The organism is Streptomyces sp. NPDC085460, from assembly GCF_044541975.1.
In the GTDB taxonomy this organism is placed as follows: Bacteria; Actinomycetota; Actinomycetes; order Streptomycetales; family Streptomycetaceae; genus Streptomyces.
On sequence record NZ_JBITTO010000002.1, the window covers coordinates 422,863 to 535,505 of the forward strand.

106 protein-coding genes (2 of these 106 only partly in view) are annotated in these 112,643 nt (G+C 73.1%); 65 read left to right on the forward strand and 41 right to left on the reverse strand.

Annotated elements, in window-relative coordinates; genetic code table 11:
- The 10 genes from ACIGHB_RS06185 to ACIGHB_RS06230 all read left to right on the forward strand — a co-directional run.
- Window positions 1-1,255: the 3' portion of a SpoIIE family protein phosphatase gene (locus ACIGHB_RS06185; protein ID WP_360312567.1), read on the forward strand. It extends 56 nt beyond the left edge of the window; only the last 1,255 of its 1,311 coding nucleotides appear in the window; its start codon lies beyond the left edge, outside the window; its stop codon occupies window positions 1,253-1,255.
- Between the two features lie 15 nt (window positions 1,256-1,270).
- Window positions 1,271-2,038 (forward strand): MinD/ParA family protein, encoded by a 768-nt coding sequence (locus ACIGHB_RS06190; protein WP_360312565.1) that lies wholly within the window; start codon window positions 1,271-1,273, stop codon window positions 2,036-2,038.
- A 56-nt stretch (window positions 2,039-2,094) separates the two neighbouring features.
- Window positions 2,095-4,134, forward strand: coding sequence for an alpha-1,4-glucan--maltose-1-phosphate maltosyltransferase (locus ACIGHB_RS06195; RefSeq protein ID WP_360312563.1), 2,040 nt, complete (start codon window positions 2,095-2,097; stop codon window positions 4,132-4,134).
- Window positions 4,131-6,404 carry a 1,4-alpha-glucan branching protein GlgB gene (glgB, locus tag ACIGHB_RS06200; protein WP_399909912.1) on the forward strand — a complete coding sequence of 758 codons (2,274 nt, stop codon included), beginning with the start codon at window positions 4,131-4,133 and terminating at the stop codon, window positions 6,402-6,404. The genes ACIGHB_RS06195 and glgB overlap by 4 nt, the downstream gene beginning before the upstream one ends.
- Before the next feature lie 34 nt (window positions 6,405-6,438).
- Entirely contained in the window at window positions 6,439-6,924 is a 486-nt protein-coding gene (locus ACIGHB_RS06205; protein ID WP_399909915.1) for a cation:proton antiporter regulatory subunit, read from the forward strand.
- A 3-nt stretch (window positions 6,925-6,927) separates the two neighbouring features.
- Window positions 6,928-8,166: a cation:proton antiporter gene (locus ACIGHB_RS06210; protein ID WP_360312557.1), complete on the forward strand. Its 1,239-nt coding sequence runs from the start codon at window positions 6,928-6,930 to the stop codon at window positions 8,164-8,166.
- A complete protein-coding gene (locus ACIGHB_RS06215; RefSeq protein ID WP_360312555.1) occupies window positions 8,163-8,585 on the forward strand; it encodes a CoA-binding protein in 423 nt (140 codons plus the stop codon). Before ACIGHB_RS06210 ends, ACIGHB_RS06215 begins: the two co-directional genes overlap by 4 nt.
- Window positions 8,585-9,349 carry an alpha/beta fold hydrolase gene (locus ACIGHB_RS06220; protein WP_360312553.1) on the forward strand — a complete coding sequence of 255 codons (765 nt, stop codon included), beginning with the start codon at window positions 8,585-8,587 and terminating at the stop codon, window positions 9,347-9,349. The genes ACIGHB_RS06215 and ACIGHB_RS06220 overlap by 1 nt, the downstream gene beginning before the upstream one ends.
- Window positions 9,350-9,536: 187 nt before the next feature.
- On the forward strand, window positions 9,537-10,958 hold the full coding sequence (locus tag ACIGHB_RS06225) for an MFS transporter (RefSeq protein ID WP_360312551.1): 1,422 nt from the start codon (window positions 9,537-9,539) through the stop codon (window positions 10,956-10,958).
- A 155-nt stretch (window positions 10,959-11,113) separates the two neighbouring features.
- Complete coding sequence (locus tag ACIGHB_RS06230) at window positions 11,114-11,746, forward strand: DsbA family protein (RefSeq protein WP_360312549.1); 633 nt, start codon at window positions 11,114-11,116, stop codon at window positions 11,744-11,746.
- A 160-nt stretch (window positions 11,747-11,906) separates the two neighbouring features.
- On the opposite strand, the gene ACIGHB_RS06235 is transcribed toward ACIGHB_RS06230, so the two are convergent.
- Window positions 11,907-12,941 carry a zinc-binding dehydrogenase gene (locus ACIGHB_RS06235; RefSeq protein ID WP_360312547.1) on the reverse strand — a complete coding sequence of 345 codons (1,035 nt, stop codon included), beginning with the start codon at window positions 12,939-12,941 and terminating at the stop codon, window positions 11,907-11,909.
- 211 nt (window positions 12,942-13,152) lie between these two features.
- Between ACIGHB_RS06235 and ACIGHB_RS06240 the strand changes: the two genes are divergently transcribed.
- The 6 genes from ACIGHB_RS06240 to ACIGHB_RS06265 all read left to right on the forward strand — a co-directional run bounded on the left by ACIGHB_RS06240 (window position 13,153) and on the right by ACIGHB_RS06265 (window position 19,332).
- Window positions 13,153-14,118 carry an NAD(P)/FAD-dependent oxidoreductase gene (locus tag ACIGHB_RS06240; protein ID WP_399909922.1) on the forward strand — a complete coding sequence of 322 codons (966 nt, stop codon included), beginning with the start codon at window positions 13,153-13,155 and terminating at the stop codon, window positions 14,116-14,118.
- Window positions 14,119-14,120: 2 nt separating this feature from the next.
- Window positions 14,121-15,371: a low temperature requirement protein A gene (locus ACIGHB_RS06245; RefSeq protein ID WP_399909925.1), complete on the forward strand. Its 1,251-nt coding sequence runs from the start codon at window positions 14,121-14,123 to the stop codon at window positions 15,369-15,371.
- A 123-nt stretch (window positions 15,372-15,494) separates the two neighbouring features.
- The gene (locus ACIGHB_RS06250) at window positions 15,495-15,830 is read left to right on the forward strand and encodes a hypothetical protein (protein WP_360312541.1); all 336 of its coding nucleotides are present in this window, start codon (window positions 15,495-15,497) and stop codon (window positions 15,828-15,830) included.
- Window positions 15,827-16,153, forward strand: coding sequence for a Nif11 family protein (locus tag ACIGHB_RS06255; RefSeq protein ID WP_360312539.1), 327 nt, complete (start codon window positions 15,827-15,829; stop codon window positions 16,151-16,153). Before ACIGHB_RS06250 ends, ACIGHB_RS06255 begins: the two co-directional genes overlap by 4 nt.
- On the forward strand, window positions 16,150-17,691 hold the full coding sequence (locus tag ACIGHB_RS06260; RefSeq protein ID WP_360312537.1) for a GMC family oxidoreductase N-terminal domain-containing protein: 1,542 nt from the start codon (window positions 16,150-16,152) through the stop codon (window positions 17,689-17,691). Before ACIGHB_RS06255 ends, ACIGHB_RS06260 begins: the two co-directional genes overlap by 4 nt.
- A 48-nt stretch (window positions 17,692-17,739) precedes the next feature.
- Window positions 17,740-19,332 (forward strand): GMC family oxidoreductase N-terminal domain-containing protein, encoded by a 1,593-nt coding sequence (locus ACIGHB_RS06265; RefSeq protein WP_360312535.1) that lies wholly within the window; start codon window positions 17,740-17,742, stop codon window positions 19,330-19,332.
- A 197-nt stretch (window positions 19,333-19,529) separates the two neighbouring features.
- On the opposite strand, the gene glgA is transcribed toward ACIGHB_RS06265, so the two are convergent.
- On the reverse strand, window positions 19,530-20,753 hold the full coding sequence (gene glgA, locus ACIGHB_RS06270; protein ID WP_360312533.1) for a glycogen synthase: 1,224 nt from the start codon (window positions 20,751-20,753) through the stop codon (window positions 19,530-19,532).
- Window positions 20,754-21,014: 261 nt separating this feature from the next.
- Here glgA and ACIGHB_RS06275 point away from each other — a divergent pair, with 261 nt between their 5' ends.
- Complete coding sequence (locus tag ACIGHB_RS06275; RefSeq protein WP_399909931.1) at window positions 21,015-21,962, forward strand: YihY/virulence factor BrkB family protein; 948 nt, start codon at window positions 21,015-21,017, stop codon at window positions 21,960-21,962.
- On the opposite strand, the gene ACIGHB_RS06280 is transcribed toward ACIGHB_RS06275, so the two are convergent.
- A complete protein-coding gene (locus ACIGHB_RS06280) occupies window positions 21,880-23,199 on the reverse strand; it encodes a D-alanyl-D-alanine carboxypeptidase family protein (RefSeq protein ID WP_399909934.1) in 1,320 nt (439 codons plus the stop codon). The genes ACIGHB_RS06275 and ACIGHB_RS06280 overlap by 83 nt on opposite strands.
- Before the next feature lie 109 nt (window positions 23,200-23,308).
- On the opposite strand from ACIGHB_RS06280, the gene ACIGHB_RS06285 reads away from it, so the two are divergent.
- The 3 genes from ACIGHB_RS06285 (at window position 23,309) to ACIGHB_RS06295 (ending at window position 26,636) form a co-directional block, all read left to right on the forward strand.
- Window positions 23,309-23,554: an SCO4848 family membrane protein gene (locus ACIGHB_RS06285; protein ID WP_360312527.1), complete on the forward strand. Its 246-nt coding sequence runs from the start codon at window positions 23,309-23,311 to the stop codon at window positions 23,552-23,554.
- 31 nt (window positions 23,555-23,585) lie between these two features.
- On the forward strand, window positions 23,586-24,887 hold the full coding sequence (locus ACIGHB_RS06290) for a metallophosphoesterase (RefSeq protein WP_399909937.1): 1,302 nt from the start codon (window positions 23,586-23,588) through the stop codon (window positions 24,885-24,887).
- A gap of 195 nt (window positions 24,888-25,082) precedes the next feature.
- Window positions 25,083-26,636, forward strand: a complete 1,554-nt coding sequence (locus tag ACIGHB_RS06295; protein WP_399909940.1) for an ABC transporter substrate-binding protein — start codon at window positions 25,083-25,085, stop codon at window positions 26,634-26,636.
- Between the two features lie 56 nt (window positions 26,637-26,692).
- On the opposite strand, the gene ACIGHB_RS06300 is transcribed toward ACIGHB_RS06295, so the two are convergent.
- Genes ACIGHB_RS06300 through ACIGHB_RS06310 form a run of 3 tightly spaced genes read right to left on the reverse strand, consistent with a single transcriptional unit; the run spans window position 26,693 to window position 28,294 of the window.
- Complete coding sequence (locus ACIGHB_RS06300; RefSeq protein WP_360312521.1) at window positions 26,693-27,445, reverse strand: TetR family transcriptional regulator; 753 nt, start codon at window positions 27,443-27,445, stop codon at window positions 26,693-26,695.
- A gap of 10 nt (window positions 27,446-27,455) precedes the next feature.
- Complete coding sequence (locus tag ACIGHB_RS06305) at window positions 27,456-27,884, reverse strand: thiol-disulfide oxidoreductase DCC family protein (protein ID WP_399909943.1); 429 nt, start codon at window positions 27,882-27,884, stop codon at window positions 27,456-27,458.
- On the reverse strand, window positions 27,881-28,294 hold the full coding sequence (locus tag ACIGHB_RS06310; RefSeq protein WP_360312517.1) for a hypothetical protein: 414 nt from the start codon (window positions 28,292-28,294) through the stop codon (window positions 27,881-27,883). Before ACIGHB_RS06310 ends, ACIGHB_RS06305 begins: the two co-directional genes overlap by 4 nt.
- Before the next feature lie 125 nt (window positions 28,295-28,419).
- On the opposite strand from ACIGHB_RS06310, the gene ACIGHB_RS06315 reads away from it, so the two are divergent.
- Window positions 28,420-29,208, forward strand: coding sequence for an alpha/beta fold hydrolase (locus ACIGHB_RS06315; RefSeq protein ID WP_399909946.1), 789 nt, complete (start codon window positions 28,420-28,422; stop codon window positions 29,206-29,208).
- Here ACIGHB_RS06315 and ACIGHB_RS06320 read toward each other — a convergent pair.
- Both ACIGHB_RS06320 and ACIGHB_RS06325 read right to left on the reverse strand, forming a co-directional pair.
- Window positions 29,180-31,723: a DUF4132 domain-containing protein gene (locus ACIGHB_RS06320; protein ID WP_399909949.1), complete on the reverse strand. Its 2,544-nt coding sequence runs from the start codon at window positions 31,721-31,723 to the stop codon at window positions 29,180-29,182. The two genes, ACIGHB_RS06315 and ACIGHB_RS06320, sit on opposite strands and share 29 nt — an antisense overlap.
- A gap of 34 nt (window positions 31,724-31,757) precedes the next feature.
- Complete coding sequence (locus ACIGHB_RS06325; protein WP_399909952.1) at window positions 31,758-32,972, reverse strand: MFS transporter; 1,215 nt, start codon at window positions 32,970-32,972, stop codon at window positions 31,758-31,760.
- A 132-nt stretch (window positions 32,973-33,104) separates the two neighbouring features.
- On the opposite strand from ACIGHB_RS06325, the gene ACIGHB_RS06330 reads away from it, so the two are divergent.
- Window positions 33,105-33,644 (forward strand): MarR family winged helix-turn-helix transcriptional regulator, encoded by a 540-nt coding sequence (locus ACIGHB_RS06330; protein ID WP_399909955.1) that lies wholly within the window; start codon window positions 33,105-33,107, stop codon window positions 33,642-33,644.
- Window positions 33,645-33,678: 34 nt separating this feature from the next.
- A complete protein-coding gene (locus tag ACIGHB_RS06335; protein WP_388866150.1) occupies window positions 33,679-33,975 on the forward strand; it encodes a hypothetical protein in 297 nt (98 codons plus the stop codon).
- Between the two features lie 108 nt (window positions 33,976-34,083).
- Here the strand turns inward: ACIGHB_RS06335 and ACIGHB_RS06340 are convergent, their stop codons facing one another.
- From ACIGHB_RS06340 to ACIGHB_RS06360, 5 genes are all read right to left on the reverse strand, one after another.
- A complete protein-coding gene (locus ACIGHB_RS06340) occupies window positions 34,084-34,842 on the reverse strand; it encodes a succinate dehydrogenase iron-sulfur subunit (RefSeq protein WP_388866148.1) in 759 nt (252 codons plus the stop codon).
- Window positions 34,842-36,596, reverse strand: coding sequence for a succinate dehydrogenase flavoprotein subunit (sdhA, locus tag ACIGHB_RS06345; RefSeq protein ID WP_388866145.1), 1,755 nt, complete (start codon window positions 36,594-36,596; stop codon window positions 34,842-34,844). The genes ACIGHB_RS06340 and sdhA overlap by 1 nt, the downstream gene beginning before the upstream one ends.
- A gap of 24 nt (window positions 36,597-36,620) precedes the next feature.
- Window positions 36,621-37,094 (reverse strand): succinate dehydrogenase hydrophobic membrane anchor subunit, encoded by a 474-nt coding sequence (locus ACIGHB_RS06350; protein WP_387273816.1) that lies wholly within the window; start codon window positions 37,092-37,094, stop codon window positions 36,621-36,623.
- Window positions 37,095-37,102: 8 nt separating this feature from the next.
- On the reverse strand, window positions 37,103-37,483 hold the full coding sequence (gene sdhC, locus ACIGHB_RS06355; RefSeq protein WP_388866141.1) for a succinate dehydrogenase, cytochrome b556 subunit: 381 nt from the start codon (window positions 37,481-37,483) through the stop codon (window positions 37,103-37,105).
- Between the two features lie 193 nt (window positions 37,484-37,676).
- Window positions 37,677-38,291: a 2-oxo-4-hydroxy-4-carboxy-5-ureidoimidazoline decarboxylase gene (locus ACIGHB_RS06360; RefSeq protein WP_399909961.1), complete on the reverse strand. Its 615-nt coding sequence runs from the start codon at window positions 38,289-38,291 to the stop codon at window positions 37,677-37,679.
- 149 nt (window positions 38,292-38,440) lie between these two features.
- Between ACIGHB_RS06360 and ACIGHB_RS06365 the strand changes: the two genes are divergently transcribed.
- The 3 genes from ACIGHB_RS06365 to ACIGHB_RS06375 all read left to right on the forward strand — a co-directional run bounded on the left by ACIGHB_RS06365 (window position 38,441) and on the right by ACIGHB_RS06375 (window position 41,381).
- On the forward strand, window positions 38,441-40,075 hold the full coding sequence (locus ACIGHB_RS06365) for a glycoside hydrolase family 20 protein (protein WP_399909964.1): 1,635 nt from the start codon (window positions 38,441-38,443) through the stop codon (window positions 40,073-40,075).
- 103 nt (window positions 40,076-40,178) lie between these two features.
- Complete coding sequence (locus ACIGHB_RS06370) at window positions 40,179-40,811, forward strand: DUF4328 domain-containing protein (RefSeq protein ID WP_360312495.1); 633 nt, start codon at window positions 40,179-40,181, stop codon at window positions 40,809-40,811.
- Between the two features lie 39 nt (window positions 40,812-40,850).
- Window positions 40,851-41,381, forward strand: a complete 531-nt coding sequence (locus ACIGHB_RS06375; RefSeq protein WP_360312493.1) for a hypothetical protein — start codon at window positions 40,851-40,853, stop codon at window positions 41,379-41,381.
- Window positions 41,382-41,400: 19 nt separating this feature from the next.
- Here ACIGHB_RS06375 and ACIGHB_RS06380 read toward each other — a convergent pair whose 3' ends face one another.
- Window positions 41,401-42,141: a Clp protease N-terminal domain-containing protein gene (locus ACIGHB_RS06380; protein WP_360312491.1), complete on the reverse strand. Its 741-nt coding sequence runs from the start codon at window positions 42,139-42,141 to the stop codon at window positions 41,401-41,403.
- 424 nt (window positions 42,142-42,565) lie between these two features.
- On the opposite strand from ACIGHB_RS06380, the gene ACIGHB_RS06385 reads away from it, so the two are divergent.
- Entirely contained in the window at window positions 42,566-43,258 is a 693-nt protein-coding gene (locus ACIGHB_RS06385; RefSeq protein ID WP_360312489.1) for an RNA polymerase sigma factor, read from the forward strand.
- Entirely contained in the window at window positions 43,258-44,445 is a 1,188-nt protein-coding gene (locus ACIGHB_RS06390) for a hypothetical protein (RefSeq protein WP_399909968.1), read from the forward strand. Before ACIGHB_RS06385 ends, ACIGHB_RS06390 begins: the two co-directional genes overlap by 1 nt.
- A gap of 163 nt (window positions 44,446-44,608) precedes the next feature.
- On the opposite strand, the gene ACIGHB_RS06395 is transcribed toward ACIGHB_RS06390, so the two are convergent.
- On the reverse strand, window positions 44,609-45,490 hold the full coding sequence (locus ACIGHB_RS06395) for a L,D-transpeptidase family protein (RefSeq protein WP_399909971.1): 882 nt from the start codon (window positions 45,488-45,490) through the stop codon (window positions 44,609-44,611).
- Between the two features lie 203 nt (window positions 45,491-45,693).
- Between ACIGHB_RS06395 and ACIGHB_RS06400 the strand changes: the two genes are divergently transcribed.
- From ACIGHB_RS06400 to ACIGHB_RS06410, 3 genes are all read left to right on the forward strand, one after another.
- A complete protein-coding gene (locus tag ACIGHB_RS06400; RefSeq protein ID WP_399909974.1) occupies window positions 45,694-47,274 on the forward strand; it encodes a methylmalonyl-CoA mutase in 1,581 nt (526 codons plus the stop codon).
- 63 nt (window positions 47,275-47,337) lie between these two features.
- A complete protein-coding gene (gene leuE / locus ACIGHB_RS06405) occupies window positions 47,338-47,994 on the forward strand; it encodes a leucine efflux protein LeuE (RefSeq protein ID WP_360316981.1) in 657 nt (218 codons plus the stop codon).
- Between the two features lie 51 nt (window positions 47,995-48,045).
- Complete coding sequence (locus tag ACIGHB_RS06410; protein ID WP_399909977.1) at window positions 48,046-48,867, forward strand: MerR family transcriptional regulator; 822 nt, start codon at window positions 48,046-48,048, stop codon at window positions 48,865-48,867.
- Between the two features lie 50 nt (window positions 48,868-48,917).
- Here the strand turns inward: ACIGHB_RS06410 and ACIGHB_RS06415 are convergent, their stop codons facing one another.
- Together ACIGHB_RS06415 and ACIGHB_RS06420 are read right to left on the reverse strand one after the other, a co-directional pair.
- Entirely contained in the window at window positions 48,918-50,240 is a 1,323-nt protein-coding gene (locus ACIGHB_RS06415; RefSeq protein WP_399909980.1) for a polysialyltransferase family glycosyltransferase, read from the reverse strand.
- Entirely contained in the window at window positions 50,237-51,265 is a 1,029-nt protein-coding gene (locus ACIGHB_RS06420; RefSeq protein WP_399909983.1) for a glycosyltransferase family 2 protein, read from the reverse strand. Before ACIGHB_RS06420 ends, ACIGHB_RS06415 begins: the two co-directional genes overlap by 4 nt.
- A gap of 219 nt (window positions 51,266-51,484) precedes the next feature.
- Between ACIGHB_RS06420 and ACIGHB_RS06425 the strand changes: the two genes are divergently transcribed.
- From ACIGHB_RS06425 to ACIGHB_RS06475, 11 genes are all read left to right on the forward strand, one after another.
- Window positions 51,485-52,885, forward strand: coding sequence for a DUF6716 putative glycosyltransferase (locus tag ACIGHB_RS06425; RefSeq protein ID WP_399909986.1), 1,401 nt, complete (start codon window positions 51,485-51,487; stop codon window positions 52,883-52,885).
- Window positions 52,885-54,108, forward strand: a complete 1,224-nt coding sequence (locus ACIGHB_RS06430; RefSeq protein ID WP_399909989.1) for a cytidylyltransferase domain-containing protein — start codon at window positions 52,885-52,887, stop codon at window positions 54,106-54,108. The genes ACIGHB_RS06425 and ACIGHB_RS06430 overlap by 1 nt, the downstream gene beginning before the upstream one ends.
- Window positions 54,109-54,121: 13 nt before the next feature.
- The gene (locus ACIGHB_RS06435; protein ID WP_360316962.1) at window positions 54,122-55,015 is read left to right on the forward strand and encodes an N-acetylneuraminate synthase family protein; all 894 of its coding nucleotides are present in this window, start codon (window positions 54,122-54,124) and stop codon (window positions 55,013-55,015) included.
- A complete protein-coding gene (locus ACIGHB_RS06440) occupies window positions 55,012-56,169 on the forward strand; it encodes a hypothetical protein (RefSeq protein ID WP_399909992.1) in 1,158 nt (385 codons plus the stop codon). Before ACIGHB_RS06435 ends, ACIGHB_RS06440 begins: the two co-directional genes overlap by 4 nt.
- A gap of 116 nt (window positions 56,170-56,285) precedes the next feature.
- Window positions 56,286-57,497, forward strand: coding sequence for an amidohydrolase (locus ACIGHB_RS06445; RefSeq protein WP_360316956.1), 1,212 nt, complete (start codon window positions 56,286-56,288; stop codon window positions 57,495-57,497).
- A 259-nt stretch (window positions 57,498-57,756) separates the two neighbouring features.
- Window positions 57,757-58,809: a BMP family protein gene (locus ACIGHB_RS06450; RefSeq protein ID WP_399909996.1), complete on the forward strand. Its 1,053-nt coding sequence runs from the start codon at window positions 57,757-57,759 to the stop codon at window positions 58,807-58,809.
- Window positions 58,810-59,025: 216 nt separating this feature from the next.
- Entirely contained in the window at window positions 59,026-60,633 is a 1,608-nt protein-coding gene (locus tag ACIGHB_RS06455) for an ABC transporter ATP-binding protein (protein ID WP_360316950.1), read from the forward strand.
- The gene (locus ACIGHB_RS06460) at window positions 60,630-61,748 is read left to right on the forward strand and encodes an ABC transporter permease (RefSeq protein WP_360316947.1); all 1,119 of its coding nucleotides are present in this window, start codon (window positions 60,630-60,632) and stop codon (window positions 61,746-61,748) included. Before ACIGHB_RS06455 ends, ACIGHB_RS06460 begins: the two co-directional genes overlap by 4 nt.
- On the forward strand, window positions 61,745-63,007 hold the full coding sequence (locus tag ACIGHB_RS06465; RefSeq protein ID WP_360316945.1) for an ABC transporter permease: 1,263 nt from the start codon (window positions 61,745-61,747) through the stop codon (window positions 63,005-63,007). Before ACIGHB_RS06460 ends, ACIGHB_RS06465 begins: the two co-directional genes overlap by 4 nt.
- Window positions 63,004-63,408 (forward strand): cytidine deaminase, encoded by a 405-nt coding sequence (locus tag ACIGHB_RS06470; protein ID WP_360316942.1) that lies wholly within the window; start codon window positions 63,004-63,006, stop codon window positions 63,406-63,408. The genes ACIGHB_RS06465 and ACIGHB_RS06470 overlap by 4 nt, the downstream gene beginning before the upstream one ends.
- 84 nt (window positions 63,409-63,492) lie before the next feature.
- Window positions 63,493-64,770, forward strand: a complete 1,278-nt coding sequence (locus tag ACIGHB_RS06475) for a thymidine phosphorylase (RefSeq protein WP_399910001.1) — start codon at window positions 63,493-63,495, stop codon at window positions 64,768-64,770.
- Between the two features lie 62 nt (window positions 64,771-64,832).
- On the opposite strand, the gene ACIGHB_RS06480 is transcribed toward ACIGHB_RS06475, so the two are convergent.
- Complete coding sequence (locus ACIGHB_RS06480; protein ID WP_399910004.1) at window positions 64,833-65,483, reverse strand: HAD family hydrolase; 651 nt, start codon at window positions 65,481-65,483, stop codon at window positions 64,833-64,835.
- A gap of 53 nt (window positions 65,484-65,536) precedes the next feature.
- On the opposite strand from ACIGHB_RS06480, the gene ACIGHB_RS06485 reads away from it, so the two are divergent.
- Window positions 65,537-65,803 carry an STAS domain-containing protein gene (locus ACIGHB_RS06485; protein ID WP_399910006.1) on the forward strand — a complete coding sequence of 89 codons (267 nt, stop codon included), beginning with the start codon at window positions 65,537-65,539 and terminating at the stop codon, window positions 65,801-65,803.
- Between the two features lie 4 nt (window positions 65,804-65,807).
- Here the strand turns inward: ACIGHB_RS06485 and ACIGHB_RS06490 are convergent, their stop codons facing one another.
- From ACIGHB_RS06490 to ACIGHB_RS06500, 3 genes are all read right to left on the reverse strand, one after another.
- Window positions 65,808-66,779 (reverse strand): sigma-70 family RNA polymerase sigma factor, encoded by a 972-nt coding sequence (locus ACIGHB_RS06490; RefSeq protein WP_399910008.1) that lies wholly within the window; start codon window positions 66,777-66,779, stop codon window positions 65,808-65,810.
- A gap of 80 nt (window positions 66,780-66,859) precedes the next feature.
- Complete coding sequence (locus tag ACIGHB_RS06495) at window positions 66,860-67,567, reverse strand: L,D-transpeptidase (protein WP_360316930.1); 708 nt, start codon at window positions 67,565-67,567, stop codon at window positions 66,860-66,862.
- A gap of 101 nt (window positions 67,568-67,668) precedes the next feature.
- A complete protein-coding gene (locus ACIGHB_RS06500; protein ID WP_360316927.1) occupies window positions 67,669-68,928 on the reverse strand; it encodes an MFS transporter in 1,260 nt (419 codons plus the stop codon).
- A 62-nt stretch (window positions 68,929-68,990) separates the two neighbouring features.
- Between ACIGHB_RS06500 and ACIGHB_RS06505 the strand changes: the two genes are divergently transcribed.
- Window positions 68,991-69,980, forward strand: coding sequence for a LysR family transcriptional regulator (locus ACIGHB_RS06505; RefSeq protein WP_360316925.1), 990 nt, complete (start codon window positions 68,991-68,993; stop codon window positions 69,978-69,980).
- Here the strand turns inward: ACIGHB_RS06505 and ACIGHB_RS06510 are convergent.
- Entirely contained in the window at window positions 69,966-70,745 is a 780-nt protein-coding gene (locus ACIGHB_RS06510) for an alpha/beta hydrolase (RefSeq protein ID WP_360316922.1), read from the reverse strand. The two genes, ACIGHB_RS06505 and ACIGHB_RS06510, sit on opposite strands and share 15 nt — an antisense overlap.
- Before the next feature lie 88 nt (window positions 70,746-70,833).
- Window positions 70,834-71,622, reverse strand: a complete 789-nt coding sequence (locus ACIGHB_RS06515; protein WP_399910013.1) for a GNAT family N-acetyltransferase — start codon at window positions 71,620-71,622, stop codon at window positions 70,834-70,836.
- 195 nt (window positions 71,623-71,817) lie between these two features.
- On the opposite strand from ACIGHB_RS06515, the gene ACIGHB_RS06520 reads away from it, so the two are divergent.
- Together ACIGHB_RS06520 and ACIGHB_RS06525 are read left to right on the forward strand one after the other, a co-directional pair.
- Window positions 71,818-72,972, forward strand: a complete 1,155-nt coding sequence (locus ACIGHB_RS06520) for an adenosine deaminase (protein ID WP_360316916.1) — start codon at window positions 71,818-71,820, stop codon at window positions 72,970-72,972.
- A gap of 188 nt (window positions 72,973-73,160) precedes the next feature.
- Entirely contained in the window at window positions 73,161-73,538 is a 378-nt protein-coding gene (locus tag ACIGHB_RS06525; protein WP_360316914.1) for a hypothetical protein, read from the forward strand.
- A 99-nt stretch (window positions 73,539-73,637) separates the two neighbouring features.
- Here ACIGHB_RS06525 and ACIGHB_RS06530 read toward each other — a convergent pair whose 3' ends face one another.
- From ACIGHB_RS06530 to afsQ1, 5 genes are all read right to left on the reverse strand, one after another.
- The gene (locus tag ACIGHB_RS06530) at window positions 73,638-73,841 is read right to left on the reverse strand and encodes a PspC domain-containing protein (RefSeq protein ID WP_360316912.1); all 204 of its coding nucleotides are present in this window, start codon (window positions 73,839-73,841) and stop codon (window positions 73,638-73,640) included.
- 90 nt (window positions 73,842-73,931) lie between these two features.
- The gene (locus ACIGHB_RS06535; protein WP_399910018.1) at window positions 73,932-74,504 is read right to left on the reverse strand and encodes a VanZ family protein; all 573 of its coding nucleotides are present in this window, start codon (window positions 74,502-74,504) and stop codon (window positions 73,932-73,934) included.
- Between the two features lie 39 nt (window positions 74,505-74,543).
- Window positions 74,544-75,173, reverse strand: a complete 630-nt coding sequence (locus tag ACIGHB_RS06540) for a hypothetical protein (protein WP_360316907.1) — start codon at window positions 75,171-75,173, stop codon at window positions 74,544-74,546.
- Entirely contained in the window at window positions 75,170-76,735 is a 1,566-nt protein-coding gene (locus ACIGHB_RS06545; protein ID WP_399910021.1) for an ATP-binding protein, read from the reverse strand. The genes ACIGHB_RS06540 and ACIGHB_RS06545 overlap by 4 nt, the downstream gene beginning before the upstream one ends.
- Window positions 76,732-77,409 carry a two-component system response regulator AfsQ1 gene (gene afsQ1, locus ACIGHB_RS06550; protein ID WP_360316901.1) on the reverse strand — a complete coding sequence of 226 codons (678 nt, stop codon included), beginning with the start codon at window positions 77,407-77,409 and terminating at the stop codon, window positions 76,732-76,734. The genes ACIGHB_RS06545 and afsQ1 overlap by 4 nt, the downstream gene beginning before the upstream one ends.
- A 171-nt stretch (window positions 77,410-77,580) precedes the next feature.
- Between afsQ1 and ACIGHB_RS06555 the strand changes: the two genes are divergently transcribed.
- Window positions 77,581-78,309: a SigE family RNA polymerase sigma factor gene (locus tag ACIGHB_RS06555; RefSeq protein WP_399910025.1), complete on the forward strand. Its 729-nt coding sequence runs from the start codon at window positions 77,581-77,583 to the stop codon at window positions 78,307-78,309.
- Window positions 78,310-78,444: 135 nt separating this feature from the next.
- Here ACIGHB_RS06555 and ACIGHB_RS06560 read toward each other — a convergent pair whose 3' ends face one another.
- Complete coding sequence (locus ACIGHB_RS06560; protein WP_399910028.1) at window positions 78,445-79,140, reverse strand: ATP-binding protein; 696 nt, start codon at window positions 79,138-79,140, stop codon at window positions 78,445-78,447.
- 52 nt (window positions 79,141-79,192) lie between these two features.
- Between ACIGHB_RS06560 and ACIGHB_RS06565 the strand changes: the two genes are divergently transcribed.
- Window positions 79,193-79,591 carry a hypothetical protein gene (locus tag ACIGHB_RS06565; protein ID WP_360316893.1) on the forward strand — a complete coding sequence of 133 codons (399 nt, stop codon included), beginning with the start codon at window positions 79,193-79,195 and terminating at the stop codon, window positions 79,589-79,591.
- Between the two features lie 81 nt (window positions 79,592-79,672).
- Here ACIGHB_RS06565 and ACIGHB_RS06570 read toward each other — a convergent pair whose 3' ends face one another.
- The 3 genes from ACIGHB_RS06570 to deoC are packed head-to-tail and all read right to left on the reverse strand — an operon-like array spanning window position 79,673 to window position 82,957.
- Window positions 79,673-80,563, reverse strand: coding sequence for an aldehyde dehydrogenase family protein (locus tag ACIGHB_RS06570; RefSeq protein ID WP_399910032.1), 891 nt, complete (start codon window positions 80,561-80,563; stop codon window positions 79,673-79,675).
- The gene (locus ACIGHB_RS06575; protein WP_360316887.1) at window positions 80,556-81,992 is read right to left on the reverse strand and encodes an aldehyde dehydrogenase family protein; all 1,437 of its coding nucleotides are present in this window, start codon (window positions 81,990-81,992) and stop codon (window positions 80,556-80,558) included. The genes ACIGHB_RS06570 and ACIGHB_RS06575 overlap by 8 nt, the downstream gene beginning before the upstream one ends.
- A 5-nt stretch (window positions 81,993-81,997) precedes the next feature.
- Entirely contained in the window at window positions 81,998-82,957 is a 960-nt protein-coding gene (gene deoC, locus ACIGHB_RS06580; protein WP_399910035.1) for a deoxyribose-phosphate aldolase, read from the reverse strand.
- Between the two features lie 375 nt (window positions 82,958-83,332).
- Between deoC and ACIGHB_RS06585 the strand changes: the two genes are divergently transcribed.
- The 12 genes from ACIGHB_RS06585 (at window position 83,333) to ACIGHB_RS06640 (ending at window position 98,162) form a co-directional block, all read left to right on the forward strand.
- Entirely contained in the window at window positions 83,333-84,703 is a 1,371-nt protein-coding gene (locus ACIGHB_RS06585; protein WP_399910038.1) for a hypothetical protein, read from the forward strand.
- A 303-nt stretch (window positions 84,704-85,006) separates the two neighbouring features.
- On the forward strand, window positions 85,007-85,648 hold the full coding sequence (locus ACIGHB_RS06590; RefSeq protein ID WP_399910041.1) for a class F sortase: 642 nt from the start codon (window positions 85,007-85,009) through the stop codon (window positions 85,646-85,648).
- 104 nt (window positions 85,649-85,752) lie between these two features.
- Window positions 85,753-86,409 (forward strand): PH domain-containing protein, encoded by a 657-nt coding sequence (locus ACIGHB_RS06595; RefSeq protein WP_399910044.1) that lies wholly within the window; start codon window positions 85,753-85,755, stop codon window positions 86,407-86,409.
- Window positions 86,410-86,556: 147 nt separating this feature from the next.
- Window positions 86,557-86,928 (forward strand): DUF1508 domain-containing protein, encoded by a 372-nt coding sequence (locus tag ACIGHB_RS06600; protein WP_360316873.1) that lies wholly within the window; start codon window positions 86,557-86,559, stop codon window positions 86,926-86,928.
- 78 nt (window positions 86,929-87,006) lie between these two features.
- Entirely contained in the window at window positions 87,007-88,050 is a 1,044-nt protein-coding gene (gene pstC / locus ACIGHB_RS06605; protein ID WP_360316870.1) for a phosphate ABC transporter permease subunit PstC, read from the forward strand.
- A gap of 13 nt (window positions 88,051-88,063) precedes the next feature.
- Window positions 88,064-89,296: a phosphate ABC transporter permease PstA gene (gene pstA / locus ACIGHB_RS06610; protein WP_399910049.1), complete on the forward strand. Its 1,233-nt coding sequence runs from the start codon at window positions 88,064-88,066 to the stop codon at window positions 89,294-89,296.
- A complete protein-coding gene (gene pstS / locus ACIGHB_RS06615; RefSeq protein ID WP_399910052.1) occupies window positions 89,293-91,188 on the forward strand; it encodes a phosphate ABC transporter substrate-binding protein PstS in 1,896 nt (631 codons plus the stop codon). The genes pstA and pstS overlap by 4 nt, the downstream gene beginning before the upstream one ends.
- A complete protein-coding gene (locus ACIGHB_RS06620) occupies window positions 91,185-93,809 on the forward strand; it encodes a hypothetical protein (protein ID WP_399910054.1) in 2,625 nt (874 codons plus the stop codon). Before pstS ends, ACIGHB_RS06620 begins: the two co-directional genes overlap by 4 nt.
- 128 nt (window positions 93,810-93,937) lie before the next feature.
- Complete coding sequence (locus tag ACIGHB_RS06625; RefSeq protein ID WP_399910057.1) at window positions 93,938-94,915, forward strand: hypothetical protein; 978 nt, start codon at window positions 93,938-93,940, stop codon at window positions 94,913-94,915.
- A 151-nt stretch (window positions 94,916-95,066) separates the two neighbouring features.
- Window positions 95,067-96,416: a hypothetical protein gene (locus ACIGHB_RS06630; protein ID WP_399910060.1), complete on the forward strand. Its 1,350-nt coding sequence runs from the start codon at window positions 95,067-95,069 to the stop codon at window positions 96,414-96,416.
- Window positions 96,413-97,288 carry a sortase gene (locus ACIGHB_RS06635; RefSeq protein ID WP_399910063.1) on the forward strand — a complete coding sequence of 292 codons (876 nt, stop codon included), beginning with the start codon at window positions 96,413-96,415 and terminating at the stop codon, window positions 97,286-97,288. Before ACIGHB_RS06630 ends, ACIGHB_RS06635 begins: the two co-directional genes overlap by 4 nt.
- A gap of 52 nt (window positions 97,289-97,340) precedes the next feature.
- Window positions 97,341-98,162, forward strand: a complete 822-nt coding sequence (locus tag ACIGHB_RS06640; protein WP_399910459.1) for a phosphate ABC transporter ATP-binding protein — start codon at window positions 97,341-97,343, stop codon at window positions 98,160-98,162.
- A gap of 111 nt (window positions 98,163-98,273) precedes the next feature.
- Here the strand turns inward: ACIGHB_RS06640 and ACIGHB_RS06645 are convergent, their stop codons facing one another.
- From ACIGHB_RS06645 to ACIGHB_RS06655, 3 genes are all read right to left on the reverse strand, one after another.
- Complete coding sequence (locus tag ACIGHB_RS06645) at window positions 98,274-99,926, reverse strand: phospho-sugar mutase (RefSeq protein WP_399910066.1); 1,653 nt, start codon at window positions 99,924-99,926, stop codon at window positions 98,274-98,276.
- A 244-nt stretch (window positions 99,927-100,170) separates the two neighbouring features.
- Entirely contained in the window at window positions 100,171-100,974 is an 804-nt protein-coding gene (locus ACIGHB_RS06650) for a purine-nucleoside phosphorylase (protein WP_360310891.1), read from the reverse strand.
- A gap of 175 nt (window positions 100,975-101,149) precedes the next feature.
- Window positions 101,150-101,587: a gamma-glutamylcyclotransferase gene (locus ACIGHB_RS06655; RefSeq protein WP_189847237.1), complete on the reverse strand. Its 438-nt coding sequence runs from the start codon at window positions 101,585-101,587 to the stop codon at window positions 101,150-101,152.
- 251 nt (window positions 101,588-101,838) lie between these two features.
- Between ACIGHB_RS06655 and ACIGHB_RS06660 the strand changes: the two genes are divergently transcribed.
- Both ACIGHB_RS06660 and ACIGHB_RS06665 read left to right on the forward strand, forming a co-directional pair.
- Window positions 101,839-103,278: an NAD(P)H-quinone dehydrogenase gene (locus tag ACIGHB_RS06660; RefSeq protein ID WP_360310889.1), complete on the forward strand. Its 1,440-nt coding sequence runs from the start codon at window positions 101,839-101,841 to the stop codon at window positions 103,276-103,278.
- A 248-nt stretch (window positions 103,279-103,526) separates the two neighbouring features.
- The gene (locus ACIGHB_RS06665) at window positions 103,527-104,453 is read left to right on the forward strand and encodes a DeoR/GlpR family DNA-binding transcription regulator (protein ID WP_388865988.1); all 927 of its coding nucleotides are present in this window, start codon (window positions 103,527-103,529) and stop codon (window positions 104,451-104,453) included.
- 146 nt (window positions 104,454-104,599) lie between these two features.
- On the opposite strand, the gene ACIGHB_RS06670 is transcribed toward ACIGHB_RS06665, so the two are convergent.
- A complete protein-coding gene (locus ACIGHB_RS06670) occupies window positions 104,600-106,354 on the reverse strand; it encodes a biotin carboxylase N-terminal domain-containing protein (RefSeq protein ID WP_360310885.1) in 1,755 nt (584 codons plus the stop codon).
- Between the two features lie 364 nt (window positions 106,355-106,718).
- On the opposite strand from ACIGHB_RS06670, the gene ACIGHB_RS06675 reads away from it, so the two are divergent.
- Window positions 106,719-107,156, forward strand: coding sequence for a hypothetical protein (locus tag ACIGHB_RS06675; protein ID WP_360310883.1), 438 nt, complete (start codon window positions 106,719-106,721; stop codon window positions 107,154-107,156).
- A 7-nt stretch (window positions 107,157-107,163) separates the two neighbouring features.
- On the opposite strand, the gene ACIGHB_RS06680 is transcribed toward ACIGHB_RS06675, so the two are convergent.
- The 3 genes from ACIGHB_RS06680 to ACIGHB_RS06690 all read right to left on the reverse strand — a co-directional run bounded on the left by ACIGHB_RS06680 (window position 107,164) and on the right by ACIGHB_RS06690 (window position 108,697).
- Window positions 107,164-107,784 carry a nucleoside triphosphate pyrophosphatase gene (locus ACIGHB_RS06680; protein ID WP_360310881.1) on the reverse strand — a complete coding sequence of 207 codons (621 nt, stop codon included), beginning with the start codon at window positions 107,782-107,784 and terminating at the stop codon, window positions 107,164-107,166.
- Window positions 107,785-107,797: 13 nt separating this feature from the next.
- Window positions 107,798-107,926, reverse strand: a complete 129-nt coding sequence (mmpB, locus tag ACIGHB_RS06685; protein ID WP_360310879.1) for a morphogenic membrane protein MmpB — start codon at window positions 107,924-107,926, stop codon at window positions 107,798-107,800.
- 93 nt (window positions 107,927-108,019) lie between these two features.
- The gene (locus tag ACIGHB_RS06690) at window positions 108,020-108,697 is read right to left on the reverse strand and encodes a TetR/AcrR family transcriptional regulator (protein WP_399910072.1); all 678 of its coding nucleotides are present in this window, start codon (window positions 108,695-108,697) and stop codon (window positions 108,020-108,022) included.
- Between the two features lie 36 nt (window positions 108,698-108,733).
- Here ACIGHB_RS06690 and ACIGHB_RS06695 point away from each other — a divergent pair, with 36 nt between their 5' ends.
- Window positions 108,734-110,140: an MFS transporter gene (locus ACIGHB_RS06695; RefSeq protein WP_360310877.1), complete on the forward strand. Its 1,407-nt coding sequence runs from the start codon at window positions 108,734-108,736 to the stop codon at window positions 110,138-110,140.
- 90 nt (window positions 110,141-110,230) lie between these two features.
- Here the strand turns inward: ACIGHB_RS06695 and ACIGHB_RS06700 are convergent, their stop codons facing one another.
- The gene (locus ACIGHB_RS06700; protein ID WP_360310875.1) at window positions 110,231-110,443 is read right to left on the reverse strand and encodes an acyl-CoA carboxylase epsilon subunit; all 213 of its coding nucleotides are present in this window, start codon (window positions 110,441-110,443) and stop codon (window positions 110,231-110,233) included.
- A gap of 20 nt (window positions 110,444-110,463) precedes the next feature.
- Window positions 110,464-112,068 carry an acyl-CoA carboxylase subunit beta gene (locus ACIGHB_RS06705; RefSeq protein WP_399910076.1) on the reverse strand — a complete coding sequence of 535 codons (1,605 nt, stop codon included), beginning with the start codon at window positions 112,066-112,068 and terminating at the stop codon, window positions 110,464-110,466.
- A gap of 134 nt (window positions 112,069-112,202) precedes the next feature.
- On the opposite strand from ACIGHB_RS06705, the gene ACIGHB_RS06710 reads away from it, so the two are divergent.
- Window positions 112,203-112,643, forward strand: the 5' portion of a protein-coding gene (locus ACIGHB_RS06710) for a biotin--[acetyl-CoA-carboxylase] ligase (protein ID WP_360310871.1). The gene runs 411 nt beyond the window's last position; the window shows 441 of its 852 coding nt (coding positions 1-441); it begins with the start codon at window positions 112,203-112,205; the stop codon falls past the right edge of the window.

A 112,643-nucleotide genomic window follows, 5' to 3' on the forward strand; every position in this document is an offset into this window, starting at 1 on the left:
GCAGGCCCGCACCAAGGTGCTCCTCCTCGACGAGCACCACCGGGTGCCGCCCGAGCTGAGGAAGGCGCTGGAGGGCCTGGACGCCGACGTCCGCGTCCGCACCCCGGCCGAACTCCTCGCCGCCGCGGCCGGCGCGTCCGGCGAGACCGAGGTCGTCCTCGCCTCCGCCCGGCTCTCGCCCAGCACGGTCAAGGCCGTCACCCGCCGGCTCGTCGAAGAGGGCCAGAGCCCCACCGTCGTGGCCTTCGCCGAACACGAACTCCACCTGCTCGGCGGCCACATCAGGGCCGGATCCGACTACCTCGTCCCGCCCTTCTACCCGGAACTCGTGCGCGCCCGGCTGCGCAACTGCCACGAACGGGCCGCCTTCAGCCGCACCCTGGAGGACGTCGCCGCCCACGCCGAACTCCTCAGCTACGAGCGCGAACTGGAGATCGGCCGGGAGATCCAGGGCGGCTTCCTGCCCGACACCCTCCCGCAGTTCGACGGCTGGGAGATCGACGTCCGCTTCCGCCCGGCCCGCACCGTCGCCGGAGACTTCTACGACGTCTTCGAACTGGTCAACCGCCGCCGCCTGGCCCTCGTCGTCGCCGACGTCTGCGACAAGGGCGTCGGCGCCGCCCTCTTCATGGCCCTCATCCGCAGCCTGCTCCGGCACACCGCCGAACAGAGCGGCCTGCAGAACCTCATCGCCGCCGACCTCCTCGGCGAGAGCGGCGACTGGGAGGAACACAGCCGGGCCATCCCCGTCGTCGGCGCCACCCCGCTGCTCAACGCCGTCGTCGGCACCAACAACTACCTCACCCGCAACCACATCCGGCAGGGCTACTTCGCCACCATGTTCTTCGGCGTGCTCGACCCGGTCACCGGCAACCTCGTCTACATCAACGGCGGCCACAACCCGCCCGTCCTGGTCAGCGGCGACGGATCCGACCCCGTCTTCCTGGAGCCCACGGGACCCGCCGTCGGCGTCATGCCCGACGTCACCTTCTCCCTCGGCTACGCCCAGATCAGCCCCGGGGACACGCTCTTCATCTACACCGACGGCGTCACCGAGGCCCGCGCCGGGTCCGGCGGCTTCTTCGGCGAGGACGCCATGGTCGAACAGCTCACCGCCGCGGCCGGCCGCGGCGAGGAACTCCTCGACCACATGGACGGCGTCCTCGACGCGTTCGTCGGAGCCGCCGAACAGTCCGACGACATCACGATGATGACCGTCCACTGGCGCGCGCCCGAGCCGGACCCCGCCCCCTGAGGAGACCTGGAGACCATGTCGCAGATCATCACCGTGCACTCGTACCGAGGCGGCACGGGGAAGTCCAGCACCGCGGCCAACCTCGCGCTGCTCCTCGCCTCGGCGGGCCGCCGGGTCGCGCTGGTGGACACGGACATCCAGACGCCCGCCCTGGACGTGATGTTCGGCGACGTGGTCGGTGCCGTGCGCCGCTCGCTCAGCGACTACCTGATCGGCGGCTGCGAGATCGAGGACGCCGCGTACCCCGCCGAGGTCGAGGCCGGACACGACGGCCTCTTCCTCGTCCCCGCCCGCAGCCGGGCGGCCGGCGCCGGCGAGATCATGGGCCGGGGGTACGACGTCGGGCTGCTCCGCGAGGGCTTCGACCGGCTCATCGACTCCCTCGCCCTCGACGTCCTCATCCTCGACACGCACGCCGGCTTCAACAACGAGACGGTCACCGCGATGGCCAGCTCCGACGCCCTCGTCGTCGTCACCCGGGCCGACCGGCTCGACCTCGCGGGCGCCCGCGAGACCATGTCCCTCACCGGCCGGCTCGGCTGCGGACGCCTCAGCGTCGCCGTGAACATGGTCCCGGCCGGCATGGACCGGGAGCGGCTCGACGCCGTCGTCGAGGGCGCGTACGGCACCGGGATCACCGCGGTCCTCCCGTACGCCCCCGAGATGGCCACCCTCGCCGGCGAACGCCCCTTCAGCACCGCCTACCCGCACCACGCCCTGGTCACGGGCTACCGCCGGATCATCGCCGACGTCCGCAACGGCACGACCGGCTTCCGCCGCTGACCGGCGACCGCCCCACCCTTCCCAGCGACCGCACCTCGGTGCGAGGAGGCACGCACATGAAAGGCAAGCCCGACGCCCGGCGGTTCCCGCCGACGGTCGGCCGGATCCCGATCGCCGACGTCCGTCCCCGGGTCGACGAGGGCCGCCGCCCCGCCCGCGCCGTCCCCGGGGAGGTCTTCGACGTGTCGGCGACCGTCTTCCGCGAGGGCCACGACGCCGTCGCCGCCAACGTGGTCCTGACCGACCCCGACGGCCGCACCGGACCGTGGAGCCCGATGCGCCTCGTCGCCCCCGGAACCGACCGCTACACCGCCCGGGTCTCCGCGAACCGCGAGGGCGACTGGAGCTACCGGGTCGAGGCATGGGCCGACCCGTGGGCCACCTGGCGCCACACCGCCGAGATCAAGGTCCCGGCCGGCCTCGACATCGAACTGGTGCTCGCCGAAGGGGTGCTGCTCCTCGACCGGGCCGCCCAGGAGCGGCCCGGCGCCGACGAGGAGGACGCCCGCGCCGTCCTCGCCGCCGCCCGTGACCGGCTCGCCGACCGGGACCGCCCGCCCGCCGACCGCCTCACCGCCGCCCTCGCCCCCGCCGTCGCCGCGGTCCTCGCCGCCCGACCGCTGCGCGACCTCGTCACCCGCTCCCCGGAACTCCCCCTCCGGGTCGACCGCGAACGCGCCCTCTACGGCGCCTGGTACGAGTTCTTCCCCCGCTCCGAGGGCGCCGTCCCCGCCGTCGCCGACGCCGAGGGCGTCCTCGACCCGCCCCGCTCCGGCACCTTCCGCACCGCCGCCGAACGGCTCGACGCCGTCGCCGACATGGGCTTCGACGTCGTCTACCTGCCGCCGATCCACCCCATCGGCCGCACCCACCGCAAGGGCGCGGGCAACACCCTCACCGCGGGGCCCCACGACCCCGGCTCCCCGTGGGCGATCGGCTCCGCCGACGGCGGCCACGACGCCGTCCACCCCGACCTCGGCACCCTCGACGACTTCGACTTCTTCGTCGGCCGCGCCCGCGAGCTCGGCCTGGAGATCGCCCTGGACTTCGCCCTCCAGTGCTCGCCCGACCACCCGTGGGTCACCGAGCACCCCGAGTGGTTCCGGCACCGCGCCGACGGCTCCATCGCCTACGCCGAGAACCCGCCCAAGAAGTACCAGGACATCCACCCGGTCGACTTCGACACCGACCCCGACGGGCTCTTCGAGGAGTGCCTGCGTGTCCTGCGCCACTGGATGGACCACGGCGTGCGCATCTTCCGCGTCGACAACCCGCACACCAAGCCCGTCGGCTTCTGGGAGCGGCTCCTGGAGGAGATCCACGCCACCGACCCCGACGTCCTCTTCCTCGCCGAGGCGTTCACCCGCCCCGCGATGATGCACGCCCTCGCCCGGGTCGGCTTCCACCAGTCGTACACCTACTTCACCTGGCGCAACTCCAAGGACGAGGTCGAGTCCTACCTCTCCGAACTCGCCGGGCTCGACGGCGAGGAGAGCGCCGCCTACCTGCGGCCCAACCTCTTCGTGAACACCCCCGACATCCTCAACGCCTACCTCCAGTACGGCGGCCGGCCCGCCTTCGCCATCCGCGCCGTCCTCGCCGCCACCGCCGCCCCCACCTGGGGCGTCTACGCCGGCTTCGAGCTGTACGAGAACGTGCCCGCGGGCCCCGGCAGCGAGGAGTACCTGGACTCGGAGAAGTACCAGCTCCGCCCCCGCGACTGGAAGGCCGCCGAGGCGTCGGGCGACACCCTCGCCCCCCTCGTCCGGACCCTCAACCGGCTCCGCCGCGCCCACCCGGCCCTGCACGAGCTGCGCAACCTCCACTTCCACCGCACCGACAACGACGCCGTCGTCTGCTTCTCCAAGCGGGCCGGCGACGACTGGGTGCTGGTCGTGCTCAACCTCGACCCGCACAGCGCCCGGGAGGCCACCGTCCACCTCGACCTGCCGGCCCTCGGCCTCGACCGCGCGGAGACCTTCGCCGCCCACGACGTCCTCTCCGGCGAGACCTACCCGTGGGGGCGGGACAACTACGTGCGCCTGGACCCGCGCGACCGGGTGGCCCACGTCATCACCGACAGGAAGCTCTCGTGACCACGGCACCGCCCGCCCTCCGCCCGGCCGCCCGCCCCGCCGAACCCGGCGCCGGGCCCGCCCCCACCGGGCGCGGCGCCGCCGAGCCCGGCCCCCTCGCACCGGACCCCGCCGTCCTGCGGCGGCTCCGGGCCGGCGAGACCGGCGACCCGCACGCCCTGCTCGGGGCGCACCCGGGACCCGCCGGGGTCACCCTGCGGGCGCTGCTGCCGCTCGCCGACGCCGTCACGGCCGTCACCCCGGCCGGCGCCCCGCTCGCCGAGCTGCGGCCGGCCGGCGGGGGCCTGTTCACCGGACTCCTCGCCGGCCTCGACGCCGTACCCGACTACCGGCTGCTCGTCCGGTACGGGACGGAGGAGCACCTGGCGGACGACCCGTACCGCTTCCCGCCCGTCCCCGGCGAGCTCGACCTGCACCTGATCGCCGAGGGCCGGCACGAGCGGCTGTGGACGGTGCTCGGCGCCACCGTGCGGGAGCACCGCCCGGCCGCGGGCCCGCCCGTCACCGGCACCGCCTTCGCGGTGTGGGCGCCGAACGCCCGGGCCGTCCGGCTGGTCGGCGACCTCAACCACTGGAACGGCGCCGGGCACCCGATGCGCTCGCTCGGCGCCACCGGCGTCTGGGAGCTGTTCGTGCCGGGCGTCGGCACCGGCTGCCGCTACAAGTACGAGATCCTCCGGCAGGACGGCACCTGGGCGCAGCAGGCCGACCCGCTCGCCGCCTCCGCCGAGTCCGCCCCCGGCACCGCCTCCGTCGTGCACGCCTCCACCCACCGGTGGACGGACGCCGCCTGGATGGCCGGCCGGGCCGGGCGGAGCGCCGAGCGGGAGCCGATGAGCGTCTACGAGGTCCACCTCGGCTCGTGGCGGCCCGGACTCGGCTACCGGGAGCTCGCCGCCGAACTCCCCGCCTACGTCAAGGCGCTGGGCTTCACCCACGTCGAGTTCATGCCGGTCGCCGAGCACCCCTTCGGCGGCTCCTGGGGCTACCAGGTCACCTCGTACTACGCCCCGATGGCCGCGCTCGGCACCCCCGACGACTTCCGGCACCTGATCGACGCCCTGCACGCGGCCGGCATCGGCGTGCTCCTCGACTGGGTGCCCGCCCACTTCCCGCGCGACGCGTGGGCGCTCGCCCGCTTCGACGGCACCCCGCTCTACGAGCACCCCGATCCGCGCCGCGGCGAGCACCCCGACTGGGGCACCCTCGTCTTCGACTACGGCCGCCCCGAGGTCCGCAACTTCCTCGTCGCGAACGCCGTCTACTGGTGCGAGGAGTTCCACGTCGACGGGCTCCGGGTGGACGCCGTGTCCTCCCTGCTCTACCTCGACTACTCGCGCGGCCCGGGGGAGTGGCTGCCCAACGCCCACGGCGGCCACGAGCACCTGGAGGCCGTCGAGTTCCTCCAGGAGACCAACGCCACCGTGCGGCGCCGCTGCCCCGGCGTCGTCACGGTCGCCGAGGAGTCCACCGCCTGGGAGGGCGTGACCCGCTCCACCGACACCGGCGGCCTCGGCTTCACCCTGAAGTGGAACATGGGCTGGATGCACGACTCGCTGTCGTACATCACCCAGGACCCGGTCCACCGCCGCCATCACCACCGGGCGCTGACCTTCCCCTCCGTCTACGCCCACGCCGAGCACCACACCCTCGCCATCAGCCACGACGAGGTGGTCCACGGCAAGGGCTCGCTGCTCGCCAAGATGCCCGGCGACCGCTGGCGCCGGTTCGCCGACCTGCGCGGCTACCTCGCCCTCATGTGGGCCTTCCCCGGCAAGCAACTCCTCTTCATGGGGCAGGAGTTCGCCCAGGACACCGAGTGGTCCCACGAGCGCGGACCGGACTGGCGGCTGCTCGGCGACCGCGCCCACACCGGCGTCCGCGACCTGGTCCGCGACCTCAACCGGCTCTCGCTCGCCACCCCCGCCCTGTGGCGCGGGGACGGCGACCCCGCGGGCTTCCGCTGGATCGACGCCGACGCCGCCGAGGACAACGTCCTCTCCTTCGCCCGGTACGACCCCGAGGGCGAGGACGGCCCCCTGGTCTGCGTCCACAACTTCCGGCCCGACCCCCGCCCCGCCTACCGTGTCGGCCTGCCGGGACCCGGCCGCTGGACCCAGGTGCTCTCCACCGACGCCACCGCCTACGGCGGCGCCGGGCTCGGCAACCCCGGCCCGGTCGAGGCCCAGGACGTGCCCTGGCAGGGGCACCCGTACAGCGCCGAGTTCGTCCTGCCGCCGCTCGGGGCGATCTGGCTCCGCCGCGCCTGAACCACCCACCGAACCGAGGAGAGAGGGGGGCACCGTGCCCGCTCCGCGCTTGAGGACCACCCCGCTGCCCGGCGTCGGCGTGCAGTACGAGCTCACCACCCGCCGCCACGACACCCTGTCGGTCATCGCCCACCGCGACGGCACCCGCACGCTCAACGTCCACCACGACGACGACCCCGACTCCGCCGGGCTCTCGATGAGGCTCACCCCCGGCGAGGCGCTGGCGCTCACCGACGCCCTCGTCCCCGACCACAACAGCCCCAACCTGCTGCACACCAGCGACTTCGGGCTGATCGCCGAACGGGTCACCATCGTCGGCACCTCCTACTGGAACGGCCGCACGCTCGGCGAGACGCAGATGCGGACCCGGACCGGCGCCTCGATCGTCGCCGTTATGCGCCGCTCCCACGCCGTCCCCTCGCCCGGACCCGACTTCCGGCTGCGCGGCGGCGACACGATCATCGTGATCGGCACCCGGGAGGGCGTCGACGGCGCCCACGACATCCTCGACCGGGGGTGACCCGTGCACTCCGCCGTCTTCCTCATCGAGTTCGGGGCCGTGGTCCTCGCCCTCGGACTCCTCGGGCGCTTCGCCGTCCGCATGAAGTTCTCGCCCATCCCGCTCTACCTCCTCGCCGGCCTGGCCTTCGGCGCCGGCGGCGTCGTGCCGCTCGGCGGCAGCGAGGAGTTCATCGAGGTCGGCGCCGAGATCGGCGTCGTCCTGCTGCTGCTCATGCTCGGCCTGGAGTACACGGCGGGCGACCTCGTCGGCCATCTGCGCACCCACGCCCCGGCCGGCGTCGTCGACTTCCTGCTCAACGCCATCCCCGGCGCCCTCGCCGCCCTGCTGCTCGGCTGGGGGCCGGTGGCCGCCGTCGTCCTCGCCGGCGTCACCTGGGTCTCCTCCTCCGGCGTCATCGCCAAGGTCCTCGGCGACCTCGGCCGGCTCGGCAACCGGGAGACCCCCGCCATCCTCAGCGTCCTCGTCCTGGAGGACCTGGCGATGGCCGTCTACCTGCCGATCCTCACCGCGATCCTGGCGGGCGCCGGCTGGGCCGCGGGCGGGCTCACCCTCGCCATCGCGCTGGCCGCCGTCGGCACGGTCCTCCTCGTCGCCGTCCGCTACGGGCGGGTCATCTCCCGCTTCATCTCCAGCGACGACCCCGAGAAGCTGCTCCTGGTGGTCCTCGGCCTGACCCTGCTCGTCGCCGGCTTCGCCCAGCAGCTCCAGGTCTCCGCGGCGGTCGGCGCCTTCCTCGTCGGCATCGCGCTCTCCGGCGAGGTCGCCGAGAACACCCACCACCTGCTGATGCCGCTGCGCGACCTCTTCGCCGCCGTCTTCTTCGTCTTCTTCGGGCTCAGCACGGACCCCAGCACCATCCCGCCGGTCCTGCTGCCCGCCCTCGGCCTGGTGGTCGTCACCACCTTCACCAAGATCGCCACCGGCTACTGGGCGGCCCGGCGCGCCGGCATCGGCGTGCGCGGACGCTGGCGGGCGGGCGGCGCCCTGGTGGCCAGGGGCGAGTTCTCCATCGTCATCGCCGGCCTCGCGGTCTCCTCCGGGGTCGAGCCCGCCCTCGGCCCGATGGCCACCGCCTACGTCCTGCTCCTCGTCATCCTCGGCCCGCTGACGGCCCGCTTCACCGAGCCGCTGGCCCGGCGGCTGACCGGCGGCCCCGAGGCCCCGCCGCCCGCCCGGCGCCGGCCCGCCGAGGAGCCCGACCCCGAACACCCGCACGAGAAAGGCGAACTCTACGCATGAGCGAGCGACACTGGGACGACTACGTCCGCATCCTCACCGGGGCCCGCACCATCGCGGTCGTCGGCGCCTCCGACGCCCCGGGCAAGGCGGCCCACGAGATCCCGGCCTACCTCCAGTCCAAGGGCTTCCGGATCATCCCCGTGAACCCGCACGGCGGCAGCATCCTCGGCGTGCCCGCCGTCCCCTCCCTCCTCGACGTCCAGGAGCGGGTCGACGTCGTCGACGTCTTCCGGCCGGCGCCCGAGACGCCGGAGATCGCGCGGCAGGCCGCCGCCATCGGCGCCGGCACCCTCTGGCTCCAGCTCGGCATCGTCTCCGACGAGGCCGCCCGGGTCGCCCGCGCCGCCGGCATGGGCGTGGTCATGAACCGCTGCCTCGGCGCCGTCCACGCGGAACTGGAGCTGGCCGGGGAATCCTGATGGAGGCCCGGACACGTTCCGTCCGATTTCCGGGCGCGAGCGAACGGCTGCTCGCCGCGAAGATCGATCTTCCGGCGGGCACGCCCCGGGCGTTCGCCGTCTTCGCGCACTGTTTCACCTGTTCCAAGGATTTCCTCACGGCCGCCCGCGTCTCCCGCCGCCTCGCCGACCGCGGATTCGGCGTGCTCCGGCTCGATTTCACCGGACTCGGCGGGTCCGAGGGCGACCGGCCGTACGGGGTCTTCGACGACTCCGTGGCGGACGTGGTCGCCGCGGCGGCGCACCTGCGCGAGCGGTACCAGGCGCCCGCCCTGCTCGTCGGGCACTCCTTCGGCGGCGCGACGACACTGGCCGCGGCCGGGCTCCTGCCCGAGGTCCTCGCGGTCGCGACGATCGCCGCGCCGAGCACTCCCGCGCACGTCAGAGAGCTGTTCGGGACCGCGGCCGAGGAGATCGAACGGGCCGGCGAGGGCACCGTGGAACTGGCCGGCCGGCGCTTCGTCTTCGGCCGCGACTTCCTCGACTCGCTCGCGGACCGGCCGGAGCGGCGCGGCGCCGGCGAGCTCGGCGCCGCCCTGCTCGTCCTCCACGCGCCGGGGGACACCCTGGTCGGCGTCGAGCACGCGGCGCGGATCTTCCGGGCGGCCCGGCACCCCAAGTCGTACGTCTCCCTCGACACCGCCGACCACTATCTGAGCGACGTCCGCGACGCCCATTACGCGGCCGATCTCATCGCGGTCTGGGCAGAGCATTACCTGCCGTGACCGGACTTCATATTGTCGCGGCGGATTCTTCGCGGCCCCCGGGAATCCCGCACTACGTTCGCATCCCGTCGTGACCGGGCGGTCCGCACATTCCGCCCCGGCCTCCCGCTCCTTTCCGTCCTCTTCCTCATTGGGGGTTTCTCACATGTCCGCACCAGCGGTCACTGAGACCAAGGATCTCAGCCCAGTGGTTCAGCGCCCTGGCGCGGCACTGGCCCTGCTCGTCGCCGTCCAGTTCATGCTCGTCCTGGACTCCACCATCGTGGCCGTGGCGATGCCCTCGCTCGGCGCCGAACTCGGCTTCACCCAGGGCGACCTGTCCTGGGTCACCAACGCCTACCTGCTGCTCTTCGGCGGCTTCCTCATGCTCGGCGGCCGCCTCGCCGACCTCGTCGGCCGGCGCAAGCTCTTCGCCGCCAGCCTGGTGCTCTTCGCCGCCGCCTCGCTCCTCGGCGCCCTCGCCGGCTCGCCCGCCGTCATGATCGCGGCCCGCGCCCTCCAGGGCCTCGCCTCCGCCTTCGCCGCCCCGGCCGCGCTCTCCCTCCTCATGACGATCTTCCCCAACGGGACGCCCGAGGAGCAGAAGCAGCGCAACAAGGTCATGGGCGTCTACGGCGCCGTCTCCGGCGCCGGCGGCGCGGCCGGCATGGTCCTCGGCGGCCTGCTCACCGACTGGTTCGGCTGGGCCTCCGTCTTCTACGTCAACGTGCCGATCGCCCTCCTCGCGGTCGTCCTCGCCGGCAAGCTGCTCCCCGCCGACCGCGACAACGCCGGCGTCTCCGGCGGCTTCGACCTGGTCGGCGCCGTCCTCAGCACCGGCGGCCTCGCCCTCCTCGTCTTCGTCCTCGTCGAGGCGGAGAAGTACGGCTGGACCTCCGGCCGCACCCTGGGCCTCGGCGCCCTCGCCCTCGGCCTCCTCGGCCTCTTCCTGGTCGTCGAGGCCAAGAGCAGCCAGCCGCTCGTCCCCCTCGGCATCTTCCGCAAGAAGACCCTCCGCGGCGCCAACCTGGTCGGCGGCCTGACCCCGATGGCCGTCATCCCCGCCATCTTCTTCCTCACCCTCTACACCCAGATGGTCCGCGGCTTCTCGCCGCTGGAGTCCGGCCTCGCGCTCGTCCCGCTGGCCCTCTGCGTCGTCATCGCCGCCACCAACGTCGGCCACGTCCTGCCCAGGCTGGGCCTGCGCTGGACCGCCGCCCTCGGCACCCTGCTCGTCGCCGCGGGCGCCCTGTGGGCCGCCCAGATCGGCCAGGGCTCCTTCTTCGTCGAGCAGTTCGGCCCCGAGGTCCTCACCGGACTCGGCGGCGGCACCGTCTGGGTCTGCGCCACCGTCGCCGCGACCGCCGAGGCCAGCGAGGAGGAGGCCGGACTCGCCTCCGGCCTGTTCAACACCGCCAACCAGGTCGGCGCCGCCCTCGGCCTCGCCATCCTGGTCACCGTCGCCGGCTCGGCCACCAGCACCGCCCTCGCCGAGGGCAGCTCCCTCCCGGTCGCGCTCACCGAGGGCTACCAGACCGCGCTCATCGGCTCCGCCTGCTTCGCGGTCCTCGCCACCCTCGCCGCCCTGGCGCTCCTCCCGGGCCGCACCCCCACCTCGTCCGAGTCCTGACCGACCCGTACGGGCCCCGAAACCGGTCACCGCGGCGATCCCACCCCTTCGGATCCCGCGGTGACCGCTTCGGCGGTTCGCCCCGCCCGAGCCCCGAAGCCCCCGCCGACGGGTTCGCCCCGCCCGCCGGTTCGCCCCGCCCACCGAAGGAACCCATGAACACCACCGCAGCGCACCACGCGGACTTCTGGTTCGACCCCGTCTGCCCCTGGTCCTGGATGACCTCGCGCTGGATGCACGAGGTCGAGGGCGTCCGCCCCGTCACCACCCGCTGGCACGTCATGAGCCTCGCCATCCTCCAGGACAACCCCCGCCTGCCCCGCGCCTACCGCCAGATGCTCCTCGAAGCCCGCGGCCCCGCCCGCGTCTGCGTCGCCGCCGCCCACGAGCACGGCGACGAGGTCGTCGGCCCCCTCTACACCGCCCTCGGCACCCGCTTCCACAACCGCGGCCTCCCGCACACCCGGAGCGTCGTCGAGGACGCCCTGCGCGAGACCGGCCTCCCCGCCGGCCTCGCCGAGCACCTCACCGCGCAGACCTACGACAGCGCCCTGTACGACTCCCACAAGGCCGCCGTCGCCCTCGTCGGCGAGGACGTCGGCACCCCCGTCATCGCCCTCGACGGCCCGTCCGTCCCCGACCGCACCGCCTTCTTCGGCCCGGTCGTCAGCCCGACCCCGCACGGCGAGGCGGCCGGCCGCCTCTGGGACGGCGTCGTCCTCGTCGCCTCCACCCCCGGATTCAGCGAACTCAAGCGCACCCGCACCCGGGGCCCCGACTTCCGCTGACCCACCCCAGGGCCTGATCCGACGCCCATGGCCGGACAGCCCCCGAACCCGCCGCCCGGCGCGGCGAAGACGACGGCACGCCGGTACGCGCGACGGGCTCCACCCCCGAGGGGGCGGAGCCCGTCCGTAGGAGAGCGGCAACGGCGGCCGCCGCCCCCGCTCAGAAGGTGATCATCGTCTTCACCGCACGCCGCTCGTCCATCGCCCGGAACCCCTCCGCCACCTGGTCGAGACCCACCGTCAGATCGAACACGGGAGACGGGTCGAGCCGCCCCGCGAGCACGTCCGCGAGCAGCTCCGGCAGATAGGCTCGCACCGGCGCCACACCCCCGCGCAGCGCCACGTTCCGCCGGAACATCTGCCGGAAGTCCACCCCCTCGTTGCCGTCCTTCGGCACCCCCACGAAGCCGACCGCGCCCCCGTCCCTGGCCACCCCCAGCGCCGTGTGCATCGCCTCGCCGCTGCCCACCGCCCCGATCACCGAGTCCGCGCCGAGCCCCCGGGTCAGCTCCCGGACCGCCTCGATCGCCGCCGGGCCCCGCTCGGGCACCAGGTCCGTCGCGCCGAACCGGGTCGCCAGCGCCTGCCGGTCCGGATGCCGGCTCAGCATGATCACCCGGCCCGCGCCGAGCCGCCGCGCCGCCAGCACCGCGCACAGCCCCACCGCGCCGTCGCCCACCACCGCCACCGTCCCGCCGGGCCGCACCGCCGCGCACAGCGCCGCGTGGTGCCCCGTGCCCATCACGTCCGACAGCGTGAGCAGCGCCCCCGCCGGGGCGTCCGCCCCCTTCGGCACCACGACCAGCGTGCCGTCCGCGAACGGCACCCGCACCGCCTCGCCGTGCGCCCCGTCCGAGCCCGGCTGCCCGAAGAAGCCACCGCGGACGCAGGACGTGTGGAGCCCGGCCACACAGTGCGCGCAGACCCCGTCGGACCAGGTGAAGGGGGCGATCACCCGGTCACCGGGACGGACCTGGGCGACGTCCGAACCCACCCGCTCGACCACGCCGATGAACTCGTGGCCGGTGCGCTGCCCGTGCGGCCGGGGCGCCGTGTTCCGGTAGCCGAGCAGATCGCTGCCGCAGATGCAGGCGTGGGTGACCCGGACCACCGCGTCGGTCGAGTACCGGAGCCGGGCGTCCGGCACCTCCTCGACCCGGACGTCCTGATGGCCGTGGACGAGACTTGCGCGCATGGGATCTCCAGTCGGGAGTGCGGAGGGGAACTCCCGACGGGAACACCGCGGCCGGACGGCGGGCAAGAAACCCGCGCGGACTGCCTGAGGTACGGGCGGCGAACGGCCCGACCCCAGGAAGTCTCCGCGAGGAAGTGGCCCGGCGGCCGCCGCCCTCCCTACCGTCGGCGGCCATGACCGCGTTGTCGACAGAGTCGAGGGAGGGGCCCCGGTGACGTCCACGTCCCCAGCCACGGGTACCGGTACAGGACAGGGCGCCGGCGAGCCGGTGGACACGATCGTCGTGGGAGGCGGCCCCGCGGGCCTCTCCGCCGCCCTCTACCTGGCCCGCTACAACCGCGAGGTCCTGGTCTTCGACACCGGCCACGGCCGCTCCACCCACCACCAGACCAACCACAACTACCTCGGCTTCCCCGACGGCATCCCCACCGTCGACCTGCGCAAGCTGGGCACCGAGCAGCTCGCCCGCTACCCCCGGGCGCGGATCGTCCACCACCTCATCACCCACGCCGAGGGCGACGCCGAGCAGGGCTTCACCGTCCGCTCGCAGGGCCACTCCTGGCGCGCCCGCACCCTCGTCCTCGCCACCGGCGTCCTCGACCACTTCCCGCACTTCGCGGGCTGGGAGTCGTACGTCGGCCGCTCGATGTTCTGGTGCATCACCTGCGACGGGTACGAGAACCGGGGCAAGCGGATCCTCGTCGTCGGCCACACCGACGCCGCCGCCGGCGAGGCCATGCAGCTGCACAGCCTCACCGACCGGGTGGAGCTGCTCACCAACAGCCGCGCCGACGACATCAGCCCGAAGTTTCGCCGGCGCCTCGACGGCGCCGGCATCCCCGTCCACCACGACCGGATCGGCGAGGTCGAGGGGGCGGACGGGATGCTCTCCGCCGTCGTCACCCGCGGCGGGCGCAGGCTGGAACTCGACGCCCTCTTCAGCATCCAGGGCGCCACCCCGGAGACCACGCTGGCCCGCCAGCTCGGGCTGCCCCTCGCCGACAGCGGATACGTCGTCGTCGACACCGAGCAGAAGACCGCCGTGCCCGGCGTCTACGCGGCCGGCGACCTCACCGCCCTCCACTCGCACCAGGTCACCGCCGCCGTCCACGAGGGCGCGCAGGCCGCCTCCGCGGTCAACTACTTCCTCTACCCGCCCGAGCTGAAGGCCGACTGACGGTGGACCGCACGGCAGCAAGGAGCGGCCCCGCGCCCGACGGCGGGGCCGCCGCGGCCGACCCGGACTCCGAGGTCGACATCGCCACCGGCGGCGCCGCCGAACCGTCCGGGAAGCACGGCGAACAGCGGGTCACCTGGGCCGAGTTGTTCTTCGACCTGGTGTGGGTCTTCGCCCTCGTCCAGATCTCCGGCCTCCTCGCCGCCGCCCACGGCCCCCTCGGCCTGGCGCAGACCCTCGTCCTCCTCGTCCCGCTCTGGTGGGGCTGGATGAGCGCCACCCTGCTCGGCAACTCCGCGGGCGTGGCGCTCGACCGCCCGGCGATCCGGCTGATGCTCTTCGCCCTCGCCGCCTGCGGCCTCGGCATGACCGTGGCCATCCCGTACGCCTACCAGCAGCACGGACTGCTCTTCGCGCTCTGCTACGTCGTCATGCGGGCCCTGCTGTGGGCGGGCATGCGCAAGCTGCCGCTCTTCGGCGACCTCAGGGTCGAACCCTTCGGGCTCACCCTGCTGCTCGCCGGCCCCCTCTTCCTCGCCGGCGGCCTCACCTCGGGGGCCGCCCGCACCGCGCTCTGGGGCGCCGCCGCCGTCATGGAGGTGGTCGTCCCCGTCCTCTTCGGCCACCGGCTCGACCGCTTCACCTTCGAGACCTCGCACCTCCCGGAACGCTTCGGCCTCGTCATCATCATGGCGCTCGGCGAGACCGTCCTCGCCGTCGGCACCAACGCCTCCAACAGCTCCCTGGGACCCGCCAGGTCCGCCGCGCTCGCCGTCAGCTTCACCGTCATCGTCGGCCTGTGGTGGACCTATTTCCATTTCGGGGCGGCGGCCGTCCGGCACAGCCTGGAGACCGACCCGGTGCAGGCCCGCATCGTCCGGGACGTCTTCAACTACGGCCATTTCATCTACCTCACCGCCATCATCTTCATCGCGGTGGGACTCAAGAAGATCTGCCTGTATCCGATGGCGGTGCCGCATTCCCTCCCCGAGCTGCTGCTCGCGCCGAGCGCCGCCCTGTACCTCTTCGGATTCTGCTACTCGCGGTGGCGGATGTTCGGCGCGGCCGGCGTCAGCCGCTTCTCCGCGGCCGCCCTCTGCCTGCTCCTCACCCCCCTCGCCCTGTACCTCCCGATGCTGGTCACCGGGGTGCTCGTGGCCGCCGTCCTGGTCGGCCTCAACGTCTTCGAGTACTGGATCGTCACCACCGGCCGGCGCGTCCTCTTCCTCCACATGCCGCACTGGAAGCGCTAGCGCCCCTCCCGCCCCACAGGTCAGGAAGTCGCCCCCCGCTGATTGCCCGGAAAAGAACTACCGGACGAGAATCGGCGCAGTGAATCATTCGTGCTCGAATCATGGGAAAAGGGGGCGAAGGAAATGTCACAGAAGAGCTTTCTCGATTTCCTCGTGGCCGTGCGGGAGAATCCGGCGACGCTGGCCGCGTACGAGCTGAGGAACCTGAGCCAGCTCCTCTTCCACGCGAAGAACGAGGGCTACGACTTCTCGTCGGACGACATGTCCGACGTCATCTTCAAGCTGGAGATGGGCGTCATCGCCGGAAAGGACCAGGAACCCGTCGACGGCAACAGCAGCCTGTGGCGGGCCATGTGGGGCAAGACCCACCTCGGCTATCTGGTCGAGCGGGTCGTCACCCGCTACACGGACGACGAACTGACCGCACTGGTCACGGAGGAGCAGGTGGACGCCCGATGAGCGCCAAGAACGCGATCGAGTTCCTGCGGACCGTGGCCGTCCGCCCCGACCTCCTCGACTCGCTGAAGTACCGCAGCAAGGACGAGGTCCTCGCCGCCGCCGAGTCCTTCGGACTCCCCTTCACCCACGAGGACTTCGACACCCTGATCTGGGACCTGGAGGCCAAGCTGGCCGGCGTCCGGGGCGAGGAGTTCGACGGCACCTTCCCGCTCTGGCAGACCATGTGGGGCAGGTACTACCTCGAATACCTGGTCGTCGACCTCATCCCGAGCTTCCAGGAGACCAAGCTCCTGCCCAGCTTCGCGGAGAACGAGCCCCGGTGACCGGCGAGGAGAGCTTCGACCTCATCGTGGTCGGCGCCGGGTCGGCCGGCGGCGTGGTCGCCGCACGGCTCCTGGAGGACCCGGACGTCCGGGTCCTCCTCCTCGAAGCCGGCGCCGACGACCGCGACGAGCGGATCCACCGCACCGACATCCCCTCGACGGTCTCCCTCTGGGGCGGCGACACCGCCTGGGGCTACGAGACCGTCCCGCAGCCCGGCCTCGGCGGCCGCACCGTACCCCTGCCCCAGGGCCGCGTCCTCGGCGGCGGCAGCTCCGTCAACGCGATGATGTACGTACGGGGCAACCGCCGCGACTTCGACCGCTGGCGGGACCTCGGCAACGAGGGCTGGGGCTACGACGACGTCCTGCCGTACTTCCGCCGGGCCGAGGACTACTCCGGCGGCGCCGGCGAGCACCGCTCCACCGGCGGCCCCCTCGCGGTCACCGACTACCCCCGGCCCGCCCCCGTCTCCGAGGCGTTCGTCGCCGCCGCCGACGAGCTCGGCCACCCCGGGCCGATCGACTACAACGCCGAGCGGCAGGAGAACGGCGGCTTCTACTACCAGTCCACCCGCTCCAAGGACGGCCGCCGCTCCAGTGTCGCCGGCGCCTACCTCGGCCCGGTGCGCGACCACCCCGGCCTGACGCTCGCCACCGGCGCCACCGTCACCCGCGTGCTCGTCGAGGACGGCCGGGCCACCGGCGTCACCTACCTCCGCGACGGCGTCCCGCACACCGCCCGCACCACCGGCGAGGTGATCCTCGCGGCCGGCGCGCTCGCCACCCCCAAGCTCCTGATGCTCTCCGGCATCGGACCCGCCGGGGAACTGCGCCGCCACGGCATCACCCCCCTCGTGGACCTCCCCGGAGTCGGCCGCAACCTCCAGGACCACCTGCTCCTCGGCGTCGGCTACGAGAGCCTCAGTGACCTGCCCTTCCCCGAACTCCTCGCGGAGGCCGGCCTGTTCGTCCACACCCGGCCCGAGCCCGGCCCCGGGGACTCCCCGGACCTCCAGTACTTCTTCGGACCGGTGCAGTTCGTCGACGACCGGTACAAGACCGAAGGACCCGGCTTCACCTTCGCCCCCATCCTGGCCCAGCCGCACAGCAGGGGCACCGTCACGCTCGCCTCCGCCGACCCCACCGCGCTGCCCGTGGTCGACCCCCGCTACCTCTCCGAGGAGTCCGACCTCGACGTCCTCGTCCGCGGCATCGAGCTGGCCCGCGAACTGGCCCACACCGCCGCCCTCACCCCCTACCGGGGACGGGAGCTCGCCCCCGGGGCCGACCTGACCTCCCGCACCGAGCTCGCCGCGTACGTCCGCGCCTCCGCCTCCACCGTCTGGCACCCCGCCGGCACCTGCCGGATGGGCCCCGACGCCGGGGCCGTCGTCGACTCCGCCCTGCGCGTCCACGGCGTCGAAGGACTCCGCGTCGCGGACGCCTCCGTCATGCCGGCCATCACCGCCGGCAACACCAACGCGGCCACGATCATGATCGGCGAGCGCGCGGCGGACCTCGTCCGCGCGGACGCCTGACGGCACCGCGCGACCCCCGCACCCACGTACCCAGGGAATCGAACAACCATGACCGAGACCTTTGACTTCGTCATCGTCGGCGGAGGCACCGCCGGCCTGGTGACGGCCGCCCGGCTCAGCGAACTCCCCGACGTCTCCGTGCTGGTCCTCGAAGCCGGCAGCGCCAAGGACGACCCGCTGATCGAGGTGCCCGAACTCTGGTCCCAGACCAACCTGAGCGAGTTCGACTGGTCCTACCTCACCGAACCCCAGCCGGCCATGGGCGGCGAGACCGTCTACTCCGCCGCCGGCCGCGGCCTCGGCGGCAGCTCCAGCATCTACCACATGATCCACAACCGGGGCCGGGACGCCGACTACGACTCCTGGGCCTACGGCGGCGCCGCCGGCTGGTCCGCCCGCGACGTCCTGCCCTACCTCCAGCGCGTCGAGAACCAGAAGGACGGCACCAACCCCACCGCCGGCCTCGACGGCCCCATCAACGTCGTCAACGCCGGAGACGAGGGCAACCCCGTCTCCCAGTCCTTCGTCGACGGCTGCGTCGAACTCGGCTACCCGCAGGTCGCCGACGTCAACGTCGACTACTTCGGCGTCGGCTGGCACCACCTCGACATCACCCCCGACGGCAAGCGCGGCGGCGTCCGCGCCGGCTACTACGAACCCGCCAGGGACCGCGCCAACCTCACCGTCCGCGCCGAGGCCACCGCCACCCGCCTGCTCTTCGAGGGCACCCGCTGCGTCGGCGTCGAATACGTCCACGAGGGCACCCTCACGACCGTCCGCGCCGACCGCGAGGTCGTCCTCAGCTCCGGCGCCATCGAGTCCCCGAAGCTGCTCCTGCTCTCCGGCATCGGCGACCCCGAGCAGCTCGCCGAGTTCGGCATCGACGTCGTCGCCGACCTCCCCGGCGTCGGCGAGAACTACCAGAACCACCCGCTCGTCATCGGCCCCACCGGCTACATGGACAAGCCCGGCCCCACCGAGGGCGTCATCAACGAACCCGTCCTCTTCTGGGGCTCCGAGCCCGGTCTCCTCGCCCCCGACCTGGAGCTGTGGTTCCTGCCCCGCGCCCCCTGGGGCGAGAAGCTCATCGAGAAGCTCGTCGAGTGGAAGGCCACCGGCAGCGTCTCCTCGGTCCACGAACAGGACCACGTCGACCCGCACCTCGTCATCATGCTGCCGGCCGTCGTCCGCCCGCTCTCCCGCGGCTGGATCAAGCTCCGCAGCGCCGACCCGCTCGCCCGCCCCCGCGTGAACCCCAACTTCTACGCCGAGCGCGCCGACCTCGTCCGGGCCACCGACTGCACCGAGATAGCCCGCGAGGTCTTCCGCACCAAGGCGTTCACCAGCCGATGGGGCGTCAAGGAGGTCGCCCCGGGCCCCGACGTGCGCACCCGCGCCGAGCTGGAGACCTGGGTCTCCCGCAACACCGGCTCGTACCACCACTACTCCGGCACCTGCAAGATGGGCATCGACGAGCTGTCCGTCGTCGACTCCCGGCTGCGCGTCCACGGCATCCAGGGCCTGCGGGTCGCCGACACGTCGATCATGCCGACGATCGTCTCGGCCCACACCCACACCACCGCCGTCATGATCGGCGAGCGCGCCGCCGACTTCATCAAGAACGACCTCGCCGCCGCCTGACCCGCCCCGCGCCCACACCGCCCCACCGAAGGCCCCCGCCGCACCTGCCCCGCAGGCCGGCGGGGGCCTTCACGCATGCCGTTCCCGTACCCGTTCCCGTTCCCGGACCCGTACCCGTTTCCGTACGGGGGCCCCGTACGCCCCCGCCCCGGGACGCGGAGACCGCGCCCCGGAGCCGGACCAAAGGGGCGGAGCCGTCAGGAGCCGAGCACCCGCGCGTACACCCCGGCGATCCGCTCCGCCGCCCGGTCCCAGCCGAACTCCCGCTCCGCCCGCAGCCGCCCGGCCGCCCCCAGCTCCCGCGCCAGCGCCGGATCCCCGAGGAGCCGGTTCACCGCCGCCGCCAGGTCCGCCGCGAACCGCCGCTCGTCCAGCGGCGTCCCCGTACCGTCCGCCCGCTGCTCCACCGGCACCAGCAGCCCCGTCCCGCCGTCCACCACGACCTCAGGGATACCGCCCGTCGCCGTCGCCACCACCGGCGTACCGCAGGCCATCGCCTCCAGGTTCACGATCCCCATCGGCTCGTACAGCGACGGGCAGACGAACACCGACGCGTGCGTGAGCAACTGCCGCAACGACACCGGATCCAGCATCCCGTCGATCCGCACCACCCCCTTGCGCACCGCGCTCAGCTCGTCGACGAGCGCCGCCGTCTCCGCCGCGATCTCCGGCGTGTCCGGCTGCCCGCAGCACAGCACCAGCTGCGCCTCCGGATCCAGGTCGAAGGCCGCCCGCAGCAGCTGGGGGAGACCCTTCTGCCGGGTCACCCGCCCCACGAAGAGCACGATCGGCCGCTCCGGGTCCACGCCGTACCGCTCCAGCGCCGCCGTCCCGCGGTCCGGCCGCTGCACCGCCGTGTCGATGCCGTTGTGCACCACGTGCACCCGCTCCGGATCGACCTCCGGATAGACCCGCAGGATGTCCTCCCGCATCCCCCGCGACACCGCCACCACCGCGTCCGCCCGCTCCACGGCGACCCGCTCCACCAGCGACGACAGGGCGTACCCGCCACCGAGCTGCTCCGCCTTCCACGGCCGCAGCGGCTCCAGGCTGTGCATCGTCACCACGTGCGGCACCCCGTGCAGCACCTGCGACAGATACCCGGCGGCGTTCGCGTACCAGGTGTGGCTGTGCACCAGCTCCGTCCCGGCCGCCGCCGCCACCATCCCGAGGTTCGCGCCGAGCACCCGCAGCGCCGCGTTCGCGCCGTCGGCGAGGTGCGGCTCCGCGTGCGCCAGCACCCCGTCGGCCTCCCGGGGACCGCCGAAGCAGTGCACCCGCAGGTCGACATGGCGCGGCAGCACCCGCGACAGCTCGGCGACGTGCACCCCGGCCCCGCCGTACACCTCCGGCGGATACTCCCGGGTGAAGAGATCCACGCGCGGACGCCCTGACAGGGCGGAGATCGGCTGCGAGTTCATGCGTACTTCCTGACATCGGCGCCCTGGCGGGCGGGTTCCGCGCAGCCCTCGCTCCCCCCCTCCCGGACGGGGAAGCGGGAACGGAAGGACGCACGGAGCGGCTGACGAGGCGATGCGGGGGCGTACGGCGGCGGTTCCCGGCCTCCCGGACCCGGCCGCGGACACCTCCCTCCCCGTCACCGTACCGAGCCGGCGGGCCCGTTCCGGGGTGTCCGGCGCCGGATGCGCGCCCCGCGCACGCCCGCCTCGTACGTTGGAACCATGGACTGGCTGACCAAGCTCCCCGTCATCGGCCCCTGGGTCGCCCGGCTCATGCGGACGCACGCCTGGCGCTCCTACGAACGGCTCGACGAGGTGCACTGGAGCAGGCTCGCCGCCGCCATCACCTTCCTGTCCTTCCTCGCCCTCTTCCCGCTCATCACCGTCGCCGCCGCGATCGGCGCCGCGCTCCTCAGCGACGAGCAGCTCGACCGGATCGAGGAGAAGCTCTCCGACCAGGTCCCCGGCATCTCCGACCAGCTCGACATCGGCGGCCTCGTCGCCAACGCCGGCACCGTCGGCCTCGTCGCCGGCGCCCTGCTGCTCTTCACCGGCATCGGCTGGATCGGCTCGATGCGGGACTGCCTCCGGGCCGTCTGGGGCCTCGACGACGCCGACGAGGGCAACCCGGTGGTCCGCAAGGGAAAGGACGCCGTCATCCTCGTCGGCCTCGGCGGCGTTGCCCTCTGCTCGCTCGCCGCCTCCTGGCTCGGCTCCACCGCCGTCGGCTGGACCGCAGACCGCCTCGGCATCTCCGACGGCGGCGCCGGCGGCGTCCTGCTCCAGGGCGCCGCCCTGCTCGTCGCCATGGCCGCCGACTTCCTGATCCTGCTCTACGTCCTCAAGTGGCTGCCGGGCGTCGAACCGCCGCGCCGCCGCCTCGTGGTCGCCGCCCTGATCGCCGCGGCCGGCTTCGAACTCCTGAAACTGCTGCTCGGCGGCTACATGCGGGAGGTCGCGGCGAAGTCGATGTACGGCGCCTTCGGCACACCCGTGGCGCTGCTCCTCTGGATCAACTTCACCGCGAAACTCCTCCTCTTCTGCTCCGCCTGGACGGCGGTCGGCTCGCTGAAGGCCGCCGCGCCGGCTACGGATTCACGTCAGGATCCGGAGCGGCCGTCCGGGACCGACGACGACCCGGACCGGCCCCCGCGGGCCAGCGACGGTTGACGAGGAAGACCGCGCCCGCGACCAGCACCAGCACCCCGCCCGCGACGGCCAGCGCGATCCCGACCCCGCCCGAGCCCTCCTCCTTCGCGGCCGACGCCACGGCGGGACCGCCCGTCGCCGGCCGCTCCTCACCCGGCGCGGGCGCCGCGCCCGACTCCGTACCGCCCACCGGACGCGCCGAGGGAACCACGTTCCTCGGCGCCACCAGCTCACCCACCGGCGTCACCTTCCCCGACGCCGCGAACCCCCAGTCGAGCAGCCGCGCGGCCTCCTTGTAGACCGCGTGCTGCTCCTTCGACGAGGGGTTCATGACCGTGACGAGCAGCACCCGCCCGTTCCGCTCGGCGACCCCGGTGAAGGTGGCCCCCGCGTGGGTGGTGTTGCCGTTCTTCACCCCGGCGATGCCCTGGTACGGGGCGATCCCGAAGTCACCGGTCAGCAGCCGGTTGGTGTTCTGGATCTCGAAGGTCTCCCGCTTCTTCCCCGGCTTCGCCTCCCCGGGGAAGGCCGCGCGCGGGGTCGCCGCGTACTCCCGGAACGCGTCCTTCTGCATGCCGCTGCGGGCGATCAGCGTCAGGTCGTACGCCGACGAGACCTGCCCCGGGGCGTCGTAGCCGTCCGGCGACTTGACGTGGGTGTCGAGCGCCTGGAGCTCGGCCGCGCGGGCGTTCATCTCGGCGACGGTCTTGGCGACGCCCTGGTTCATCTCCGTCAGCACCCGCACGGCGTCGTTCCCGGACCGCAGGAACACCCCCAGCCACAGGTCCCGGACCGTGTAGGTCTGCTTCTCCTTTATCCCGACGAGACTGGACCCCTCACCGAGCCCCGCCAGATCCCGCGCCGTCACGAGATGGGTCTGCTTCTCGTCCGTGAACTTCGGCAGCAGCGTGTCCGCGAAGAGCATCTTCAGCGTGGACGCCGGGGCGAGCCGCCAGTGCGCGTTGTGCGAGGCCAGCACCGCGCCGCTCTCCGCGTCGGCGACGATCCACGCCTTCCCCGACAGCTCCTTCGGCAGCACCGGCGCCCCGGCCCCCAGCTTCACCTGGGTCCCCGGCAGCCCCAGCAGCGTCCCGCCGACCGACGACATGTTCGGCGGCGGCGCGGGATGCGTCGACGCCGACGCCGACGGCGTGCCCCCCGGCTTCACCGGCTCGTCCGCGTGAGCGGGCCCGGCGATCGCGAGCGGAAGCAACAGGGCGGCGGCGACCGCACCAGCGGTCCTGTTCGAAGCAGACACGATCGAGAACGTACCGCCCCCCGCCCCCGATCCGAACACCCCGCCCCCCTTCCCACCCCCACCTCCACCCGGACGCGGGCGCCCGCCGCCGGACGGCGATACTGAGCCCATGAAGCTCAGCCGCCGCGTCTCCTGGTTCCTGCTCGCGTTCGGAGTCTGGAGCTGGTTCATCTGGATCACTTTCGTCAAGAATCTGTGGAACGACGGGAGCGGTCTCGCCTTCGACGACGCCGGAGACCCGACGGCCTACTTCTGGGTCCACCTGCTGCTCGCCGTGACGTCCTTTGTCCTGGGGACGGTCATCGGCGTGATCGGGTTGCGCGGGGTGCGTGCCTCCCGCCGCTCCACCGGCTGACCCCCGAACCGAGACGAGAGAGGTACCGGGCGTGATCGCCTTCCTGCTGCTGGTCGTGGTGCTCGCGCTGCTCGGCGCCGTCCACTGGTACGTGTGGCGTCGGCTGGTGCGGGACGTCACCGTGCCCGGCGGACGGGCGCGGCGCGTCGGGACGGTGCTGGTGGTCGTGCTGCCGCTGCTGTCGGTCGCCGCGCTGACGTCCGGGCGGGCCGGGGCGCCGTTCCTGGTCCAGCAGGTCGTGGCCTGGCCCGGGTTCCTGTGGCTGGCGCTGCTGCTGTACGTCGTGCTGGCGCTGGTGGTGGGGGAGGCGGTGCGGCCGGTGCTGCGCCGGGTGCTCGCCCGGCGGGCCGCCGCCGCTGCCGCCGCCGCTCCGGCCGCCGCGCCGGTGGTCGTGCCGGCGCCCGCGCCCGTTCCCGTACCGGAGCGGGGGGAGCCGGCCGAGGCCGAGCCCGAGCCCGAGGCGGAGGCGGCTCCGCCTGTCGTGGACGGGGCGCCGGACCCCGAGGTGTCGCGGCGGCTCTTCGTCGCGCGGGTCGTCGGCGGCGCCGCCGCCGCCGTCGCGGCCGGGACCGTGGCGCACGGAGCGTACGGGGTGCTGAGCGGGCCCCGCGTGAAGCGGGTGACCGTGCCGCTGGCCAAGCTGCCCCGGGCCGCGCACGGCTACCGGATCGCGGTCGTCTCCGACATCCACCTCGGGCCGATCCTCGGGCGCGCCCACTCCCAGCGGATCGTCGACGCGATCAACGCCACCCAGCCCGATCTGATCGCCGTCGTCGGCGACCTCGTCGACGGCACCGTGGAGAACCTCGGGTCCGCCGCCGAGCCGCTGGCGCGGCTGCGCGCCCGGCACGGCTCCTTCTTCGTCACCGGCAACCACGAGTACTTCTCCGGCGCCGACGCCTGGGTCGACCACGTCCGCGACCTCGGCATGCGCCCGCTGCGCAACGAGCGCCTGGAGATCCCCGCCGGCTTCGACCTGGCCGGCGTGGACGACGTGGCCGGCGAGAGCGAGGGGCAGGGGCCCGACTTCGGCCGGGCGCTCGGGGACCGCGACCGGTCCCGGGCGGCCGTCCTCCTCGCCCACCAGCCGATCGTCATCGACGACGCCGTCGCCCACGGCGTGGACCTCCAGCTCTCCGGGCACACCCACGGCGGCCAGCTCTGGCCCGGCAATTTCCTCGCCGAACTCGCCAACCCGACCGTGGCCGGTCTCGAACGGTACGGCGACACCCAGCTGTACGTCTCCCGGGGCGCCGGCGCGTGGGGGCCGCCGGTCCGGGTCGGCGCGCCCTCCGACATCACGATCGTCCAACTCGCCTCGAAACAGGCGTAATCGGAGATTGTCACTCCCTGCTCCGGGGTCGATACGTGCTGCTCATCGGCCTACATCCGCATTTCCCGGACATATGCATGCCGTGTGAAGGTTTCCCCTTCCGCCCGTGAAAACCGTGTGATTGGGTGGCGCAAACACGACGATTCGGGGGCCGTCGTTCTTTGGGGTATTTGCACGAATAAAGGAAGCACGGCAATGCGGTCGACGGTCCGTCTCCGGATCCTCATCACTTGTGGAGTACTGGTGGCCGCGGGGGTGGGGGGCTGGCAACTCCTGCCCTCCGACGAGGGCCGTACCGACCCCGTCCCCGTCGGCACCACCGACGAGGTCACCTCGCTCGACCCGGCCGGCGCCTACGACGCCGGCTCCTGGGCGATCTACAGCAACGTCTACCAGTCGCTGCTGACCTTCAAGCCGGGCTTCACCAGCCCGACCCCGGACGCCGCCGAGAGCTGCCGGTTCGTGGGCGACAAGCTCACCACGTACCAGTGCACGCTCCGCGGCGACCTCACCTTCCCGAGCGGGCGCAAGGTGACGGGGGAGGACGTCAAGTACTCCTTCGACCGCATGCTGAAGATCAAGGCGGAGGTCGGCCCCGCGCCGCTCTTCCCGACCCTGAAGAGCGTCGTGGCCGACGGCCCCACCGTCACCTTCAACCTCGGCGGCCGGGACGCCACCTTCCCGCTGAAGCTGGCCACCGGCGCCGGCTCGATCGTGGACCGCGAGCGCTACCAGGCCGACGCGCTGCGCCAGGACAACGGTGTCGACGGCACCGGCCCGTACCTCCTCAAGAAGTACGAGCCGGGCCGCAGCGCCCTGCTGGAGCCCAACCCGAACTACCGGGGCGCGCTCCCCGCGACGGGCCGGCCGGTCCTGGTGAAGTACTACAAGCAGTCCGAGGACCTGGCGAACGCCTGGAAGTCCGGGGACATCCAGGTGACGCACCGCCAGCTCCCGCCGTCCTTCGTGGAGAACCTGGACACCAACGGCGGCACCCGCCTCACCGAGGCGGAGAGCGCCGAGATCCGCAACATCGTCTTCAACACCCGGGGCGAGTCGCCGATGGGGAAGAAGGCGGTACGGCAGGCGATCGCGGCGATCCTGGACCGCCCGGCCATCACGACGGCCACCTACAAGGGCACGGTCGAACCGCTGTACTCGCTGATCCCGCAGGGCCTCGTCGGCCACAGCACGGCCTTCTACGACCGCTACCCCGCGCCGGACGTGAAGAAGGCGGAGAAGGTCCTCGACGACGCCGGCGTGGAGACGCCGGTCCGGTTCACCTTCGGGTACCGGCAGGACGCCACGTACAAGGCCGAGACCGCCCAGATCAAGAAGCAGCTGGAGGAGACCGGGCTCTTCGAGGTGAAGGTGGTGGAGGCCGACTGGCAGACCTTCCAGAAGGGCTACACCAGCGGCGCCTACGACGCCTACACCGTCGGCTGGCTCCCCGACTTCCCGGACTCGGACAGCTTCACGGCGCCGCTCGTCGGCACCGGGAACACCCTGGACAACGCCTACTCCAGCGCGACGGTCGACCGGCTGATCACCGAGACCCAGCGGCACGACGACCGCTCCCGGACCACCGGCGACTTCAAGAGGATCCAGGACGAGGTCGCCAAGGACGTCCCGCTGCTCCCGCTCTGGCAGAAGAACGACTACGTGCTGGCCACCGAGGCCGTCGGCGGCTCGCAGAACCTCTCCGACGGCACCGGCATCTGGCGCCTGTGGGAGCTCTCCTGGCTCTAGGGGGCCCGTCCGGGAGGGGACCCGTCCGGGAGGGGACCCGTTCGGGCGGACGGGTCCTAGGAGCCGTCCGCCGCGTCCTTCTTCGGGGCGGTCCTGCGGGGCCGTCCCGAGGCCGCCATCCCGGCCGCCGTCGGCATGAAGTCCGCGAGCAGCTCGTGGGTCTCCTTGACCAGCGGGCGCAGGATGCGGAAGCGGGAGAGCGAGATCGCCCGCGCGGTGACCGGCGCGAGCCGCTCCACGAGGCGGCGGCTGTTGGCGGCGCCCTCGGAGCGGTCGTACACCCAGAACAGCACGAGGCCCATCTGCTGGAGCCACAGCAGGCGCGGCAGCGCCTCGGAGAGTTCGGGGTCGATCTTCACGGAGGCGCCGGAGATGACCCGGCGGTGCACCTCGATGACGGCCTCGCGGGGGCCCTCCGACTCCGGTGAGAAGGGCGAGAGCGGGCTGTCCGGGTCGGCCGCGTTCTTGAAGAACTGGGCCGCGAACTCGTGGTACGGCTCCGCGATGTCGAGCCACGCGAGCAGGACGCCCCGGATGCGGGCGACGAGCTCCTTCTCGCCCTCCAGGACCGGTTCGACGGCGGCCTGGTGCTCCTCGGCGATCCGGTCGTAGAAGCCCTGGACCAGGTGTTCCTTGGACGCGAAGTAGTAGTAGGCGTTCCCGACCGAGACCCCGGCCTCCTGGGCGATCGCCCGCATGGTGGTCTTGTCGTACCCCCGCTCCCGGAAGAGCCGCAGCGCGGTCTCCAGGATGAGCGTCCGGGTCTGCTCGCTCTTCGGGGCCTTCTTCTCTTCCTTCGCGTCCTTCACGGAGCCGAGCCTAGCCGGGCGGACCGGGCACCTCGCAGCGCCCGGTATCGCAGGACGGATCAGGGTGCCCGTCCCTCCGCTCCGGGCCCTTGAGCGCCTCGCGCCACTTCGCGGCGGCGAGGACGGTGGCGCGGGCGAAGGGCTGTCCGGCGGGGGTGGCGAGCCAGTGGGCCCGGGGCCGGTGCTCGGCCAGCGCCCAGAGGCAGACGATCCAGGCGGCCGAGGCCCGGTAGACCTGGCCCCGGTCCCCGACCACGGTGATCTCCCGCAGGGCGGCGGCGTGGTCGAGGTCGGGGAAGAGCCGCCGGGCCCGCTGCGAGCCGGCCGGGACCAGGTCGAGCGGGACGAGCTGCCGCTGGCGCAGGAGCCAGTGCCGCAGGTGCACGCAGAGCGGGCAGTCGGCGTCGTACAGCACGGTCAGGCGCCCGACGGGTGTCATGCGCCGGCTCCGGGCGCGGCCTTGGTCCAGCCCTGCGGGGCCACCGGCGGGACCTGCTCGCGCTCCATGACGCCGCGGCGGCGGATCTTGTTGAGGACGTAGACGTTGCCGAGGTGCATCACGCCGAGGACGAGGAGGACGACGCCGAGCTTGACGGAGAGGGCCTCGAAGAGCTCCCGGGCGTCGAGGACGGCCTCGTCCTGGCTCAGGTAGAGGGCGACGAAGCCGAAGTTGACGAGGTAGAAGCCGACCACCAGGAGGTGGTTGACGGCGTCCGCGAGCTTCTCGTTCCCGTGCAGCACGTCGGAGAGGAAGATCCGCCCGTTGCGGCTGAGGGTGCGGGCGACCCAGATGGTGAGGGCCACGCTGATCAGCAGGTAGGCGATGTACGCGACGACAGTGAGGTCCATGCCCCACGCTCCCTTGAACGCGTTCAAATGCTGGCGGTACCGACTGTAGACCTCCTCTTGAACGCGTTCAAGTCCGTTCGGGAAAGGTGTGGCGGGAGCGGAGGGCCGCGCCTACAGTCACGCGGGTGACGCTTTCTCATGACACGGCCGGCACCGGCCCCCTGACCGTCGTCCTGCTGCACTCCGGGGTCTGCGACCGCCGGATGTGGGACGGGCAGTTCCAGGCCCTCGCCGACGCCGGGCACCACGTCGTCCGCTGCGACCTGCGCGGCTTCGGCGAGACCCCCGCCGACGCCCCGCACGTCCACGCCGACGACGTACGGGACCTCCTCGACCACCTCGGCGTCGAGCGCGCCGCGCTCGTCGGCTCCTCCTTCGGCGGCGAGGTCGCCCTGGAGTTCGCCGCCCGCCACCCCGCCCGGACCGCCGCCCTCACCCTGCTCTGCCCCGCCGCACCCGTCGAGCACGAGGCCGGCCCCGAACTCACCGCCTTCTGCGAGCGCGAGGACGCCCTCCTCGACGCCGGCGACGTGGAGGCCGCGACCGCCCTCAACGTCGCCCTGTGGCTCGGCCCCGACGCCGACGACGAGGCCCGCGCCCTCGTCCACACCATGCAGCGCCGCGCCTTCGAGCTCCAGCTCGACGTCCCCGAGGAGCACGAGGCCGGACCCGCCGGCGTCACCGAGACCGACCTCGCGACGATCGCCGTGCCCGCCCTCGTCGTCACCGGCGCCCACGACCTGCCCGACTTCCGCGCCCTCGGCGACAAGGTCGCCGCCCTGCTCCCGGCCGCCCGCCGCGTCACCCTCGACTGGGCCGGCCACCTGCCGTCCCTGGAGCGCCCCGAGGAGACCCTGCGCCTCCTCCTCGACCACCTCGCCGAGGTCAGCGCCCCCGCCGCAACTGGGCGGTGATCGTCGGGTCGGTGATCCGGTCGTCGGCGGCCAGCAGGAACGCCTTCGACAGGATCACCGACAGCATCCCGCCGTCCTCCTCGAACGGCAGGAACACCCTCCCCGCCGCCCGCCCGGCCTCCCGCGAACGGTCCACCACCACGCACAGATACGCGTCCGAGGGCTCCATCAGCACGTTCCCCGAGCCCAGATGGATCCGGTACGCCCCCAGCTCCCCCCGCACCCGAAGGAACCGGTCCGTCAGCTCCACCCGGTCCGCGATCCGGGTCCGGGGCAGCAACCGGGCCAGCGTCTCCCGCCGCACCCGCGCCCCCTCGCCCAGCTCACCGAAGCCCCAGCGCATCCAGTAGTCGCCGTACGCCCGGTCCGTGCCCCGGTCCCGCCAGTCCGGATCGGCCCCGACCGACGCCACCCCCACGAACAGGTCCACGTCCCGCAGCGCCTCCGAGAGCACCAGCGGCGGCACCTCCTCCAGCGGCGCGGCCTCCCACGGCCCGCGCGGCCCCCCGCCCGCCGCCCGCCGCTCGAACCGCACCTGGTCGGTCGCGCAGAGCACCGCGATCCCGTCCGAGTACGCCCCCTGGTCGACCAGGTCCACGAAGAACCGCGCCCGCCACCGCGTCCCCTCCGCCGCCGGCAGCTCGCCCGGCGCGGGCAGCTCCTTCACCAGCTCGGAGGAGTCCCCCTCGGAGAAGTACCCCAGGTGTCTCCCCGCCCAGCCCCGGACCGTCATCAGCGCCCGCGCCTGCCCGTACCGCAGCACGTGCCCGGCGAAGCGGTTCGAGTACGAGGCGGTCTCCCGCTCCGCCGGCGTCAGCGGGTACACCTCCCGGAACACCTGCTTGAACGGCTGCCGCCCCTCCCGGTCGAGCAGCGCCGCCCGCCACTCGGCGACCTCCTCGTCCCCGGCCCGCAGCGGATGCCACAGCCGCAGCCGGTCGCCCGCCGCCACCGGCCGCGCCGTGCCGTCCGCCGCCGCGAGCGCCCAGCCCCCGCCGGCCCGCTCCGGCAGCCCGGCCGCCCAGCCCCCGCGGCCCTCCCCGTCCCCGCCCGAGACCTCCCCGTCCCCGCCCGACACCTCCCAGACCAGCGCCCGCGCCACCGCGCCCGTCACCGGATGGTCCGCGTAGTACCGCTGCCAGTCCTCCGCCGGCCAGGTCGTGCCCGCCGCCAGGTGCTCCTCCAGACGGGCCCGCTCCTCCGCGAGGAGCGCCGACAGCTTCCGCAGACCCGCCCTGACCTCCTTCAGCTCCTCGGCCCGCGCCTCCCGCACCTGCTTCGGCGCGGTCTTCAGGAGCCTCCCCTCCGGGCCCCTGAAGGAGAGCAGCGCCGTGCCCGGCTCCCGTACCGCCAGCTCCGCCGTGTACGCCCCCAGCGCCACCTCCCGCGCCCCGCGCCCGTCGAGCCCGAGCGCCGGCACGGCCCGCTCCCGCAGCATCGACGCGGTCACCCCCGCCCGCGCGGAGACCGCCTCGCGGGCGCGGACGATGCCCTTGGCCACCGTCCGGTTGACCACCCGCTTCGGCAGCCGCCCCAGCTCGGCCACGGCCGCCTCGGCCCGGTCGGCCGGCAGCTCCCCCAGCACGGCGACCGCCGCCGTCGCCAGCGGCTGGCTGCGGCACATCCCCCCGGACCCGCCGAGCCCCGTCCCCGCGTGCAGCGCCACGGCCCCCACCAGCGGCACCACCCACTCCTCCCGGATGTCCAGGGAGGCCCACAACAGGCCGCGGACGAGGGAGGTGTTCGCGTCCCCGGCCAGCGAGGCGAGGCCCATCCCGAACGGGTTCAGGTCGTGCACCCGGTGCTCGGGCTGTGCGGCGATCCCCTCCAGGAGCCGCCGCACCACCTCCGGGCCCCGATCGGCCCCGGCCAGCAGCTCCGCCGCCCGCCGCCGCCACACCCGGGTGGCGCGCGGCTTGTCGAGCAGCGCGCAGTGCCCGAGGAACGCCGCCACCCCCGCACCCGACAGCAGCTCCCCGTGCGCGGCCCGCATCGCGGGGCCGTAGTCGTCGAGCTCGTCGAGCAGGTGGCGGGGGAGCCGGCCCTCGACGACGGGGGCCTCGCGGGCCAGCAGCGCGTCGATCCGGCGCCGGATCTCCCCGTACCCCTCGGTGTCGCCGTACCACCGGTAGGACTCGGCCAGGTGACGGAGCGTCCGCAGCCGCGTCCGGTCGTACTCCTCGACCTGCTCGGCCGCCGCGACGGCGATCGGCACCACGACCAGGAAGGCTTCGCGCAGCTCGGTCGGGCCGAACACCGCGTCCCGGCCGAGGAGACGCGCGAGCATCAGGTCGGACTCGGCGGCCGACCAGCCCAGCCGCTGCCCGGCCAGATGGGCGAGTCCGCGCTCCGCGGAGCCCCGGTGCGTGCCCGGGCGCTGGAGCGCGAACACCGCCGCGCGCCGCCCCGCCGCGTCCAGGGAGTCCAGGAACACCTCCAGCGTCCCCGTCGCCCCGGCCCGCTCGCCGGCCACCGCCTCGTCCAGCCCGGCCACCGGGCCCGTGATCCCCACCATGCGCACCACGGTAGAACCCGCCACCGACAACGCCTCAGCGGATCCGCCGCACCCCCGGTACCAGGGCCGTCGCCAGGCAGCAGCCGGCGACCACGACGGCCGCCGCGGCCAGCGGGACGCCCGGCCCCCAGGCGTCGGCGGCGAGCGGCGCCAGCGCGTACCCGACCGGCATCGCGGCGAGCGAGAGGAGCCAGTCGTACGAGACCACCCGGGCCAGCACCCGCTCGGGGACGGCGCGCTGGACGACCGTGTCCCAGACGGGAGTCAGGAAGCCGAGGCCGGCCTGCGCGAGCCCGTACGCGCCGATGACCAGCGCGGCGGGCGCCTCGGCGGCGAGCAGCAGCAGCGGCAGCGCGTAGCTCGCGAGCGCCAGGTTGGCGGTGAGGACGGGCCGGGAGGGCTTCAAGCGGTCGGCGAGGAGCGAGCCGGCGAGCAGCCCCACCGCGCCGACCTGGAGCAGCACCACCCAGGTGCCCGCCCCGCCGAGCCGGTCCACGGCGATCGCGGGGCCGAGGGTCGCCAGGACGGCCGCGGCGCCGTTCCAGGCGCTGTGCGCGACGAGGCTGGTCCAGTACCAGTCGCGGGACCTGACCTCCCGCCAGCCCTCGCGCAGGTCGGCGACGAAGGACCGGCGGGGGACCGGCACGGGGGCGATCCGCAGAACGGCGAGGAGCGCGGCGCTGACGGCGAAGGAGGCGGCGTCGAGGACGAAGGCCCAGCCGGGGCCGACGGTGAGGATGAGCGCGCCGGCGAGCGCGGGTCCGCCCACGCGGGTGGCGCTGTACGCGATGCCCATGGCCGCGTTGGCCCGGTGCAGGGCCTCCGCGGCGGCCGTCCCGCGCACCAGCGGGGAGCCGGTCGGCATGGCGAAGGCCCCGGCGGCGCCGCCGACGGCCGAGGCGGCGGCGATCAGCCACAGGTCGGGGCTGCCGCTCAGGAGCTGGAGGCCGACGAGGAGTTGGGCGGCGCACCGGACGAGGTCCATGGCGAGGGCGATGGCGCGGGCGTCGAAGCGGTCGGCGAGCACGCCGCCGACCGGCAGCAGCACCAGCTTCGGCACCATCGCGCACGCGAGCACCAGTGCGAGCGCGCCGGTGGAGCCGGTGGCTTCCAGGACGGCGAGGGCGAGCGCGGCGGGCACGACGGCGTCGCCGGTGAGCGAGAGCACCCGCCCGGCGAAGAGCAGCCGGAAGGGGCGGGTGCGCAGGGGGTGGGGGACGGCCGGGGGCACGGTGGTGGCAGCGGGCATGACAAGCAGAGTATTTCGGTGCCGAATGATGTGGCAACGAAATATCGGGCACAGAAATATTCGGCATCGAAATATACGGCAACGAAGTGTCACGGTCCGGATCCGGCCAGGCTTCGCACGTACGATCACCCCATGAACCAGCCGGAGCCCACAGCGCCCCAGGAGCAGGACTGGACCGACGGCCACGTGGCCCGCTGGCAGCCCGTCCTGCCCGAGCTCGACCCCGTCGTCGAAGGCGCGGTCACCCGGATGAAGAAGCTCTCCGTCCACCTCCGCCGGGTCCGCGAGCAGTCCCTCCTCGACTTCGACCTCGAACGCCACGAGTTCGACACCCTGCACAAGCTGGCCGGCCGCGGCGGCTCCGCCGCCCCCTCGGAGCTGGCCCAGGACCTCGACCTGGCCCCCGCCTCGGTCACCGGCCGCCTCGACGCCCTGGAGAAGCGCGGCCTGGTCCGGCGTACCCCCTCCACCACCGACCGCCGCCGGGTCGTCGTCGAGCTCACCGACGCCGGACGCACCACCTGGCTCGGGGCCATGGACGTCCTCGGCCACGAGGAGGAGCGCCTCCTCGGCGCCCTCACCCCCGCCGAGCGCACCACCCTCAACGACCTGCTCCGCCGCGTGATGCTCGCCGCGGAGGCGGACCAGGCCGCCCCGCACTGGTACGCCTGACCGTTTGTCAGTGGCGGTCCCTACGCTCGTCGGCATGGGAACTGTCACCTTCGTCGACGAGACGACCCTCGGCGCCCGCACCGCGACCGAGCCCCTCGCCGTCCCCGAGGAGCGCCTGCGGCTGCGCGAGCTGATAGCCCGCCGGGTCGCCCTGGAGACCGGCCCGGAGGGGTACGGGGCCGCGCTCGCCCGCGCCCTGGACGCCTTCGCCGGGAACGGCTTCCTGGTCCTGGTCGGCGACCGCCAGATCGAGGACCCGGAGGAGTGGGTGACGGTCGGCCCGGCCACGGAGGTCGTCTTCCTCCGGCTGGTCCCCCTGGTCGGCGGCTGACACCCACCCGGCTCCCGGTCACGCCGAGCGAGGACCCCGGACAACCCGGACAAGCGGAAGGCCCCGCCTCCCTCAAGGGAGACGGGGCCGTGCCGGAGTACCGGGGGATCAGAAGCGACGCGTGATCAGCGCGCGCTTGACCTCCTGGATCGCCTTCGTGATCTCGATGCCACGCGGGCAGGCGTCCGTGCAGTTGAACGTGGTGCGGCAGCGCCACACGCCGTCCTTGTCGTTCAGGATCTCCAGGCGCTGCTCGCCGCCCTCGTCGCGCGAGTCGAAGATGAAGCGGTGCGCGTTGACGATCGCGGCCGGACCGAAGTACTGGCCGTCGTTCCAGAAGACCGGGCAGGACGACGTGCACGCGGCGCACAGGATGCACTTGGTGGTGTCGTCGAAGCGCTCGCGGTCCTCGGGGGACTGCTTGCGCTCGCGGGTCGGCTCGTTCCCCTTGGTGACGAGGAAGGGCATGACGTCGCGGTACGCCTGGAAGAAGGGCTCCATGTCGACCACGAGGTCCTTCAGCACCGTGAGGCCCTTGATGGGCTCGACGGTGATCGGCTTCTCGGGGTTGATGTCCTTGATCAGCGTCTTGCAGGCGAGCCTGTTCTTGCCGTTGATCCGCATCGCGTCCGAGCCGCAGATGCCGTGCGCGCAGGAGCGGCGGAAGGTGAGCGTGCCGTCCAGGTCCCACTTGATCTTGTGGAGACCGTCGAGCACGCGCTCCTTCGGGTCGATGTCGACCTGGAAGTCCTCCCAGACCACCGCGTCCGAGACCTCGGGGTTGAAGCGGCGGATCCGGAAGGTGACGGTGATGTAGGGGGAGGCGGCGGACTCCGCCTCGACCTTGTCCAGAACGGGGGTGGCCATCAGTACTTACGCTCCATCGGCTGGTAGCGGGTCGTCACGACCGGCTTGTAGTCGAGACGCACGGTCTCGGAGCCGTCCTCGCCGACCTCGCGGTACGCCATCGTGTGGCGCATGAAGTTGACGTCGTCGCGGTTCGGGTAGTCCTCGCGGTAGTGACCGCCGCGGGACTCCTTGCGCGCCAGGGCCGAGACGGCCATGACCTCGGCCAGTTCGAGCAGGTTGCCCAGCTCGACGGCCTCCAGGAGGTCGGTGTTGAAGCGCTTGCCCTTGTCCTGGATGGACACGTTCTTGTAGCGCTCGCGCAGCTCGGCGATCTTCTCGACGGCCGTCTTGATGGTCTGCTCCGTGCGGAACACCATCACGTTGGCGTCCATCGTCTCCTGGAGCTCGCGGCGCAGGTCGGCGACCCGCTCGGTGCCCGTGGAGTTGCGCAGGTTCTCGATCTGCGCGACGACCAGCGACTCCGGGTTCTCCGGCAGCTCGACGTAGTCGTGCTTGTGGGAGTACTCGGCGGCGGCGATGCCCGCGCGGCGCCCGAAGACGTTGATGTCGAGCAGCGAGTTGGTGCCGAGGCGGTTGGCGCCGTGCACCGACACGCAGGCGACCTCGCCGGCCGCGTACAGGCCCGGGACGACGGTGGTGTTGTCGAGGAGGACCTCACCCTCGACGTTGGTCGGGATGCCGCCCATGGCGTAGTGCGCGGTGGGCTGGATCGGGATCGGGTCCGTGTACGGCTCGATGCCGAGGTACGTACGGGCGAACTCGGTGATGTCCGGGAGCTTGGCGTCGAGCTGCTCCGGCGGGAGGTGCGTCAGGTCCAGGTAGACGTGGTCGCCCTCGGGACCGCAGCCGCGGCCCTCGCGGATCTCCGTGTAGATGGAGCGGGAGACGACGTCACGGGACGCGAGGTCCTTCATGACCGGCGCGTACTTCTCCATGAAGCGCTCGCCGTCCTTGTTGCGGAGGATGCCGCCCTCACCGCGGGCGCCCTCCGTCAGCAGGATGCCCATGCGCCAGATGCCCGTCGGGTGGAACTGGAAGAACTCCATGTCCTCCAGGGGCAGGCCGCGGCGGTAGCAGGCGGCCTGGCCGTCACCGGTCAGGGTGTGGGCGTTCGACGTCACCTTGAAGAACTTGCCGGTGCCGCCGGAGGCGTAGACCACGGCCTTCGCCTGGAAGATGTGGATCTCGCCGGTGGCCAGCTCGTACGCGACGACGCCGGCGGACTTCTTGACGCCGTCGACCTCGACGATGAGCTGGTCCAGGACGTAGAACTCGTTGAAGAACTCCACGCCCTCCTTGATGCAGTTCTGGTACAGCGTCTGGAGGATCATGTGGCCGGTGCGGTCGCCCGAGTAGCAGGCGCGGCGGACCGGGGCCTCGCCGTGGTTGCGGGAGTGACCGCCGAACCGGCGCTGGTCGATGTCACCGTTGGGCGTACGGCCGAACGGCAGGCCCATCTTCTCCAGGTCGAGGACGGCGTCGATGGCCTCCTTCGCCAGGATCTCGGCGGCGTCCTGGTCGACCAGGTAGTCACCGCCCTTGACCGTGTCGAAGGTGTGCCACTCCCAGTTGTCCTCCTCCACGTTGGCCAGCGCGGCGGCCATGCCGCCCTGCGCGGCGCCCGTGTGGGAGCGGGTGGGGTAGAGCTTCGTGAGCACGGCGGTGCGGCTGCGCTTCGTCGCCTCGATGGCGGCGCGCATGCCGGCGCCGCCGGCGCCGACGATGACGGTGTCGTACTTGTGGATCTTCATGGCGTGGTTACCTCAGCCCCGTGCCTAGCGGATGTTCGGGTCGAAGGTGAAGATCACCAGCGTGCCCAGAAGGATGGTGAACACCGTGGCGGTGTACAGCAGGCCCTTGAGCCACAGGCGCGTGTTCGGGCGCTCCGCGTAGTCGTTGATGACGGTACGGAGGCCGTTGGCGCCGTGCAGCATGGCGAGCCACAGCATCAGCAGGTCCCAGACCTGCCAGAACGGGGACGCCCAGCGGCCGGCCACGAAGGCGAAGCCGATCTTGGAGACGCCGCCGTCCAGGAAGAGCTGGATCAGCAGGTGGCCGAGGACGAGGACGACGAGGACGACGCCCGAGAGGCGCATGAAGAGCCACGCGGCCATCTCGAAGTTGCCGCGGGTCGCGCGCGGGGTCTTGCCCGTGCGCTTGCGGGGGGCCTCGATGTACGGGGCGGGGTTGTCCGCGTCGTAGGAGGCGCCCTCGACGGGACCGATCGCGGAGGTGGTGTCAGCAGACATGTCTGAGATCAGCTCCCGAACAGTTCACGTGCGGCGTGGCCGAGGACGGGGTAGACGGAGCCCGCCATCAGCACGACCCAGATGCCGACGACGGTCCAGAGCATCTGCTTCTGGTAGCGCGGGCCCTTGGACCAGAAGTCCACGGCGATGACACGGAGACCGTTCAGCGCGTGGAAGAGGATGGCGGCGACCAGGCCGTACTCCAGAAGAGCGACGATCGGCGTCTTGTAGGTCGCGACGACCTCGTCGTACGCCTCGGGCGAGACGCGGACGAGAGCGGTGTCCAGCACGTGTACGAACAGGAAGAAGAAGATGAGGACGCCGGTGACTCGATGAGCCACCCAGGACCACATTCCTTCCCGGCCGCGGTACAGCGTTCCAGCCGGCACGGAAAAACCCTCCGGGAGCGGGGATCGGGGCCCGGCCGGCTTCTCTGTCGGTCTGGCCCGGCCGGGTACGGTCCACCGGCCCCGGTCATCGTAGCGACGACTTGTCGGTTCGCTCGCGCGGGGTCCGTCAGTGTGATCAAACAGGCACGGACGGACTATCGTCCGGGACGGAATCGGCCCTTTCCGGGGGGAATCACAGCTCCGCGGGGCGGTGGGTGAGTCCCTGGGCGAGCGAGAAGGCGAGCCGGGAGCGGGCGAGCCGGCGCAGTTCGTCGGCCGCGACGGCCCGCTCTTCGTCCGGTTCGTTGCCGAGACGTGACCGGATCCCGGCGAGGACGGCGTCCAGCCGCTCGCCCGGCCGCACCCCGTTCAGGCTGATGACGAACGCGTGGCCGAACCGGCTCTCGTACGCGGCGTGGGCGGCGTGCAGTGCGGTCCTGGCGGCCGGCGGCGCGTCGGGGTGCGGCAGCGCGGAGGACTCGGCGGCGAGCGCCTCGTCGAGATCGGGCCCGGTCAGGTCGTACCCGGCCTCCTCGGCGGCGGCCAGCAGGGCGTCCACCGTCGGATAGGGCCGGTGGGCGGCGACCCGCTCCGCCCAGCGGCGGCTGTGGCAGCAGGAGAGCAGCAGTCCGACCGCCTCGGCGGGGGCGGCGGCGTTGAGGAGCAGCAGGCCGTGCGGGGCGCCGGAGGACTTCTGGGCGGGTATGGCAGGCGCGTCCGCCGGAGCCGGATTGCGGCAGGGGGCGTGGGTGTCGCTGGTCAGCGTGGGCTCCGGGACGGCGGGACGAGTGGGGTGGACGTGACGCAACGTTATCGACGGGACGGGGGAAGTGTCCGACGGGTGCGCGAATTTCACCCGGACGGGAGAGTTTGGGAACGCGTGATGGACGCGGAGGTTCCGTTCGGCCGGTGCCGCCGGATGGCCGGACCGCCCGGGGTGAGGGAGGATGCCGTGTGATGCGGTACTCCGGACGGGGCCCCCTGCGAGGCCCGGCACTCCTGGCGGCCGCGGTGGCCCTGACCACCGTGGCGGCCTGCTCGAACGGTGCTCCTTCCGGCGCGGGCTCCCCCTCCGCGGCCCCTTCCGGTACGGGTCCGGCGGCGACCACCTCGGCCGCGAAGCCGACCCCCACGCCGACCCCCACCCCGACGCCGACCAGGACGTACCCGCTCTCCTCCGCCCCCCGCACCGTCCCCGCCGTCCGGTCCCACGAACCGGCCCGCGGCCCCGGCTGGAAGCCCGGACCGCGCGCCGGGGTCGTCCTCGGCGCGGACAGCGCGGGCCTCGCCGACGAGGGCCGGCTGATCGCCCAGGAGCTGGGCCTGAGCTACCGGGGCGAGGCCGCGGCCGGCCCCGGCGACGTCGAGCTGGCCCTCGGCGGGACGGGCGCCCCCGAGTCGTACACGCTCACCGTGAAGGACGGCCGGGTCCGGATCGCAGGACCCGACGAGGCCGGCGTCTTCTACGGCACCCGCACCCTCAAGCAGTCCGTCAGGTCGGCCGGCACCATGCCCGAGGGAACCGTCGCCGACCGGCCGGCCAAGCCGCAGCGCGGGCTCAACGTCGACATCGCCCGCAAGCACTTCACGGCCGCCTGGCTGGAGGACCGCATCCGGGAGATGGGCGACCTCAAGCTCAACCAGCTGGGGCTGCACTTCTCCGACGACCAGGGCTTCCGCATCGAGTCGGACTCGCACCCCGAGGTCGTCTCGGAGCAGCACCTCACCAAGGCGGAGGTCCGCCGGATCCTCGCGCTCGCCGCGAGCCGGCACGTCACCGTCGTCCCCGAGATCGACTCGCCCGGACACCTCGGCGCGGTCATCGCCGCCCACCCCGACCTCCAGCTGGTCAGCGCCACCGGCCGCACCCCGCGCGGCGCGGTCGACATCTCCGACCCGGACTCCGCCCGGATCGTCGACGACCTGCTGCGCGAGTACACCGCCCTCTTCCCCGGCGCCTACTGGCACCTCGGCGCCGACGAGTACGTGGCCCTGATGGCGAAGGACCCCGAGGCCAGCTACCCGCAGCTCGCGCGGGCGGCACGGGAGGCGTACGGGCCGTCCGGCCGCGTCCAGGACCTGGCCACCGACTGGCTCAACGACCGCGCCGCCACCGTCCGCCCGACCGGCAAGACCCTCAAGGCGTGGAACGACGGCTTCTTCGCCGGCGGGGTCGTGAGCGCGGCGAAGGACATCGAGGTCGAGTACTGGACGGGCAAGGAGTTCGGCGCCCGGCCCCCGCTGCCCTACCTCCAGGCGGGCCGCGACCTGGTGAACCTCAACGACGAGTACCTCTACTACGTGCTCGGCGAGCCCAACCAGTTCACGTACCCGACCGGCCGCCGCATCTACGAGCAGTGGACCCCGCTGGTCCTCCGCGGCACCTCCCCGGTGCCGGCCCGCTACGACGCGCAGATCCTCGGCGCCCGCTTCGCCGTCTGGTGCGACCTCGCGAACGCCCAGACCCAGGACCAGGTCGCCGCCGGCATCCGCCTCCCGCTCGCGGCCCTCTCCCAGAAGGTCTGGGACTCCCGCAAACCCACCCAGAGCTGGCCCGACTTCCGCGCCCTGGCGACGAAGGTACGCGGCTGAGCTGGGGTTTTCCCTGGACGCGACGGTTCCGCATGGCATAGGTTCCGGCCCGGCCCCCGGGGGAGGGCCGCTCCGATCACCTGTGTTCCTGGGGGGAACCTTCATGCTGCGCAATCCCAACGGCCTGGCGTACGCCGTCATGGCCCTGCTGGGCGTCGACATCTTCCTGTTCCTGCTGAGCGCGGTCACCGAGGCGTGGTTCCTCGCCGACCCGCTGGCCGCCGCCGAGGCGTACCTCTCCGCCGAGACCGGCCTGAGCATGCTGGCGGTCCTCGCCGCCTGCGTCTCCGTCGCGACCGGCGTCGTCTTCATCGTCTGGTTCCACCGGGTCCGGCAGAACGCCGGGGTCTTCGCCCCCGACAGCCAGACCCGCACGCCCGGCTGGGCCATCGGCGCCTGGTTCATCCCGCTCGCCAACCTGTGGATCCCGCGCCAGATCGCCGTGGAGGTCTGGCGGGCGAGCCGCCAGGACCCGTACGCCGCCGACGGCGCCCGGGAGCTCACGGTGCTCAACGCCTGGTGGACGTGTTTCGTGGTGGGGCTGGTGCTGGACCGCCTCTCCAGCACGCTCTACAAGCAGGCCGAGACGCTGGACGCGCTGACCACCGCCGCGGCCTGGTCCGTGGCCGGCTACCTCGTCCTCGTCGCCGCCGGCGTCCTCGCCATCCTGTTCGTCCGCCGTCTGACCTCTATGCAGCACGCCAAGGCCACTGGCATGCTTTCGGCCGCCAAGTGACGACATAGCGCCAGTCGGCGTGAGCCGGTGGAGGTGGCCATGGCCGCGGAGACTGTCCGGAGCCCGCGTGAACTGATCGGCGGCACCGACGAGCGCGGTCTCGCCGCCGCCGGTCTCGCCTGTCTGGACCGGTGTCTGCCGCTGCTCGCCCCCGACCGGGCCGAGGTGCTGCGGCCCGTGTGGGCGGCGATCGCGCGCGCGGACGCCGCCGCCTGGGGCGAGGCCGTCGCCAAGGTCCGCGTCGAGCTGGACGGCGCGGGCGGCGAGGCCGCCGGCGACGGCGGGGTCGTCACGATGGTCCGCGCGATGGCCGACGGGATCCCCGCCGACTGGGCCGAGGCGCCCCTGCGCGCGTGGGCCGAGCGGTGCTCGGCCGCGGCGCTCGCCGTGCACCGCGTGCACGACGTGACCGAGGACGGCCCGCTGCACGCCGGCGAACTCCGCCGCCAGCTGGCCGTCCTCGACGCGGTCGCCCACGGCCCGACCGGACTGCGCCGGGCCCGCGAGCTCTCCGTCGAGGGCGGCCGGGTCCTGCGCGCGGTGGTCTCCCGCCGCGCCAGGACCGCCTGACCTCACGCCCCTGGCGGCCTCACTCCTCCGAGGGCGCCTCGACCATGGCGGAGGCGACGAGCTCGGAGATCTGCCGCTCGGCCGTCTCCTTGTCCAGGCCGAGGGCGCTCAGCACGCCGTCGCCGTCCTCGTGCTCAAGGAGGGCGAGCAGGATGTGCTCGGTGCCGACGTAGTTGTGCCCGAGCCGCAGCGCCTCGCGGAAGGTCAGTTCGAGCACCTTCTTCGCCGCCGCGTCGTACGGGACGAGCGCCGGCACCTCCTCGGCGGGCGGCGGCAGCGTCGGCGTGACGGCCTCGCGCAGCCGCTCGGCGGTGACGCCCTGCTCCCTGATCCACAGGACGGCGAGCCCCTCGGGCTCGGCGAGCAGCCCGAGCGCGAGGTGACCGGGGACGGTCTCGGCGTTCCGCGCGGCGATCGCCTCGTTCTGCGCGGCGACGACGACACCGCGGGCGCGCGGGGTGAAGCGGGCGAACCCGGCGTTCGGGTCCATCTTCTCGCCGTCCGGGTCCTTGGGGACGAACCGCTTCTGGGCGGCCTGCCGGGTCACGCCCATGCTGCGGCCGATGTCGGTCCAGGAGGCGCCGGAGCGGCGGGCCTGGTCGACGAAGTGCCCGATGAGGTGGTCGGCCACCTCGCCGAGGTAGTCCGCCGCGATGACCGCGCCGGAGAGCTGTTCCAGCGTGCCCGGGTGGGCCTTCTTGATCGCTTCGATGAGTTCGTCGAGACGGATGCTGACGTTCGGAACTGCGGGATGCGTCATGAGGCAACCTTAGGTTGACACTTCTCCACTGTCAACGAGTGGTTGACGGTCGGAGGGCATGACTTCTTTCGGGTGATGTGTCGTATCGCGTGACGATGGGAGAAATCGGGCGGACGGCGGCCCGGAAAAAGGGAGACGACCGGGGCCGCCACCCCCCACAGGAGAGGCCCCGGTCGTCGTCCACGGAGCCGCAGCACGGCTCCGTACTCCCTACAGCGCCGGTCGTGCGGTTTCTGTCACACCCCCGCGCCCCGGACGCGAAGGTTGCAAGTTGTACAAGGTGGGCGTACCCGCGTGGACGCGACGCCCGCAATCGACGTAGCGTGCTGGAGCGCGAAGCGGACTCGGCGGCGATGACCGGCCCCGACGACGCGACCGACGTGCTGGCGCGCGCAGAACGCGACCGACGGACAGGGTTTGGGGAGTGCTGGGGGACGACGCGGAGCTGACGGCCGCGGTGCTCGCTGCGCAGGACGGGGACGAGAACGCCTTCCGGACTGTGTACCGCGCCGTGCATCCCCGTCTGCTGGGCTACATGCGCACGCTGGTCGGCGACGCCGACGCCGAGGACGTCACCTCGGAGTCCTGGCTCCAGATCGCCCGCGACCTCGACCGCTTCAGCGGTGACGCCGACCGCTTCCGCGGCTGGGCGGCCAGGATCGCCCGCAACCGGGCCCTCGACCACATCCGGATGCGCGGCCGCCGGCCCGCCTCCGGCGGCGACGAGACCGAACTGACCGACAAGCCCGCCGACTCCGACACCGCCGGCGAGGCCCTGGAGGCCCTCGCCACCGGCGACACGCTCGCCCTCATCGCCCGCCTCCCGCAGGACCAGGCCGAGGCCGTCGTGCTCCGCGTCGTCGTCGGCCTCGACGCCAAGAGCGCCGCCGAGGCCCTCGGCAAGCGCCCCGGCGCCGTCCGCACCGCCGCCCACCGGGGCCTGAAGCGACTCGCCGAACTCCTCGGCGTCGACGGCCCCGCCGACACGCCCGCCCCGGGCTCCGCCGACGGCGGACAGGCCCTCGACGGGGTGCCGCCCCAGCGCGGCCGGAACACGGGCCGCATAGCCCCCGGCGGTGTGACGCAATGGCGTCCGCGGACGCAGAAGGACATGTGATGGCCGACGAGCGGTACCAGTGGCTCGACCCGGAGGCCGCGGAGCGGCTGCTCCGCGGCGAGCCCGTCGACGCCGTCGATCCCTCGGCCCGCGCCGGCGCCGACGCCCTCACCGACGCCCTCACCGCGGCCCGCACCGCCGCCGCCCCCGCCCCCGGCGTCCCGCTCGCCGGGGAGGAGGCCGCCCTCGCGGCCTTCCGCCAAGCCACCGCGGCCCGGGCCGCCGCCACCGCCGCCCCGGACTCCGCCGCCGCCACCGCCCCGGACTCCGCCGCCACCGCCGACCTCGGGCGGGTGCGGCTCACCACCGCACCCGCCCGAGGCCGGCAGTGGGGCCGCTCCCTGCGGTACGGGCTCGCCGCCGCGCTCGCCGCCGTCACCGTCGGCGGCGTCGCCGTCGCCGCGAGCACCGGAGTGCTCCCGCTGACCGAGGAGCCCGCCCGTACGGTCACCGCCGCCGAGACCGCCACACCGCCCGAGCCGAGCGGGCCGAGCGGGCCGAGCGCGCCGACCCCCGCCATCGAACGGCACGACGACCCCTCGCGCAGCGCGGACCCCGGCACGCCGACGGAGACGACCGCGCCCGGCGCGAGCCCCACGGGCCGGTCCGGCGACGGTACGACCACGAGCCCCCGGCCCGACGCCACCACCCCGGGCGCGGACAAGCCCGACCGCGACCCGGCCGGCCCCACCGCCACGAGCGGCACCGGCGGCGGCCGCGAGGCCATGGCCGCCGCCTGCCGCGACTACCGCTCCGGCCGCCTCGACCCGACCGCCCGCCGCCGCCTCGTCGAGCTGCTGCGCTCGGAGGAACCCCTGCGCGCCTACTGCGACCGGCTCCTCGGCGGAGGAACCACCGGCGACACGGACCGGAGCGACACCGGCTCCACGGGCGGGAAGAACGGCGACACCCAGAAGCCGGAGAAGGACGAGGAGCAGGACGGCAACAAGGAGAAGGACAAGGAGAAGGACAAGGAGCAGGACGGCGGCTCCGGGGACCGGAACCGTCCCGACCTCTCCCACGGCACCGTCCCCGTCCCCACCGACGCCGCCCGCAAGCGCGGCCGCGCCGGGCCGGACCCGAAGGACCGCCCCAGGGGCCGGACGAAGCACCGCCCCACCGTGTCCTGGGCGCCCGTCACGGCCCTCGCGCTCTGCCCGACGGGAGCCCCCGAAACGGGGGTGTGACACTTTCGGGCCCGCCGGCGCAGTACAGAGTGAGCCGACTGGTCATCGGCCGCGCAGTGAGCCGGGGTTCCCCCCGTACCTACGGCTCCGCGCACCCGGCGCGGGTGGGACACGTTCCCCCGGTCCCACCCGCGCCCCTTCTTCCCGCCGGTTCGCGGTCCCCCTACCAGTGGACGACGACCTTGTCGCCGACCTTCACCTGGTCGAAGAGGGCCGCGAGCTTCGTCCTGTCCCGGACGTTCACACAGCCGTGCGACCCGCCGTTGTAGCCGCGCGCCGCGAAGTCCGACGAGTAGTGCACCGCCTGGCCCCGGCTGAAGTACATCGCGTACGGCATCGGCGTGTGGTACAGCTTCGACCAGTCGTCACGGACCTTGCGGTCGACCAGGAAGACGCCCTCACGGGTCGGCGTGTTCTCCGAGCCGAAGCGCACGTCCATGGAGGAGACCACCTCGCCGTCGATCATCCAGGCCAGGGTCCGGCTCTCCTTGCTGACGCAGAGCACCCGGCCGGTCATGCAGCGGGCGTCGGGCGTGTCCAGCTCGTTGGTGGTGGACGGCTTCAGCTCGTCCGCCGTCGGCTTCTTCGTCACGGCGAGCAGCCGCTGCCAGGTCGCCTCGTCCACCGAACCCGTCCCCGGCAGCCCCCGCTTCTCCTGGAAGCCCGTGACCGCCTTCGCCGTGATCGTGCCGTAGAAACCGGTCGGCGCCCGGTCGAAGTGGTCCAGCTGCCGCAGCCGCGCCTGGAGCTCCCGCACCTGCTCGTTCTCGTCCCCGTCCTTCATGAGCACCTCCGCCGAGGGCGCCGGAGCCGGCGTGGACGCGGCCGGCGAGGACGACGACGGAGCCGGGGACGAGGGCGCGGGCGTCGCCGGGGCCGTCGCCGAGGCCGTGGCCGGCGACGGCGGCTTGCCGTCCGACCCGCCCGACCCGCCGGACCCGCCCGACCCGCCCGCACCGACCGCCTGGGCCGTACAGCCGGTGACGGCGAGTGCGACGGCGGCCGTGGCGAGAACGGCTCTGCGTATGGCGGAAGAACGCTTCATGGATGCCCCCCGGGGAATGACTGTGCCCATAGGGATGCTTCCCGTCCGCCTCCGGTTGCGCACGTGCGCGGACAGGAGCGTTCACGCTGTGAAAAAGGTCCCAGCGTGCTGTTCTCCACCGGGCCGCACACCCGCCACTACAGTCCGTCGCGAGGGCCGGAACCGCCGGGACGCGGCGGCAGCACGATCGGAAGGCACAAGCAATGGCGCGCGAGTCGGAGTCGGGGCTGCCCATCGAGCCGGTGTACGGCCCGGAGGCGCTGGAGGGCTGGGACCCGGCGGAGAAACTGGGCGAACCGGGCGCGTACCCCTTCACCCGCGGCGTCTACCCGACGATGTACACGGGCCGCCCGTGGACGATGCGGCAGTACGCCGGCTTCGGCACCGCCGTGGAGTCGAACGCCCGCTACCAGCAGCTGATCGCCAACGGCACCATGGGCCTGTCCGTCGCCTTCGACCTGCCCACCCAGATGGGCCACGACTCGGACGCGCCGATCGCGAGCGGCGAGGTCGGGAAGGTCGGCGTGGCGATCGACTCGGTCGACGACATGCGCGTGCTGTTCGACGGGATCCCGCTGGACAAGGTCTCCACGTCGATGACGATCAACGCCCCCGCCGCCCTGCTGCTCCTCATGTACCAGCTGGTCGGCGAGGAGCAGGGCGTGCCCGCCGACCGGCTGACCGGCACGATCCAGAACGACGTGCTGAAGGAGTACATCGCCCGCGGCACGTACATCTTCCCGCCGAAGCCCTCGCTGCGGCTCATCGCGGACATCTTCAAGTACTGCAGGGCCGAGATCCCGAAGTGGAACACCATCTCCATCTCCGGCTACCACATGGCCGAGGCCGGGGCCTCGCCCGCGCAGGAGATCGCCTTCACCCTCGCCGACGGCATCGAGTACGTCCGCACCGCCGTCGCCGCCGGCATGGACGTGGACGACTTCGCCCCCCGCCTGTCGTTCTTCTTCGTCGCCCGGACCACGATCCTGGAGGAGGTCGCGAAGTTCCGCGCCGCCCGCCGGATCTGGGCGCGGGTCATGAAGGAGGAGTTCGGCGCGAGGAACCCCAAGTCGCTCATGCTCCGCTTCCACACGCAGACCGCCGGCGTGCAGCTGACGGCCCAGCAGCCCGAGGTCAACCTGGTCCGGGTCGCCGTCCAGGGCCTCGCCGCCGTGCTCGGCGGGACGCAGTCCCTGCACACCAACTCCTTCGACGAGGCCATCGCCCTGCCGACGGACAAGTCCGCCCGGCTCGCGCTCCGGACCCAGCAGGTCCTCGCCTACGAGACCGACGTGACCGCCACCGTGGACCCCTTCGCCGGGTCGTACGTCGTCGAGAAGATGACCGACGACGTGGAGGCCGCCGCGCTGGAGCTGATGGCGAAGGTGGAGGAGCTGGGCGGCGCGGTCAGCGCCATCGAGCGCGGCTTCCAGAAGAACGAGATCGAGCGCTCGGCGTACCGCATCGCGCAGGAGACCGACTCCGGCGAGCGGGTCGTCGTCGGCGTCAACCGCTACACGGTCGACGTCGAGGAGCCCTACGAGCCGCTGCGCGTCGACCCGGCCATCGAGGCCCAGCAGGCCGACCGCCTCGCCGAGCTGCGGGCCGGGCGCGACCAGCGGGCCGTCGAGGCCGCGCTCACCGCCCTGAAGAAGGCGGCCGAGGGCACCGACAACGTCCTCTACCCGATGAAGGACGCGCTCAAGGCCCGCGCCACGGTCGGCGAGGTCTGCGACGCCCTGCGCGAGGTCTGGGGCACCTACGTCCCCGGCGACGTCTTCTAGCTCCCGTTTTCCATAGACGCAGGTCACTGCGGAGAGTCGTACCCATGTGCGACACTCCGCAGCATGCTGGGTGTCACCGATCTGCCGACCTATCTCGCCGGGCTCGTCCTCATCATCCTCCTCCCGGGGCCGAACTCGCTCTACGTGCTGTCCGTCGCCGCCCGCAAGGGCACCCGGACCGGGTACAAGGCCGCCGCCGGCGTCTTCACCGGCGACACGATCCTGATGACCCTGGCCGCCCTCGGCGCGGCCTCCCTCCTCCAGACCACCCCGGTCCTCTTCACGATCGTCAAGTACGCGGGCGCCGGCTACCTGGCCTGGATGGCGTACGGAATGCTCCGCGCCGCCCTGGAGATGTGGCGCTCCCGCCGCGAACCCGCCGGCGCGGAGACCACCGCCGCGGAGACCGGCTCCGGCGAGCACCCGTACCGCCGGGCGCTGATCATCAGCCTCTTCAACCCGAAGGCGATCCTCTTCCTGATCTCCTTCTTCGTGCAGTTCGTCGACCCCTCCTACGCCTACCCGGCGCTCTCCTTCCTGGTCCTCGGCGGCCTGCTCCAGCTCGGCAGCTTCCTCTACCTGACGACCCTCATCTTCAGCGGCACCCGCCTCGCCGCCGCCTTCCGCCGCCGCAAGCGCCTCTCCGCCGGCGCCACCTCCGCCGCCGGCGCCCTCTTCCTCGGCTTCGCGGTGAAACTCTCCCTCAGCAGCGCCGCCTGACCGGACCCGGTTGACCCTCACACCGTGTGAGGCCGTTCCGTAGGGGGCGTCATGTTCACCATCGGAGACTTCGCCCGGCATGGGCGGGTGTCGGTTCGGATGCTGCGTCATTACGACGCCATCGGGCTGCTGCGCCCGGCCCGTGTCGACCCGCACAGCGGGTACCGCCACTACACGGCGGACCAGCTCGCGCGGCTCAATCGTGTCATCGCGCTCAAGGACCTCGGCTTCACCCTGGAACAGGTGGGGGCCATCCTCGGGGACGAGATCGGCGCGGAGGAGCTGCGCGGGATGCTGAGACTGCGCCAGGCCGAGCTGGAAGCGGCCCTGGAGGCGGCGCGGGCGCGGCTCGCCCAGGTCGGCGCGAGGCTCCGGGCCATCGAGAGCGAGGGACGCATGTCCACGCAGGACGTCGTCGTCAAGAAGATCCCCGCCGTGCGGATCGCCGAGCTGAGCGCGGTCGCCGCCGGCTTCGAGCCGGAAGCGATCTCGCCCGTCATCGGGCCGCTGTACGAGGAGCTGTGCGGCCGCCTGGAGGCGGCCGGGGTCACCGGTTTCGGGCCGGGGATCGCGTACTACGAGGACGCGGGGAAGGGGGACGGTTCGATCGTCGTGCACGCCGGGATGACCGTGCCGGAGGGTACGGAGGCCGACGGGGTGCGGGTGCACGTGCTGCCGGGCATCGAGGAGGCGGCCACCGTCGTCCACCGCGGTCCGATGGACGACATCCTGCCGACCGCGCAGGCCCTCGCCTCCTGGATCGACGTCAACGGGCACGCCTCCGCCGGCTACGCCCGCGAGCTGTACCTGGAGTGCCCGGAGGACCGGGCCGGCTGGGTGACCGAGCTCCAGGAGCCGATCACCCGCGCGTGAGAGCGGGGGCCCGGGACCTCCGCACGGGTCCCGGGCCCGGTCCGGCGGCGCTACTTCTTCAGGGCCTTGCGCAGGCGCAGCGCCCGGCGGGCCAGGCGGCGGACCCGGGGGTGGCGGGGGACCGGCAGGCCGCCCGGGAGGTCCAGGACGGTGAGCCGGCGCCGGGTGAAGTGGTGCCGGGTGCGCTCCGCGTACGGCCCGGACAGGTGGCGTACCGCCGCCTCCCGGAGGTCGGGCCTTATGTTCGGCTGCATCGCGAAGCCGACCGCGGCGACCAGGTCGTCGAGGCGGGCGGCGTCCGTCACCGGCTCCTCGTCCTCGGGGTCGGGCGTCAGCGGCGGCACGACCGCGTCGACCACCGTCAGCGGGATCCGGTTGCTGTTCTGGAACGGCGTGAGCCGCTGGAGCAGCTCCCGGGTGCCGACCCGGGCGACCGGCAGGCCGTAGAAGGTGGCGGCGGTCATCAGCGCCGTCGAGAAGCAGCCGACGACGAGCGCGGGCCGCAGCTCCCGGTAGAGCACCTCGGCGAGGACGGGGCGGGTCTCCACGGAGAGGTCGGCGCCGAGCCGGGCCGCCTCCTCGGCGAGCGCGGCCGTCCAGGAGTCGGGGGCGGTGGGGTGCGGCTTGAAGACGAGGCGGCGGTGGCCGCGGGCGACGGCGCCGCGCACCATGCTCAGGTGCAGTTCCTCCTCCTCCGCGGCCGTCATGAGGTGGAGCGCGGCCAGGTACTGGCCGAGGAGGAGGGCCGGGGCCTCGCCGGCGGGGGCGGGCGCGTCGCTGCCGGCGAGCTCCGCGACGGCCTTGGTGAACGCCTCCACGGGGACGGTCTCCGGCACCGCGCCGAACTCGCCGAGCAGCAGCGGCCGCAGCCCCGGCACCAGGTCGAGGTGGAGGAGGCGGGTGGCCCGGCCGCCGATCAGCGGGTCGATCTTGTTGCGGGTCGGGCCGTAGCTCATCAGGCCGTCCGCGTAGACGGTGATCGCCGCCTCCGGGAGGAGGGTGGCGATCGCGAGGGCGGGGGTGACCTGGATGGACTCCAGGACCAGCTCGGTCCGGCCGTCGAGCTTCCACAGCTTGTGGAGGTGGCGCTGGAGCATCGGCACGTCCTGGCCGCGCGGGGTCCAGCCGCCGGGGTGGAGCGGGGAGATGGTCTCGTTCCAGGACACCACCTCGTCGAAGCGGTCGCGGATCCGGTCGAAGCCCTCGGCCTCGTCGAAGGAGGGGGCGGTCTCCGGGACGGGCGCGTTGTGGGTGACGAGGAGGATCCGCCGGGCGGCGGTGCCGAAGCAGCCGCTGTCTATGGCGGCGGCCAGCGTGACCGCCCCGTAGAGGGTGGAGGCGGCGAAGATCTGGGTCGTACGGGCCGTGCTCACGCGGCCACCTCCGAGGGGGTCGTGCCGGCGGGGCCCCGGCCGCCCGGCGGGGCCGGCGGCGGCGGTGCGGGGCGCCGGCGGCGCAGCTTGCGCAGGACGGCGGCCCGGTCGCCGCCCATCGCGGTGAGCGCCTGTTCGAGGACGTCCTGCGGCATCCGGCGGAGCGCGCCCGCGCTCATCGCCTTGAGCTGCCGGGCCACGTCCGGCTCGAACTTCTGTATCGAGCCGATGTGGTGGGCGATGACCGCGCAATAGGTGCGGACGGCTTTCGGGAGAAAGCGGTCCGCTTCCCTGTCCCGGGCGGTCTCCTCGATCACCTGGTCGAATGCGCGGATGAAATCCAATTGCCGGACGTCGCCGATCTGGGTGAGCGAGGTCGCCACTCCGCGCCGGTAGAAGACGCCGAGTTCGCCGATGGCGGCGAAGGATTCCGCCTCGCGGTGGAGCCGCCAGATCCACGGCCGGTCCTCGGCGGTGCGCAGGCCGTGCGGGAAGTGCAGCAGGCCCCGGTCGAGGAGCCGGCGGTGGTAGACGCCGGCCCAGGCGAAGGGATAGTCGACGGAGGTGGTGCGGTGGGCGGGGAGGATCGCCTCGCGCGGGTCGAGGACCTGCTCGCGGCGCGGGACGGGCGCCCGGCGGACCGAGCGGGCGCGTCCGGTGACCGAGGTGTGGTCGGTGCGCAGGAAGTCGCAGCCGAGCTCCTCCGCGGCTCCGACCAGGCGCCCGTAGTAGCCGGGGGAGAGCCAGTCGTCCCCGTCGAGGAAGGTGATGAACTCGCCGCGGGCCGCGTCGAGGCCGGTGTTGCGGGCGGTCGCCAGGCCCTCGTTCCGCTCGTGCCGGATCAGGACGGCGCCGGGCAGTTCGCGTGCGGCGCGTTCCAGGATGTCCGGGGTGTCGTCGGACGAGCAGTCGTCGACGAGGAGGAACTCGAAGTCGTCGCGGGCGTTGGCGCGCAGACTGGCGAGGGTGTCGGGGGCGTATGTCTGCACGTTGAAGAACGGCACGACGACGGAGAGCTTGACCACGCGGCCGACGCTAGGCGCCCGCCCGGCCGCTCCGCCGACCGGCCGGGGGATTTTCGGTGAACACGAAGCGGCGGGCTGATTAACCGCCTTTACCCAAGGGGATTTCGGGCCGTCCAACGGCTGAATCCCGGGCCGCTTCAGTTCGCGGTGAGGTGCTGTTCACCGTTTGTTGCGGCTCAGTTGGGCCGTAGACCGGAATGCCCTTCTAGCGTCCTCGACGTGCCAGCAAGTTCCAGTGAAGCGGTACGGATCGCCGTACTCGCGGATTCCGACACCCGGTGGAAATGGGGAGCGCTCACCGCGCGCCGCATCACCGCCGCGCCCGCCGAGCCGACCGGTTCCGCGGCGGGGCCGACGACCGGCTCCGCGGCCGGATCGACCGGTTCCGCGGCCGAGCCGACGTCCGGCTCCGCGTCCGGATCGACCGGTTCCGCGGCCGAGCCGACCGGGTTCGTGCTCCGCGGCCGGGCCACCCCCACCGCCCGCCAGCTCGCCGAGACGGGGGCCTCGACGGCCGCCCCGCGCGAGGTGACCGGCGCGGAGTTCCTGCGCGAGGTGCGGGACGCGGAGGCGCGCGGCGAGCGGTACGACGTGATCGTCCTGGCGCTGGTCGGCGGCACCGTCCGGGCCGTCCTCCAGGGCCTCGCCGACCTCGGCCTCGCCCGCCGGCCGGTCGTCGTCACCGGCTACGTCGGCGTGGTCTACGAGAAGCTGGCCGACGGACTGCTGCTCCGCCACGGCGCCGACGTCGTCCTCGCCAACTCCCGTCACGACGCGGACCGGTTCCGCGCCGTGTACGAAGGGGTCGGCGCGGGCGCCGAGTCGGTCGTCGAGGCCGCGCTGCCCTTCCTCGGCGGCGCCCCGCACCGCCCCGAAGAGGGCCGCGACACCCTGGTGTTCGCCGCCCAGCCCTCCGTACCGGTCACCCGGGCCGAGCGGGCGTACGTCCTGGAGCGTCTGGTCCGGCACGCCCGGCTGCACCCGGAGCGCGAGGTCCTCCTCAAGCTCCGCTCCAAGCCCGGCGAGCACACCACGCACCTGGAGGAGCACCCGTACCAGCGGCTGGTCCGCGACCTGGACCCGCCCGCCAACTTCCGCCTGGTGTACGGGCACATGGGCGAGGTCCTGGACCGCACCGACCTGCTGGTCACCGTCTCCTCCACGGCCGCCTTGGAGGCCCTGCACCGCCGGATCCCCACCGCGATCCTCACCGACTGCGGGGTCCGCGAGGTCAACGGCAACCACCACTTCATCGGCTCCGGCCTGCTCACCTCCTTCGACCGGCTCGACCGGGGCGAGGCGCCCGAGCCCGACGAGGAGTGGCTGGCCCGGCAGGGCGTCGCCGCCGAGGGCTCGTACGACTCCGCCTTCGACGCCGCCCGCGAGCGGGTCGCGAAGCTCCTCGCGCTGCCCGAACTGCCCCCGATCAGCCCCTACTACACCGCAGAGACGGCCCCCGGCTATCTGCCGGGGATCCTCGCCCGCCACCGCCTGGACGTCACCGCGCCGCCGGCCCGCGACAGCGGACTGCGCCGGATCGTCCGCGAGGCGGCGCGCGGCGCCTACCGCCACGGCGTCCAGCGCGTGGCCCCCGTCGTCCGACGCCTCGGAGAACTGTGATGACCGTGAAGAAGCCGAGCCTCACCGTGCTCGCCGTCATCCCCGCGCGGGGCGGCTCCAAGGGCGTCCCCGCCAAGAACCTCGCCCCGGTCGCCGGGATCCCGCTGGTCGGCCGGGCCGTCATGGCCTGCCTCGGCGCCGCCGGCGTCACCGACGTCGCCGTCTCCACCGACGACCCGGCGATCGCCGCCGCCGCCCGCTCCTTCGGAGCCGAGGCGGTCCAGCGCCCGCCGGCGATCGCCGGCGACACCGCCACCAGCGAGTCCGCCGTGCTGCACGCCCTCGACGCCTTCGAGGCCACCCACGGCCGCACCGCCGACGTGGTCCTCCTCGTCCAGTGCACCAGCCCCTTCCTCACCTCCGCCGAGGTCGCCGAGGCCGTCGCCCGGATCACCTCCGGCGCCGCCGACACCGCCTTCACCGCGGCCCCCTCGCACGGCTTCCTCTGGCGCGAGCCCTCGGACGGGGCCGACAGCCCGACCGGCGCCACCGGCGTCAACCACGACAAGGCGCACCGCCCGCGCCGCCAGGACCGCGAGCCCGAGTACCTGGAGACCGGCGCCGTCTACGCGATGGACGCGGCCGGCTTCCGTACCCACGGGCACCGCTTCTTCGGCCGCACCGCGATCGTCGTCACCGACCCGGCCCGCGTCCTGGAGATCGACGACCCGCACGACCTGGCCCGCGCCAAGGCCCTCGCGCCGCTCCTCGACGCACCGGTCACCCCGGCCTTCGCCGACGTCGACGCGGTCGTCCTCGACTTCGACGGCACCCAGACCGACGACCGGGTCCACCTCGACGCGGAGGGCCGCGAGTTCGTCTCCGCCCACCGCGGCGACGGGCTCGGCATCGCGGCCCTCCGCCGCGCCGGACTGCCCGTCCTCATCCTCTCCACCGAACAGAACCCCGTCGTCGCCGCCCGCGCCCGGAAGCTGAAGATCCCCGTCCTGCACGGGATCGACCGGAAGGACCTGGCCCTGAAGGAGTGGTGCGAGGCCGAGTCCATCGACCCCGCGCGCGTCCTCTACGCCGGCAACGACGTCAACGACCTGCCCTGCTTCCACCTCGTCGGCTGGCCCGTCGCGGTGGGCAGCGCCCACGACTCCGTCCGGGCCGCGGCCCGCGCGGTCACCGTCACCCCGGGCGGCTTCGGAGCGATCCGCGAGATCGCCGCCTGGCTCCTCGGACCCGAGCTGAACACCCCCACCCCTCTGCCGAACTGAAGGAAGCACCACCATGAGCACCCGTCTGCGCACCCTCGGCCCGAAGACCGCCGGTCCCGGTCAGCCCGTCTACATCTGCGGCGAGATCGGCATCAACCACAACGGCGACCTCGAGAACGCCTTCAAGCTGATCGACGTGGCCGCCGAGGCCGGCTGCGACGCCGTCAAGTTCCAGAAGCGCACCCCGGAGATCTGCACCCCGCGCGACCAGTGGGACATCGAGCGCGACACCCCCTGGGGCCGGATGACGTACATCGACTACCGCCACCGCGTCGAGTTCGGCGAGGACGACTACCGCCAGATCGACGAGCACTGCAAGAAGCGCGGCATCGACTGGTTCGCCTCCCCGTGGGACACCGAGGCCGTCGCCTTCCTGGAGAAGTTCGACGTCCCCGCCCACAAGGTGGCCTCCGCCTCCCTCACCGACGACGAGCTGCTGCGCGAGCTGCGCGCCACCGGCCGCACCGTCATCCTCTCCACCGGCATGTCGACGCCGAAGCAGATCCGCCACGCGGTCGAGGTCCTGGGCAGCGACAACATCCTGCTCTGCCACGCCACCTCCACCTACCCGGCCAAGGCCGAGGAGCTGAACCTGCGCGTCATCCAGACGCTCCAGGAGGAGTACCCGAACGTCCCCGTGGGCTACTCCGGCCACGAGACCGGCCTCCAGACCACGCTGGCCGCCGTCGCCCTCGGCGCCACCTTCGTCGAGCGCCACATCACCCTCGACCGCGCCATGTGGGGCTCGGACCAGGCCGCCTCCGTCGAGCCCCAGGGCCTGGAGCGCCTCGTCCGCGACATCCGCACCATCGAGACCGCGCTCGGCGACGGCGTCAAGAAGGTGTACGAGTCGGAGCTCGGCCCGATGAAGAAGCTCCGCCGCGTCCTGGAGCCCGTCTCCGCATGACCGGCCGCCTGGCGTTCGTGGAGAGTCCCGTCCAGCTCCTGAACGTCCTGGAGTGGGCGCACGCGCGCGGCCGGGGGACCACCCCGGCCGCGGCGGCGCCCGCGACCGCCCCGGCGGACCCGGGAGCCGACGGGGCTCCCGCGCCGGTCACGGCGGAGCCGGAGGGCTCCGCCGCCGACGACCTCAGGATCGTCGTCCTCTCACCGACCGATCCCATGTCGCGGGGCCAGCTGCGCCGGATGGCCCAGCTCGCCCGCGACGAGGGCTTCGCCGTGCACTGGCAGGAGGCGCGGGCCGGGCGCGGCGCGCTCGTGCGCACCCTGCGGGAGCTCGGCGGGCCGCTGCGCGCCGCCGGGCGCGTGATCGTCGGCGACCCCTTCTCCCGCTACGTCCAGCTGCTGCTGACGCTCTTCGGGCCCCGGCACGTCACGGTCGTCGACGACGGCACCGCGACGATGGAGTACGCCGCCCAGCTCGCGGGCGGGGAGCGGCTGGTCCGCTGGCACCGCAAGGGCGACCTCGGGCCGCGCGAGCTGGCCCTCGCCCCGGTGACCTCGCTGGCCCGCCGCCGGCTGGCCCCCGGGCCCGGCCGGTCCGTGGAGATCTTCACCTCGCTGCCGGTGCAGGCGCCGCCGGGCACCGAGGTCACCGAGAACGCCTACGCGTGGACCCGGGAGCGCTTCGGGCCGCCCGCGCTCACCGGCGGCGCGGACCTGGTGGGCACCTCGCTCGTGGAGACCGGCGTGGTCGACGCGGAGCACTACCTCCGAGTGGTCGGGCAGCTGGCCCGCACCCACGGCGCCACGCGCTATTTCGCGCACCGCCGCGAGACGCCGGAGAAGCTGCACCGGGTCGCGGTCGAGACCGGCCTCCAGGTGGTCCGCCCCGATCTGCCGCTGGAGCTGATCGCCCGGCGCGGTCCGATCGGCGCCACCATCGTCAGCTTCCCGTCCACGGTGGTGCACACCCTGCCGCTCGCCCTGGCGGGCACCGGGGTGAAGGTCGCGGTCTGCGAGATCGCGCCGGAGTGGCTGAGGGCCACCGCCTCGCCGCGGGCCCAGGGCTTCCTCGCGGGCGTCGCGGGGACGGCGGCGGGGGTGGACCGGCTCACCCCGCGCACCGGTTCCGCGGTCGACCGGCTCGAATTCGGGTGACCATACCCATACGGAGTGTGTCCCATGCACGGCAAACCGAGATTCTTTCCCCTAAGGGGCTGAACTTTTGGTGATCAACGGGCAGTTGATCACCGGATGGGCCTACCCTTCAGAGGGTGAACCAGTTGAAGACCCGTGAGCCCGGATCCTTCACCCTGCCCGGAACGCTGTCCTCCGCCCTGCGCGACGAACTGATCGCCTTCCGCAGGGACTTGCACATGCACCCCGAGCTCGGCAACCAGGAGTTCCGTACGACCGCCGCGCTCAAGGCCCGCCTGGAGGCGGCCGGCCTCGCGCCGCGCGTCCTCCCCGGCGGCACGGGCCTCATCTGTGACATCGGCACCTGGGACGGCGGGCGCCCCATGCTCGCCGTCCGCGCGGACCTCGACGCGCTGCCCATCCCGGACACCAAGACCGTCGCGTACCGCTCCACCGTGCCCCACCGCGCGCACGCCTGCGGCCACGACGTGCACACCACCACCGTCCTCGGCGCCGGCCTGGTCCTCGCCGAGCTCGCGCGCGCGGGCCGGCTGCCCCGCCCGGTGCGGCTGCTCTTCCAGCCCGCCGAGGAGGTGCTCCCCGGCGGCGCCGCCGACGCGGTCGCGGCCGGTGTGCTCGACGGCGTCGGCCGGATCATCGCCGTCCACTGCGACCCGAAGGTGGACGCCGGGAAGATCGGGATCCGTACCGGCCCCATCACCTCGGCCTGCGACCGCCTGGAGATCACCCTCGACGGCCCCGGCGGCCACACCGCCCGCCCGCACCTCACCACCGACCTGGTGACCGCCGCCGCCCGGATCGCCACCGACGTCCCGGCCGTGCTCGCCCGCCGGGTCGACGCCCGCGCCGGCCTCTCGGTCACCTGGGGCCGGATCGAGGCCGGTCACGCGCCCAACGTCATCCCGCAGCACGCCGAGCTCTCCGGCACCGTCCGCTGCCTCGACCTGCCCGCCTGGCGCGACGCCCCCGACCTGGTGCACGCCGCCGTGGACGAGGTCGCGGCCCTGCACCGGGCCAAGTCCACGGTGAACTACGTCCGCGGGGTCCCCCCGGTCGTCAACGACCCGGTGATCGTGGAGCTGCTCCGGGACGCCATGACCGCACGGTGCGGCCTCGACTCCGTCGAGGACACCGAGCAGAGCCTCGGCGGCGAGGACTTCTCCTGGTACCTGGAGCACGTGCCCGGCGCGATGGCCCGGCTCGGCGTCCGGACCCCCGGCGACGGGCGCGTCCGCGATCTGCACGCGGGCGACTTCGACGTCGACGAGCGGTGCATCCGGACCGCCGTGGAGCTCTTCACCGCCGCCGCGCTGATCGACGCCGACTGACCCGTACGGCCCAGGGGCACCGCCCTCCCGCCACCGGCGGGGAGCGGTGCCCCCGCCGTTTCCCGGCGCCCCATCTCGGCTGATGACACGGGGTTGCGCCTTGATCGCGAAGCGTGTACGGGTACTCTGACCGGTGGGTTCGCGTCGATACGGTAACGACTCATGAACGGGTCTTTAACTGACATCTACGCGCGTTACGATCGCCGCAAAGCCAGCGCCGGAAGAGGCGCTTTCGGTCAGTCTTGAAGGGACCCTCCTCTTGCGCCGGATCACCAGGATCACCACCGTGGGCATCGCCTCCGCGGCGCTCGCGCTTTCCGCCACCGCCTGCGGCAAGTCCTCCTCCGAGGGCGGCTCCGGCTCCGACTCGAAGGCCGCCAAGGCCGCCATCGCGTACGACATCGGCGGCCGCGGCGACCAGTCCTTCAACGACGCCGCCTACGCGGGTCTGAAGAAGGCCGAGGACGAGCTCGACATCAAGGGCTCCGAGGCCGAGCCGTCGTCCGGTGAGGGCGACGCCGACAAGGTGCAGCGCCTCACCTCGCTGGCCCGCGCCGGCAACAACCCGGTCATCGGCGTCGGCTTCGCCTACGCCCCCGCCATCAAGAAGGTCGCCGCGCAGTTCCCGGACACGACCTTCGGCATCATCGACGACACCTCGGTGACCGGCAAGAACATCGCCAACATGGTCTTCAACGAGGAGCAGGGCTCCTACCTGGCCGGCGTCGCCGCCGCCAAGGCGTCGAAGTCCGGCACGGTCGGCTTCATCGGCGGTGTCGAGGTCCCGCTGATCAAGAAGTTCGAGGCCGGTTACGTCCAGGGCGTCAAGGACACCAACCCCAAGGCGAAGGTGCTCACCCAGTACCTGACCCAGCCGCCGAACTTTGACGGCTTCGCCAAGCCCGACCTGGGCAAGGCCGCCGCGGAGGGCCAGCTCGACAAGAACGCCGACGTGATCTACGCCGCCGCCGGTCTCGCCGGCTCCGGCTCGATCGAGGCCGCGTCCAAGGCCGGCAAGTGGGCCATCGGCGTCGACTCCGACCAGTACAACCAGGCCGGTCTCGCCGAGTACAAGGACGCGATCCTGACCTCGGTCACCAAGGACGTCTCGGACTCCGTCTTCAACCTGATCAAGTCGGTCAAGGACGGCAAGCCGCAGACCGGTGAGGTCCGCTACGGCCTCGCCACCGACGGTGTCGCCCTGGCCGACTCCAACCCGAAGTACAAGGAGATGACCGACCTCATCGCCGCGGTGGACAAGGCGAAGAAGGACATCATCGACGGCAAGATCACGGTCAAGACCGCCCCGTAAGGCGCGCAGGTCACGACCAGTTGCCCGCGGGCCCGGCCCCGGTGGGACTCCCACCGGTACCGGGCCCCGGGCCCATTCCCGTACGGGTTTTCACTTTCCGGCAGCGCTACGCGTGTAGATGTCGCACCGGCACGATAACTTCGCCCCGCCCTGCCCTCCGCTCCCACTCCTTTCGGCCAAGGAGAGTGCGTCATCAACGCGTCCAGCCCCCCCGCCGTGGAACTCCACGGCATCACCAAGCGCTTCCCCGGCGTCGTCGCCAACAAGGACATCGCGATCACCGTCCGCAAGGGCACCGTGCATGCCCTCATCGGTGAGAACGGTGCCGGCAAGTCGACCCTCATGAAGATCCTCTACGGCATGCAGAAGCCGGACGAGGGCACCATCGCGATCGACGGGGAGCAGGTCACCTTCGCCAGCCCCGGCGACGCCATCGCGCGCGGCATCGGCATGGTGCACCAGCACTTCATGCTCGCCGACAACCTCACCGTCCTGGAGAACGTCGTCCTCGGCGGCGAGAAGCTGTACGGCATCGGCGCGAAGGCCCGCAAGAAGATCCAGGAGATCTCCGACGCGTACGGCCTCGGCGTCCGCCCCGACGCCCTCGTCGAGGACCTCGGCGTCGCCGACCGGCAGCGCGTCGAGATCCTCAAGGTGCTCTACCGCGGTGCCAAGATCCTCATCCTCGACGAGCCGACCGCCGTCCTCGTCCCGCAGGAGGTCGACGCGCTCTTCGACAACCTGCGCGAGCTCAAGGCCGAGGGCCTCACCGTCATCTTCATCTCGCACAAGCTGGGCGAGGTCCTGAAGGTCGCCGACGACATCACCGTCATCCGGCGCGGCACCACCGTCGGCACCGCCGACCCCAAGACCGCCACCACCAAGCAGCTCGCCGAGCTGATGGTCGGCAGCGAGCTGCCCTCCCCGGAGACCCGCGAGTCGACCGTCACCGACGTCGCCATGCTCCGGGTCGAGAACCTCACCCTCCTGGAGGGCGGCGGCACCGGCGCCCCGCTGACCACCGCCGCCCCCGCGGACCCGTCGAGCACGACGGTCGTCCAGGAGGTCGCGGCCGGCCGCAAGCTGCTCGACGACATCTCGCTCACCATCCACAAGGGCGAGATCCTCGGCATCGCGGGCGTCGAGGGCAACGGCCAGACCGAGCTCATCGAGGCCCTGATGGGCATGGCCACCCCCGACGGGGGCGTCATCACGCTCGACGGCGAGGACATCTCCAAGGTCTCCGTGCGCAAGCGCCGCGAGGGCGGCATCGGCTACATCCCCGAGGACCGGCACCGCCACGGCCTGCTCCTGGAGGCCCCGCTCTGGGAGAACCGCATCCTCGGCCACGTCACCGAGGCGCCCAACTCCAGGCGCGGCATCCTCGACCCGAAGGCCGCCCGCAAGGACACCGAGCGGATCGTCCGCGAGTACGACGTCCGCACCCCGGGCATCGACGTGACCGCGGCCTCCCTCTCCGGCGGCAACCAGCAGAAGCTGATCGTCGGCCGCGAGATGAGCCACCACCCGAAGTTCCTGATCGCCGCCCACCCCACCCGCGGTGTGGACGTCGGCGCGCAGGCCCAGATCTGGGACGCGATCCGGGACGCCCGCCGCGAGGGCCTGGCGGTCCTGCTGATCTCCGCCGACCTCGACGAGCTGATCGGCCTCTCCGACACCCTCCGGGTCATGTACCGCGGCAAGCTCGTCGCGGACGCGGACCCCGCCACCATCACGCCCGAGGAGCTGGGCTCCGCCATGACCGGCGCGGCCACCGGCCACCTCGAAGGCACCGAGCAGTCCGAAGACGGTGACGCCCGATGAAGAAGATCGACAAGGACAAGCTGATCATCGGGGCCGCCGGCCCGGTGCTCGCGCTGGTCTCCTCGTTCGTCCTCACCATGCTGGTGCTGCTCGCGACGGGTCTCGACCCGATCGAGCCGATCCAGCTGATGATCGAGAACGCCGGGTACTCGGACATCCAGGTCCTGATCGTCAACCAGACGGGGATCTACTACCTGGCAGCCCTGGCCGTCGCCATCGGCTTCCGGATGAACCTCTTCAACATCGGCGTCGACGGCCAGTACCGCCTCGCCGCGATGCTCTCGGCCGTGGTCGGCGCCTCGGTCGAGCTGCCCGGTCCGCTGCACATCCTGCTGATCGTGGTCGTCGCGGCCCTCACCGGTGCCTTCTGGGCCGGCATCGCCGGCATCCTCAAGACCACCCGGGGCGTCTCCGAGGTCGTCTCCACGATCATGCTGAACGCCATCGCGACCTCCCTGATCGCCTGGCTGATCCTGCCGGCCAACCTCGGCGTCCAGCCCGAGGGCTCCAACGACCTCACCACCGGTGAGATCGCCGAGTCCGGCTGGTTCCCCGGCATCGACATGGGCCAGGGCAACGGCGAGATCTACGGCTTCACCTTCGTCGCGCTCGCCCTCGGCGTCGTCTACTGGTTCGTCCTCAACCGCACCCGCTTCGGCTTCGACCTGCGCGCCACCGGCGAGAGCGAGTCGGCGGCGCAGGCCAGCGGTGTCGACGCCAAGAAGATGATCCTCACCTCGATGCTCATCTCCGGTGGTCTCGCCGGCCTCTCGGGCATGCCCACGCTGCTCGGCGACACCCACACGTACAGCCTCTCGTTCCCGGTCGGCGTCGGCTTCACCGCCATCACGATCGCGCTGCTCGGCCGGAACAACCCGGTCGGCATCCTCTTCGCCGCCCTGCTCTTCGCGTTCCTCGACAAGGCGTCCTCGTCGCTCGACGTCGAGGGCTACCCGAAGGAGATCACGCAGATCATGCAGGGCATCATCGTGATCGCCGTGGTCGTCTCCTACGAACTCGTCCGCCGTTACGGCACCCGCCGTCAGCAGCAGAAGGTCGGCGAGGAGCTGGCCGCCGGCGGCGCCATCAAGACCGACAAGGAGGTCTCGGCATGAGCACCGGTACCGTCGCCAAGCCGAGTGCCGCTCCCCAGAAGGCAGGGCGCCGCAAGCTCACCTGGCCCTGGATCCTGCTGATCGTCGCGGCCGGCCTCGTCCTCTTCTCCCTCGTCCGCGTCGTCTCCGGCGCCGAGGACCTGACCTCCGTCGGCCAGGTGTCCGGCGCCCTCCGCCTCGCCGTCCCGATCGGCCTCGCCGGCCTCGGCGGTCTGTGGGCCGAGCGCGCGGGCGTGGTCAACATCGGCCTCGAAGGCATGATGATCCTCGGCACCTGGTTCGGTGCCTGGGCCGGCTACCAGTGGGGCCCCTGGGTGGGCGTCCTCTTCGGCCTCCTCGGCGGAGCCATCGGCGGTCTGCTGCACGCGATCATCACGGTCACGTTCAACGTGAACCACATCGTCTCCGGTGTGGCGATCAACATCCTCGCGGCCGGCTTCACGATGTACCTGTCGAACTTCACCTTCGGCGAGGCCGAGGGCGGTTCCTCCAAGCAGTCCCCGCGCATCGACCAGATCACCCAGATCACCATCCCAGGGTTGTCCGACTGGCTCCAGGACCTCCAGCAGAAGCACTGGTTCCTGATCTCCGACCTCGCCGGCATCCTCGGCGGCCTGGTCACCGACCTGTCGCTGCTGACCGTCGTCGCGATCCTGCTCATCCCGGCCACCTGGTGGGTGCTGTGGCGCACCGCCTTCGGCCTGCGCCTGCGCTCCTGCGGTGAGAACCCGGTCGCCGCCGAGTCCCTGGGCGTCAACGTCTACAAGTACAAGTACATCGCGGTCACCATGTCCGGCGCGCTCGCCGGCCTCGGCGGCGCCTTCCTCGCGATCGTCGCCACCGGCATCTACCAGGAGGGCCAGACCGGCGGCCGCGGCTACATCGGTCTCGCCGCGATGATCTTCGGCAACTGGATGCCCGGCGGCATGGCGCTCGGCGCCGGCCTCTTCGGCTTCACCGACAGCCTCAAGATCCGCGGCGGCGCCGAGAACGTCCACGCGCTGCTGCTGCTCGTCGCGATCCTCCTGGTGCTCGCCGCCGCCTGGCAGCTGTACAAGAAGAAGTACGTGCCCGCCGTGATCTCGGCCGTCTTCGCGGTCGGCTTCTTCCTCTGGTACGTGCTGACCGACGAGGTCCCGAGCCAGTTCGTCGACGCGGCCCCGTACATCACCACCCTGCTCGTGCTGGCCCTGTCCGCACAGCGGCTGAGGATGCCGAAGGCGGACGGCCTGCCCTACCGGAAGGGCCAGGGCAAGTGACGACGCCCGTCACCGAGCCGGACTGGGAAGCCCTGCGGAAGGAGGCCAGGGCCGCGATGGCCCGCGCCTACGCCCCGTACTCGGGCTTCCCGGTCGGCGCGGCGGCCCTCGTCGACGACGGCCGGACGGTCTCCGGCTGCAACGTCGAGAACGCCTCCTTCGGGCTCGGGCTCTGCGCCGAGTGCGGCCTGGTCTCGCAGCTCCAGGCCACCGGTGGCGGCCGGCTCACCCACTTCGTGTGCGTGGACGGCCGGGGCGAGCCGCTGGTGCCCTGCGGCCGGTGCCGGCAGCTCCTGCACGAGTTCGGCGGGCCCGAACTCGTCCTGGAGACGCCCGCCGGGTTCCTCACCCTGGCCCAGATGCTGCCGCAGGCGTTCGGCCCCGACCACCTGGCGAAGTAGCACACCGGAGCGGCCCTTCCGGCACGATGGAAGGGCCGCTCCTCCCGTTCCCCCCTCTATGCGCGTAGAAAGAGGCACCACGACATGGACGTCATCTCCGTCATCCGCACCAAGCGGGACAAGGGCGAGCTGAGCCCCGAGCAGATCGACTGGGTCATCGACGCCTACACCCGCGGCGCGGTCGCCGACGAGCAGATGTCCGCCCTGGCGATGGCGATCCTGCTCAACGGCATGAACCGCGACGAGATCGCCCGCTGGACGGCGGCCATGATCGCCTCCGGCGAGTGCATGAACTTCGACGCGCTCTCCCGCCCCACCGCCGACAAGCACTCCACCGGCGGCGTCGGCGACAAGATCACCCTCCCGCTCGCCCCGCTCGTCGCCGCCTGCGGCGCGGCCGTCCCGCAGCTCTCCGGCCGGGGCCTCGGCCACACCGGCGGCACCCTCGACAAGCTGGAGTCCATCCCCGGCTGGCGCGCCCTGCTCTCCAACGAGGAGATGCTGCACGTCCTCGACACCACCGGCGCGGTCATCTGCGCGGCCGGCGACGGCCTGGCCCCCGCGGACAAGAAGCTGTACGCGCTCCGCGACGTGACCGGCACCGTCGAGGCGATCCCGCTGATCGCCTCCTCGATCATGTCGAAGAAGATCGCCGAGGGCACCGGCTCCCTCGTCCTCGACGTCAAGGTCGGCACCGGCGCCTTCATGAAGACCATCGAGGACGCCCGCGAGCTGGCCTCCACCATGGTCGCCCTCGGCACCGACAGCGGCGTGAAGACGGTCGCGCTCCTCACCGACATGTCGACCCCGCTCGGCCTCACCGCCGGCAACGCGCTGGAGGTCCGCGAGTCCGTCGAGGTCCTCGCGGGCGGCGGACCGAAGGACGTCGTCGACCTGACGATCGCCCTCGCCGCCGAGATGCTCGCCGCGGCCGGCATCAAGGACGCCGACCCGGCGAAGGCGCTCAAGGACGGCTCCGCGATGGACGTCTGGCGCCGGATGATCGCGGCCCAGGGCGGCGACCCGGACGCGACCCTCCCGGTCGCCCGCGAGCAGCACGTCGTCACCGCCCCCGCCTCCGGCGTCCTGACCCGCCTCGACGCCTACGACATCGGCATCGCCGCCTGGCGCCTCGGCGCCGGCCGCGCCCGCAAGGAGGACCCGGTGCAGGCGGGCGCGGGCGTCGAGCTCCACGCCAAGCCCGGCGACACGGTCACGGCGGGCCAGCCCCTCCTGACCCTCCACACGGACACCCCGGAGAAGTTCGACTACGCCCTGAAGTCCCTGGACGCCGCCTGGGACATCGCCCCCGAGGGCACGGACTTCGAGCCGACCCCGATCGTCCTGGACCGCATCGCGTAACGGCCGACCGCAACGCGAACGGGCCCGGCGCACCCGCGCCGGGCCCGTACGCGTTCCCGTCCTCAGCCGCCCAGCAGCCCCGTCAGCTCCCGCATCTCCGTGAAGACGACCGTGCCGGGGCCCTCCAGGCGGTGCGCCGGAGTGAGGCCGCCCGTGTAGCCGTACGCCCTCATGCCCGCCGCCCGCGCCGCGCGGACGCCGTACGGGCTGTCCTCCACCACCGCGCACCGCTCCGGCGGCACCCCCATCGCGGCGGCGGCGTGCAGGAAGAGGTCCGGGGCCGGCTTGCCGCGGGCCACGTCACGCGCGCTGAAGACGCGCCCCTCGAAGCGTTCGAGCAGGCCCGTGCGCGTCAGGTTGCGGCCGATCTCGCCGTGGCTGCCGTTGGAGGCGAGGCAGTACGGGACCGCCAGCGCGTCCAGCACCTCCGTGATGCCCTCGACCGCCGTCAGCTCGGCGTCCAGCACCGTCTCGTACCGGATCCGGTACGGCTCCTGCCAGCCCGGCTCCAGCGGGCGGCCCCGGCGCTCCTCCACGAGGGCCGTCCAGATCTCCCGCGGCGAGCCCACGAAGTGCTCCACCAGCTCCGCCTCGGTGAACTCGGCGCCCAGCTCGGCGAAGACCTCCCGGTCCACCCGGCAGTAGAGCCGCTCGCTGTCCACCAGAACGCCATCGCAGTCGAAGATCACCAGTTCGACGGGGTGAGAAGTCATGATCACGAGCCTCTCACGCGATGAGTTCCGGCGCCCCGCCCGGTCACCATGGCGTGGACACCAGTCAGCCGCTCGTCATGACCCTGCCCGCCTCGCCCACCCGCGAGGAGGTCGCCCGGCTCTGCGCGGGGCTCGCCGCCGCGCCGCCGGGGGAGGTCCGGTGCCTGGTCGACGCGGAGGCGTACGGCCTCGCGGCGGTCGACGCCCTGGCCCGCCTCGCCCTCACGGCCCGCCGCCACGGCCACCGGCTGACCTTCGACGGAGCAGGGCCCGAGCTCACCGCCCTGCTCCGTCTCACCGGACTCGACGAGTTCCTCTGAAGGACTACGCCTCAAGCCGCTCCGGCAGCTCGAAGAGCGGGAACCAGCGCGGGGTGTCCAGGAAGAAGTCCATCCCGGCCACCTTGCCGTCCCGCACCTCCAGGACGATCAGGGCCCACGGGCTGTAACCGCCCTCGGGGTCCGGGTGGTAGTGGGCGAAGGCCGGCGCGCCGTTGGCGACCGTCGGCACCAGCTTCGAGCCGCGGCAGACGTCGCCGACGCCCAGCATCCAGCCCACGATGTCGTCGTGGCCCTGGAGCCACAGGTCGAACGGCGGCATGGACATGGTCGCGTCCTCGTGGAGGAGCGCGGTCAGCGCCTGCATGTCGTAGCCCTCGAAGGCGGCCACGTACCGGTCGAGCAGCGCCCGCTGCTCCTCGTCGAGCGGGTCCGCCGCGTCGGACTCGGCCGGGGCCTGCTCGGCGATGGTCGCCCGGGCCCGCTGGAGCGCGCTGTTCACCGAGGCGACCGAGGTGCCGAGCAGCTCCGCGACCTCGCTCGCCTTCCAGGCCAGCACCTCGCGCAGGATCAGCACGGCCCGCTGCTTGGGCGCCAGGTGCTGGAGCGCGGCGACGAAGGCGAGCCGGACGGTCTCCCGGTGCAGCGCCGCCTCCGCGGGGTCGCCCGCGGTCGGCATCACCCGCCCGTCCGGGATCGGCTCCAGCCAGGTGATCTCCGGCTGCTTGACGAGCTGCGCCTGCGCGACGGGCGTCGGCCCGGTCAGGTCCATGGGCCGCGCCCGCTTGTTGCCCGCGTTGAGCGCGTCGAGGCAGACGTTGGTGGCGATCCGGTAGAGCCAGGACCGCAGGGACGAGCGCCCCTCGAAGGAGTCGAGGGCCTTCCAGGCCCGCACCATCGTGTCCTGGACCGCGTCCTCCGCCTCGAAGGAGGAACCGAGCATCCGGTAGCAGTAACCGGTCAGCTCTCGCCGGTACTTGTCGAGTTCATCGGTCGTCACCACGGCGGTCTCGCCCATCGCGTCCCCACTCAGCCCTCACCGGCGCCGGAGTTCGGCACCGGTGAGAGCGAAGCTACCGCAGCGCACCGACAACCGGGTCAGGTTCCCGGCTTGCGGCCGTAGACGTAGACGTCGTCGCCGTTGCGCAGCAGGTTCCAGTACGCCTTGGCGTCGGCCGAGCGCATGTTGACGCAGCCGCCGGAGCCGGGCGGGTTCCACATCGACTTGGTGGTCGAGTGGAACGCCTGGCCGCCGTCGAAGAACTGCGAGTACGGCATCGAGACGTTGTACAGCGTCGACCAGTGGTTGATGTTCCGCCAGTAGATCTTCTTCAGGCCGGTACGGGTCTCGGTGCCGTTCTTGCCGGTGCGCACCGGCACCGGGCCGTACTTGAGGCGCGAGCCGTCCTGGATCCAGCTGAGCTGGCGCGTGAGGTCCACGCAGGCGATCCGGCCCTTGTTGGTCGGACACTTGCGGTCCTTGTTCGGGTTGGTCCCGGCCGCCTTCTGCTGGAGCATCGTGTTCATCGTGCGCCAGGTCAGCGGGCCCGCGTAGCCGGCGGACGGCGTGATGCCGTGCTTGCGCTGGAACGCCTGGATGGCCTTGCAGTCGGCGAGCGACTGGCGCCCGTCGGCGGTGCGGCCGAGGAACTTCTCGACCTGCTTCTGGTGCGGGCCCGTCGTCACGTTGCACGACGCGGCCTGGGCCGGCGAGGCGCCCAGCACGAGAGCGGCCGGTACGAGCAGCGAGGTGAGGCCGGCGGCTATGCCGGCTCTCTTCCCCGCCCGGTTCGCGAATCGGTTCATGATCGTCAACTCCCCCTAGAGTCCTGACATTCGAGACGTGCGGGGGAGGGGCCCGGTTGCACCGGGCCCCGAGTCGTGACCGTACGGTCACACAGGCGTGCTCAGGCCGTCACCGGGCGGATCCGCCGCGCCTCGACGCGCGCGCTGTGCGACCCGTACAGGGTGATCGAGACGACGCCGAGCACCGCCACCAGACCGATCCCGACGGTCCCGGCCCAGCCGCCCGCGTGGAAGGCGATCGCGCCGAGCGTGCCGCCCGCGCTGGAGCCCAGGTAGTACGCCGACTGGTAGAGCGCCGACGCCTGCGCCCGGCCCGTCTTCGCGGTCCGGCTCACCGAGGACGAGGCCACCGCGTGGCCGGCGAAGAAGCCGGCGGTGATGAGGACCAGGCCCGCGAGGACGGCGGCCAGGGAGTCGGAGAGCGAGAGCAGCAGGCCCGCCGTGGTGGTGGAGACCGCCAGGTAGAGCGCCCCGCGCCGGCCCAGCCGGCCGACGAGCCCGCCGGCCGTCGCGGAGGAGACCGTACCGACCAGGTAGACGAGGAAGATCGAGCCGATCACGCCCTGCGGCAGCGAGAACGGAGCCTCCGCGAGCCGGTAGCCGATCACCGTGTAGACGGCGCCGAAGACCGTCATGAACAGCGCGCCGATCCCGTACAGGCGCAGCAGCAGCGGGTCCGCCAGGTGCCCCTTCACGGTGGCCGCGAGCGTCCGCGGGTCGAGCGTGGCGGGGGAGAAGTGCCGGGCCTTCGGGAGCAGCGCCCGGAAGACGAGCGCGCACGCCAGGGCGGTCAGACCGACGGCGGCCAGACCCGCACGCCAGCCCCACATCTGGGCGACCCAGCCGGTCACGAGGCGGCCGCTCATGCCGCCGATCGAGTTGCCCGCGACGAAGAGGCCGATGGCGCCGATCAGCGCCCGGGGCCGTACCTCCTCGGCCAGGTACGCCATCGCCGAGGCCGGCAGTCCGGCCAGGGCCGCGCCCTGCACCGCCCGCAGCGCGATCAGCACCTCCAGGCTGGGCGCGAAGGGCACCAGGAGGGAGACGCCGACCGCCACCGTCAGGGAGGCCGTCATCATCGCGCGCCGGCCGAAGCGCTCCGACAGCGCGCTGAGCGGGAGCACGCACAGGGCGAGCGCGCCGGTCGCGGCGGAGACGGTCCAGGAGGCGGCCGAGGCGGTCGCGCCGAACTCGGCGGAGATCGCGGGGAGGAGGGCCTGGGTGGAGTAGAGGAGGGCGAAGGCGGCCAGACCGGCGGCGAAGAGCGCGAGGCTCATCCGGCGGTGGCCGGGGGCGCCCGGGGCGAGGCGGGTGTCGGCGGACGCGGGTGACGCGTCCGCCTTGGTACTGGCGGAAGGCATGTCTCGAACGTAGGACGCTCCGCTTCATGCGTCCAATGCACGGAACTGCTGTAATCGTTCCCATGGCGCATGAGTACAGGTCACAGCCGCGGCTGTCACCGAACAGTAACGAAGAAGACATGGGGCAGCTGCTCGCGCCGAGGCTCGCGTACTTCGCGGCGGTGGCCCGGCACGAGCACGTGACCAGGGCGGCGGCCGAGATGGGCGTGCCGCAGTCGACGCTGTCGCGGGCGATGGTCCGGCTCGAAGCGGACCTCGGGGTCGCGCTGTTCGCCCGGCGCGGCCGGACCGTCGCGCTCACCCCGGCGGGCCGGCGCTTCCTGGCCGCCGCCGAGCGGGCGCTGGCCGAGGTCGAGCGGGCCGCCGACACCGTGCGGGCCGACGCCGACCCGACGGCCGGGCGGATCGCCTTCGGCTTCCTGCACACCATGGGCTCGGAGACCGTGCCCGCGCTGATCCGGGCCTTCCGGGTGGACCACCCGAAGGTCCGGTTCACCCTGGTCCAGAACTACGGCGAGGCGATGATCGAACGGCTCCGCGCCGGCGAGCTCGACCTCTGCCTGACCTCGCCCGTGCCGGACGCGCCCGATCTGGTCGGCCGCCGCCTCGACGAGCAGCGGCTGCGGCTCGTCGTCCCCGACGACCACCGGCTGGCGGGCCGCCGCCGCATCCGGCTCGCCGAGGCGGCCGAGGAGACCTTCGTGACCCTGGAACCGGGGTACGGGCTCCGCCGCATCACCGACGACCTGTGCGCGGAGGCCGGCTTCACGCCCCGGATCGCCTTCGAGGGCGAGGAGGCCGAGACCCTGCGCGGTCTGGTCGCGGCCGGCCTCGGGGTGGCGCTGCTGCCGCCGCCGGCCGTGGCCCGCCCCGGTGTCGTCGAACTGACCGTCACCGCTCCGCGCGCGGTCCGCGAGATCGGCGTGGCCTGGCTGGACGGCCACCCGGACACGCCCCCGGTGGCCGCCTTCAAGAGGTTCCTGCTGAGCCGCCGCGGCCATCTCCTCCCGAAGGGGTCGCAGCCGCCCCGGGAGGACTCAGCGCCGGCGTGAGCCGGCGCCGAACCCGGCCGCCAGGGGCATCCGGAGGCCGATCGGCGGCGGGGCCGCCATCGCGTCCGTCAGCGGGCGGGTGACGGGGCGGGCGAACAGCGCGCCGAGGACGAAGTCGGCGGCGAGGGCGCGCACCTCGTCGGCGTACTGGCGCAGCCCGTGCCCGTCCGTGTGGACCTCGAAGCGGCAGGTCTCCCGGTTCGCCTTCTTGGCGCGGGCCGCGTAGCGGAAGGACAGCTCGGGGTCGATCCGGGCGTCGTTGGTGCCGTGCACGATGAGCACCCGCCGCCCCACCAGCTGCCGGACGGGCTCGGGTTCGGCGGCCATGTCCTCCTCGGGCAGCCACGGCGCGAGCGCGAGCACCGCGCCGACCGCCGGGTGCCCGGCGGCCCGCAGCGCGGCCCGGGCGCCCATCCCGTGGCCGACCAGACAGACCGGTACGTCGCCGTACCTCCGCACCGCCTCGGCGACCGCCCAGGAGGCGTCCGCCGCGAGGTCCGCGTCGGTGCCGTTCCAGCCCCGGCCCCGGTACCGGACGACCTGGGCGACCAGGCCCTCCGACCGTCCCGCGCGGGCGAGTTCGCGCCCCAGCGGCAGTGCGGCCGCGTGCGCCCTGGCCGAGGCCCGGCGCCCCGACACCGGCTCGCCGTCCGGCAGGAGCAGCGCCACGCCGCCCACCGCCGCCGCGGACCGTGAAACGCCGACGGGCCGACCGAGCCGGGGTCTCCGGCCGTCGGCAGTCCCCACGAGTGCGTACTGCGCCATGACAGAACAGTCTCAGAAGCGGAGGTGTACGGCAGTCGTACGCGCGGTCTCTGTTACGTATCGTCGTTCCGCCGAACTCCCGTCCGGTCTACGCGCGTTCGAAACAGTGGACGGTGTCCACGGCGACGAAGCCCCGCCGTTCGTACCAGCGGCGCGGCCAGTCGTCCGCGAAGGCCGTCAGGAAGCGGGTCGGGCAGCCCGCCTCCGCGGCGAGCCGCAGCGCGGTGTCCAGGACCGCCCCGCCATGCCCCCGCCCGAGGTGGGGCACGGAGGTGACCAGGTCCTCGACCTGCGCCGTGCCGGTGGCCGGGTCCAGGTACAGGTCGCCCCACGAGACGACCTCGCCCCACTCGTCGTGCGAGGCGAGGAAGCGTACGTCGGGGGCGCCCCTGCGGCGGGCCGCCCGCCGCTCGACCAGCGTCCGCACCACCTCCTCGCCGGCCCCGGGGAGGAAGTGCCGCCAGCTCTCGGCGACCGGGCCGCGCAGCGCGGGCAGCTCCACCTCGCGGGCGCCGGCCCGCTCCGGGACGGGTCCGGTGTGGACCATGACGAGCACCTCGGCGTGGGTGTAGCCGGCCCGCTTCAGCGGCTCCGCGCAGGCCCGCCCGGCCTCCTCGCCGATCACCTGCACGGCGCGGTGGGGCAGGTGGCCGAGCAGCTCCTCGGCCCGGCCGGGCAGCAGCTCCGGGTCCGTCGGGCCGTCGACGAGCAGGTGGTTGTCGCCGTACGAGAGGGCGTGGGCGTCGTCGAGGGCGGCGAAGCCGCCGGGGAAGTCCGCCGTCCGGGCGGCCTTCCGTCGCGCGAAGGCGGTCAGGAAGGCCCGGGCGCGCGCCGGGTCGTCGGGGCCTGGTATGCCGGTCCGTGCGGCGGTGTCCATGCGCCCACCGTAGACGGTCCGCCCCTCCGGCACGTCGGGCACGTCGGGAGCCTCGGCGGCCTCGGGACCCCGAGGGGTCCCCGGCTCCGTGACGGAGGCGGCGGACGCGCCCGGGCCGGGGCCGCGACCGAAGACGCGGCTCCGGATCCGGCGCGACAGGGCGTGTTCTACGCGCGTAGGGGCTAGAGTGCGGCAATGACGAGCCAGACATCCCACGTCCCCACCGCGGACCAGATCCGCCGTGCCCCGAAGGTGCTGCTCCACGACCACCTCGACGGCGGACTGCGCCCCGGCACGATCATCGAACTCGCCCGGGAACAGGGCTACTCGAAGCTGCCCGAGACCGAACCCGACAAGCTCGGCATCTGGTTCCGCGAGGCGGCCGACTCCGGCTCCCTGGAGCGCTACCTGGAGACCTTCGCGCACACCTGCGCCGTCATGCAGACCCGCGAGGCGCTCTTCCGGGTCGCCGCCGAGTGCGCCGTGGACCTCGCCGAGGACGGCGTCGTCTACGCCGAGGTGCGGTACGCCCCCGAGCAGCACCTGGAAGCCGGTCTGACCCTGGAGCAGGTGGTCGAGGCGGTCAACGAGGGCTTCCGCGAGGGCGAGCGGCGGGCCCGTGCCAACGGGCACCGGATCAGGGTCGGCGCGCTGCTCACCGCCATGCGGCACGCGGCCCGCGCCCTGGAGATCGCGGAGCTGGCCAACCGGTACCGGGACGACGGCGTGGTCGGCTTCGACATCGCGGGCGCCGAGGCCGGCTTCCCGCCCACCCGGCACCTCGACGCCTTCGAGTACCTCAAGCGGGAGAACAACCACTTCACCATCCACGCCGGCGAGGCGTTCGGCCTGCCCTCGATCTGGCAGGCGCTCCAGTGGTGCGGCGCCGACCGGCTCGGCCACGGCGTCCGGATCATCGACGACATCGAGGTCGGCGAGGACGGCGAGGTGCGGCTCGGCCGGCTCGCCGCGTACGTCCGCGACAAGCGGATCCCGCTGGAGATGTGCCCCACCTCCAACCTCCAGACCGGCGCCGCCGCCTCGTACGCCGACCACCCCATCGGCCTGCTCCGCAAGCTCCACTTCCGCGCCACCGTCAACACCGACAACCGGCTGATGAGCGGCACCAGCATGAGCCGGGAATTCGAGCTCCTGGTCGACGCCTTCGATTACACGCTCGACGATCTCCAGTGGTTCACGGTCAATGCGATGAAATCAGCGTTCATTCCTTTCGATGAACGACTGGCCATGATCAATGACGTGATCAAGCCCGGATATGCCGAACTGAAGTCCGAGTGGCTTTTCCGGCAGACCGCCACGACCAGCACGTCTTCCGGCCGGGAGGGCTGAGAAAAGGGGCGGGGAAGGGCCCGGAACCGCCGGAAAGGCGCGACACCCGGCGGTCGTCCGGTGTTTGCGGAGCGGAGTCGGGACGGTTAGTTTGCGGAGCTGCTTTGCCTGTCCGGATTCCGTAGTTCCGGATTTCTCCGCCTGAACGTCCCGAAGCTCAGCCCCCCAAGCCCAAGGAAGATTCTGAGATGAAGCAGTCTGCCGCCAAGAAGCTCGGTGTCGCCGCCCTCGGCGCCGCATTCGCCGCTGCCGCCGCCGGCACGGCCTCCGCGGCCCCGCTCCCGGCACCGCTCGACGGCGCCGACGCGCTGGGCTCCGTGACCCAGCTCGCCCCGCTGGGCGACGGTCTCACCACCCTCCCCGACGGCGCCGGCGAGTCCCTCGCCGCCGGTCAGGGCGCGCTCGGCCAGGGCCTCGACCAGGGCGTGAAGACCCTCCCCGCGGCGGCCGGCCAGGCCACCCAGAACCTGCCCACCGACGCGGCCACCGGCGCGCTGGGCGCCACCCCGCTCGGCGGCCTGCTCGGCGGCCTGCCGCTGGGCGCCGGCGGCCTGCCGATCGGCTGACCCGCACCACCCCACGCCGAAGGGGCGCGGACCGGGATCCCCCGGGTCCGCGCCCCTTCGGCGTGCTCGTACGGCCCGCCGGCGCGGACCGCCGTGCGACTACCAGGCCGCCGCCTTCGTCCGCGACTCGCTGGGCAGCAGCAGCCACAGCGCCAGGTAGAGCAGGAACTGCGGGCCGGGCAGCAGGCACGAGGCCAGGAACAGCACCCGCATCGTCAGGTCGGAGGTGCCGAAGCGCCGGGCGAGCGCCGCGCACACCCCGCCGATCATCCGGCCTTCACGCGGGCGGACAAGTGCGGCCATGGTGGGCTCCTTCGTCAGGTCCGGAAAGCCGCTCCCTCGGGCTTCCCGATGACTCCATGGTGCCGCCGCCACCCCGCCTTCGACGTCGGTCTACCGGGCGATCGGGACCCTGGGAATCCTCGGGGTACGACCCTGATCCGTCTCGTTCCCGATCACGACCCGACCCTGAGACCGCCCCCGGGGCCTGCCGTCGGAGGGGCTCCGCCGGCGCCGCAGCCGCGCCCGTACGGCCGGCACCACCAGAAGGTGTGCCAGCGCCACCCCGAGCGTGTTCAGGAGCACCGAGTCCACGTCCACGACCTGCCCCGGCACCGCCGTCTGCAACAGTTCCAGGGCCAGCGACACCAGCGCCCCCGCCGCCGTCGTCCGGGTCAGCGAAGCCCACGGGGACACGTCGAGCCGCCCCTCGCACATCGGCAGCAGGATCCCCAGGGGGGCGAGCAGCAGCAGCCCTTCGGCGATCAGCCGGGCCGCCTCGGCGGGACCGAGCGCCAGATCGGCGCGGAGCCCGGCCAGCGGCACCGTGTTCGGGGCGGTCACCCAGGCCACGTCCCGTGGGAGCAGCCCGACCCAGGCGACGAGCAGCAGATGCGCGACCAGGAGCACGAACCCCGTCACGCGGACGACCACGGCGGCGTTCCCGCCCGAACCTTGACGCTGCACGCCCCCCAAGACGCCCCCTGTGCGGGGAACGGTTCCGTTTCAGCCCGCCGGCGTCTCCACCGGCGGCTCCCCGGGCGTGCGCGCCGGGGCCGGGGCCGGCGCCGTCGCCGGGGCCGACTCCGGGCGCTCCCGCAGCTGGGTCGTGCAGCGGTAGCGCTTGGGCGGGTACGCCCCCGGGCCCGCGAGGAGCACCGTGTGCCCGCCCGCGCCCGCCGAGCTCTCCGCGAAGGTGCACACCAGCTGCGACAGCGCCGCGGGCGCCAGGTCCTCCGGCTGCCGGCTGAGCCGCAGCGTGCCCTCCGGATCGCCGTCCCGGCCGCCCGCCACGCTCAGCGGAGCCCGTACCGCCGTGGTGAAGCCGGCCTGCCGCTCCGCTTCCGTGGGTTCCGCGAGCAGCTGGGCGAGGAGCGCCGACGCCGTCCGCACCGGATCGCCGCTCGCCTTGTCCTCCGGCTGCGGGGACCTGCGGTCCACCGGCTCCAGCTGCGAGCCGCACACCAGGAACGCCCGCACCGGCACGCCCTGGGCCGGCGCCGGTGCCTCCGTCACGTTGCACGGCACCCGGGACGGGGCCGCGCCCGCGTCCACCGGCACCGACGTCGTCCTGATCCCGCACCCCGTGACCAGCACGGCCAGCAGGGCCGCCACCGCGGCCGTCCGCCGCCTCACAGGCCCGTCCCCTCGCCCTGGCGCGTGCCGGTGCCCAGGTCGCGGGCGACCGCCGACGCGTCCCTGGGCAGCCGCAGCACGAACACCGCGCCGTCCACCGCGCCGTCCTCGCCCACCGAGTTGGCGGCGGCGATCGTCCCGCCGTGGATCAGCGCGTTCTCCATGGCGATCGACAGACCGAGGCCGGAGCCGTCCGACCGGGGCCGCTGGGCGCTCGCCTTGTAGAAGCGGTCGAAGACGTGCGGCAGCACCTCCTCGGGGATGCCGGGCCCGTGGTCCCGTACCGACACGACCAGCTCCTCCTCGCCCGGTCCGTCCTCGCCCGGTCCCTCCTCGGTCCTGACCGAGACCCGCACCGGCGAACCGCCGTGCTTCAGCGCGTTCCCGATCAGATTGGCCAGGATCACGTCCAGCCGACGCGGGTCGAGACGGCACACGATGCCGCGCTCCGCGTCCAGCTCCACCGCGTCCAGCCAGGCCCGCGCGTCGATGCACGCGGTGATCTGGTCGGCGATGTCCACGTCGTCCAGGACCAGCCGGGCGGTGCCCGCGTCGAAGCGGGTCACCTCCATCAGGTTCTCCACCAGGTTGTTGAGCCGCCGGGTCTCGCTCACCACCAGCGCCACCGCCGGCGCGATCATCGGGTCCAGGGAGTCCTGCTCGTCCTCCAGGACCTCCGTGACCGCCGTCAGCGCGGTCAGCGGCGTCCGCAGCTCGTGCGACATGTCGGCGACGAACCGCCGGGAGGACTCCTCCCGCGCGCTCATGTCCGCCACCTTCTTCTGGAGGTTCTCCGCCGCGCTGTTGAACGTCCGCGACAGATCGGACAGTTCGTCCGCGCCGGAGACCCGCAGCCGGGTGTCCAGCTTGCCCTCGCCGAGCTGCCGCGCCGCCTCGCCGAGCCGCCGCACCGGCCGCAGCACGGTCGTCGCCGCGACCTGCGCCAGCAGCACCGAACCGATCACCGCGAGCCCGGTCGCGATCCCCAGCGACCACGCCAGCGAGTTGAGGTCCGCCTTCTCCGCCGCCAGCGACTTGAACATGTAGCCGGCCGGCCCGCCGCCGTCGATCCGCGTCCCGCCGACCAGGTACGGCGTCCCGCCCCGCTCGGTCCGCTGCCAGAACAGGTGGTACGGGTACGGGTTCGCGTCCGTCACCGGGCGCCGGGTGTCCACCGCCTCCCGCAGCGACACCGGCACGTCCGCCAGCGTGAACACGTCCGGGTCCGAGGCGCCCACGATCGGCTTCCCCGCCGCCCGCTCGCCGAGCAGCAGCACCTGGTAGCCGGAGCCGCCCGCCGTCATCTCCTCGGAGGTGCGGCGCAGATTCTCCTGGGTCGGCCGCAGCGGCAGCGTCGCCACCCGGTTCTGCATCTCCTGCCGGAAGTCGTTCAGCGCGCTGTCCTGGGTGCGCTTCAGCACCGCCTCGCGGTTCAGCCAGTACGCGATCCCCGACGCCGACACCGCCGCCGTCAGCGCCACCAGCGCGAACACCACGACGAGGCGCAGGCGCAGGCTGGACAGCCGCAGCCGGGCGAAGACCCCCCTGTTCCCCTTCGTCACGCAGGAACGTCCAGCCGGTAGCCGACGCCCCGCACCGTGCGGATCAGGGTCGGCGAGGACGGCACGTCCTCCACCTTCGCCCGCAGCCGCTGCACGCACGCGTCCACGAGACGCGAGTCGCCCAGGTAGTCGTGCTCCCACACGAGCCGCAGCAACTGCTGCCGGGACAGCGCCTGTCCCGGCCGCCGGCTCAGTTCGAGCAGCAGCCGCAGCTCGGTCGGGGTCAGCTGGAGGTCGAGGCCGTTCTTCGTCACGGTCATCGCGGACCGGTCGATGACCAGCGAGCCGAACGTCGCCGAATCGGTCGACTCCCGCTCCCCGCGCCGCAGCACGGCCCGGATCCGGGCGTCGAGCACCCGCCCCTGCACCGGCTTCACCACATAGTCGTCGGCCCCCGACTCCAGACCCACGACCACGTCGATGTCGTCGCTGCGCGCGGTCAGCAGGATGATCGGCAGCTGGTCCGTGCGGCGGATGCGCCGGCACACCTCGAACCCGTCGATGCCGGGCAGCATCACATCGAGCACGATCAGGTCGGGCCGCTGCTCCTTGAGCAACTGCAGGCCGTCCTCGCCCGACGCGGCGGTGGCCACCCGGTGGCCCTGCCGGGACAGGGAGAGTTCGAGGGCCGTGCGGATGGCGTCGTCGTCCTCGATCAGCAACAGAAAAGGCACGGACGCCATTCTGGCTCATGAGCCGTCCCAGATCGACCGCCCGGAGGCGCGCTTCCGTCCCCGCCCCTGTGACACGCCTGTGACAGTCGGCGGACAACGCCATGATGTGCGCCGGGCAAGCTTCTTGGCACACGGACCGACACACTGACTCCGAACGACGGGGGGCGCGACATGAACACACTGCACGGAACCACCAACAGCGCAGTGGTCACGCGTCTCCACGACGTCGTGCGGAGCACCGAGAAGTCCGGCGGTGTCGTCACGAACGGACGGGGGTGCGTTCGGACGACCGTCGGGCGTCAGCGCAAGGCGCCGTACATGGTCGCCGTCGCTGACGGGGGAGCGGTGTACGGGGAGGCCACGGGGGAGCGTTCCTGTTCGGAGGCCGAGTTCACGGCCTACGTCCAGGAGCGCCGGGCCTCCCTGTACGCCACCGCCTACCACCTGACCGGTGACCGTTTCGAGGCCGAGGACCTGCTCCAGAGCGCGCTGTTCTCCACGTACCGCGCCTGGGACCGGATCAGCGACAAGGCCGCCGTCGGCGGCTACCTGCGCCGCACGATGACCAATCTGCACATCAGCGCCTGGCGCCGGCGCAAGGTCAACGAGTACCCGACCGAGGAGCTGCCGGAGACGGTCGGCGAGACGGACGCGATGCGCGGCACCGAGCTGCGCGCGGTGCTGTGGCAGGCGCTGGCCCGCCTGCCCGAGCTCCAGCGGACCATGCTGGTGCTGCGCTACTACGAGGGCCGGACCGATCCGGAGATCGCGGAGATCCTGGACATCAGTGTCGGCACGGTGAAGTCGAGCATCTGGCGCTCGCTGCGGCGACTGCGCGAGGACGAGGTGCTGAGCTTCGGCCGTGACGAGGAGGAATCCTTCGGCGAACTGGTCGCCTGAGGATCACGGGGGAACACGGGGGAAACGGGCCTCAGGGGGGATCTGGGGTCCACGGGGGAAAAGAACGAAGCGGGTCGTACGAGTCCGGGGGGTCTCGTAGGACCCGCTTCGTGCTGTCCGGGGCCGCGCGGGCGGTCAGCGGCCCGCCGGGGTGCGGTGGCGGCCGGCCGCGGCGGCGGCCAGCCGGCCCAGGGCCTCCGGCTTCGCGCACGGGTGGGCGCCCAGCTCGGTCTGCCGGGCGACGATGGCCCGCTCGGCCCGCATCAGGCGCCAGCCGCGGCGCAGCAGCATCGGGACCGACTTCCGGCCCTCCCGCAGATCGCGCAGGAGCCGGCGGCGGAAGGTGGTGGACGGGCGGCCGCGCAGGCAGAGCGCGTCGGCCAGCACGTCGAGCTCGCGGCAGCGGGCGACGATCTCGGCGGCGAAGATGCCCTCGGCGATGAAGAGCGGGGTCCGCTCGATGTCGAGGCGGTCGCTGCCGGTGCGGGAGCTGGTGGCGATGGAGTACACGGGGACGTCGGTGCGGCCCGTACGGCACAGCTCGACGATCGCGGTGACGGCGGCGTCCGCGTCCCAGGAGCCCGGTGAGTCCCAGTCGACGTCGCCGCTGCCGTCGACGAGCGGGAGCGTCGGGTCGCCGGCCTCCTTGTAGAAGTCGTCGAGGCGCAGCACCGGAAGGCCCGCGGTGGCGGCGAGGGACGACTTGCCGGAGCCGGAGGGGCCCGCGAGCAGGACGACCCGGGTGGGGATCGGTTGGGAACTCACGGAACACCAGTGTGAGGCATTAATCCGTCCAGGGGACCACCGAGGAGGGCCGTTGGTATCGAGCATCACACCTCCACTACTGTCGGTGGCCGCCCGCTCACCCCTCGGAAGGATCCCCATGGCCCGTCACGCAGACCCCCGGACCCCCCGCCGCAGCGCTCTGCTCAAGGCCGGCCTCACCGTCACGGCGGCGGGCGCGGCGGTGTTCGGCGCGGGCGCGGGGGCCCAGGCCGTGGCGCCGGTGCCGCTGCCCGTCGACTCGCTGAGCCGCACCGACGCGGGGGCGGCCGGCGCGGGCGCCCTGACGGGCGTCACGCACGGCGTGGGCCCGCTGACGCGGCTCCAGCTCGACCCGCTGGCCAAGACCGGGGTGGACCCGCTGGCCAACGGCGTCGGCACCCAGGTCGCCGACTTCAAGCCGGTCGGCACCGGTCTGGTCACCGACCACCTCACCGAGGGCGGAGCCGTCGCCGACCTGCCGGTCGCCGGGCCGCTGACGCAGAAGCTTCTTCCGTAGCGTGACCGGATCCCGCGGCGGTTCGCGGACGTGCGCGAGGCCCCCGGACGCGGACGCGTCCGGGGGCCTCGCGGGGGAGCGCTAGTACGAGGAGCCGGAGGCGCCCAGGGAGCCCGTGGGGTGCCAGACGGTCTTCGTCTCCAGGAAGGCGGTCATGCGGTCGGTGCCGGGGGACTGGGTGAAGTCCTCGGTACGGGGGCGCAGGACGCGCTTCAGGTTGTCCGCCGCCGCGATCTCCAGCTCCCTGGCCAGGTCGGCGTCCGCGCCGGTCAGGTCGATCGCGTTGACGTCCAGGTGGGCCGCGAGGTGCGGGCCCATCTCGGACGCCTTGCCGGAGAGGATGTTGACGACGCCGCCGGGCAGGTCGGAGGTGGCCAGGACCTCGCCCAGGGAGAGGGCGGGGAGCGGGGCCTTCTCGGAGGCGATGACGACGGCCGTGTTGCCGGTCGCGATGACCGGGGCGATCACCGAGACCAGGCCCAGGAAGGACGACTCCTGGGGGGCGAGCACGGTGACGACGCCGGTCGGCTCCGGGGTGGAGAGGTTGAAGTAGGGGCCCGCGACCGGGTTGGCGCCGCCGGTGACCTGGGCGATCTTGTCGGTCCAGCCCGCGTACCAGACCCAGCGGTCGATCGCCGCGTCCACCTGGGCGGCCGCCTTCGACTTCGACAGGCCCTCGGCCTCGGCGACCTCGCGGACGAACTGGTCCCGGCGGCCCTCCAGCATCTCGGCGACGCGGTAGAGGATCTGGCCGCGCAGGTACGCGGTCGCGCCGGCCCAGCCGCCCTGCGCCTTGCGCGCGGCGACGACCGCGTCACGGGCGTCCTTGCGGGAGGAGAGCGGGGCGTTCGCCAGCCAGTTGCCCTTGGAGTCCGTCACCTCGTACACCCGGCCGCTCTCGGAGCGGGGGAACTTGCCCCCGACGTACAGCTTGTAGGTCTTGAAGACGTTCAGGCGGGTCACATCAGACATCGAGGTACGCCTCCAGGCCGTGGCGACCGCCCTCGCGGCCGAAGCCCGACTCCTTGTAGCCGCCGAAGGGCGAGGTCGGGTCGAACTTGTTGAACGTGTTGGCCCAGACGACACCGGCGCGGAGCTTGTTGGCGACCGCGAGGATGCGGGAGCCCTTCTCCGTCCAGATGCCGGCGGAGAGGCCGTACTGGCTGTTGTTGGCCTTGGCGACGGCCTCGTCCGGGGTACGGAAGGTGAGCACCGAGAGGACCGGGCCGAAGACCTCGTCGCGGGCGATGGTGTGCGCCTGGGTGACGTTCGTGAAGAGCGTCGGGGCGAACCAGTAGCCGGACTCCGGGAGGTCGCAGGCGGCGGTCCAGCGCTCGGCGCCCTCCGCCTCGCCCTGCGCGACCAGGGAGGTGATCCGGGCCAGCTGCTCCTCGGAGTTGATGGCGCCGATGTCGGTGTTCTTGTCGAGCGGGTCGCCGAGGCGGAGCGTCGACAGGCGGCGCTTGAGGCTGTCCAGGAGCTCGTCCTGGACCGACTCCTGGACGAGGAGGCGGGAGCCCGCGCAGCAGACCTGGCCCTGGTTGAAGAAGATGCCGTTGACGATGCCCTCGACGGCCTGGTCGATGGGGGCGTCGTCGAAGACGATGTTGGCGCCCTTGCCGCCCAGCTCCAGGGTGACCTTCTTGTCGGTGCCGGCGACCGTGCGGGCGATCCGCTTGCCGACGGCGGTCGAGCCGGTGAAGGCGACCTTGTTCACGTCGGGGTGCGCGACCAGGGCGGCGCCGGTGTCCCCGTACCCGGGGAGGATGTTGACGACGCCCTTGGGCAGGCCGGCCTGGCGGCAGATGTCCGCGAAGAACAGGGCGGTGAGCGGGGTCGTCTCGGCGGGCTTCAGGACGACCGTGTTGCCGGTCGCGAGCGCCGGGGCGATCTTCCACGCCAGCATGAGCAGCGGGAAGTTCCAGGGGATGACCTGGCCGGCCACGCCCAGCGGGCGGGGGTTCGCGCCGTAGCCGGCGTGGTCGAGCTTGTCGGCCCAGCCCGCGTAGTAGAAGAAGTGGGCGGCGACCAGGGGGAGGTCCGCGTCGCGGGTCTCCTTGATCGGCTTGCCGTTGTCCAGGGTCTCCAGGACGGCGAGCTCGCGGCTGCGCTCCTGGATGATCCGGGCGATCCGGAAGAGGTACTTGGCGCGCTCGGAGCCGGGCAGCGCGGACCACTTCTCGAATGCCTTGCGGGCGGCCTTGACCGCGCGGTCCACGTCCGCCTCGCCCGCCTGGGCGATCTCGGAGAGGACCTCCTCGGAGGAGGGGGAGACGGTCTTGAAGACCTTGCCGTCGGCCGCGTCGGTGAACTCGCCGTCGATGAACAGGCCGTAGCTCGGGGCGATGTCGACGACCGCGCGCGACTCGGGCGCGGGGGCGTACTCGAAGGGGGAGGTCATGTCGATCAGTCCACCGTCACGTAATCGGGGCCGGAGTAGCGGCCGGTCGCCATCTTCTGGCGCTGCATCAGCAGGTCGTTGAGCAGGCTGGAGGCGCCGAAGCGGAACCAGTGGTTGTCCAGCCAGTCCGCGCCGGCGGTCTCGTTGACCAGCACCAGGAACTTGATGGCTTCCTTGGTGTTGCGGATGCCGCCGGCGGGCTTCACGCCGATCTGCACGCCGGTCTGGGCGCGGAAGTCGCGCACCGCCTCCAGCATGAGCAGGGTGTTGGCCGGGGTGGCGTTGACCGCGACCTTGCCGGTCGAGGTCTTGATGAAGTCGGCGCCCGCCATCATGCCGAGCCAGGAGGCGCGGCGGATGTTGTCGTACGTGGACAGCTCGCCGGTCTCGAAGATCACCTTGAGCCGGGCGCGGTCGCCGCACGCGGCCTTGATCGCGGCGATCTGCTCGTAGACCTCCAGGTAGCGGCCGGCGAGGAAGGCGCCGCGGTCGATGACCATGTCGATCTCGTCCGCGCCGGCGGCGATGGCGTCGGCGGTGTCGGCCAGCTTCACGGGGAGGGCGGCGCGGCCCGCCGGGAAGGCGGTGGCGACCGAGGCGACCTTGACGCCGGAGCCCGCGAGGGCGGCCTTGGCGGTGGCCACCATGTCGGGGTAGACGCAGACGGCGGCGGTCGTCGGGGTCGTGCGGTCGGTCGGGTCGGGGTGGACGGCCTTGGCGGCGAGGGCCCGGACCTTGCCCGGGGTGTCCGCGCCTTCGAGCGTCGTCAGGTCGATCATGGAGATGGCCAGGTCGATGGCGTACGCCTTGGCCGTGGTCTTGATCGAGCGGGTGCCGAGGGACGCGGCGCGCGCCTCCAGGCCCACGGCGTCGACGCCGGGCAGCCCGTGGAGGAAGCGGCGCAGCGTGCTCTCGGACGCGGTCACGTCGGCGAAAGCTGCTGCTGCGGATGCAGTGGTGGGCATGGTCACCAGTCGAGCATATCTACGCGCGTAGCGACCTGTACAGGGGAGGGCGTTCGAGGAGGCCGAGGTCACGGGCGCGGGACGGCGTGGTGCGGGGGGTCGAGACGGCGCGCGGGGGGCGTGCGGGGCGGAGCTAAGGGTGGCGTGAGGGGCGGCATGAAGGGCGGTGTGAAGGGCGGCGAAGGGGGGCGCGCGAAAGGTCCGTCGGGGTGTTGGCGGCTGTCACGCGGCCGTGACATGGAGCGGACGGATCCCCCATACAAGATCTTTAGATTCTTCATCAGCAGCCAGCGAGAACTCACCGGCCCTCCCCGAGGAGATATCAGCGGCATGCGGCTCTGCACCACTCACCGCCGAACCTCTTCGGGAGTCGTTATGCGCACCGCCCTTCGCACCGCCCTCGCCGCCGCGCTCGTCGCGGGCGTCGCGGCCACCCCGGTCCTCGCGGCCGGCAGTGCCTTCGCCGCCGGGACGACCCCGGCGCCGAAGCCGGCCGCCGTGACCGTCCCGGCGCCGAAGCCGGCCGCCGCGACGACCCCGGCGCCGAAGCCGACCTCCGGGACGACCGCTCCCGCCGCGAAGCCCACCGCCGCGACGACCCCGGACGGCAAGCCGACCACCCCGGCGGGCAAGGCGACCGCCCCGGCGGGCAAGGCGACCGCCCCGGCGGGCGAGACGGCCACCCCGGCCGGCGAGGCGGCGACGCCAGGCGAGGCCGCGCCCGTCCGCGCCACCACGGGCACGCTGGTCCGCACCCAGACCCTCATCGGCGGCACCGTCGCCAAGATCTACAAGGTCAAGGCGGGGAACCACCGCGCCGAGCTGTTCCGCGACGGCCACCCGGTCGGGGACCTCAAGGCGTACGGGACCTCCGTCGCCGGCCAGGACAACGGCGAGTTCTTCGTCCTGAACCCCGACGGCACCACCCACAACTGGGTCGGCCACATCGCCCCCAACCGGCCGGGCGTCTACCGCCTCGCCGACGGCAGCGTGGTGGAGCTCCAGGCGAAGAACGGCTCCTTCGGCCTGCGCGGCATCGACCCCGCCACCGACAAGGGCGGCGCCTACACGTACGCCAACGGCGAGCGCAAGGTGCTGCGCTTCGGCAAGGCCGTCGTGGTCCTGGAGGCGGACGGACAGTTCGCCGCCTACGTCCCCGGCTCCGCGAAGCAGGCCGCCCCGCAGCCGTACGGCATGGGCGGCGGCGGCCAGGGCGAGGAGCGCCCGGCCGACACCGACCCCGACGCCCTCGGCGCGTGCACCGTCGTCCGCTTCGTGGACATCGGCGCGGGCACCGAAGCCAAGCTGATCATGAGCCCGAAGGGTCCGAAGGCGAAGCTGATCACGATCGCCGAGGGGCAGCTCATCGCCGTTCTCGACCGCGCCCGCCCGTCGCTCCCGAAGGACGCCGGCATCGTCGCCCGGATCGTCGACGCCCACAGCGCCACCCCGTCCCTCTTCACCAAGACCGAGGGCGGCGTGACGGGCGGCGGCACCCATGCCTTCCCGAAGCTCCCCAAGGGCTGCGCGCTGAACGCCGTCCCCGCCGCGCGGGACAAGGGCGCCACCGCCCAGGGCGGCCAGACCTCCGTCGTCCCCAGGGGCGGGGTCGCGGCCGGTGCCGAGCTCGCCGCCGAGGAGGGCTCCGGCACGCTGATCGCGGTCGGCGCCGGCGCCGCCCTGTTGGTCGCCGGGGGGCTCGGCTTCACCGCGCTGCGCCGCCGCACCGCCGCGACCCGGGGCTGACCCGCACACCCGACACGCGTCCGTGCGCCCCGCGTACCTCGCGTGTCGCGCACCTCGCGCCCCGCGCACCTCGCGTGTCACCTACTTCGCGTGTCGCGCGCCCCGCGCACCTCGCGTGTCACCTACCTCGCGTGTCGCGCGCCCCGCGCACCCCGCGTGTCGCGTACCCCGCCTCCCGTACCCGCTCCTCGCCCCTCGACCCGAGCCCGGAGCGTTCGTCCCGTCCACCCCAGGCCGGCCGTCATCCACCCCGTGACGGCCGGCCGCCCGCCGTACGGACCCACTGCCGCCGGAGCCCGCCCCATGAAGCGCCACCACCACCGCCGTACCGTCTCCGCCGTGCTCTGCGCGGCCGTCCTCGCCGCGCTCGCCGGCTGCTCGGGCGGGACCGGCGGCACCACCGCCGCCGCCACCCCGCCCGCCCGGATCGCGGAGTCCTCCGCGCCCGCCCCCACCGCGAGCACCGCGCCGGTCCGGCCGCTCGCCCGCTCCCTGCCCGTCCGGGTCCAGCTGCCCACCGCCGCCGTGGACGCCCGGGGGATCCTGGACCTCGGGCTGAACGCCGACGGGACCGTCGAGGTGCCGTCCGTCGCGCAGGCCGACCGGATCGGCTGGTACGGGAAGGGCGTCACGCCCGGCGAGACCGGCCCGGCCGTCCTCATCGGGCACTTCGACACCGAGCGCGGACCCGCCGTCCTGAAGGACGTCTCCAGGGTCCGGGTCGGCGACGAGATCACCGTGACCCGCGCGGACGGCACCGCCGCCGTCTTCCGCGTCCGCGAGCTGGAGCAGGTCGACAAGGACGCCTTCCCCACGGCCAAGGTCTACGGCGACACCCGCCGGTCCGAACTGCGCGTGATCACCTGCGGCGGCGAGCTCGTCGACGGGCACCGGCCGGACAACATCATCCTGTACGCCGACCTCGTCACCACCCGGAAAGCCTGAGCGCCGTCGCCGAGGGCGGCCGGGGCCGGCCCCGGGGAGGCCCCGGGGAGGCGCCGCGCGGGGCGCCCGAGCCCCCCGGCGCCTCCTGAGGCAGAATCGGCGGCATGACGAGCCCCACGCCCTCCGAGCCGACCTCCGGGCCGAACCCCGAGCCGACCTCCGCCGACCGTGTCTACCGCTCCTCCTTCGGCATCGCGGGAGGCGTCTTCCTGCTCGCCCTGACGCTCGTCTTCGTGACCGACGCGCTGGTGCGCGGCGAGGGCCGCGCGCCCTGGCTCGCCCTCGCCGGGCTGCTGCTCGCCGTGCCCCTGATCGCCGCCTTCACCGTCCGGCCCGCCGTGTACGCCAACGAGGACCGGCTCCGGATCCGCAACCCCTTCCGCTCGATCCTGCTGCCCTGGGCGTCCGTCGCCGACATCCGGGCCGGCTACTCCAGCGAGGTCTTCACCACGGAGGGCGTGAAGTACCAGCTGTGGGCCGTCCCCGTCTCGCTGCGGCAGCGCAAGAAGGCCGCGCGCCAGGCCGCCCGCGCCTCCCAGGACGACCCCCACGGCCGCACCTCGGTCACCGCCGACGTCCGCGACACCGCCGCGCGCAACGCGTCCAGCGACCAGAACGTGGCCGACCTGCGCGAGATGGCCGAGCGCCACCAGGGCCGGGCCGGGGCGCAGGGCGCGCCGCAGGTGCGCTGGGCGTACGAGATCATCGCCCCCGCCGTCGTCGGTCTGATCCTCTTCGTGGTGCTCGCCGCCACCGGCTGAGCCCCGGCCCGCTCGGCACCCTCGCCGCCCCGCCGGTGTCCTAGGGGCAACGGCGGGGTGAAGCATGCCTCGCGCAGTTGGTTTAGCACCCAACGATCCGGGGCGGGTCAATAGATTGCCCGTGCCGAGACTGTGGGGGTGGGGGCAATGACCAAGGGCACCGGTGTGTCCGGGACACGTTGTCTGGTCGACGTCAGAGCCGACGGACGATACGGCTGGCGGCTGGTCGCGCAGAACGGGCGGGTGGTGGCCCGGTCGGGGCAGTGCTTCACCGACCACGCCGCCTGCCGGGCCGCCTTCGCGGAACTCTGCGCCGGGCACGCGGCCATGGGCGGCGGGGTGCAGCACACCGCCGGCGGCAACGGCTGGGTCTGGCTGCTGCGCGACGCCGAGGGCCGCACGACCGCCCTCTCCGGGAGGGCGTACGAGCGCCACTCCACCTGCCGCTCCGCCTATGACCGCTTCCGCTCCCTGCTGGCCGCCGAGGCCGCGCACTGGAGCTCAACCTCCTTATGGTGAACGGAAGTTGCCTCTCGGGCGCCCCTCATTCACCTCGCGGGGCGCGCACGTCAACCGGGCCGGACTTGGGTCCTTCCCGTGACGACCGAGACGACCGATCCGCCCGCGCCGCCCGGCGCCCCCGACCCGCGGCCCGACGGCCCGCCCGACGCGCCGAGACGGCTGTACGCCGACCCCGGCCCCGCCGACCGGGTCTTCCGCGGCGTCGCCCGCACCGGCGGCGGCCTCGTGCTCGCCGTGATGCTCCTCGTCGGCGGCTTCCTCCTGCACCGTGCCTGGCAGGCCCTCGACCGGGCCGGCGGCTCCTTCCTCACCACCGAGAACTGGGAGCCCGACGCCGGGAACTTCGGCATCGCCGCCGTCCTCCTCGGCACCATCCTCATCGCCCTCGTCGCGATCGTCGTCGCCGTCCCGCTGGCCACCGGAGCCGCGCTCTACATCTCCGAGTACGCCCCGCCCCGGCTGCGCCGCACCCTGATCTCCACCGTGGACCTGATGGCCGCCGTGCCCTCGGTCGTCTACGGCCTGTGGGGCGTGTTCTGGCTGGAGGAATCGATCCTGCCGATCGCCCGCTGGATCTCCGCGTACTTCGGCTGGATCCCCTTCCTCCGCGTCGACGGCGCCGACCCCGACGACCCGCTCGCCCCGCCCACCGTCTACACCTCCTCCACCTTCGTCGCCGGACTCGTCGTCGCGATGATGGTCGCGCCGATCATCTGCTCGATCATGCGCGAGGTCTTCTCCCAGGCCCCCGCCGGCGAGCGCGAGGGGGCGTACGCGCTCGGCGCCACCCGCTGGGGCATGATCCGCTCCGTCGTCCTGCCCTTCGGCAAGGGCGGCATGATCGGCGGCACCATGCTCGGCCTCGGCCGCGCCCTCGGCGAGACCATCGCCGTCTACATGGTCATCTCGCAGGTCTTCACGATCCAGTGGCACGTGCTCCAGACCGGCACCAGCTCGGTCTCCTCGCTCATCGCGCTGCGCTACGGCGAGGCCACCGCCTTCGGCATGTCCGCCCTGATGGCCGCCGGCTTCGCGCTCTTCGTCATGACCCTGATCGTCAACTTCGCCGCCTCGTCCATCGTCGCCCGCAGCCGCTCCGGCGCGTCCAGCGACGCGTAACAGGGGGAACCCCATGACCATCGCCCCGGAGCGGCCGGCGCCCCGGCCGGACGCCGGACAGGCCCCGCCCGCGGGACAGGCACCGCCGGCCGGACCCGAACGCCGCCGCGCCACCTCGGGACCGCGCGCCACCGACGTCTACGCCGTGCTCGGCGCCGCGGCCGCCGCCGTCGCCCTCACCTGGCTGCTCTTCGCCCGGCTGCTGCCCTTCTCCGGCACCGTCGGCTTCGTCCTCGTCGCGTACGCCCTCTTCCTCGGCCTCTACGCGCTCCTTGTCTCCTTCGACGAGGACGGGCCCGCCGTCCGCGACCGGGTCGCCGGCGTCGTCGTCCGCACCCTCGGGCTCGTCCTCCTCGCCGTCCTCGTCTTCGTCGTCGCCTTCACCCTCTGGGAGGGCCGCGAGGCCCTCGTCCACCTCAACTTCTTCACCGAGGACATGAGCCTCGCGGGACCGCTCGAACCGCTCGACGTCGGCGGCGTCCTGCACGCCGTCGTCGGCACCCTGGAACAGGTCGGCATCGCCCTCGTCCTCACCGTCCCCGCCGGCGTCGTCTGCGCCGTCTTCCTCAACGAGGTCCCCGGCCCCTTCGCCCGCCTCGTCCGCACCATCGTCGAGGCGATGACCGCGCTGCCGTCGATCGTCGCCGGCTTGTTCATCTACGCGACCGTGATCCTCGCGCTCGGCATGGAGCGCTCAGGGCTCGCCGCCGCCCTCGCCCTCTCCGTGATGATGCTGCCGATCATCATCCGCGCCTCCGACGTCGTCATCCGGCTCGTCCCCGGCACCCTGCGGGAAGCCTCGTACGCCATGGGCGCCTCGCGCTGGCGCACGGTCTGGCACGTCGTCCTGCCCACCGCCCGCTCCGGCCTCACCACCGCCGTCATCCTCGGCACCGCCCGCGGGGTGGGGGAGACCTCCCCGGTGCTGCTCACCGCCGGCTTCACCGCCGAGCTCAACGCGCTGCCGACCGCCGGGGCCCAGGTCTCCCTGCCGCTCGCCACCTTCGAACTCGTCAAGTCGCCCGAACCGAACATGATCGCCCGCGGTTTCGGCACCGCCGCCGTGCTGATGCTCCTCGTCCTGCTGCTCTTCGTGCTCGCCCGGATCGCCGGCGGGCGCGGCCCCGGACAGCTCACGAGGCGCCAGGAGCGGCGGCGCGCGGCGGCCTCGCGGGAGGACGCGGCCCGGTTCGCCCGCGCCTCCCTCCTTCCCTCCCCGACCGCACCTCCGAGGAGCACGTCGTGAGATCGCCCGTCCCGCTCGCCCGCACCCTCCTGGGCCTGGGCACCGTGCTCTGCGCCCTGCTCGCCCTCCTCGCGGGCCCGCCCGCCGCCCACGCCGCCGGCTACACCAAGATCACCGGTTCCGGCTCCACCTGGAGCTCCAACGCCGTCGAGCAGTGGCGGCGCAACATCGGCGCCAACATCGGACTGACCGTCAACTTCAACGCCAACGGCTCCTCGCAGGGCCGCGAGCAGTTCAAGAACGGCACCGTCGACTTCGCCGTCTCCGAGATCCCGTACGGCCTCACCGACGGCGGCGCCACCGACGTCCCGCCCCGCCGCGGCTACGCCTACATGCCGATCGTGGCGGGCGGCACCGCCTTCATGTACAACCTCCGCATCGGCGGCCGCCAGGTCACCAACCTGCGCCTGTCCGGGCCGGTCCTCGCGAAGATCTTCACCGGTCAGCTGACCATGTGGAACGCGCCCGAGATCAAGGCCGACAACCCCGGCCTCACGCTCCCCGCCCGCCGGATCGTGCCCGTCGTCCGCTCCGACGGCTCGGGCACCACCGCCCAGTTCACCACCTGGCTCGCCAAGGAGCACGGCGCGGTGTGGAACGAGCACTGCCGCAGGGCGGGCCGCTCCACCCCCTGCGGCATGACCTCGTACTTCCCGGTCGTGCCCGGCACGACGGCGGTGGCCAAGTCCGGCTCCCTCGGCGTCTCGGCGCACGTCCGCCAGCCGCAGGGCGAGGGCGCGATCACCTACGTCGAGTACTCGTACGCCGTCAACGCGCACTTCCCCGTCGTCAAGGTCCTCAACGGGTCCGGCCACTACATCGAGCCGACCGCCCAGGCCGTCGCCGTCGCCCTCCTCGACGCCCGGATCAACACCGACCGCAACTCGGCGGACTACCTCACCCAGATCCTCGACGACGTCTACCGCTCCAAGGACTCCCGGGCGTACCCGCTGTCCAGCTACAGCTACATGGTCGTCCCCACCTCGGAGACGGCCCCCCACACCGCCGACAAGGGCCGCTCGCTCGGCACCTTCGCCCGCTACTTCCTCTGCGAGGGCCAGCAGCAGGCCGAGGAGCTGGGCTACTCGCCGCTGCCGAGGAACCTCGTCCAGGCCGGCTTCGACCAGGTCCGCCGCATCCCCGGCGCCCCCACCGGCGCCGTGGACCTGGCCTCCTGCCGCAACCCCACCTTCTCCTCCGACGGCACCAACACCCTCGCGAAGAACGCCCCGAGGCCGAAGACCTGCGACAAGCGGGGGCCGCGGCAGTGCGCCGACGGCACGGGCGGCGCGAAGGGAGTGGCGACCCCGGTCGTCGACGGCGGCGGCACGGGCGGCGGTACGGCCACCGGGGGCACCGCGACCGGCGGCGGATCGGGTGGCGGCGGCGCGAGCGGATCCGCTACGGGCGGCGGTCCGGGCTCCGGCTCCGGCTCCGGTTCCGGCGGCGGTACGGGGAGCGGTACGGGCTCCACCGGCGCGACCGGCACCGGGTCCACCGGCGCCACGGGGGCCGCGGGCACGGGCGGCACCGGCTCCGCCGCCTCCGCCGGGACCACCGGTGCCGCCTCGGGCTCCGGCGCCGGCTCCGGCTCCGGCGGCGCGGCCTCCGGCACCTCCGGCGGGCCCGTCGTCGACCCCGACACCGGCGACATCATCGCGGACGGCGGCGCGGGCGCCGGTGCCTCGGGCGCGGGCGGCGACGCCGGCGGCCTCGGGGGCCTGAACCCCGTCGTCGGCACCCCCGTCACCCTCGCCGCCGACTCGGGCGCCGGTCTGCGCGGCCTGCTGATGGTCCTCTCGGCCTTCCTGCTCCTCGCCACCGTGATCGTCCCGCCGCTGGTCGGCCGCTTCATGGCGCAGCGCGCCGCACGCCAGGGAGGCACCCGATGAAGCGCAACCGTGCCCGGGCCACGGGCCTCGGCGCCCTCCTCGCGGCCCTTCTCCTCGCCCTGCTGCCGCTGCCGCAGAGCTCCTCCGCCGCCGCCGCGACCGGCCCGGAGGGCTCCGCCGTGACGAAGCGGGGCACGCGGGGCCCGCACGACGACTTCTCCGGCCTGGAGGTGACCGTCCACCAGACGAGGAACCTGCGCGGGCAGGGGCTGCGGGTGACCTGGAAGGGCGGGAAGCCGACGCAGGGCACCGCCACCGACTACCTCCAGATCATGCAGTGCTGGGGCGACGACCCGGCGGGCCCGAAGCGGGAGCAGTGCCAGTACGGCGCCTCCCGCGTCGGCCCCGGCACCGGCAACTACGGCTCCTACATCGCCCAGCGGCTCATCCCCGTCGGAACCGATCCGCTGGAGACCCAGTACGACGAGCCGATCCCGTACCCCGGCGTCCCGGGGCAGACGACCGACCCCTTCGTCCCCTTCACACCCGTCTCCGGCCCCGCCACGACCTCCCTCACCGACTGGACCTACTTCAACCCCAGCGACACCAACGAGGAGAACTTCGTCCGCACCCAGGTCGACGGCACGGGCGAGGCGGCCTTCAACCTCCAGTCCACCCGCGAGGCCCCGCACCTCGGCTGCGGCGACCGCGTCGGCACCGGAGCGGACGCCCGGGGCCGGGGCTGCTGGCTCGTCGTGGTGCCCCGGGGCTCCCACGAGCCCGACGGCTCGGCCGGCAACAACGGACGCCCGCACACCTCGCCGCTCTCCACCACCCACTGGAACCAGCGGATCGTCTTCCCCCTCGACTTCCTGCCCGTCGGCGACCCCTGCCCCACCGACAAGGCCGAGCGCAGGACCAGCGGATCCGAGCTGGTCACCGACGCCGTCACCTCCTGGCAGGCGGCCCTCTGCTCCGGCGGCGCCACCCGCTTCACCTTCACCCAGCGCGGCGAGGAACTGGCCCGCGCCGGCCTGCTCTCCCCGACCTCCACCTCGCCCGGACTCGCCTTCACCGTCGAGCCCGTCCCCGGCGGCGAGAAGGCCGGCTTCGTGCACGCCCCCGTGGCCGTCAGCGCCCTCACCGTCGGCTTCTACTGGGAGGCCGACCAGATCGGCCTCGTGAAGGACCTGCGGCTGAACCAGCGGCTCCTGGCGAAGCTGCTGACCGCCTCGTACCCCTACGACGTCCGCGAGCTCACCGACAAGGCGCCGGTGCCCGACCACCTCAAGGGCAATCCGGAGTCCATCGTCAAGGACCCGGAATTCCTGAAACTGAATCCGGAATTCGAGCGCGCCCCCCAGTCCGTCATGAACTATCCCGGTGGAATTCTCCTCTCCGCCGAACGGTCGGACGTCGTGCGGGTGGTCTGGAAGTACCTGAGCGGCAACGCGGACGCGCGCTCCTTCCTCGAAGGGAAACCCGATCCCTGGGGAATGAAGGTCAATTCCCATTTCAAGGACCTGGGGCTCGCCACGGCCGGCACCGACGACTTCCCCAAGGCCGATCCGACCCTCACCGAGCTGACCGACGCGACCGGCGAGAAGCGCATCACCTACGGGCTCCTCGACCGCTCCCCGTACGCGAACGACATGCACGACGTGGCCCGATGGGTCCGGCGGGGCACCAACGGCTCGAAGGACGACGCGAACCTCGACCCGCTCTCCGGCGAACTGAAGCTCGTCACCGCCGACATCCTGCCCGGCAACCGCCGCGCCTACGGCCTCACCGACGCCGCCTCGGCCGCCCGCTACCAGCTCCAGACCGCGGCCCTGCCGAACGCGGACGGCACCTACACCCTGCCCACGGCCCCCGCCATGCTCGCGGCCGTCGAGCAGTTCCGGGACTCCTCCGTGCCCGGCGTCCTCGCCCCGGCCCCGGCCGGCGTGCGGAAGGCGGCCTACCCGCTGACCACGGTCACCTACGCCGCCGCCTCCACCGCCCTCCCCGCCGACGCCCGCAAGGACTACGCCCGGGTCATGCGGTACGCGGCGGGACCCGGCCAGACGCAAGGCACGGCCCCCGGCGAACTGCCGCTCGGCTACGCGCCGATGCCGGCGAAGCTGAAGGCGCTCGCGGCGAGCGCGGCCGAGCGGCTGGAGCGCGGCGCGCCGGCGGGCCCCTCCGACCCGCCCGACCCGGCCGGTCCTGGCGGCGGGACCGGCGGCACGGGCGGAACGGGAACCACCGGCTCCGCGGGCGGCGACCCGGGCACGGGCACGAACTCCGGCACGGGGACGGCCGGCGGCGGCGACGGCTCCGCCACCGGAGCGGGCGGCGGCTCCGGCTCCGCCCCGGGCCCCGGATCAGGCTCCGACGGCGGCGGAACGGGCGGCGCGGGGACGGGAGCCCCGACCTCCGCCCCGCCCGGCGGCCCCCCGGGCGCCACCGGCGCGGGCGACGGCTCCGGATCCGGCGGCAACCCCGGACCGCAGCTCGCCGCGACCACCGGCACCACGCCCTCCGGGGCACTCGGCTGGATCCGCTGGATCCTGCTCGGCGTGCTGGTCGCCGGCGGTGTCGCCGGAATCGCGGGACCGGCCGTCCTGGGATTCGCCGGGCGCCGCGAGACCCCCTCGGATTCACCTCGTACGGGAATTCGTAACCTGAAAAGCGACTGAACGTGGTGGTTCCCGGATCCGCCCTTGCGGAATTCTTGTTCCCGGCCGGTCGACGGACCGGCCGGGAAAACAATCCGGATTTGCTTGCGCGTCCATTCCATGACATCCGTTTCCACGGAGGAGCAGAAGTGAACGTCAAGTCCCGCGCTCGTATCGGTGCCGCCCTCGGTGTGGCCGCCCTCGGTCTCGGCGCCGCCTTCGCCCCGGCGGCCCAGGCCGACCCCAACCCGGTCACCCAGTACCGCACCCTCGCGGGTGTCGGCTCGGACACCACCCAGGACGTCATGAACGGCCTCGGCGACGTCGTCGTCAACGCCATCGGCCAGAAGATCATCGCCTCCTGGAACGCCACGGGCACGGCCACCATCAAGACCAAGGCCACCGGCTGTGTGATCAACCGCCCGAACGGCTCCTCGGCCGGCATCGACGCGCTCCGCAACGCCGTGGACACCACCTCCGGCTGCCTCGACTTCGCCCGCTCCTCGCGCGGCCCGGTCGACACCGCCACCTCCACGGACCTGACCTGGATCCCCTTCGCCAAGGACGCGGTGTCCTGGGTGAAGCGCTCCAACAGCGCCCTGCCGTCCGACCTCACGGCCGCGCAGCTCAAGTCGATCTACGAGTGCAGCCTCACCAGCCTCAACGGCGTGGCGCTCACCCCGATCCTGCCGCAGGCCAACTCCGGCACCCGCCAGTTCTTCCTCTCCTCCATCGGCGTCACGACCCCGGGCTCCTGCGTCACGCAGGGCGTCCAGGAGAACGACGGCACCGTCCTCGACACCGCCGGCGACATCGCCCCCTACTCGGTCGCCCAGTACACGGCGCAGGAGAAGGGCGTCGTCACCGACCGCCGCGGCGCCGCCGTCCTCGGCTCCGTCGGCACCGTCGCCCCGCGCAACGCCGACAAGACGCTCAACCTGTCCTTCCCCTTCACCCGCGACGTCTACAACGTCGTCCCGACCCCGAAGCTGACGAACGCGACCATCGCGTCCACCTTCGTCGGCTCCACCTCCAAGGTCTGCGCCGCCGGCACCACCATCGCCAACTACGGCTTCGGCACCCTCGGCGCCAACTGCGGCACGACCACCCTCAAGGGCGAGCGCTGACCGCCACCCCACCCCACCGCACACCGGCCGGGCACCCCAGGGGTGCCCGGCCCCCGGCGTACCCCGCGAGGGCGGGCTCCGCCCCCCACCCGCCACCCGGCGGGCCGTCCGCCCGCCGTCCGATCCGACACCTACTCCTCAGGGGACCCGCATGAACCGCCCCACACCACTCCGCTCACCGGCGGCGCTGCTCACCGTGCTCGCCGTCCTCCTGGGCACCCTCGCCGCCGTCCTCGCGCTGGCCGCGCCCGCCAAGGCCGTCACCGTGCGGGGGACCTTCACGCTCCAGGGCGGTTCGGGCGCCATCGGCGATCCGGTCTTCGCGACGGGCGTCACCACCTCCGCCGCCTGCCCCCAGCCGGCGGACCCCGCGGAGCCGTACGACCGCGTCGAGCTCGCCCTCGTCAACCCCGACGCCTCCGCCGACTGGACGGACATCGCCGGCTCCGCCGCCGGGGAGCCGCTGAGCGGCGGTCCCTTCACCCGGGAGCTCGACCACCGGGTGGTCGACGGCCAGCCCCGGTCGAGCTCCCTGAGCGAGGCCCTCCGCCGCTACCGCCCCGAAGGGCCCCTCGACGGCAGGTACGAGCTCCGTCTGCACTGCCGCACCGCGACGGAGACCAACCGGGAGGACTACTTCTCGGCGATGGTCGAGGTGACCGGCGAGACCTGGGCGCCCATCGCGCAGAGGGCCACCGTCCTGGAGGTCACCTCCGACCCCGTGCAGGCGGTCGAGGGCGGGCGGGCCACGATCACCGCCACCGTCCAGCCGGCCGACGCCGCCGGATCGGTCGCCTTCCAGAAGTTCTTCAACGAGGAGCTCACCGACCTGGGCACCGTCGCCGTCTCCGGCGGCAAGGCCGAGACGGTCCTCACCGACCTCCCGCTCGCCCCGGACGGCATCGGCGTGGTCGCCACCTTCACCCCCGCCGACCCCGAGGCCCACACCCCGGTCTTCAGCGTCTACACGCTGTACGTGACCGACGAACCCCTCCCCACGCCCACGACCCCGACGCCCACCGGCACCACCCCCACCCCCACCGGTACGACCCCCACGCCCACGGACACCCCGACCGGCACCCCCACCGACGACCCGACGGACGAGCCCACCGACGAGCCCACGCCCACGGACCCGCCCAGCGGCACGCCGACCGCCACCGGCACCGCCACCCCCACGCCCACCGCGACCGGTACCGGCACCACCGGGGACACGTCCGGCGACTCCGGCTCCGGCTCAGGGTCCGGCTCGGGGTCCGGCTCCGGCGGTGACTCCGGCTCGTCCGGCTCCGGCTCCGGCGGCTCCGACACCGGATCCGCGGGCGGCTCCGGCTCCGGCTCGGGAGCGGGCGGCAGCGGCGGCACCACCACGAACGGCGGCACCCTCGCCGCCACCGGCGCCTCCGCCGCCGCCTCCGCCGCCCTCGGGTCGCTCGCGCTCTGCCTGCTCGGCGCCGCCGCCGTGATCGAGGTCCGCCGCCGCAAGGCGGGCGCCCGGCCGTGACGACCGCACCGGCACCAGCCGCCCCCCGCGCCGGGCTCGGCCCGGCCGGGGCGGCGCTGTGCGTCCTCGCCGCCCTCCTCATCGGCTTCGCCGCCCACCTGACCGTCGTCGGACACCTCCAGCACGCCCGCGACCAGGCCACCGCGTACGACACCCTCCGCGAGCAACTCGCCCTCGGCACCGCGCCGGTCGGGCAGACCACCTACGACGGCAGGCCGGTCGCCCTCGGCGACCCGATCGCGCTGCTCCGCATCCCGGTGCTCGGCCTGCGCGAGGTCGTCGCCGAGGGCACCACGTCGGGCGTGCTGATGTCGGGGCCGGGACACCGCCGCGACACCCCGCTGCCCGGCCAGGCAGGGACGGCCGTCCTCATGGGCCGCCAGTGGGCCTACGGCAGCCCCTTCAACGACCTGCACCGGCTGCCGCCCGGCGCCCGCGTCGAGGTGACGACCGGCCAGGGCGAGGCGGTGTACGAGGTGGTGGGCGTCCGCAGGCCGGGCGACCCGACCCTGCCCGCGCCCGGCGCCGGCGAGGGCCGGCTGACCCTGGTGACCGCCGAGGGAGGCGCGTACACGCCCGAGAACCACCTCTTCGTCGACGCGAAACAGGTCTCGGCCGTCCAGCCCAGCCCGGCCCGCCCGCTCCGCCCCGGCTGGATCACCGACCCCGAGAAGCCGCTCGCCGGCGACCCGGCGGCCTGGCCCCAGGTCTTCCTCGGCGCCCAGGCCCTCCTGCTGGCCGCCGTCCTCACCGTCGTCGCCCGCCGCCGCTGGGGCCCCCGCCAGACCTGGGTCGCCGCCACCCCCGTGCTCGTCGCCCTCGGCGTCCTCGTCTCCGGCGAACTGACCCGACTGATGCCCAACCTCCTCTGAGACCCGTGGAGCTGAAGAAACCGTGACCGACACGCTCGCCGACACCGCCCCCCTGCCGCCGGTCCCCGGCGCGAAGCCGACGGCCGGCCGGACCGGCCGCGCCGGCGCGCTCGACGCCGAGGCCGTCTCCGCCTGGTTCGGCGACCGCAAGGTCCTCGACCGGGTCTCGCTCGCCATGCCCGCCCACGAGGTGACCGCCCTCATCGGCCCCTCCGGCTGCGGCAAGTCCACCTTCCTCCGCATCCTCAACCGGATGCACGAACTCATCGGCTCCGCCGCCCTCTCCGGCCGCGTCCTCCTCGACGGCGCCGACATCTACGACCGGGGCCGCCGCATCACCCACGCCCGCCGCGAGATCGGCATGGTCTTCCAGAAGCCCAACCCGTTCCCCGCGATGTCCCTGTACGAGAACGTCCTCGCCGGCCTCAAGCTCGGCGGCGTCCGGGCCGGCCGCGACGAGAAGGACGCCCTCGTCGAGGAGTGCCTCACCCGCGCCGGACTCTGGAACGAGGTCAAGGACCGGCTCCGCCAGCCCGGCGGCGCCCTCTCCGGCGGCCAGCAGCAGCGCCTCTGCATCGCCCGCGCGCTCGCCGTCCGCCCCCGGGTGCTCCTCATGGACGAGCCCTGCTCGGCCCTCGACCCGACCTCCACCCGGCGCGTCGAGGAGACCATCGCCGAGCTCAAGTCCGACGTGACGATCGTGATCGTCACCCACAACATGCAGCAGGCCGCCCGGGTCTCCGACTCCTGCGCCTTCTTCCTCGCCGAACTGGGCACGCCCGGCGTCATCGTCGAACACGGCCCCACGGACCGGATGTTCGGCGCGCCGGCCGACCCGCGCACGGCCGACTACGTCAACGGCCGCTTCGGGTAGGGCGGCCGGAACGATCGGCGAAGGGCCGGTACGGGAGTCCCGTACCGGCACGGTACGACGAAGGGCCGGTACGGAACTCCCGTACCGGCCCTTCGCCCACTCACGCCCTGCTCACAGCCCCGCGGCCGCCGCCAGGTCCTTCTTCAGCGCGCCCAGCACCTCGGTGCCCGTCGCCCGCGCCGCGGCCAGACCGCTCGCGTCGGCGACCGGGACCACGACCTCCAGGTAGCACTTCAGCTTGGGCTCCGTGCCCGACGGGCGGACGATCACCCGCGCCTTGTACGCGCCGTCCAGGTGGTACCGCAGACCGTCCGTCGGCGGCAGCGACTCCGTGCCCTTCGTCAGGTCCTCCGCCGAGACGACCGGGAGGCCCGCGAGCCGCACCGGGGGCTTCTCGCGCAGCGCCGCCATCGCGTCGGCGATGACCGTCAGGTCCTCCACCCGCACCGACAGCTGGTCCGTGGCGTGCAGCCCGTGCGCCACCGCCAGGTCGTCGAGCAGGTCGGTCAGCGTCCGGCCCTCCTCCTTCAGCTCCGAGGCCAGCTCCGCGACGAGCAGCGCCGCCGTGATGCCGTCCTTGTCGCGGACGCCCTCCGGGTCCACGCAGTAGCCGAGCGCCTCCTCGTACCCGTACCGCAGACCGTCCACCCGGGCGATCCACTTGAAGCCGGTCAGCGTCTCCTCGTACCCGACCCCGGCCGCCTCGGCGATCCGCCCGAGCAGCGAGGACGACACGATCGACTCGGCGAAGACGCCGGTGGCGCCCTTGCGCACCAGGTGCGCGGCGAGCAGCGCGCCGACCTCGTCGCCGCGGAGCATCCGCCAGCCGCCCTCGGCGGAGGCGTCCGGCACGGCGACGGCGCAGCGGTCGGCGTCCGGGTCGTTGGCGATGACGATGTCGGGGTCCACGGCCCGGGCCGCCTCGAAGGCGAGGTCCATGGCGCCCGGCTCCTCCGGGTTCGGGAACGCGACCGTCGGGAACGCCGGGTCCGGCTCGGCCTGCGCCGCGACGAGCGCCGGCGGCGGGAAGCCGTGCCGTGCGAAGGCCGCCGTCAGGACGTCCTTCCCGACGCCGTGCATGGCCGTGTAGACGGTCCGCGCGGTCCGCGGCGAGCCGGGGGTCAGCACGGCGTCGGTCCGGGCCAGGTACGCCTCCAGGACCTCGTCGCCGAGCGTCTCCCAGCCGTCCTCGGGCCGCGGCACGTCGGCCAGCGCCCGGACGGCGGCGATCTCGGCCGCGATCCCGGCGTCCGCCGGGGGCACGATCTGCGAGCCGTCGCCCAGGTACACCTTGTAGCCGTTGTCGCGCGGCGGGTTGTGGCTCGCCGTCACCTCGACACCGGCGACGGCGCCCAGGTGCCTTATGGCGTACGCCAGGACCGGCGTCGGCAGCGGACGCGGCAGCAGCGCGGCGCGGAGCCCGGCGCCCGTCATCACGGCGGCGGTGTCGCGGGCGAAGTCGGCGGACTTGTAGCGGGCGTCGTAGCCGATGACGACCAGACCGCCGGCCTGCCCCTCCTTCTTCAGGTACGCGGCGAGGCCGGCGGCGGCCCGGATCACCACGGCCCGGTTCATCCGCATGGGCCCGGCGCCCAGCTCGCCGCGGAGCCCCGCGGTGCCGAACTGGAGCGTCCCGGCGAACCGGACGGTCAGCTCGTCGGTGTCCCCCCGGTCGAGGAGCGCGCCGAGCTCCTCGCGGGTCTCGGGGTCGGGATCCTCGGCGAGCCACGCCTGGGCCCGGGCGAGGAGTTCGTCCTGCGTCACGGTGATGCGCCTTTCGTCTGCGGGCGGGGTGGGGGCGGGTGTGTGGTGCGTGCGTGCGTGGGTGCGGGCGGGTGCGGGGCGCGGGTGTGGCCGCTGCGCGGAGCCTTTCCCTGGGCTGAATTTCAGCCCCGCCGGCGTTTGAGGCGCGGGGTCCGGGGCGGAGCCCCGGTGACGGGAAGGGGCGGGGTGGGGAAGAAGCCCCGCGCAGCGGCCCGCCCCCGCCCGTTCCGCCCCCGCGGCGACCTCAGATCCGGTCGAGGACCCGCGTCAGCAGTTCGCCCATCCGCGCCGCCGAGTCCTTCCCCGCCTGGAGGACCTCCTCGTGGTTGAGCGGCTCGCCCGAGAGCCCCGCGGCGAGGTTGGTGACGAGGGAGATGCCGAGGACCTCCGCGCCGGCCTCGCGCGCGGCGATGGCCTCCAGGACGGTGGACATGCCGACGAGGTCGCCGCCCATGACGCGGACCATGTTGATCTCGGCGGGGGTCTCGTAGTGCGGGCCGGGGAACTGGACGTAGACGCCCTCCTCCAGCGTCTCGTCGACCTCCTTGCACAGCGCGCGCAGCCGCGGCGAGTACAGGTCGGTGAGGTCGACGAAGTTCGCGCCGACGATCGGGGAGGCGGCGGTGAGGTTGATGTGGTCGCTGATGAGGACCGGCTGGCCGGGGCGCATGCCCTCGCGCAGACCGCCGCAGCCGTTGGTCAGGACGACGGTCTTCACGCCGGCGGCGACCGCGGTGCGGACGCCGTGGGCGACGGAGGCGACCCCGCGGCCCTCGTAGAAGTGGGTGCGGCCGAGGAAGACCAGGGCGCGCTTGTCGCCGATCTTGTACGAGCGGACCTTGCCGCCGTGGCCCTCGACGGCCGGCGGCGGGAAGCCCGGGAGCTCGGTGACGGGGAACTCGGCCTCGGGGGCGCCGAGGGCGTCCACGGCCGGGGCCCAGCCGGAGCCCATGACCAGGGCGACGTCGTGGTTCTCGACTCCGGTCAGCTCGCGCAGACGCGCGGCCGCGGCCTCGGCGGCCTCGTACGGGGTGGCAGTAGCGTTCACTGGCTCTTCTCGCCTCGGGGAGGGGGGTCCGAGGGAGGTGACCCCGGACGGAATTCGTTCGCGAAGAAGCCTAGCCCGAGAATGCCTACGCGCGTAGATGACGGCGCGGACGGACATGCGATCGTTGTCTTGTCGTTTCCGACGAAAACGCCCGGGCGGGGCCTCGGCGCCGGCCTCAGCAGGGCCGCTTGCGGATCTCCATCACGTAGTCGTGCGGCGCGCCCGCCGACTCCGCCGCGTCGGCGACCTCGCCCAGGTAGCGGGCGGACGGCAGCCCGCCCTCGTACGCGTTGAGCACGTACACCCAGGCCGCCTCCTCGCCGTCGAGGGTGTGCACCCGGACCCGCATCCGCCGGTAGATGTCGAGCCCGACGCCCTCCCAGCGGTCCATGGAGTCCTCGTCCATCGGGGCGATGTCGTACAGCGCCACGAAGACCTGCTGGCGCGGGGCCTCGACGAGGGTGGCCAGCGCCCCCTCCCAGCCCATCTGCTCGCCGCCGAAGGTGAGCCGCCAGCCGTTCAGCCAGCCGGTGCCGCGCAGTGGGGAGTGCGGGGCGCGGCGGCTCATCAGCCGCGCGTCGAGGTTGCCGGCGTAGGCGGCGTAGAGCGACATGGGACCGAGGGTACGGGAGTGACCCTGGTATCCGGCGAACGCCGAGGTGGGGGCCGCACGGGCGCTGGCGCGGCGGTCGGACCGGGCCTTTTCCGGCTTCTCCCGGCTTTACCCCGCCCCGGCGCGAGGGACCGGGCGCCGTACGGGAGAATGGGGTACGCACGTGAGGCGTGCGGGACAATGGCGTACGCACTGCAGCCCACGGGGGCCGCACACCCCCGGCAGAACGAGAGCGCGAGGCGTAGATCCCAGTGACCCGGATCGTGATCATCGGCGGCGGACCCGGCGGATACGAGGCTGCCCTGGTGGGCGCCCAGCTCGGCGCGGAGGTGACCGTCGTCGACTGCGACGGCCTCGGCGGCGCGTCCGTCCTGACCGACTGCGTCCCCTCCAAGACCCTGATCGCCACGGCGGAGGTGATGACCACCTTCGACTCCTCCTACGAGGAGCTGGGCATCATCGTCGCGGACGACACCCCGCACGTCGAGCAGGCCGCCCGCGTCGTCGGCGTGGACCTCGGCAAGGTCAACCGACGGGTGAAGCGGCTCGCGCTGGCCCAGTCGCACGACATCACCGCCTCCGTCACCCGGGCGGGCGCCCGGGTGCTGCGCGGTCGCGGCCGGCTCTCCGGCCGGCAGGCCGTCGACGGCTCCCGCCAGGTGATCGTGACGGCGGCCGACGGCACCGAGGAGACGCTGACCGCCGACGCCGTGCTGATCGCGACCGGCGGCCACCCGCGCGAGCTGGCCGACGCCAAGCCGGACGGCGAGCGGATCCTGAACTGGACCCAGGTCTACGACCTGAAGGAGCTCCCGGAGGAGCTCATCGTCGTCGGTTCCGGTGTCACCGGCGCCGAGTTCGCCGGCGCCTACCAGGCGCTCGGCTCCCGGGTCACGCTCGTCTCCTCCCGCGACCGCGTGCTGCCCGGCGAGGACCCGGACGCCGCCGCCGTCCTGGAGGACGTCTTCCGCCGCCGCGGCATGAACGTCATGGCCCGCTCGCGCGCCGAGTCCGCCAAGCGGGTCGGCGACCGCGTCGAGGTCACCCTCTCCGACGGCCGGGTCATCTCCGGCACCCACTGCCTGATGGCCGTCGGCGCCATCCCGAACTCCGCCGGCATGGGCCTGGAGGAGGCCGGGGTCCGGCTCAAGGACTCCGGGCACATCTGGACCGACCGGGTCTCCCGCACCTCCGCCCCCGGCGTGTACGCGGCCGGCGACGTCACCGGGATCTTCGCGCTCGCCTCGGTCGCCGCCATGCAGGGCCGGATCGCGATGTACCACTTCCTCGGCGACGCGGTGACCCCGCTCAACCTGAAGACGGTCTCCTCGAACGTCTTCACCGACCCCGAGATCGCCACCGTCGGCTACACCCAGGCCGACGTCGACGCCGGCAAGATCGACGCCAAGGTCGTCAAGCTGCCGCTGCTGCGCAACCCGCGCGCCAAGATGCAGGGCATCCGGGACGGCTTCGTGAAGATCTTCTGCCGTCCCGGCACCGGCATCGTGGTCGGCGGCTGTGTCGTCGCCCCCCGGGCGAGCGAGCTGATCCACCCGATCTCGATCGCGGTCGACAACAATCTGACGGTCGAACAGATCGCAAATGCTTTCACCGTGTACCCCTCCCTGTCGGGCTCGATCGCGGAAGTGGCACGGCAGTTGCACACCCGAAAGACCTCGGGCGAGGGCTGACCGCCCGCTGAGCCTGGAGCCGATCACCGCCCCCGCCTGCGGGAACGGTTCGCCGACTCGGACAACCCCCGGCAAGACGGGGCATAGCCGGGGCACAAAACGGATCAATGGCGGGGCTCCCCATACCACTTGGGGGCCCCGCCTGTGTGCATCTTCCGCAATCCGGCCCATAGTGCTGAAAAGCAACGGCGACGCACGTTACTGTCAGTTTCGTGTTCGCTGCAGAACGTCGCCAGTTGATCCTCGAAATGGTGCGAGCCAATGGGGCCGTGTCGCTCCGCGAGCTCGCCCGCGTCGTCCAGACCTCCGAAGTGACCGTGCGCCGTGACGTACGGGCGCTGGAGGCAGAAGGACTCCTCGACCGCCGGCACGGCGGTGCGGTGTTGCCGGGCGGATTCACGCGAGAATCCGGCTTCCCGCAGAAATCCCATCTCGCGACCGCGGAGAAGACGGCCATCGCCGACGTCGCCGCGAGCCTGGTCGAAGAGGGCGAGGCGATCGTCGTCGGCGCCGGGACCACCACCCAGGAGCTGGCCCGCCGGCTCGCCCGGGTGCCCGGCCTCACGGTGGTCACCAACTCGCTGCTCGTCGCCCAGGCCCTGGCGCACGCCAACCGGGTCGAGGTCGTCATGACCGGCGGCACCCTGCGCGGCTCCAACTACGCGCTGGTGGGCAGCGGGGCCGAGCAGTCGCTCCAGGGGCTGCGGGTCTCCCGGGCCTTCCTCTCCGGCAGCGGGCTCACCGCCGAGCGCGGCCTCTCCACCTCCAACATGCTCTCCGCGAGCGTGGACCGGGCGCTGGTGCAGGCGGCGGCCGAGGTCGTGGTCCTCGCCGACCACACCAAGCTGGGCACCGACACCATGTTCCAGACGGTGCCGACGGACGTGATCACCCGGCTGGTCACCGACGAGCCCCCGCCGCACGACGAGCGGGCCGCCGGAGAGCTCCAGGCCCTCGCCGACCAGGGCGTGCAGATCGCCGTGGCCGGCACCGGCCAGAGCGCCGTCCCCGCCCCCGAGCAGCTGCCCCCGGGCGTCCGGGGCCGCCGGGACATGCCGCTCCCCGTCCAGCGCGGCGGCAGGATGCCCGGAGGCCAGTTCAGGGGCCCCGGCCCCGGTCTGGGCGCCGAGCCCCTGGAGCGCACGGCCCGCGTCGCGGACCTGCGCCGCCGCTGAACCCGGTTCCCCCGCACCGCCCCGGGCCCGTACGCAGGCCCCCGTACGCAGTGAGCCGCCCGTCCCTGTTCCCCGCGCCGCCCCCGGACGCGGAGAAGGGCCCCCAGGCGGCTGCCTGCGGGCCCTTCCCGTGAGCTGCCGGGCCGTCAGCCCTTGATCTCGCAGATGCCGGCGCCGGACGTGATGGAGGCGCCGACCTCCGCGCTGAGGCCGGTGACGGTGCCCGACTTGTGGGCGTTGAGGGGCTGCTCCATCTTCATGGCCTCCAGGACCACGATCAGGTCGCCCTCCTTGACCTCCTGGCCCTCCTCGACCGCGATCTTCACGATCGTGCCCTGCATGGGCGAGGCGAGGGTGTCGCCGGAGGCGGTCGGGCCGGACTTCTTCGCGGCGCGGCGCTTGGGCTTGGCGCCGGCGGCGAGACCGGTGCGGGCCAGCGTCATGCCGAGCGAGGAGGGCAGGGAGACCTCCAGGCGCTTGCCGCCGACCTCGACCACGATGGTCTCGCGGCCCGCCTCGTCCTCGTCCGCGTCGGCACCGGCCGGGGCGAACGGCTTGATCTCGTTGACGAACTCCGTCTCGATCCACCGGGTGTGGACCCGGAAGGGGTCGGCGGTGAAGTCGGGGTCGACGACGGCGGCCTGGTGGAAGGGGATGGCGGTGGCCATGCCCTCGACCTTGAACTCCGCGAGCGCGCGGGCGGCCCGCTGGAGCGCCTGCTCACGGGTGGCGCCGGTGACGATCAGCTTGGCGAGGAGGGAGTCCCACGCCGGGCCGATGACGCTGCCGGACTCGACGCCCGCGTCGAGGCGGACACCGGGGCCGGTCGGCGGCTGGAACAGGGTGACGGTGCCGGGGGCGGGCAGGAAGTTCCGGCCCGGGTCCTCGCCGTTGATACGGAACTCGAAGGAGTGACCCCGAACGGCCGGGTCGCCGTAACCGAGCTCCTCGCCGTCGGCGATCCGGAACATCTCGCGCACCAGGTCGATGCCGGTGACCTCTTCGGTGACCGGGTGCTCGACCTGGAGACGGGTGTTGACCTCCAGGAAGGAGATCGTGCCGTCCATTCCGACGAGGAACTCGACCGTGCCGGCGCCGACGTAGCCGGCCTCCTTGAGGATCGCCTTCGACGCCGAGTACAGCTGGGCGTTCTGCTCGTCCGTCAGGAACGGCGCCGGGGCCTCCTCGACGAGCTTCTGGTGACGGCGCTGGAGCGAGCAGTCGCGGGTGGAGACGACGACCACGTTGCCGTGGGTGTCGGCCAGGCACTGGGTCTCGACGTGCCGCGGCTTGTCGAGGTAGCGCTCGACGAAGCACTCGCCGCGGCCGAACGCGGCGACCGCCTCGCGGACGGCGGAGTCGTAGAGCTCGGGCACCTCTTCGAGGGTGCGGGCGACCTTCAGACCGCGGCCGCCACCGCCGAAGGCGGCCTTGATCGCGATCGGCAGGCCGTGCTCCTTCGCGAAGGCGACGACCTCGTCCGCGCCGGAGACCGGGTCGGGCGTGCCGGCGACCAGCGGCGCGCCGGCGCGCTGGGCGATGTGGCGGGCGGCGACCTTGTCACCGAGGTCGCGGATCGCGTGCGGCGGCGGGCCGATCCAGGTCAGACCCGCGTCCAGGACGGCCTGGGCGAACTCCGCGTTCTCGGACAGGAAGCCGTACCCGGGGTGGACGGCGTCCGCGCCGGCGTCCTTCGCGGCCTGGAGCACCTTGGCCATGTCCAGGTAGCTGGTGGCCGGGGTGTCACCGCCCAGGGCGAACGCCTCGTCGGCCGCGCGGACGTGCAGGGCGTCCCGGTCCGGATCGGCGTAGACGGCTACGCTCGCGATCCCGGCATCCCGGCAGGCACGGGCGACACGAACAGCGATTTCGCCACGGTTGGCGATGAGCACCTTGCGCACGATGGCTCCCTCCTTGAAACAAGCTGAGTTTAGGGACTGCCGACACGGCCCCTCGACCCGTCCCCAAGGGTGAGCTTGCCCACACGGAGCGTGAATCGACGGTCGCTCGGGTCGTGAATTCCCTTGTCGCACCACGGTACGCAGGGTTTCTTTACGGCACAGTAGCTCCGAGGTGTGGCGCAGGTCTCTGTTCGTGGAGCCAGTCGCCATTCGGGTTTCTTTGTGGAGTCCCTACGAATGGACCAATGATTCTTTGCCGCACCGTCGACCTTCGGCCAACCCGTCCGCACTCTTGTCCGAGCGTTTACCGGCCAGTAGCCTTCGCGCAGTCGACCGTACTGCCGGTAACAAGCGAATTCAGGGGGTGGCCGAGGTGGCCCGCAGACCGATCGCACTCGTCACGGCCGTCGTCCTCCTCCTGGAGGCGCCCGCGATCGTCGGCCTCAACGCGATCATGGCCCGCTTCGTGGAGGCCCAGTCGATGTCCCTCGACGGGCTCGACCCCGACCACATGGTCACCGGCACCTGGGCGCTCGGCATCGGCTCCGGGCTCGCCCTCGCGCTCTGCGCGCTCGTCGCCTTCCTCGCGGGCGTCCGCGACCGCGCCCCCGGGCGCCTCGGCCGGGGGCTGCTCATCGGCTGCGCGGTCGTCCACGGAGTGCTCGGCGCGGTCGCGGTCGGCCTGATCGGCTGGGCCGCCTTCGCCGTCCTGATGACCGTCGTCGGCCTGATCGTGCTCACCCTGGTGGCGTACGGGAAGGAGCCCGCCGCCCCCGAGGAGGCGGCGGTCGCGGCGGCCTGACGGGGGCTCAGGCCCAGAGCTCGGTGATGCCCACGTCCAGCTTGGCCAGGAGCCTGCGCAGCAGCGGCAGCGACAGGCCGATCACGTTGCCGGGGTCGCCGTCGATGCCCTCGATGAACGGCGCGGACCGGCCGTCCAGGGTGAACGCGCCCGCCACGTGCAGCGGTTCGCCGCTCGCCACGTACGCCGCGACCTCCTCGTCCGTCGGCTCGCCGAACCGCACCACGGTGGCCGCCGTCGCCGACTCGTACCGCTTGGCCGCCGTGTCGTAGACGCAGTGTCCGGTCTGGAGGATGCCGACCCTGCCCCGCATCTCCTTCCACCGGGCGGTGGCCTCGGCGGCGTCGGCGGGCTTGCCCAGGGCGCGTCCGTCCAGCTCCAGGACCGAGTCGCAGCCGATCACCAGCGCGCCGCTGACCTCGGGGCGGGCGGCGACGTGGGCCGCCTTGGCCTCCGCGAGGGCGAGCGCGAGCTCCGCCGGGGTGGGGGCGTGGACCTTGTCCTCGTCCACGCCGCTGACGATCACCTCGGGGGCGAGGCCGGCCTGGCGGAGCAGGCCGAGCCGGGCGGGGGAGGCGGAGGCGAGGACGAGCCGGCGGGGCGTGCCGCCCGGACGATCAGCAGTCATGGGGGCAGCGTACTCAGCGCGCGCCCACCGCGAGCATCAGGACGACCATGGCCATCGCCAGGAGCACGCCCGATCTGCGCAGCATCTCCTGCGCCTCGCGCAGGAACTTCGGCGGCTTGTTCTCCGGGTCGGACCACAGCATGCCCCGATCCTGCTCCCGGGACGGCCGCGGCGCCTGAGTACGGATACTCAACACCGCGGCCGTCCGGGGGCGGGGTGCGGGGCGCGCCCGCGCTCAGGCCGTGCGCGGGGCCGTGTACGCGCCCGCCGTCGCGGCGGCCAGGGCGGCCGTCGCGGCCCGCTCGGCGTCGGCGGCGGTCAGTTCCTCGTGGGTGACGGCGAAGCGGTAGTACAGCGGCGCGGAGACGGCCCGCAGGAGCTCCAGGGGGTCGGTGCCGGCGGGGAGTTCGCCGCGCGTCACGGCCCGCTCGGCGACGGGCGCCCATTCGGTGAGCCGGGTCCGGTAGAAGCCGCCGAGGGCGCGGGCGCACTCCTCGTCGCAGGCGGCGGCGGCGATGACGGCGCGGAAGACGGCGCCCATCCGGGGGTCGGCGAGGGTCTCCCGGACGAGGACGGCGTTGGCCCGCAGGTCGCCCGCGAGGGTGCCGGTGTCGGCGGCGGGCAGCGACTGCTCGGCCATGTCGTGGAGGAGGTCGGCGACCAGGCCGGCGGGCGAGGCCCAGCGGCGGTAGACGGTGGTCTTGCCGACGCCCGCGGCGGCGGCGATCCGGTCCATGTTCAGGCCGTGGAAGCCGCCGTCGGCGAGGGCTTCCTGGGTGGCGTCGAGGACCGCCCGCCGGACCTTGGCGGTACGGCCTCCGGGGCGCTGGGTGCCGGGCACGGCCGACGGGCTCTCACTCAAACGGGTCTCCTGTTCCATTAAGGCGGTGCGGTCTGCTACGGTCTCGTTCATCTTAACGGAACCAGTCTCCCATTAAGGGGTCCCGTGATGGCTGCCCTCGACGCTCCCCCCGCCCCGGCGACGCCCGCTCCCGCGGACGCCCGCATGGACGGAAGGACACGCCTCGTCCTCGTCGTCCTCCTCGTCGCCCAGTTCATGCTCGCCGTCGACTTCTCGATCCTGAACGTCGCCCTCCCCGTCATCGGCGAAGGACTCGGCTTCTCCCTCGGCGGCCTCCAGTGGATCGCCACCTCCTTCGCCCTCGCCGCCGCCGGCTTCACCCTCCTCTTCGGCCGCCTCGCCGACCTCCTCGGCCGCCGCCGCGTCTTCCTCGCCGGCATGGGCGTCCTCGGCGCCGCCTCCCTCGCCGGCGGCCTCGCCACCACCCCCGAACTCCTCATGGCCGCCCGCGTCGCCCAGGGCCTCGCCACCGCCGCCGTCACCCCCGCCGGCCTCGCCCTGCTCACCTCCGCCTTCCCCGAGGGCCCGCTCCGCGCCCGCGCCCTCGGCCTCAACGGCGCCCTGATGTCCGCCGGGTTCACCACCGGGGCCGTCCTCGGCGGCGTCCTCACCGACCTGCTCTCCTGGCGCTGGGCCTTCCTCATCAACGTGCCCGTCGCCCTCGCCGTCCTCCTCGTCGCCCCCGCCGTCCTCAAGGAGAGCCGCCCCGCCACCCGGCCCCGGCTCGACGTGCCCGGCGCGATCACCGTCACCGGCGGCCTGCTCGCCCTCGTCCTCGGCCTCACCAGCGCCGGCGAGCACGGCTGGACCGCCCCCGGCACCCTCGTCCCGCTCGCCGCGGCCGCCGCCCTCCTCGCCGCCTTCCCCCTCGTCGAACGGCGCTCCGCCGCGCCCCTCGTCCCCCTCCGGATCCTGCGGCGCCGCACCGTCGTCGTGGGCAACCTCGCCGGGCTCGCCGCCTTCGCCACCGAGACCTCGCTGGTCTTCCTGATGACCCTGCACCTCCAGGACGTGCTCGGCTTCTCCCCGCTCGCCGCCGGCCTCTCCTTCGGCGTCCTCGGCGCCGGCACCGTCCTCGGCGGACTGCTCGCCCCCCGCTTCACCGGGCGCTTCTCGCCCCGCGCCGCCCTCGTCGCCGGCGGCGCCCTCCAGGCCGCCGCCACCCTCACCCTGCTCGGCATCGGCGACGGGCGGAACACCTACGGACTGCTGCTCGCGGCCACCTTCGCCGGCGGCGTCGGCAACATGCTCGCCATCGTCGGCTTCATGATCACCGCCACCTCCGGCCTCCCCGACTCCGAGCAGGGCATGGCCACCGGCATCGCCACCATGACCCAGCAGATCGGCATCACCCTCGGGACCCCGGTCATGAGCGCCGTCGTCGTCACCGCCGCCACGCTCCCCGACGGCATCGCCCGCGCCGTCGCCGTCAACGCCGCCCTCGTCGCCCTGGCCGCCCTCGCCTCCGCGCTCCTGCTGCGCCGCCGCCGCTGACCGGCCGCCCGCGCCACGAGAGGCCGCACCCGCACACGACGAGGGCCGGACCCCCCGCACACGGGGTCCGGCCCTCGCCGACGTACTCCTCTAGACCGGCCAGTAGGACCGCGCCCAGGCCCGCGGGCCCGGCCGCTGCCGTACCGCGCGCGCGATCCGCGACGGATCCGACCAGCCCTCCGGTACCACCGGGCCGCCGCCCTGCGCGGCCGCCGCCGCCGTGGCCGCGGCCCGGGCCTGGACCACCGCCAGTGCGGCGGCCAGCTCCTCCGGCGTCGGGTTGCCTCGTACGACCTTGATCATCGTGCTGTCCCTCCCGAGGGCTAGAGCGGGATGTTGCCGTGCTTCTTCGGAGGCAGGGATTCCCGCTTGGTCCGCAGCTGACGCAGCCCCTTCACGAGCTGGGCCCGGGTCTCCGACGGCAGGATCACCCCGTCGATGTACCCGCGCTCGGCCGCGATGTACGGGTTGAGCAGCGTGTCCTCGTACTCCTGGATCAGCCGCGCCCGCACCGCCTCGACATCCTCGCCGGCCGCCTCCGCCTCGGCGATCGTCCGCCGGTGCAGGATGTTCACCGCGCCCTGCGCGCCCATGACCGCGATCTGCGCCGTCGGCCACGCCAGGTTCAGGTCGGCGCCCAGGTGCTTGGAGCCCATCACGTCGTACGCGCCGCCGAACGCCTTGCGCGTGATGACCGTGATCAGCGGCACCGTCGCCTCGGCGTACGCGTAGATCAGCTTCGCGCCGCGCCGGATGATGCCGCCGTACTCCTGGTCCACGCCCGGCAGGAAGCCCGGCACGTCCACGAAGGTCAGCACCGGGACGTTGAACGCGTCGCAGGTGCGGACGAAACGCGCCGCCTTCTCCGAGGCGTCGATGTCCAGACAACCCGCGAACTGCATCGGCTGGTTGGCGACGATGCCGACCGGGAAGCCCTCCACCCGGCCGAAACCGGTCAGGATGTTCGGCGCGAACAGCGCCTGCGTCTCCAGGAACTCGCCGTCGTCCACGACGTGCTCGATGACCTTGTGCATGTCGTACGGCTGGTTCGCCGAGTCCGGGATCAGCGCGTCGAGCTCCAGGTCCTCGCCCGACACCTCGGTGTCCGCCGTCTCCGGGAAGGCCGGCGCCTCCGAGAGGTTGTTCGACGGCAGGTACGAGAGCAGCTGCTTCACGTACTCGATGGCGTCCTTCTCGTCCCCCGCCAGGTGGTGCGCCACGCCCGACGTGGCGTTGTGCGTCCGCGCGCCGCCCAGCTCCTCGAAGCCCACGTCCTCGCCGGTCACCGTCTTGATGACGTCGGGACCCGTGATGAACATGTGGGAGGTCTGGTCCACCATCACCGTGAAGTCGGTGATCGCGGGGGAGTACACCGCACCGCCCGCGCAGGGGCCCACGACCAGCGAGATCTGCGGGATCACCCCCGACGCGTGGGTGTTGCGGCGGAAGATCTCGCCGTACATGCCGAGCGCGCTCACACCCTCCTGGATGCGGGCGCCGCCCGAGTCGTTGATGCCGACCACCGGGCAGCCGGTCTTCAGCGCGAAGTCCATCACCTTGATGATCTTCTGCCCGTACGTCTCGCCGAGCGCCCCGCCGAAGACGGTGAAGTCCTGCGAGAACACCGCCACCGGACGCCCGTCGACCGTGCCGTAGCCGGTGACGACCCCGTCGCCGTACGGCCGGTTCTTCTCCAGGCCGAAGTTGGTCGACCGGTGCCGCGCCAGCTCGTCCAGCTCCACGAAGGAGCCCTCGTCGAGCAGCAGGGCGATCCGCTCACGCGCGGTCAGCTTGCCCTTCGCGTGCTGCTTCTCCACCGCGCGCTCCGAGCCGGCGTGCGTGGCCTCGCCGATACGGCGCCTCAGATCCGCGATCTTGCCCGCGGTCGTGTGAATGTCGATCTCGTACTGCTCTGCCGGCTCGGACATCGGGATGCGGCTCCCTGCCTGGTCACGGGGGGTTCGATGACTGCGAATGGGCTACTGACGGCCTACTGACCCGTAGCGTATCGGCGCGCGTACGGCAGCGCAGTGCGGTCTATCCCACACCTAGTCTGGCTTGCATGACGTCCTCCCACGCATCCGGCGGACCCTGGTCCGACCTCGACCGACCCCCGCTCAACGCCCGCGCGCTGCGCCAGGCACTGCTCCTCCCGGACGGCCTGTGGACCTCCCTCGACGTGGTCCCCACCACCGGCTCCACCAACTCCGACCTCGCCGCGCGCGCCGCCGAACTGCCCGAGGGCGCCGTCCTCGTCGCCGAGGAGCAGACCTCCGGCCGCGGCCGCCTCGACCGCACCTGGAGCGCCCCCGCCCGCTCCGGGCTCTTCCTCTCCGTCCTGCTCAAGCCGGACGTGCCCGCGCACCGGCTCGGCTGGCTGCCGCTGCTCACCGGCGTCGCCGCCGCCACCGGCCTGGTCAAGGCCGCGGGCGTCGACGTCTCCCTCAAGTGGCCCAACGACCTCCTGGTCACCGTCGACGGAGAAGAGCGCAAGGCCGGCGGC

Coding starts and splice junctions, on each gene's coding strand:
- ACIGHB_RS06630 (WP_399910060.1), top strand. CDS start 95,067: ATGAACCGCCCCACACCACTCCGCTCACCGGCGGCGCTGCTCACCGTG.
- ACIGHB_RS06235 (WP_360312547.1), bottom strand. CDS start 12,941: ATGCGCGCAAGTCTCGTCCACGGCCATCAGGACGTCCGGGTCGAGGAG.
- ACIGHB_RS06495 (WP_360316930.1), bottom strand. CDS start 67,567: ATGAACCGATTCGCGAACCGGGCGGGGAAGAGAGCCGGCATAGCCGCC.
- ACIGHB_RS06690 (WP_399910072.1), bottom strand. CDS start 108,697: ATGAACGAGACCGTAGCAGACCGCACCGCCTTAATGGAACAGGAGACC.
- deoC (WP_399910035.1), bottom strand. CDS start 82,957: ATGCCCACCACTGCATCCGCAGCAGCAGCTTTCGCCGACGTGACCGCG.
- ACIGHB_RS06520 (WP_360316916.1), top strand. CDS start 71,818: ATGACGAGCCAGACATCCCACGTCCCCACCGCGGACCAGATCCGCCGT.
- ACIGHB_RS06370 (WP_360312495.1), top strand. CDS start 40,179: ATGCTGCGCAATCCCAACGGCCTGGCGTACGCCGTCATGGCCCTGCTG.
- ACIGHB_RS06335 (WP_388866150.1), top strand. CDS start 33,679: ATGGGAACTGTCACCTTCGTCGACGAGACGACCCTCGGCGCCCGCACC.
- ACIGHB_RS06320 (WP_399909949.1), bottom strand. CDS start 31,723: ATGGTGGGGATCACGGGCCCGGTGGCCGGGCTGGACGAGGCGGTGGCC.
- ACIGHB_RS06395 (WP_399909971.1), bottom strand. CDS start 45,490: ATGAAGCGTTCTTCCGCCATACGCAGAGCCGTTCTCGCCACGGCCGCC.
- ACIGHB_RS06195 (WP_360312563.1), top strand. CDS start 2,095: ATGAAAGGCAAGCCCGACGCCCGGCGGTTCCCGCCGACGGTCGGCCGG.
- ACIGHB_RS06375 (WP_360312493.1), top strand. CDS start 40,851: ATGGCCGCGGAGACTGTCCGGAGCCCGCGTGAACTGATCGGCGGCACC.
- ACIGHB_RS06585 (WP_399910038.1), top strand. CDS start 83,333: ATGCGCACCGCCCTTCGCACCGCCCTCGCCGCCGCGCTCGTCGCGGGC.
- ACIGHB_RS06570 (WP_399910032.1), bottom strand. CDS start 80,563: ATGTCTGATGTGACCCGCCTGAACGTCTTCAAGACCTACAAGCTGTAC.
- ACIGHB_RS06340 (WP_388866148.1), bottom strand. CDS start 34,842: ATGGCCACCCCCGTTCTGGACAAGGTCGAGGCGGAGTCCGCCGCCTCC.
- ACIGHB_RS06435 (WP_360316962.1), top strand. CDS start 54,122: ATGAGCACCCGTCTGCGCACCCTCGGCCCGAAGACCGCCGGTCCCGGT.
- ACIGHB_RS06515 (WP_399910013.1), bottom strand. CDS start 71,622: ATGGACACCGCCGCACGGACCGGCATACCAGGCCCCGACGACCCGGCG.
- ACIGHB_RS06350 (WP_387273816.1), bottom strand. CDS start 37,094: ATGTCTGCTGACACCACCTCCGCGATCGGTCCCGTCGAGGGCGCCTCC.
- ACIGHB_RS06575 (WP_360316887.1), bottom strand. CDS start 81,992: ATGACCTCCCCCTTCGAGTACGCCCCCGCGCCCGAGTCGCGCGCGGTC.
- ACIGHB_RS06440 (WP_399909992.1), top strand. CDS start 55,012: ATGACCGGCCGCCTGGCGTTCGTGGAGAGTCCCGTCCAGCTCCTGAAC.
- ACIGHB_RS06325 (WP_399909952.1), bottom strand. CDS start 32,972: ATGCCCGCTGCCACCACCGTGCCCCCGGCCGTCCCCCACCCCCTGCGC.
- ACIGHB_RS06490 (WP_399910008.1), bottom strand. CDS start 66,779: ATGGGCGAGACCGCCGTGGTGACGACCGATGAACTCGACAAGTACCGG.
- ACIGHB_RS06655 (WP_189847237.1), bottom strand. CDS start 101,587: ATGTCGCTCTACGCCGCCTACGCCGGCAACCTCGACGCGCGGCTGATG.
- ACIGHB_RS06530 (WP_360316912.1), bottom strand. CDS start 73,841: ATGGCCGCACTTGTCCGCCCGCGTGAAGGCCGGATGATCGGCGGGGTG.
- ACIGHB_RS06680 (WP_360310881.1), bottom strand. CDS start 107,784: ATGACTGCTGATCGTCCGGGCGGCACGCCCCGCCGGCTCGTCCTCGCC.
- ACIGHB_RS06275 (WP_399909931.1), top strand. CDS start 21,015: ATGGACTGGCTGACCAAGCTCCCCGTCATCGGCCCCTGGGTCGCCCGG.
- ACIGHB_RS06465 (WP_360316945.1), top strand. CDS start 61,745: ATGAGCACCGGTACCGTCGCCAAGCCGAGTGCCGCTCCCCAGAAGGCA.
- ACIGHB_RS06505 (WP_360316925.1), top strand. CDS start 68,991: ATGGCGCATGAGTACAGGTCACAGCCGCGGCTGTCACCGAACAGTAAC.
- ACIGHB_RS06475 (WP_399910001.1), top strand. CDS start 63,493: ATGGACGTCATCTCCGTCATCCGCACCAAGCGGGACAAGGGCGAGCTG.
- ACIGHB_RS06255 (WP_360312539.1), top strand. CDS start 15,827: ATGAGCGCCAAGAACGCGATCGAGTTCCTGCGGACCGTGGCCGTCCGC.
- ACIGHB_RS06525 (WP_360316914.1), top strand. CDS start 73,161: ATGAAGCAGTCTGCCGCCAAGAAGCTCGGTGTCGCCGCCCTCGGCGCC.
- mmpB (WP_360310879.1), bottom strand. CDS start 107,926: ATGCTGTGGTCCGACCCGGAGAACAAGCCGCCGAAGTTCCTGCGCGAG.
- ACIGHB_RS06295 (WP_399909940.1), top strand. CDS start 25,083: ATGCGGTCGACGGTCCGTCTCCGGATCCTCATCACTTGTGGAGTACTG.
- ACIGHB_RS06560 (WP_399910028.1), bottom strand. CDS start 79,140: ATGCTCGATACCAACGGCCCTCCTCGGTGGTCCCCTGGACGGATTAAT.
- ACIGHB_RS06695 (WP_360310877.1), top strand. CDS start 108,734: ATGGCTGCCCTCGACGCTCCCCCCGCCCCGGCGACGCCCGCTCCCGCG.
- glgA (WP_360312533.1), bottom strand. CDS start 20,753: ATGAACTCGCAGCCGATCTCCGCCCTGTCAGGGCGTCCGCGCGTGGAT.
- ACIGHB_RS06510 (WP_360316922.1), bottom strand. CDS start 70,745: ATGGCGCAGTACGCACTCGTGGGGACTGCCGACGGCCGGAGACCCCGG.
- ACIGHB_RS06700 (WP_360310875.1), bottom strand. CDS start 110,443: ATGATCAAGGTCGTACGAGGCAACCCGACGCCGGAGGAGCTGGCCGCC.
- ACIGHB_RS06190 (WP_360312565.1), top strand. CDS start 1,271: ATGTCGCAGATCATCACCGTGCACTCGTACCGAGGCGGCACGGGGAAG.
- ACIGHB_RS06555 (WP_399910025.1), top strand. CDS start 77,581: ATGAACACACTGCACGGAACCACCAACAGCGCAGTGGTCACGCGTCTC.
- ACIGHB_RS06480 (WP_399910004.1), bottom strand. CDS start 65,483: ATGACTTCTCACCCCGTCGAACTGGTGATCTTCGACTGCGATGGCGTT.
- sdhA (WP_388866145.1), bottom strand. CDS start 36,596: ATGAAGATCCACAAGTACGACACCGTCATCGTCGGCGCCGGCGGCGCC.
- ACIGHB_RS06220 (WP_360312553.1), top strand. CDS start 8,585: ATGGAGGCCCGGACACGTTCCGTCCGATTTCCGGGCGCGAGCGAACGG.
- ACIGHB_RS06595 (WP_399910044.1), top strand. CDS start 85,753: ATGACGAGCCCCACGCCCTCCGAGCCGACCTCCGGGCCGAACCCCGAG.
- ACIGHB_RS06620 (WP_399910054.1), top strand. CDS start 91,185: ATGAAGCGCAACCGTGCCCGGGCCACGGGCCTCGGCGCCCTCCTCGCG.
- ACIGHB_RS06365 (WP_399909964.1), top strand. CDS start 38,441: ATGCGGTACTCCGGACGGGGCCCCCTGCGAGGCCCGGCACTCCTGGCG.
- ACIGHB_RS06380 (WP_360312491.1), bottom strand. CDS start 42,141: ATGACGCATCCCGCAGTTCCGAACGTCAGCATCCGTCTCGACGAACTC.
- ACIGHB_RS06500 (WP_360316927.1), bottom strand. CDS start 68,928: ATGCCTTCCGCCAGTACCAAGGCGGACGCGTCACCCGCGTCCGCCGAC.
- ACIGHB_RS06285 (WP_360312527.1), top strand. CDS start 23,309: ATGAAGCTCAGCCGCCGCGTCTCCTGGTTCCTGCTCGCGTTCGGAGTC.
- ACIGHB_RS06400 (WP_399909974.1), top strand. CDS start 45,694: ATGGCGCGCGAGTCGGAGTCGGGGCTGCCCATCGAGCCGGTGTACGGC.
- ACIGHB_RS06665 (WP_388865988.1), top strand. CDS start 103,527: ATGGTGCGAGCCAATGGGGCCGTGTCGCTCCGCGAGCTCGCCCGCGTC.
- ACIGHB_RS06460 (WP_360316947.1), top strand. CDS start 60,630: ATGAAGAAGATCGACAAGGACAAGCTGATCATCGGGGCCGCCGGCCCG.
- ACIGHB_RS06390 (WP_399909968.1), top strand. CDS start 43,258: ATGGCCGACGAGCGGTACCAGTGGCTCGACCCGGAGGCCGCGGAGCGG.
- ACIGHB_RS06600 (WP_360316873.1), top strand. CDS start 86,557: ATGACCAAGGGCACCGGTGTGTCCGGGACACGTTGTCTGGTCGACGTC.
- ACIGHB_RS06590 (WP_399910041.1), top strand. CDS start 85,007: ATGAAGCGCCACCACCACCGCCGTACCGTCTCCGCCGTGCTCTGCGCG.
- ACIGHB_RS06265 (WP_360312535.1), top strand. CDS start 17,740: ATGACCGAGACCTTTGACTTCGTCATCGTCGGCGGAGGCACCGCCGGC.
- ACIGHB_RS06215 (WP_360312555.1), top strand. CDS start 8,163: ATGAGCGAGCGACACTGGGACGACTACGTCCGCATCCTCACCGGGGCC.
- ACIGHB_RS06330 (WP_399909955.1), top strand. CDS start 33,105: ATGAACCAGCCGGAGCCCACAGCGCCCCAGGAGCAGGACTGGACCGAC.
- leuE (WP_360316981.1), top strand. CDS start 47,338: ATGCTGGGTGTCACCGATCTGCCGACCTATCTCGCCGGGCTCGTCCTC.
- ACIGHB_RS06705 (WP_399910076.1), bottom strand. CDS start 112,068: ATGTCCGAGCCGGCAGAGCAGTACGAGATCGACATTCACACGACCGCG.
- ACIGHB_RS06230 (WP_360312549.1), top strand. CDS start 11,114: ATGAACACCACCGCAGCGCACCACGCGGACTTCTGGTTCGACCCCGTC.
- ACIGHB_RS06410 (WP_399909977.1), top strand. CDS start 48,046: ATGTTCACCATCGGAGACTTCGCCCGGCATGGGCGGGTGTCGGTTCGG.
- ACIGHB_RS06565 (WP_360316893.1), top strand. CDS start 79,193: ATGGCCCGTCACGCAGACCCCCGGACCCCCCGCCGCAGCGCTCTGCTC.
- ACIGHB_RS06430 (WP_399909989.1), top strand. CDS start 52,885: ATGACCGTGAAGAAGCCGAGCCTCACCGTGCTCGCCGTCATCCCCGCG.
- ACIGHB_RS06250 (WP_360312541.1), top strand. CDS start 15,495: ATGTCACAGAAGAGCTTTCTCGATTTCCTCGTGGCCGTGCGGGAGAAT.
- ACIGHB_RS06310 (WP_360312517.1), bottom strand. CDS start 28,294: ATGGACCTCACTGTCGTCGCGTACATCGCCTACCTGCTGATCAGCGTG.
- ACIGHB_RS06305 (WP_399909943.1), bottom strand. CDS start 27,884: ATGACACCCGTCGGGCGCCTGACCGTGCTGTACGACGCCGACTGCCCG.
- pstA (WP_399910049.1), top strand. CDS start 88,064: ATGACCATCGCCCCGGAGCGGCCGGCGCCCCGGCCGGACGCCGGACAG.